This window comes from Streptomyces neyagawaensis (assembly GCF_023516595.1).
Lineage (GTDB): Bacteria > Actinomycetota > Actinomycetes > Streptomycetales > Streptomycetaceae > Streptomyces > Streptomyces neyagawaensis.
Genome location: NZ_JAMGBG010000053.1, coordinates 56935 through 157160 on the forward strand (window position 1 = coordinate 56935; position 100226 = coordinate 157160).

103 protein-coding genes, 4 tRNA genes and 1 pseudogene (1 of these 108 running past the window's edge) are annotated in these 100226 nt (G+C 69.9%); 27 read left to right on the forward strand and 81 right to left on the reverse strand.

Going from position 1 to position 100226, the window contains the following annotated elements; genetic code table 11:
- Nucleotides 1–369 carry the final stretch of a DUF389 domain-containing protein gene (locus M8J73_RS23770; RefSeq protein ID WP_055536767.1) on the forward strand. 573 nt of this gene lie to the left of the window's left edge, so 369 of the gene's 942 nt are visible here — the last part of the coding sequence; the start codon falls outside the window, past its left edge; its stop codon occupies nt 367–369.
- A gap of 101 nt (nt 370–470) precedes the next feature.
- Here M8J73_RS23770 and glmM read toward each other — a convergent pair whose 3' ends face one another.
- The 3 genes from glmM to rplM form a co-directional block, all read right to left on the reverse strand.
- On the reverse strand, nt 471–1829 hold the full coding sequence (gene glmM, locus M8J73_RS23775; RefSeq protein WP_055536781.1) for a phosphoglucosamine mutase: 1359 nt from the start codon (nt 1827–1829) through the stop codon (nt 471–473).
- A 260-nt stretch (nt 1830–2089) separates the two neighbouring features.
- Nucleotides 2090–2602, reverse strand: a complete 513-nt coding sequence (gene rpsI / locus M8J73_RS23780; protein ID WP_055517251.1) for a 30S ribosomal protein S9 — start codon at nt 2600–2602, stop codon at nt 2090–2092.
- Nucleotides 2603–2644: 42 nt separating this feature from the next.
- Entirely contained in the window at nt 2645–3088 is a 444-nt protein-coding gene (rplM, locus tag M8J73_RS23785; RefSeq protein ID WP_055536768.1) for a 50S ribosomal protein L13, read from the reverse strand.
- A gap of 365 nt (nt 3089–3453) precedes the next feature.
- Between rplM and M8J73_RS23790 the strand changes: the two genes are divergently transcribed.
- Nucleotides 3454–4341, forward strand: coding sequence for a hypothetical protein (locus tag M8J73_RS23790; RefSeq protein ID WP_055536769.1), 888 nt, complete (start codon nt 3454–3456; stop codon nt 4339–4341).
- 27 nt (nt 4342–4368) lie between these two features.
- On the opposite strand, the gene truA is transcribed toward M8J73_RS23790, so the two are convergent.
- From truA to rpsJ, 31 genes are all read right to left on the reverse strand, one after another.
- Complete coding sequence (gene truA, locus M8J73_RS23795; RefSeq protein ID WP_055536770.1) at nt 4369–5232, reverse strand: tRNA pseudouridine(38-40) synthase TruA; 864 nt, start codon at nt 5230–5232, stop codon at nt 4369–4371.
- Nucleotides 5233–5375: 143 nt separating this feature from the next.
- A complete protein-coding gene (gene rplQ, locus M8J73_RS23800; protein ID WP_055536771.1) occupies nt 5376–5882 on the reverse strand; it encodes a 50S ribosomal protein L17 in 507 nt (168 codons plus the stop codon).
- A 181-nt stretch (nt 5883–6063) separates the two neighbouring features.
- Nucleotides 6064–7086 carry a DNA-directed RNA polymerase subunit alpha gene (locus M8J73_RS23805; RefSeq protein ID WP_003966937.1) on the reverse strand — a complete coding sequence of 341 codons (1023 nt, stop codon included), beginning with the start codon at nt 7084–7086 and terminating at the stop codon, nt 6064–6066.
- Nucleotides 7087–7244: 158 nt separating this feature from the next.
- Nucleotides 7245–7649 (reverse strand): 30S ribosomal protein S11, encoded by a 405-nt coding sequence (rpsK, locus tag M8J73_RS23810; protein ID WP_003956432.1) that lies wholly within the window; start codon nt 7647–7649, stop codon nt 7245–7247.
- A 66-nt stretch (nt 7650–7715) separates the two neighbouring features.
- A complete protein-coding gene (gene rpsM / locus M8J73_RS23815) occupies nt 7716–8096 on the reverse strand; it encodes a 30S ribosomal protein S13 (protein WP_055536772.1) in 381 nt (126 codons plus the stop codon).
- Between the two features lie 198 nt (nt 8097–8294).
- On the reverse strand, nt 8295–8408 hold the full coding sequence (rpmJ, locus tag M8J73_RS23820) for a 50S ribosomal protein L36 (RefSeq protein ID WP_003998809.1): 114 nt from the start codon (nt 8406–8408) through the stop codon (nt 8295–8297).
- A 70-nt stretch (nt 8409–8478) separates the two neighbouring features.
- Nucleotides 8479–8700 carry a translation initiation factor IF-1 gene (infA, locus tag M8J73_RS23825; RefSeq protein WP_003948620.1) on the reverse strand — a complete coding sequence of 74 codons (222 nt, stop codon included), beginning with the start codon at nt 8698–8700 and terminating at the stop codon, nt 8479–8481.
- A gap of 450 nt (nt 8701–9150) precedes the next feature.
- Complete coding sequence (gene map, locus M8J73_RS23830; RefSeq protein ID WP_055536773.1) at nt 9151–9987, reverse strand: type I methionyl aminopeptidase; 837 nt, start codon at nt 9985–9987, stop codon at nt 9151–9153.
- A 162-nt stretch (nt 9988–10149) separates the two neighbouring features.
- Nucleotides 10150–10812, reverse strand: coding sequence for an adenylate kinase (locus tag M8J73_RS23835; protein WP_055536774.1), 663 nt, complete (start codon nt 10810–10812; stop codon nt 10150–10152).
- The gene (gene secY / locus M8J73_RS23840; RefSeq protein WP_055536775.1) at nt 10812–12125 is read right to left on the reverse strand and encodes a preprotein translocase subunit SecY; all 1314 of its coding nucleotides are present in this window, start codon (nt 12123–12125) and stop codon (nt 10812–10814) included. Before secY ends, M8J73_RS23835 begins: the two co-directional genes overlap by 1 nt.
- A gap of 526 nt (nt 12126–12651) precedes the next feature.
- A complete protein-coding gene (gene rplO / locus M8J73_RS23845; protein ID WP_055517269.1) occupies nt 12652–13107 on the reverse strand; it encodes a 50S ribosomal protein L15 in 456 nt (151 codons plus the stop codon).
- Between the two features lie 2 nt (nt 13108–13109).
- Nucleotides 13110–13292 carry a 50S ribosomal protein L30 gene (gene rpmD / locus M8J73_RS23850; protein ID WP_003974250.1) on the reverse strand — a complete coding sequence of 61 codons (183 nt, stop codon included), beginning with the start codon at nt 13290–13292 and terminating at the stop codon, nt 13110–13112.
- 2 nt (nt 13293–13294) lie between these two features.
- A complete protein-coding gene (gene rpsE / locus M8J73_RS23855; protein WP_004984517.1) occupies nt 13295–13900 on the reverse strand; it encodes a 30S ribosomal protein S5 in 606 nt (201 codons plus the stop codon).
- Between the two features lie 39 nt (nt 13901–13939).
- Nucleotides 13940–14323 (reverse strand): 50S ribosomal protein L18, encoded by a 384-nt coding sequence (gene rplR, locus M8J73_RS23860; RefSeq protein ID WP_055517271.1) that lies wholly within the window; start codon nt 14321–14323, stop codon nt 13940–13942.
- Between the two features lie 3 nt (nt 14324–14326).
- The gene (gene rplF, locus M8J73_RS23865) at nt 14327–14866 is read right to left on the reverse strand and encodes a 50S ribosomal protein L6 (RefSeq protein ID WP_055517273.1); all 540 of its coding nucleotides are present in this window, start codon (nt 14864–14866) and stop codon (nt 14327–14329) included.
- A gap of 25 nt (nt 14867–14891) precedes the next feature.
- Nucleotides 14892–15290 carry a 30S ribosomal protein S8 gene (rpsH, locus tag M8J73_RS23870; RefSeq protein WP_007384075.1) on the reverse strand — a complete coding sequence of 133 codons (399 nt, stop codon included), beginning with the start codon at nt 15288–15290 and terminating at the stop codon, nt 14892–14894.
- 213 nt (nt 15291–15503) lie between these two features.
- Entirely contained in the window at nt 15504–15689 is a 186-nt protein-coding gene (locus M8J73_RS23875; RefSeq protein ID WP_049567381.1) for a type Z 30S ribosomal protein S14, read from the reverse strand.
- 5 nt (nt 15690–15694) lie between these two features.
- Nucleotides 15695–16252: a 50S ribosomal protein L5 gene (rplE, locus tag M8J73_RS23880; RefSeq protein WP_055536776.1), complete on the reverse strand. Its 558-nt coding sequence runs from the start codon at nt 16250–16252 to the stop codon at nt 15695–15697.
- Nucleotides 16252–16575 carry a 50S ribosomal protein L24 gene (gene rplX / locus M8J73_RS23885; protein ID WP_010036713.1) on the reverse strand — a complete coding sequence of 108 codons (324 nt, stop codon included), beginning with the start codon at nt 16573–16575 and terminating at the stop codon, nt 16252–16254. The genes rplE and rplX overlap by 1 nt, the downstream gene beginning before the upstream one ends.
- Before the next feature lie 2 nt (nt 16576–16577).
- Nucleotides 16578–16946, reverse strand: coding sequence for a 50S ribosomal protein L14 (gene rplN, locus M8J73_RS23890; protein ID WP_003998823.1), 369 nt, complete (start codon nt 16944–16946; stop codon nt 16578–16580).
- A 319-nt stretch (nt 16947–17265) separates the two neighbouring features.
- Nucleotides 17266–17553 carry a 30S ribosomal protein S17 gene (gene rpsQ, locus M8J73_RS23895; RefSeq protein WP_006130775.1) on the reverse strand — a complete coding sequence of 96 codons (288 nt, stop codon included), beginning with the start codon at nt 17551–17553 and terminating at the stop codon, nt 17266–17268.
- Nucleotides 17553–17777: a 50S ribosomal protein L29 gene (gene rpmC, locus M8J73_RS23900; protein ID WP_007494763.1), complete on the reverse strand. Its 225-nt coding sequence runs from the start codon at nt 17775–17777 to the stop codon at nt 17553–17555. Before rpmC ends, rpsQ begins: the two co-directional genes overlap by 1 nt.
- The gene (gene rplP, locus M8J73_RS23905) at nt 17777–18196 is read right to left on the reverse strand and encodes a 50S ribosomal protein L16 (RefSeq protein ID WP_055536777.1); all 420 of its coding nucleotides are present in this window, start codon (nt 18194–18196) and stop codon (nt 17777–17779) included. Before rplP ends, rpmC begins: the two co-directional genes overlap by 1 nt.
- Nucleotides 18197–18201: 5 nt before the next feature.
- A complete protein-coding gene (rpsC, locus tag M8J73_RS23910) occupies nt 18202–19020 on the reverse strand; it encodes a 30S ribosomal protein S3 (protein ID WP_055536778.1) in 819 nt (272 codons plus the stop codon).
- Nucleotides 19020–19367: a 50S ribosomal protein L22 gene (gene rplV, locus M8J73_RS23915; RefSeq protein ID WP_055536779.1), complete on the reverse strand. Its 348-nt coding sequence runs from the start codon at nt 19365–19367 to the stop codon at nt 19020–19022. The genes rpsC and rplV overlap by 1 nt, the downstream gene beginning before the upstream one ends.
- A gap of 43 nt (nt 19368–19410) precedes the next feature.
- Complete coding sequence (gene rpsS / locus M8J73_RS23920; RefSeq protein ID WP_004984529.1) at nt 19411–19692, reverse strand: 30S ribosomal protein S19; 282 nt, start codon at nt 19690–19692, stop codon at nt 19411–19413.
- A 12-nt stretch (nt 19693–19704) separates the two neighbouring features.
- A complete protein-coding gene (gene rplB, locus M8J73_RS23925) occupies nt 19705–20541 on the reverse strand; it encodes a 50S ribosomal protein L2 (protein ID WP_055517283.1) in 837 nt (278 codons plus the stop codon).
- A 38-nt stretch (nt 20542–20579) separates the two neighbouring features.
- Nucleotides 20580–20999 (reverse strand): 50S ribosomal protein L23, encoded by a 420-nt coding sequence (gene rplW, locus M8J73_RS23930; RefSeq protein ID WP_055517285.1) that lies wholly within the window; start codon nt 20997–20999, stop codon nt 20580–20582.
- Nucleotides 20999–21655: a 50S ribosomal protein L4 gene (gene rplD / locus M8J73_RS23935; protein ID WP_055517287.1), complete on the reverse strand. Its 657-nt coding sequence runs from the start codon at nt 21653–21655 to the stop codon at nt 20999–21001. Before rplD ends, rplW begins: the two co-directional genes overlap by 1 nt.
- 7 nt (nt 21656–21662) lie before the next feature.
- Nucleotides 21663–22307 carry a 50S ribosomal protein L3 gene (gene rplC / locus M8J73_RS23940; RefSeq protein ID WP_014674369.1) on the reverse strand — a complete coding sequence of 215 codons (645 nt, stop codon included), beginning with the start codon at nt 22305–22307 and terminating at the stop codon, nt 21663–21665.
- 16 nt (nt 22308–22323) lie between these two features.
- A complete protein-coding gene (gene rpsJ, locus M8J73_RS23945; protein WP_003948644.1) occupies nt 22324–22632 on the reverse strand; it encodes a 30S ribosomal protein S10 in 309 nt (102 codons plus the stop codon).
- A gap of 548 nt (nt 22633–23180) precedes the next feature.
- Here rpsJ and M8J73_RS23950 point away from each other — a divergent pair.
- Nucleotides 23181–24191 (forward strand): YrhB family protein, encoded by a 1011-nt coding sequence (locus M8J73_RS23950; protein WP_240500886.1) that lies wholly within the window; start codon nt 23181–23183, stop codon nt 24189–24191.
- A gap of 16 nt (nt 24192–24207) precedes the next feature.
- Here the strand turns inward: M8J73_RS23950 and M8J73_RS23955 are convergent, their stop codons facing one another.
- Nucleotides 24208–24942 (reverse strand): YoaK family protein, encoded by a 735-nt coding sequence (locus M8J73_RS23955; protein WP_055536780.1) that lies wholly within the window; start codon nt 24940–24942, stop codon nt 24208–24210.
- A 200-nt stretch (nt 24943–25142) separates the two neighbouring features.
- Between M8J73_RS23955 and M8J73_RS23960 the strand changes: the two genes are divergently transcribed.
- Entirely contained in the window at nt 25143–26978 is a 1836-nt protein-coding gene (locus tag M8J73_RS23960) for an RNA ligase family protein (protein ID WP_249829029.1), read from the forward strand.
- Nucleotides 26979–26982: 4 nt separating this feature from the next.
- On the forward strand, nt 26983–29859 hold the full coding sequence (locus M8J73_RS23965; protein ID WP_249829030.1) for a poly(A) polymerase: 2877 nt from the start codon (nt 26983–26985) through the stop codon (nt 29857–29859).
- A gap of 21 nt (nt 29860–29880) precedes the next feature.
- On the opposite strand, the gene M8J73_RS23970 is transcribed toward M8J73_RS23965, so the two are convergent.
- Nucleotides 29881–30708 (reverse strand): hypothetical protein, encoded by an 828-nt coding sequence (locus tag M8J73_RS23970; RefSeq protein ID WP_055542614.1) that lies wholly within the window; start codon nt 30706–30708, stop codon nt 29881–29883.
- A gap of 165 nt (nt 30709–30873) precedes the next feature.
- On the opposite strand from M8J73_RS23970, the gene M8J73_RS23975 reads away from it, so the two are divergent.
- Together M8J73_RS23975 and M8J73_RS23980 are read left to right on the forward strand one after the other, a co-directional pair.
- The gene (locus M8J73_RS23975; RefSeq protein ID WP_055542613.1) at nt 30874–31092 is read left to right on the forward strand and encodes a type II toxin-antitoxin system VapB family antitoxin; all 219 of its coding nucleotides are present in this window, start codon (nt 30874–30876) and stop codon (nt 31090–31092) included.
- The gene (locus M8J73_RS23980) at nt 31089–31499 is read left to right on the forward strand and encodes a PIN domain nuclease (RefSeq protein ID WP_055542612.1); all 411 of its coding nucleotides are present in this window, start codon (nt 31089–31091) and stop codon (nt 31497–31499) included. The genes M8J73_RS23975 and M8J73_RS23980 overlap by 4 nt, the downstream gene beginning before the upstream one ends.
- 14 nt (nt 31500–31513) lie before the next feature.
- Here the strand turns inward: M8J73_RS23980 and M8J73_RS23985 are convergent, their stop codons facing one another.
- Both M8J73_RS23985 and M8J73_RS23990 read right to left on the reverse strand, forming a co-directional pair.
- Nucleotides 31514–31720: a DUF397 domain-containing protein gene (locus M8J73_RS23985; RefSeq protein ID WP_055542611.1), complete on the reverse strand. Its 207-nt coding sequence runs from the start codon at nt 31718–31720 to the stop codon at nt 31514–31516.
- Nucleotides 31717–32592 (reverse strand): helix-turn-helix domain-containing protein, encoded by an 876-nt coding sequence (locus M8J73_RS23990; protein WP_055542610.1) that lies wholly within the window; start codon nt 32590–32592, stop codon nt 31717–31719. The genes M8J73_RS23985 and M8J73_RS23990 overlap by 4 nt, the downstream gene beginning before the upstream one ends.
- 155 nt (nt 32593–32747) lie before the next feature.
- Between M8J73_RS23990 and M8J73_RS23995 the strand changes: the two genes are divergently transcribed.
- The 3 genes from M8J73_RS23995 to M8J73_RS24005 all read left to right on the forward strand — a co-directional run bounded on the left by M8J73_RS23995 (nt 32748) and on the right by M8J73_RS24005 (nt 34988).
- A complete protein-coding gene (locus M8J73_RS23995; protein ID WP_249829031.1) occupies nt 32748–33239 on the forward strand; it encodes an ATP-binding protein in 492 nt (163 codons plus the stop codon).
- Between the two features lie 199 nt (nt 33240–33438).
- Entirely contained in the window at nt 33439–34341 is a 903-nt protein-coding gene (locus tag M8J73_RS24000; RefSeq protein ID WP_249829032.1) for a helix-turn-helix domain-containing protein, read from the forward strand.
- A 47-nt stretch (nt 34342–34388) separates the two neighbouring features.
- A complete protein-coding gene (locus M8J73_RS24005) occupies nt 34389–34988 on the forward strand; it encodes a Uma2 family endonuclease (RefSeq protein ID WP_055543068.1) in 600 nt (199 codons plus the stop codon).
- Nucleotides 34989–35001: 13 nt separating this feature from the next.
- Here M8J73_RS24005 and M8J73_RS24010 read toward each other — a convergent pair whose 3' ends face one another.
- The 9 genes from M8J73_RS24010 to M8J73_RS24050 form a co-directional block, all read right to left on the reverse strand.
- Nucleotides 35002–36081, reverse strand: coding sequence for an endo-1,4-beta-xylanase (locus M8J73_RS24010; RefSeq protein WP_055543067.1), 1080 nt, complete (start codon nt 36079–36081; stop codon nt 35002–35004).
- 89 nt (nt 36082–36170) lie between these two features.
- A complete protein-coding gene (locus M8J73_RS24015; protein ID WP_249829033.1) occupies nt 36171–39353 on the reverse strand; it encodes a glycosyl hydrolase 115 family protein in 3183 nt (1060 codons plus the stop codon).
- A 162-nt stretch (nt 39354–39515) separates the two neighbouring features.
- Nucleotides 39516–40109 (reverse strand): hypothetical protein, encoded by a 594-nt coding sequence (locus M8J73_RS24020; protein WP_249829034.1) that lies wholly within the window; start codon nt 40107–40109, stop codon nt 39516–39518.
- The gene (locus tag M8J73_RS24025; protein ID WP_055537302.1) at nt 40106–40657 is read right to left on the reverse strand and encodes an RNA polymerase sigma factor; all 552 of its coding nucleotides are present in this window, start codon (nt 40655–40657) and stop codon (nt 40106–40108) included. Before M8J73_RS24025 ends, M8J73_RS24020 begins: the two co-directional genes overlap by 4 nt.
- 236 nt (nt 40658–40893) lie before the next feature.
- On the reverse strand, nt 40894–42087 hold the full coding sequence (gene tuf / locus M8J73_RS24030) for an elongation factor Tu (RefSeq protein WP_055537301.1): 1194 nt from the start codon (nt 42085–42087) through the stop codon (nt 40894–40896).
- A 156-nt stretch (nt 42088–42243) separates the two neighbouring features.
- Complete coding sequence (gene fusA, locus M8J73_RS24035; protein WP_055537300.1) at nt 42244–44370, reverse strand: elongation factor G; 2127 nt, start codon at nt 44368–44370, stop codon at nt 42244–42246.
- 39 nt (nt 44371–44409) lie between these two features.
- Complete coding sequence (rpsG, locus tag M8J73_RS24040) at nt 44410–44880, reverse strand: 30S ribosomal protein S7 (protein WP_003992340.1); 471 nt, start codon at nt 44878–44880, stop codon at nt 44410–44412.
- A 2-nt stretch (nt 44881–44882) separates the two neighbouring features.
- Nucleotides 44883–45254, reverse strand: a complete 372-nt coding sequence (gene rpsL / locus M8J73_RS24045) for a 30S ribosomal protein S12 (protein WP_003948652.1) — start codon at nt 45252–45254, stop codon at nt 44883–44885.
- Nucleotides 45255–45964: 710 nt separating this feature from the next.
- The gene (locus M8J73_RS24050) at nt 45965–46516 is read right to left on the reverse strand and encodes a DUF1707 and DUF4190 domain-containing protein (protein WP_372504003.1); all 552 of its coding nucleotides are present in this window, start codon (nt 46514–46516) and stop codon (nt 45965–45967) included.
- A 259-nt stretch (nt 46517–46775) separates the two neighbouring features.
- Between M8J73_RS24050 and M8J73_RS24055 the strand changes: the two genes are divergently transcribed.
- The 6 genes from M8J73_RS24055 (at nt 46776) to M8J73_RS24080 (ending at nt 54071) form a co-directional block, all read left to right on the forward strand.
- The gene (locus M8J73_RS24055) at nt 46776–47522 is read left to right on the forward strand and encodes a Crp/Fnr family transcriptional regulator (RefSeq protein ID WP_055537299.1); all 747 of its coding nucleotides are present in this window, start codon (nt 46776–46778) and stop codon (nt 47520–47522) included.
- 187 nt (nt 47523–47709) lie between these two features.
- Nucleotides 47710–48567 (forward strand): hypothetical protein, encoded by an 858-nt coding sequence (locus tag M8J73_RS24060; RefSeq protein WP_055537298.1) that lies wholly within the window; start codon nt 47710–47712, stop codon nt 48565–48567.
- Nucleotides 48564–50684 carry a hypothetical protein gene (locus M8J73_RS24065; protein WP_055537297.1) on the forward strand — a complete coding sequence of 707 codons (2121 nt, stop codon included), beginning with the start codon at nt 48564–48566 and terminating at the stop codon, nt 50682–50684. The genes M8J73_RS24060 and M8J73_RS24065 overlap by 4 nt, the downstream gene beginning before the upstream one ends.
- Nucleotides 50685–50721: 37 nt before the next feature.
- The gene (locus M8J73_RS24070) at nt 50722–51987 is read left to right on the forward strand and encodes a hypothetical protein (RefSeq protein ID WP_055537296.1); all 1266 of its coding nucleotides are present in this window, start codon (nt 50722–50724) and stop codon (nt 51985–51987) included.
- Between the two features lie 4 nt (nt 51988–51991).
- Entirely contained in the window at nt 51992–52543 is a 552-nt protein-coding gene (locus M8J73_RS24075; RefSeq protein WP_372504004.1) for a Pycsar system effector family protein, read from the forward strand.
- Nucleotides 52544–53192: 649 nt separating this feature from the next.
- Nucleotides 53193–54071 (forward strand): M48 family metalloprotease, encoded by an 879-nt coding sequence (locus M8J73_RS24080; RefSeq protein WP_249829035.1) that lies wholly within the window; start codon nt 53193–53195, stop codon nt 54069–54071.
- A 101-nt stretch (nt 54072–54172) separates the two neighbouring features.
- On the opposite strand, the gene M8J73_RS24085 is transcribed toward M8J73_RS24080, so the two are convergent.
- The 10 genes from M8J73_RS24085 to M8J73_RS24130 form a co-directional block, all read right to left on the reverse strand.
- The gene (locus M8J73_RS24085; RefSeq protein WP_055515268.1) at nt 54173–58072 is read right to left on the reverse strand and encodes a DNA-directed RNA polymerase subunit beta'; all 3900 of its coding nucleotides are present in this window, start codon (nt 58070–58072) and stop codon (nt 54173–54175) included.
- A 93-nt stretch (nt 58073–58165) separates the two neighbouring features.
- Nucleotides 58166–61651 carry a DNA-directed RNA polymerase subunit beta gene (gene rpoB / locus M8J73_RS24090; RefSeq protein ID WP_055540098.1) on the reverse strand — a complete coding sequence of 1162 codons (3486 nt, stop codon included), beginning with the start codon at nt 61649–61651 and terminating at the stop codon, nt 58166–58168.
- A gap of 646 nt (nt 61652–62297) precedes the next feature.
- A complete protein-coding gene (rplL, locus tag M8J73_RS24095; RefSeq protein ID WP_107424020.1) occupies nt 62298–62681 on the reverse strand; it encodes a 50S ribosomal protein L7/L12 in 384 nt (127 codons plus the stop codon).
- Nucleotides 62682–62802: 121 nt separating this feature from the next.
- Nucleotides 62803–63333: a 50S ribosomal protein L10 gene (gene rplJ / locus M8J73_RS24100; protein WP_009330729.1), complete on the reverse strand. Its 531-nt coding sequence runs from the start codon at nt 63331–63333 to the stop codon at nt 62803–62805.
- 292 nt (nt 63334–63625) lie between these two features.
- Nucleotides 63626–64537: an SCO4651 family lipoprotein gene (locus M8J73_RS24105; RefSeq protein WP_240501450.1), complete on the reverse strand. Its 912-nt coding sequence runs from the start codon at nt 64535–64537 to the stop codon at nt 63626–63628.
- A 205-nt stretch (nt 64538–64742) separates the two neighbouring features.
- Nucleotides 64743–65468: a 50S ribosomal protein L1 gene (rplA, locus tag M8J73_RS24110; RefSeq protein WP_055540099.1), complete on the reverse strand. Its 726-nt coding sequence runs from the start codon at nt 65466–65468 to the stop codon at nt 64743–64745.
- A gap of 113 nt (nt 65469–65581) precedes the next feature.
- Nucleotides 65582–66016, reverse strand: a complete 435-nt coding sequence (gene rplK / locus M8J73_RS24115) for a 50S ribosomal protein L11 (protein WP_055515278.1) — start codon at nt 66014–66016, stop codon at nt 65582–65584.
- Between the two features lie 158 nt (nt 66017–66174).
- Nucleotides 66175–67023: a transcription termination/antitermination protein NusG gene (nusG, locus tag M8J73_RS24120; protein WP_055540100.1), complete on the reverse strand. Its 849-nt coding sequence runs from the start codon at nt 67021–67023 to the stop codon at nt 66175–66177.
- Nucleotides 67024–67099: 76 nt separating this feature from the next.
- Nucleotides 67100–67387 carry a preprotein translocase subunit SecE gene (secE, locus tag M8J73_RS24125; RefSeq protein WP_033528314.1) on the reverse strand — a complete coding sequence of 96 codons (288 nt, stop codon included), beginning with the start codon at nt 67385–67387 and terminating at the stop codon, nt 67100–67102.
- Nucleotides 67388–67502: 115 nt separating this feature from the next.
- Nucleotides 67503–67575: transfer RNA gene (locus tag M8J73_RS24130), tRNA-Trp, on the reverse strand.
- A gap of 250 nt (nt 67576–67825) precedes the next feature.
- On the opposite strand from M8J73_RS24130, the gene M8J73_RS24135 reads away from it, so the two are divergent.
- Both M8J73_RS24135 and M8J73_RS24140 read left to right on the forward strand, forming a co-directional pair.
- A complete protein-coding gene (locus tag M8J73_RS24135) occupies nt 67826–69052 on the forward strand; it encodes a pyridoxal phosphate-dependent aminotransferase (protein WP_055515288.1) in 1227 nt (408 codons plus the stop codon).
- Between the two features lie 198 nt (nt 69053–69250).
- A complete protein-coding gene (locus M8J73_RS24140) occupies nt 69251–70282 on the forward strand; it encodes an adenosine deaminase (protein WP_055540101.1) in 1032 nt (343 codons plus the stop codon).
- A gap of 63 nt (nt 70283–70345) precedes the next feature.
- Here the strand turns inward: M8J73_RS24140 and M8J73_RS24145 are convergent, their stop codons facing one another.
- The 8 genes from M8J73_RS24145 to M8J73_RS24180 form a co-directional block, all read right to left on the reverse strand.
- Nucleotides 70346–71401, reverse strand: coding sequence for a UDP-N-acetylmuramate dehydrogenase (locus tag M8J73_RS24145; RefSeq protein ID WP_063799241.1), 1056 nt, complete (start codon nt 71399–71401; stop codon nt 70346–70348).
- 504 nt (nt 71402–71905) lie between these two features.
- On the reverse strand, nt 71906–73369 hold the full coding sequence (locus M8J73_RS24150) for an MFS transporter (RefSeq protein WP_274757566.1): 1464 nt from the start codon (nt 73367–73369) through the stop codon (nt 71906–71908).
- An 84-nt stretch (nt 73370–73453) separates the two neighbouring features.
- A complete protein-coding gene (locus tag M8J73_RS24155) occupies nt 73454–74023 on the reverse strand; it encodes a TetR/AcrR family transcriptional regulator (RefSeq protein ID WP_206188044.1) in 570 nt (189 codons plus the stop codon).
- Between the two features lie 123 nt (nt 74024–74146).
- Entirely contained in the window at nt 74147–74575 is a 429-nt protein-coding gene (locus M8J73_RS24160; RefSeq protein ID WP_055542593.1) for a MaoC family dehydratase, read from the reverse strand.
- 7 nt (nt 74576–74582) lie between these two features.
- The gene (locus M8J73_RS24165) at nt 74583–75035 is read right to left on the reverse strand and encodes a MaoC family dehydratase N-terminal domain-containing protein (protein WP_055542592.1); all 453 of its coding nucleotides are present in this window, start codon (nt 75033–75035) and stop codon (nt 74583–74585) included.
- Between the two features lie 170 nt (nt 75036–75205).
- Nucleotides 75206–75370, reverse strand: a complete 165-nt coding sequence (gene rpmG, locus M8J73_RS24170; protein WP_003948671.1) for a 50S ribosomal protein L33 — start codon at nt 75368–75370, stop codon at nt 75206–75208.
- A gap of 90 nt (nt 75371–75460) precedes the next feature.
- Nucleotides 75461–75533: transfer RNA gene (locus tag M8J73_RS24175), tRNA-Met, on the reverse strand.
- 46 nt (nt 75534–75579) lie between these two features.
- Nucleotides 75580–75652, reverse strand: a tRNA-Thr gene (locus M8J73_RS24180).
- A gap of 421 nt (nt 75653–76073) precedes the next feature.
- Between M8J73_RS24180 and M8J73_RS24185 the strand changes: the two genes are divergently transcribed.
- On the forward strand, nt 76074–77354 hold the full coding sequence (locus M8J73_RS24185) for an amidohydrolase family protein (protein WP_055537486.1): 1281 nt from the start codon (nt 76074–76076) through the stop codon (nt 77352–77354).
- 346 nt (nt 77355–77700) lie between these two features.
- Here the strand turns inward: M8J73_RS24185 and M8J73_RS24190 are convergent, their stop codons facing one another.
- Entirely contained in the window at nt 77701–78774 is a 1074-nt protein-coding gene (locus M8J73_RS24190; RefSeq protein ID WP_240501352.1) for a hypothetical protein, read from the reverse strand.
- Between the two features lie 121 nt (nt 78775–78895).
- Between M8J73_RS24190 and M8J73_RS24195 the strand changes: the two genes are divergently transcribed.
- Nucleotides 78896–79552 (forward strand): SDR family oxidoreductase, encoded by a 657-nt coding sequence (locus M8J73_RS24195; protein WP_055539391.1) that lies wholly within the window; start codon nt 78896–78898, stop codon nt 79550–79552.
- Nucleotides 79553–79572: 20 nt separating this feature from the next.
- On the opposite strand, the gene M8J73_RS24200 is transcribed toward M8J73_RS24195, so the two are convergent.
- Nucleotides 79573–79779, reverse strand: a complete 207-nt coding sequence (locus M8J73_RS24200) for a hypothetical protein (protein ID WP_055539390.1) — start codon at nt 79777–79779, stop codon at nt 79573–79575.
- A gap of 260 nt (nt 79780–80039) precedes the next feature.
- Between M8J73_RS24200 and M8J73_RS24205 the strand changes: the two genes are divergently transcribed.
- Nucleotides 80040–80474, forward strand: coding sequence for a cupin domain-containing protein (locus M8J73_RS24205; RefSeq protein ID WP_055539389.1), 435 nt, complete (start codon nt 80040–80042; stop codon nt 80472–80474).
- A 173-nt stretch (nt 80475–80647) separates the two neighbouring features.
- Here the strand turns inward: M8J73_RS24205 and M8J73_RS24210 are convergent.
- Nucleotides 80648–80729, reverse strand: a tRNA-Tyr gene (locus tag M8J73_RS24210).
- A gap of 245 nt (nt 80730–80974) precedes the next feature.
- On the opposite strand from M8J73_RS24210, the gene M8J73_RS24215 reads away from it, so the two are divergent.
- Nucleotides 80975–81463 (forward strand): YajQ family cyclic di-GMP-binding protein, encoded by a 489-nt coding sequence (locus M8J73_RS24215; protein WP_055519719.1) that lies wholly within the window; start codon nt 80975–80977, stop codon nt 81461–81463.
- Between the two features lie 106 nt (nt 81464–81569).
- On the opposite strand, the gene M8J73_RS24220 is transcribed toward M8J73_RS24215, so the two are convergent.
- The gene (locus tag M8J73_RS24220) at nt 81570–81836 is read right to left on the reverse strand and encodes a GlsB/YeaQ/YmgE family stress response membrane protein (protein ID WP_055539388.1); all 267 of its coding nucleotides are present in this window, start codon (nt 81834–81836) and stop codon (nt 81570–81572) included.
- 188 nt (nt 81837–82024) lie between these two features.
- On the opposite strand from M8J73_RS24220, the gene M8J73_RS24225 reads away from it, so the two are divergent.
- Nucleotides 82025–83290, forward strand: a complete 1266-nt coding sequence (locus M8J73_RS24225; RefSeq protein ID WP_055539387.1) for an APC family permease — start codon at nt 82025–82027, stop codon at nt 83288–83290.
- Here M8J73_RS24225 and M8J73_RS24230 read toward each other — a convergent pair.
- The 12 genes from M8J73_RS24230 to M8J73_RS24285 form a co-directional block, all read right to left on the reverse strand.
- Nucleotides 83284–83679 (reverse strand): YccF domain-containing protein, encoded by a 396-nt coding sequence (locus M8J73_RS24230; protein WP_055519765.1) that lies wholly within the window; start codon nt 83677–83679, stop codon nt 83284–83286. The two genes, M8J73_RS24225 and M8J73_RS24230, sit on opposite strands and share 7 nt — an antisense overlap.
- Nucleotides 83676–84539, reverse strand: a complete 864-nt coding sequence (gene htpX, locus M8J73_RS24235; protein WP_055539386.1) for a zinc metalloprotease HtpX — start codon at nt 84537–84539, stop codon at nt 83676–83678. Before htpX ends, M8J73_RS24230 begins: the two co-directional genes overlap by 4 nt.
- Before the next feature lie 260 nt (nt 84540–84799).
- Entirely contained in the window at nt 84800–86347 is a 1548-nt protein-coding gene (locus M8J73_RS24240; RefSeq protein WP_055539385.1) for an NADH-quinone oxidoreductase subunit N, read from the reverse strand.
- Complete coding sequence (locus tag M8J73_RS24245; protein ID WP_055539384.1) at nt 86344–87918, reverse strand: complex I subunit 4 family protein; 1575 nt, start codon at nt 87916–87918, stop codon at nt 86344–86346. The genes M8J73_RS24240 and M8J73_RS24245 overlap by 4 nt, the downstream gene beginning before the upstream one ends.
- Before the next feature lie 6 nt (nt 87919–87924).
- A complete protein-coding gene (locus M8J73_RS24250; protein ID WP_055539383.1) occupies nt 87925–89916 on the reverse strand; it encodes an NADH-quinone oxidoreductase subunit 5 family protein in 1992 nt (663 codons plus the stop codon).
- Nucleotides 89913–90266: an NADH-quinone oxidoreductase subunit NuoK gene (gene nuoK / locus M8J73_RS24255; protein WP_055539382.1), complete on the reverse strand. Its 354-nt coding sequence runs from the start codon at nt 90264–90266 to the stop codon at nt 89913–89915. The genes M8J73_RS24250 and nuoK overlap by 4 nt, the downstream gene beginning before the upstream one ends.
- A complete protein-coding gene (locus M8J73_RS24260) occupies nt 90266–91090 on the reverse strand; it encodes an NADH-quinone oxidoreductase subunit J family protein (protein ID WP_249829036.1) in 825 nt (274 codons plus the stop codon). Before M8J73_RS24260 ends, nuoK begins: the two co-directional genes overlap by 1 nt.
- A complete protein-coding gene (locus tag M8J73_RS24265; protein WP_249829037.1) occupies nt 91087–91791 on the reverse strand; it encodes a NuoI/complex I 23 kDa subunit family protein in 705 nt (234 codons plus the stop codon). The genes M8J73_RS24260 and M8J73_RS24265 overlap by 4 nt, the downstream gene beginning before the upstream one ends.
- A gap of 2 nt (nt 91792–91793) precedes the next feature.
- Nucleotides 91794–92762: a complex I subunit 1/NuoH family protein gene (locus M8J73_RS24270; RefSeq protein ID WP_249829038.1), complete on the reverse strand. Its 969-nt coding sequence runs from the start codon at nt 92760–92762 to the stop codon at nt 91794–91796.
- Nucleotides 92759–94357: an NADH-quinone oxidoreductase subunit C gene (locus tag M8J73_RS24275; RefSeq protein WP_249829039.1), complete on the reverse strand. Its 1599-nt coding sequence runs from the start codon at nt 94355–94357 to the stop codon at nt 92759–92761. The genes M8J73_RS24270 and M8J73_RS24275 overlap by 4 nt, the downstream gene beginning before the upstream one ends.
- Nucleotides 94354–95058 (reverse strand): NADH-quinone oxidoreductase subunit B, encoded by a 705-nt coding sequence (locus M8J73_RS24280; RefSeq protein WP_249829040.1) that lies wholly within the window; start codon nt 95056–95058, stop codon nt 94354–94356. The genes M8J73_RS24275 and M8J73_RS24280 overlap by 4 nt, the downstream gene beginning before the upstream one ends.
- Nucleotides 95049–95462 (reverse strand): NADH-quinone oxidoreductase subunit A, encoded by a 414-nt coding sequence (locus M8J73_RS24285; protein WP_055523485.1) that lies wholly within the window; start codon nt 95460–95462, stop codon nt 95049–95051. Before M8J73_RS24285 ends, M8J73_RS24280 begins: the two co-directional genes overlap by 10 nt.
- A gap of 460 nt (nt 95463–95922) precedes the next feature.
- On the opposite strand from M8J73_RS24285, the gene M8J73_RS24295 reads away from it, so the two are divergent.
- From M8J73_RS24295 to M8J73_RS24310, 4 genes and pseudogenes are all read left to right on the forward strand, one after another.
- On the forward strand, nt 95923–97149 hold the full coding sequence (locus M8J73_RS24295; protein ID WP_249829041.1) for a sensor histidine kinase: 1227 nt from the start codon (nt 95923–95925) through the stop codon (nt 97147–97149).
- Between the two features lie 198 nt (nt 97150–97347).
- On the forward strand, nt 97348–98688 hold the full coding sequence (locus tag M8J73_RS24300) for a sensor histidine kinase (protein ID WP_249829042.1): 1341 nt from the start codon (nt 97348–97350) through the stop codon (nt 98686–98688).
- Between the two features lie 312 nt (nt 98689–99000).
- Nucleotides 99001–99660, forward strand: a complete 660-nt coding sequence (locus M8J73_RS24305; RefSeq protein ID WP_306790937.1) for a response regulator transcription factor — start codon at nt 99001–99003, stop codon at nt 99658–99660.
- 304 nt (nt 99661–99964) lie between these two features.
- Nucleotides 99965–100226, forward strand: a pseudogene (locus tag M8J73_RS24310) (2-oxoacid:acceptor oxidoreductase subunit alpha); the annotation flags it as partial.

Sequence of the window (100226 nt, forward strand, 5' to 3'; positions counted from 1 at the left end):
GTCTTCATGGACACGCTCGGCTACTTCACCGAGGCCAAACTGGAGGCCGACCGCCCCAACACCGCGTTCGTCTACGCCCCCGACGCGTTCTCCTTCATCGTCGCCGTCCTCGCCGGCATCGCGGGCACGCTCTCCCTGACATCAGCGAAGTCGGGCGCCCTGGTGGGCGTGGCCATCTCGGTCACCACGGTCCCCGCCGCGGCCAACGCCGCGGTGGCCCTGGCCTACGGCGACACGAAACAAACCATCGGCTCGACCAACCAGCTCCTGCTCAACCTGGCGGGAATCATCCTGGCGGCCACCCTGACCCTGATCCTCCAGAAGTGGCTCTGGTCAAGGCAACGAGCGGTGACGAAGGGCGCCCGGTAACTCCCGGGTACCAGGGGGCGCGAGGAACTGCGCGCCAAGCCACGAAGAACCCGCAGCCCGCACACCACAGAACCCCCCACCCCGAACCCGGAACCGACGCCCTACCCGAGCGCCGACTTCACCGCATCAGCCAACCGCCCCGCCACGGACCGAGCCTGCTCGATATCGGCGGCCTCCACCATCACCCGCACCAACGGCTCGGTCCCCGACGGCCGCAGCAGCACCCGCCCGGTCGACCCAAGCTCTCGCTCCGCGTCGTCCACCGCGGCGGCCAGCTCCGCGGACGTCCCCACCCGCGTCCGGTCCACGTCCGGCACATTGATGAGCACCTGCGGCAGCCGCTCCATGACCCCCGCGAGGTCCTTGAGCGTGCGCCCGGTCCGCGCGATCCGCGCCGCCAGCAGCAGCCCGGTCAGCGTGCCGTCCCCGGTGGTCGCGTGGTCGAGGACGATGACGTGCCCGGACTGCTCGCCACCGAGGGCGTACCCGTGCTCCTTCATCTCCTCCAGCACGTACCGGTCCCCGACCGCCGTCTGGACGAGCCGCAGCCCCTCCCGCTCCAGCGCCAGCTTGAAGCCGAGGTTGGACATGACGGTGGCGACGACGGTGTCCGAGCGGAGCGCCCCCCGCTCCCGCATGTCGAGGGCGAGCACGGCGAGGATCTGGTCGCCGTCGACCTCATTGCCCTCGTGGTCGACGGCGAGGCACCGGTCGGCGTCCCCGTCGTGCGCGATGCCGAGGTGCGCCCCGTGCTCGACGACGGCGGCGCGCACCTTCCCGAGGTGCGTGGACCCGCACCCGTCGTTGATGTTGAGCCCGTCCGGCTCGGCCCCGATCGTGACGACCTCGGCCCCGGCGCGGGTGAACGCCTCCGGGGAGACGCCGGCGGCCGCGCCGTGCGCCTCGTCGAGGACGATCTTCAGCCCGTCGAGGCGGTTCGGCAGCACGGACAGCAGGTGCTCGACGTACCGCCCGAACCCCTCGTCGTAGGAGCGGACACGTCCTACGCCCGCGCCGGTCGGCCGGTCCCAGGGCGCCCCGGTCCGGTGCTCCTCGTACACGGCCTCGATCTTGTCCTCCAGCTCGTCGGCGAGCTTGTGCCCGCCGCGCGCGAAGAACTTGATGCCGTTGTCGGGCATGGCGTTGTGGCTGGCGGAGAGCATCACGCCGAGGTCGGCGCCCAGCTCGCCGGTGAGGAACGCCACCGCGGGGGTGGGCAGCACACCGACGCGCAGCACGTCGACGCCCGCGCTGGCGAGGCCGGCCACGACGGCCGCCTCCAGGAACTCCCCGGACGCTCGCGGGTCCCGCCCGACCACCGCCACCGGCTTGTGGCCTTCGAACGTGCCCGCCTCGGCGAGTACGTGTGCCGCCGCGACGGAGAGTCCGAGCGCGAGCTCGGCCGTCAGATCCGCGTTGGCGACACCGCGCACGCCGTCCGTGCCGAAGAGTCGTCCCACTGTGGTGTCCTCCGAATTGCTGAGAATGTGCGGCTCGTACCAGGTGGTCCCGTACCGGGCGTCCCTCACCGGTTGTCCCCCGAGTGTCCCGGTACTCCCCGGACCAAGTACATCCCCTGAGACCGTCCTCCCCCGTTCGGGGTTGTACCGGCAGTCTGTGTGTAGTCGTGCGGGAACAGAAGCGGCCCTGCTACGCAAACCGCCCCGGCGGCACAGGTACGTGCCACCGGGGCGTTGCGTGCGGTGCAGCGGAGCGGTGTTTAGCGCTTGCTGTACTGCGGAGCCTTGCGGGCCTTCTTCAGACCGGCCTTCTTGCGCTCGACCGCACGGTCGTCGCGGCGGAGGAAGCCGGCCTTCTTGAGGGCGCCACGGTTGTTGTCGACGTCGGCCTCGTTCAGGGCGCGGGCGACACCGAGACGGAGCGCACCGGCCTGGCCGGAGACGCCGCCACCGGCGATGCGGGCGATGACGTCGTAGCGGCCCTCGAGCTCAAGAACCTTGAACGGCTCGTTGACCTCCTGCTGGTGCACCTTGTTCGGGAAGTAGTCCTCGAGCGTCCGCCCGTTGATCTTCCACTTGCCGGTGCCCGGCACGATGCGAACGCGCGCGATGGCGTTCTTGCGGCGGCCCAGGCCGGCGGCCGGCTGGGGCTCGCCGAAGCGGGAGGCCATGGACTCGGTGGTGTACTCGCCCTCGACGGGGACGTCCGACTCCGTGGTGTAGCTGTCGATGTCAAGCTCTTCGAGCGGCTGCTCGGCAGTGGTCTCGGCCACGATTCTCCTCAGATTCTCTTCAGGCTTAGGGGGCGGCCGGACTTACTGCGCGACCTGGGTGATCTCGAACGGCACCGGCTGCTGGGCAGCGTGCGGGTGCTGGTCGCCCGAGTAGACCTTCAGCTTGGAGAGCATCTGACGGCCCAGGGAGTTCTTGGGAAGCATGCCCTTGACGGCCTTCTCGACGGCCTTCTCGGGGTTCTTCGCCAGCAGCTCGTCGTAACGGACGGAGCGCAGACCACCCGGGTAGCCGGAGTGGCGGTAGGCCATCTTCTGGGTCCGCTTGTTGCCGGACAGGTGCACCTTGTCCGCGTTGATGATGATGACGAAGTCACCAGCGTCGACGTGGGGCGCGTAGATCGGCTTGTGCTTGCCGCGGAGCAGGGTCGCGGCGGTGGTGGCGAGACGGCCCAGGACAACGTCCTGAGCGTCGATGACGAGCCACTGACGCGTCACATCGCCGGGCTTGGGGCTGTACGTACGCACGGTTCGTAGCCTTCGCTTCTTCAGTGAGGTTCCTGACAAGGTCACCGAAGACGATCACGACAGCCCTGACCGCACAGCGGTGACGCAAACCGCGTGCTGGTCGCTGGTCATCGGCCCGGTGGACCGGTGTAAGGGCGTCTCACGTGAGAATGAGCAAGCCAATACACATAACGAACCTGAAGAATAGCCGTGCGGCCCCGGACGGGTCAAAACGGCCCCGGCGGACGACCTCCCGGCGCTGTGAGGACGATCGTCCCGACCGCCCATGGTTGGCGGCTTTTGCCCCCGCCCTCCAGATCACGCTAGGGGCTCAACTCCCTCTGGACACTGACCATCGGCCCTCTTCCGCCGTCTAAAATGCGGCCATGAGCTTTGGGCAGGGGGGGTCCCAGTGGAGCCCCGGGGGTTCCCACAATCCGTGGGGCGATCAGTGGGGTTCCTCTAACCAGACCCCGGACTGGGCCGCGCTGGCCGAGCAGTCCGAGACACGTAACAAGCGCCGCAGACTGCTGCTGATCGTCGGCGGCGCGATAGCCACCGTCGGGATCGGCGCCGCCGTGGCCGTCGCCGTCGTGAGCGCCGACAGCGGCGGGGGCAGGAACACCACGGCGAACCAGCCGGGCGATCGGCCGGGCACCGCGGACATCCCGAGTGCGAGCACGAAGACGGACCCGTCGTTCGAGCCCACGACCGCGCCGCCGCCGCTGGACCCGAAGGAGTTCATCTCCAGCTCGGGCAAGGACAAGGCGCCGATCAGCCCGGACATCCTGTTCCCGGGGTCCCAGCTGACCATGGGCGACAACGTTTACCGCAAGGGCCCGACCGCCGACACCAAGGACTGCGCCTCCGCCGTCCAGGGCACCCTCGACAAGGTCCTGAACGACAACGACTGCACCCGCTTCATGCGGGTCACGTACTACAAGGGCAAGGTCGCCGTCACGGCCGGCGTCGCCCTCTTCGACACCAAGGCCAAGGCGAGCGACGCCAAGGCGGACGCGGACAAGAAGAGCGTGATCACCTCGCTCTCCGGCGAGGGCGTCCCCGCCTTCTGCCGCACCACGATCTGCTACACGTCCACGAACTCCTACGGCCGCTACGCCTACTTCACCGTGGCCGGCTACACGGACGGCAAGGACGTCACGGAGAAGGACAAGGCCGTCTTCGCCGCCGGCGAGGACCTGGCCGAGTTCACCTTCCGCCAGATCCACCGCCGCGGCGAGGCCCAGGCGTCGGCCGCGGCCAACGGCCAGTAGGCGCCCGCCGTACACGGCAGCCCGGGGTCAGCAGCAGCCGCCCCCGGGCGCACCCGGCAGGGTCCGCCGGTTCCGCGCCTCCTTGTTCCGCGCGGCGAGCAGCTCGTCGGCGGGGTACCCGACCTCCTCCAGGGTCAGCCCGTGCGGCCGTACGACGTGCACGGCGGAGTCCCGGACCCCGGCGGCCAGTACCTTGCCGGGCCACTCGGCGCCCCGGTGCCCGTCCCCCACGAAGAGCAGCGCCCCGATGAGGGAGCGCACCATGTTGTGGCAGAACGCGTCGGCCCGCACGGTCGCCGTGATGATCCCGTCGTCGCCCCGCACGAGGCTCAGCTCCTGGAGCGTGCGGATGGTGGTCGCCCCCTCGCGCCGCTTGCAGTAGGCCGCGAAGTCGTGCTCCCCCAGCAGCGCCCGGGCCGCCTCGTTCATGGCATCCACGTCGAGCGGCCAGTCGTGCCACAGCACATGGTTGCGCAGCAGTGGATCGACACCGCCGGGGTTGTCGGTGACGCGATAGGCGTACCGCCGCCAGACGGCCGAGAACCGCGCGTTGAAGCCGCTCGGCGCCTCCCGGAGCGCCCACACCCGCACGTCCCTCGACAGCCGCCCCGCGAGCCGCTTGAGCAGCTTCCCGTGGTGCTCGTCCCACACCTCCCGCGGCAGGTCGACATGGGCCACCTGCCCCCGGGCGTGCACCCCGGCATCGGTCCGCCCGGCAACGGTCAGCTCATACGTCGTCGCCGACCGCGTCACGGTCCGCAGCGCGTCCTCGATCTCCCCCTGCACGGTCCGCCGCCCCGCGGCCTGCTTGGCCCACCCGGAGAACTCGGTCCCGTCGTAGGACAGGTCCAGCCGCACACGGACATGGCCGGGCTGTACTTCGTCACTCACCCCTGGATCCTCTCAGGTACGGAAAAGCGGGCCCGCTCCCGTAGGAACAGGCCCGCTCAAACGCGCCCCGTTTTTCAGGGGCGCGGGGAACTGCGCGAACAACCACGACGAACCGGCAGCCGCAAACGCAGCCCCCAGAACGCTTACGCGTCCTTCGACTCCTCGGCAGCCTCATCGGCGGCGTCGTCAGCCTTGGTGGTGTCCACCTTGGCCTCAGCGGCCGGCGCCTCCGCGTCCTTGGCGGCACGCTTGGTGGCGGCCTCGGCCTCACCGGTGGCCTGCTGCGCGACCGTCAGCGCCTCGACCAGCTCGATGACAGCCATGGGCGCGTTGTCGCCACGGCGGTTACCGATCTTGGTGATACGGGTGTAGCCACCCGGACGGTTCTCGTACCGCGGGCCGATCTCGGTGAAGAGCGTGTGCACGACGCTCTTGTCCGTGATGACCGAGAGCACCTGACGGCGGTTGTGAAGGTCGCCCTTCTTCGCCTTGGTGACCAGACGCTCGGCGTACGGCCGCAGACGGCGGGCCTTCGCCTCGGTGGTGGTGATGCGGCCGTGCTCGAAGAGCGACTTCGCGAGGTTCGCGAGGAGCAGCTTCTCGTGCGCGGCGCTGCCGCCCAGACGGGCACCCTTGGTGGGCTTCGGCATGGTGTTTCTCCTAGGTGTCTGCCCCGGCCGTATCAGGTACCGGGGTCAGTATCCGAGCGGGCGGATGCCCGTCGAAGATCCGGGAGCAGTCCCGAAGGGACGCTCCCGGAAGGGGCGCGGGGAACTGCGCGACAAGCCACAGCGCACCCGCACCCGAGTACGGACCGAATGGCCCGAGCTCTTAGTACTGCTCGGTCTCGACGAACCCGGCGTCCGCGTCGTCGTCCGCGCCGAACGCGTCCGCCGCAGCGGTGGGGTCGAACCCGGGAGGCGAGTCCTTGAGCGCCAGGCCCATACCCGCCAGCTTCGCCTTGACCTCGTCGATCGACTTCGCACCGAAGTTGCGGATGTCGAGCAGGTCGGCCTCGGAACGCGCCACGAGCTCACCCACGGAGTGGATGCCCTCGCGCTTGAGGCAGTTGTAGGAGCGGACCGTGAGCTCCAGCTCCTCGATCGGCAGCGCCAGGTCCGCGGCGAGCGCGGCGTCCGTCGGGGACGGACCCATGTCGATGCCCTCGGCGTCGATGTTGAGCTCGCGCGCCAGACCGAACAGCTCCACCAGGGTCTTACCGGCGGACGCCATCGCGTCACGGGGACGCATGGCCTGCTTGGTCTCGACGTCGACGATCAGCTTGTCGAAGTCGGTGCGCTGCTCGACACGAGTCGCCTCGACCTTGTACGTGACCTTGAGAACCGGCGAGTAGATGGAGTCGACCGGGATACGGCCGATCTCCTGGCCCACCTGCTTGTTCTGCACGGCGGAGACATAACCGCGGCCACGCTCGACCGTCAGCTCCATCTCCAGCTTGCCCTTGCCGTTGAGCGTGGCGAGGACCAGGTCGGGGTTGTGCACCTCGACACCGGCCGGGGGCGCGATGTCGGCGGCGGTGACCAGACCCGGGCCCTGCTTGCGCAGGTACATCACGACCGGCTCGTCGTGCTCCGAGGAGACGACCAGCTGCTTGATGTTGAGGATCAGGTCGGTGACGTCCTCCTTGACGCCCGGCACGGTGGTGAACTCGTGCAGGACACCGTCGATACGGATGGACGTGACCGCCGCACCCGGGATCGACGACAGGAGCGTACGGCGGAGGGAGTTGCCGAGGGTGTAACCGAAGCCCGGCTCCAGCGGCTCGATCACGAACCGGGAGCGGAACTCGTCGACGACCTCTTCGGTCAACGAGGGACGCTGAGCGATCAGCATGTGGTGATCCTTCTGTCAGGGGCGCCCGCTATTTGACGCCCTGAGGCCACCAGGCGGAGCCTGATGGTGTTACGGCAAGGGTACGGGCGATACGACCCGAAAGAGCCGTACCGCCCGAAAACCTCAGACCAAGCAGTCCGTGTGCGCGACCCGGAGGGTCAGACGCGGCGACGCTTGGGGGGACGGCAGCCGTTGTGCGGGGTGGGCGTGACGTCCTGGATGGAGCCGACCTCGAGACCGGTCGCCTGCAGCGAACGGATGGCCGTCTCACGACCCGAACCCGGGCCCTTGACGAACACGTCGACCTTGCGCATGCCGTGCTCCTGGGCGCGACGGGCAGCCGACTCGGCGGCCATCTGCGCGGCGAACGGCGTGGACTTCCGGGAGCCCTTGAAGCCGACGTGGCCGGCGGAGGCCCAGGAGATCACGTTGCCCGAGGGGTCCGTGATCGAGACGATCGTGTTGTTGAACGTGCTCTTGATGTGCGCGTGGCCGTGAGCGACGTTCTTCTTTTCCTTGCGGCGCACCTTCTTGGCAGCGCCCTGACGACCCTTGGGGGGCATCTGTACTCCTACGGGAGGTGGTCGGTCCTACAGCGAAGACCGCTGGACGGCGAAGTCCGCTGTGGACTACTTCTTGCCCGGCTTCTTCTTACCGGCGATGGCGCGACGCGGGCCCTTGCGGGTGCGAGCGTTGGTGCTGGTGCGCTGACCGCGGACAGGCAGACCGCGACGGTGACGGAGACCCTGGTAGCAGCCGATCTCCACCTTGCGGCGGATGTCGGCCTGGATCTCGCGACGGAGGTCACCCTCGGTCTTGATGTTGTTGTCGACGTACTCACGAATCGCGACGAGCTGCTCCTCGGAGAGGTCGCGAACGCGGGTGTTCGGGTCGATGCCGGTCTCGGCCAGCGTCAGCTGGGAGAGGGTCCGGCCGATGCCGAACACGTAGGTGAGGGCGACCTCCACGCGCTTGTCGCGCGGGATGTCAACACCGGAAACGCGTGCCATTCAATGGCTCCTGGTGATCTTCGGAGGTCTTCCGCAGAACCGGCTCCCGGCCGCCGTACCAGGTACGAACCGGGTCCCCGGCCTCCGAGCCGGGGGTATCAGACGCCGTGCGGCGCCTGGGTCCTGCGTATGAACAAATTCAGCTCGCGTCGCGCGAATCCCTGCGATGTCGTTGCAGAGGGAGCGGTCGAACGTGCGTCAGCCCTGGCGCTGCTTGTGGCGCGGGTTCTCGCAGATGACCATGACCCGACCGTGACGGCGGATCACCCTGCACTTGTCGCAGATCTTCTTGACGCTCGGCTTGACCTTCATTGGGTGAGGTTCTCCGGGTCAGTGCCATCACCCGCGTCCCGGCGAACCGGGGCACGGATGCGGGCAAGATCTACTTGTAGCGGTAGACGATCCGGCCACGCGTCAGGTCGTACGGAGACAGCTCCACCACGACCCGGTCGTCAGGGAGGATGCGGATGTAGTGCATACGCATCTTGCCGCTGATGTGTGCCAGGACCTGGTGGCCGTTCTGGAGCTCGACCTTGAACATGGCGTTCGGCAGAGACTCGACGACAGTGCCCTCGATCTCGATGGCACCTTGCTTCTTGGCCACGCTTCGCCCTTCGAATCGACTACCTTGATCGACTCCTGCTTTCCCGTCCCCTAGTCCCTTACGGGCGCATGCGGACATGCGGGTACACGAGAGCCGACGAGTCAGTCTACGTCAGCGCACCCGGAAAGACGAATTGGCCCCTGGCCGTCTGTCATGACGATGCCCCGCCCGTCGGCGCGATATGCGCGAGGGGCGGGGCGGGTCGGGCCTACCGGGCGGCTCCGCGGCACCGACCGGTACCGCGGACGGGTCGTCGACCAGTCGTGGACCGTGACGCAGGCGGTGCCGTTGGAGGCACAAGGTCTGGCGCGTGGTGGTGTTGTAGTACGTGGCGAGCCCTCGACCCGCAGACAGGCTGACGAGTGACAGCCGCTCGCGGAGGCCGAGGCGGGCGCGACACCCACCACGGCGGCCAGGGCCCCCGTGGGTCTCCGGGGCCGCGGCGCGGCGTCAGGCCAGCGGGTCGGGGGCCGCCGTGATGCCGTGCTCCGCCAGCTTCGCCCGGCCGCCGTCGGGCGCCGTCAGCACCAGCGGCCCCTGCTCGGTCAGGGCCACCGAGTGCTCCCAGTGCGAGGACCAGGTGCCGTCCGTCGTCACCACGGTCCAGTCGTCCGACAGGACCTCCGTGCGCGGGGTGCCCAGGGACACCATCGGTTCGATCGCCAGGCAGAAGCCCGGCACCAGCTTCGGCCCCTTGCCGCGCCGCCGCTCGACGTAGTTCAGCAGGTGCGGGTCCATGTGCATCTCCGTGCCGATGCCGTGGCCGCCGTAGTCCTCGACGATGCCGTACTTGCCGCCGCCCGGCTTCGGCTGCCGGCGGATGTACGTCTCGATGGCGCGGGAGATGTCGACGAGCCGGTTCCCCAGCCTCATCGCGGCGATCCCGGCCCACATGGACTCCTCGGTGACCCGCGACAGCTCGATCAGCTCGGGGGCGTGACCGGAGCCCACGAACGCCGTGTACGCGGCGTCCCCGTGCCAGCCGTCGACGATGGCGCCGCAGTCGATGGAGATGATGTCGCCGTCCTTCAGGACGACGTCGTCGCTCGGGATGCCGTGCACGACGACCTCGTTGACCGAGGTGCAGATGGTCGCGGGGAAGCCGCCGTACCCGAGGAAGTTCGACTTCGCGCCGTGCTCGGCGAGCACCTTGCGGGCCACGTCGTCGAGGTCCTTCGTGGAGGCGCCCGGCACGGCCGCCTCGCGGGTGGCCGCGTGGATGGCGGCGACGACCAGCCCCGCCTCGCGCATCTTGGCGATCTGCTCGGGGCTCTTGATCTGCACCATGAGGTCCTGCGCTCTCCGTCTTCTCCGCCTACGGGCGTCCACTGTGCCGCCGGGACCGGCCTCGGCCCACGGCTCGTCGTTCTCGGGGTTCTCGGGGTTGCCTACACAACAGTACGGCCGCGGCGCCCCTGACGGGCACCGCGGCCGACGTACCGCTGACGGCTACTGGCCGTCGTCCTCGCGCTTCAGCGCGTCCATCGCGCGCTGGGTGACCTCTTCCACCTTGCCGAGCGCCGAGATCGTCACCACGAGGCCCTGGGCCTTGTAGTAGTCGATGATCGGCTCGGTCTGGGTGTGGTAGACCTCCAGGCGCTTGCGGACGGTCTCCTCGGAGTCGTCGTCGCGCTGGTAGAGCTCGCCGCCGCAGACGTCGCACACGCCGTCCTGCTGGGGCTGCTTGTACGTGACGTGGAAGACGTGCGCCGAGTCGTTCCGGCAGATGCGCCGGCCGGCGATCCGCTTGACGACCTCTTCCTCCGGGACCTCGAGGTCCAGCACCGCGTCCAGGGTCATGGACTCGTCCCGCAGCGTCACGTCCAGCGCTTCGGCCTGCGAGACGTTGCGCGGGAAGCCGTCGAGCAGGAAGCCGCCCACGGCGTCCGGCTGCTCCATGCGGTCCTTGGCCATGGCGATGGTGACCTCGTCCGGCACCAGTTCGCCCTTGTCCATGTAGGACTTCGCGAGTTTGCCGAGCTCCGTCTGCTTGCTGATGTTGGCCCGGAACAGGTCGCCCGTGGAGATGTGCGGGATGGACAGGTTCTTGGCGAGGAACGCGGCCTGCGTTCCCTTGCCCGCACCCGGCGGCCCGACGAGGACGATTCGCATCAGCGGAGGAACCCTTCGTAATTGCGCTGCTGGAGCTGGCTCTCGATCTGCTTCACCGTCTCCAGACCCACACCCACGATGATGAGGATGCTGGTACCGCCGAACGGGAAGTTCTGGTTTGCCTGGAATCCCGCCAACGCCATTGTCGGCACGAGAGCGATCAGACCCAAGTACAGCGAACCCGGCCAGGTGATCCGGTTGAGCACGTAGGAGAGGTACTCAGCGGTCGGTCGGCCAGCCCGGATGCCCGGGATGAAGCCACCATACTTCTTCATGTTGTCCGCGACTTCCTCGGGGTTGAACGAGATGGCCACGTAGAAGAAGGCAAAGAAGACGATCAGCAAGAAGTAGATCGTGATGTGCACGGGGGCGTCCGGTTGCGCCAGGTTCTTGGTGACCCAGGCGGCCCAGCCGGCCGTCGATCCGGAGAACTGGACGATCAGCGCCGGGATGTAGAGCAGCGACGACGCGAAGATGACGGGGATCACACCCGCCTGGTTCACCTTCAGCGGGATGTACGTCGAGGTACCGCCGTAGGACCGGCGGCCGATCATGCGCTTCGCGTACTGCACCGGGATGCGGCGCTGGGCCTGCTCGACGAAGACCACCAGCGCGACCATGACGAAGCCGACCGCGATGACGGTGGCGAACTCGATCCAGCCGTCCGCCAGGTCGCCCTGCTCCTTGATGGCCCACAGCGCGGCCGGGAAGGTGGCGGCGATCGAGATGAACATCAGGATCGACATACCGTTGCCGATGCCGCGGTCGGTGATCAGCTCACCGAGCCACATGACGAACGCCGTGCCGGCGGTCATCGTGATGACCATGACGATGGTGGTAAAGATCGCCGGGTCCGGCACGACCTGCTGGGCCTGCGGGCAGTTCGGGAAGAGCGAACCGCTGCGGGCCGTGGCGACCAGGCCGGTGCCCTGAAGGATCGCCAGCGCCACGGTCAGGTACCGCGTGTACTGCGTGATCTTCGCCGTACCGGCCTGACCCTCCTTCTTGAGGGCCTCGAGGCGCGGGATCACCACGGTCAGCAGCTGCAGGATGATGCTCGCGGTGATGTACGGCATGATGCCGAGCGCGAAGATCGTGATCTGCAGCAGCGCACCACCACTGAACATGTTGACCAGACCGAAGAGGCCCGAGTTGGACTTCTGCGCATCGATGCAGGCCTGGACAGCGGTGTAGTCGATACCGGGGATCGGGACGTGCGTGCCGATCCGGTAGATCACGATGATGCCGAGCGTGAAGAGCAGCTTCTTGCGCAGGTCGGGCGTCTTGAACGCCCGGGCGAACGCGGTGAGCACGGTTCCTCCTGCGACCCCCGCGACGCGCGCGGTAGGGACTAGTCGTTTCAACAGGGCCCGGTGGGCCGAACGATGTTTTCTACCACCCCGACACCGAACGGCTTTCCTCGCGCGGGCACAGGTGGACCTCACGGACTCTAACAGTGCCTGTGCAGCCAGGTGAAGTTCGCTTGCGCGGCGAGCAATTCGCGGTCACCCGCCGTCCACCGGATCCCGTCACGCGTTCGAACTCCGCACACCGGACGGGATCTTCCGCCGAGCCTCTCCCCCTGTCACCGACCACGACGACGAACCGGAAGAAACGGCACAGATCACTCGCCGGACTCCGCACTCGCCGCGCGGAAAGCTACCGCACAGTCACCACGATGTACGACGATTCCTCGGCCACCGGAGTTCCCTGCCGGACGGCGCCGACAGTGCCGACCGCGGCCATTTCGCGCCGGGTGAACGCCGAAGGCCGAGTGGCTCCCCCCGTGAGGGGAACCACCCGGCCTTCGTACGTGCTGCGCGGCGCGGCCGCCCGGGCTCAGATGAGCTCGGTGACGCTGCCGCCGGCGGCGGTGATCTTCTCCTTGGCGGAGCCGGAGACGGCGTCGACCGTCACCTGCAGCGCCACGGAGATCTCGCCCTGGCCGAGGACCTTGACGAGGCTGTTCTTGCGAACGGCACCCTTGGCCACCAGACCCTCGACGGTGACCTCGCCACCCTCGGGGTAGAGCGCGGCCAGCTTGTCGAGGTTCACGACCTGGAACTCGGTCTTGAACGGGTTCTTGAAGCCCTTCAGCTTCGGGAGACGCATGTGGAGGGGCATCTGGCCACCCTCGAAGCGCTCCGGAACCTGGTAGCGGGCCTTGGTGCCCTTGGTACCACGACCGGCCGTCTTACCCTTCGAGGCCTCACCACGACCGACACGGGTCTTGGCGGTCTTGGCACCCGGGGCGGGACGGAGGTTGTGGATCTTGAGCGGGTTGTTCTCCGCCATGATCAGTCGACCTCCTCGACCGTCACGAGGTGGCGGACGGTGTGCACCATGCCGCGGAACTCGGGGCGGTCCTCCTTGACGACCTGCGTGTTGATGCCCTTGAGACCAAGGGAGCGCAGGGTGTCACGGTGGTTCTGCTTGCTGCCGATGTAGGACTTGACCTGCGTGATCTTGAGCTGCGCCATGATCACACACCCGCCCCGGCACGCGCACGGAGCAGAGCCGCGGGGGCGACGTCCTCGAGGGGCAGACCACGGCGGGCCGCGATCTCCTCGGGACGCTGCAGACCCTTCAGGGCCTCCACGGTCGCGTGCACGATGTTGATCGCGTTGTCGGAGCCGAGCGACTTCGACAGCACGTCGTGGATACCGGCGCACTCGAGCACGGCACGCACCGGGCCACCGGCGATAACACCGGTACCGGGGGACGCGGGCTTGAGCAGCACGACGCCGGCAGCCTTCTCACCCTGGATGGGGTGCGGGATGGTGCCCTGGATACGGGGGACCTTGAAGAAGTGCTTCTTGGCCTCCTCAACGCCCTTGGCGATGGCGGCCGGCACCTCCTTGGCCTTGCCGTAACCGACACCCACGGTGCCGTCACCGTCGCCCACCACGACCAGCGCGGTGAAGCTGAAGCGACGACCACCCTTCACAACCTTGGCGACGCGGTTGATCGCGACGACGCGCTCAACGTACGCGGTCTTCTCGGCGGCAGCTGCGCCGCCGTCACGGCCCTTCCGGTCCCGCCGCTCGCCGCCACCGGCACCGCCACCGCGGCGCTGGGGTCCAGCCATTGGATTTACCTCTCTCTTTCCGCTAGCTACGCAGCGAGCTCAGAACTTGAGCCCGGCCTCGCGGGCGGCGTCGGCCAGGGCCGCGATGCGACCCGCGTACCGGTTACCACCACGGTCGAACACGACGGACTCGACACCGGCGGCCTTGGCACGCTCGGCGACCAGGGCGCCGACCTTGCCGGCCTGCGCCGACTTGTCCTCGTCGCCGCCACGGATGGACGAGTCCAGGGTGGACGCCGACGCAAGGGTGTGACCCTTGAGGTCGTCGATCACCTGGGCCACGATGTGGCGGTTCGAGCGGGTCACGACCAGGCGGGGACGCTCAGCCGTACCGTTGACCTTCTTACGGATACGGATGTGGCGCCGCTTGATGGCAGCACGCTTGTAAGCGTCGCCCTTAGCGATCTTCGTGCCGTATGCCATGGCTTACTTACCCGCCTTTCCGACCTTGCGGCGGATGACTTCGCCCTCGTACTTGACGCCCTTGGCCTTGTACGGGTCGGGCTTGCGCAGCTTGCGGATGTTGGCCGCAACCTCGCCGACCTTCTGCTTGTCGATGCCCTCGACCTGGAAGCGGGTCGGGGTCTCCACCTTGAAGGTGATGCCCTCGGGCGCCTCGACGGTGATCGGGTGGCTGTAGCCGAGCGCGAACTCGAGGTTCGAACCCTTGGCCTGCACGCGGTAACCGACACCGCTGATCTCGAGCTTCTTCACGTAACCCTGGGTCACGCCGGTGATCATGTTCGCCACCAGCGTGCGGGACAGGCCGTGCAGGGCCTTGCTCTGACGCTCGTCGTTGGGGCGGGTGACGTTCAGAACGCCGTCCTCACCCTTGGCGATCTCGATCGGCGCAACGACGGTGTGGGTCAGCGTGCCCTTGGGGCCCTTGACCGAGACCGTCTGGCCGTCGATGGTGACGTCCACGCCGGCGGGAACCGTGATGGGGAGCTTGCCAATACGCGACATAGCTGTTTCCTCCGATTCCTTTCCGCTACCAGACGTAGGCGAGGACTTCTCCGCCTACGCCCTTCTTGCCGGCCTGCTTGTCGGTGAGGAGCCCGTGGGACGTGGAGATGATCGCCACGCCGAGGCCGCCGAGCACCTTGGGCAGGTTGGTGGACTTCGCGTACACCCGGAGACCGGGCTTGGAGATCCGCTTGATGCCCGCGATGGAGCGCTCACGGTTGGGGCCGAACTTCAGCTCCAGGACGAGGTTCTTGCCGACCTCGGCGTCCTCGACCTTCCAGCCCGTGATGAAGCCCTCCTGCTGGAGGATCTCCGCGATGTGAGACTTGATCTTCGATGCCGGCATCGTCACGGAGTCGTGGTATGCCGAGTTCGCGTTCCGCAGACGCGTAAGCATGTCTGCGATCGGATCAGTCATGGTCATGAATTGGCCTTCGGCCTCTCTCGCCGGGGTTTCCAGGTGCCCATCCCTCTCCTCGATCCGAGACGAGGCGGGTGCGGTGCGGTGGACCTACGGCGTAGTAAGTCGTACGGGCGGCCATCAGGCGCCCAACCCTCCCAGCCTAAGCCATGGAGGGGAGGGCACCTGACACGCCCAGTGCTTACCGAGAGCTTCCGGAATCCCTAAAAGGCGGGATTACCAGGAGCTCTTGGTCACGCCCGGCAGCTCGCCACGGTGAGCCATCTCACGGAGGCACACGCGGCACAGGCCGAACTTGCGGTACACGGAGTGCGGACGGCCACACCGCTGGCAGCGGGTGTAGCCGCGCACGGCGAACTTCGGCTTACGGGCAGCCTTCGCGATCAGAGCCTTCTTCGCCATCTCGCTCACGCCTCCTTGAAGGGGAAGCCGAGGTGACGAAGGAGCGCGCGGCCCTCAGCGTCGTTGGTCGCCGTGGTCACCACGGTGATGTCCATACCCCGGGTGCGGTCGATCTTGTCCTGGTCGATCTCGTGGAACATGACCTGCTCCGTGAGACCGAAGGTGTAGTTGCCACGGCCGTCGAACTGCTTGGGGGACAGACCACGGAAGTCGCGGATGCGCGGGAGCGCGAGCGACAGGGTGCGGTCCAGGAACTCCCACATGCGGTCGCCACGGAGCGTGACGTGGGCACCGATCGGCTGGCCCTCACGCAGCTTGAACTGCGCGATGGACTTGCGGGCCTTGGTGACGGCCGGCTTCTGACCGGTGATCGTGGTGAGGTCGCGGATGGCGCCCTCGATCAGCTTGGAGTCGCGGGCGGCGTCGCCCACACCCATGTTGACCACGATCTTGACGAGGCCGGGGATCTGCATGACGTTCTCGTAGTTGAACTCGTCACGCAGCTTGCCCGCGATCTCCTCGCGGTACTTCGTCTTCAGACGCGGAGTGGTGGTGGTAGCCATCAGATGTCCTCACCCGTCCGCTTGGCAACGCGGATCTTGTTGCCTTCGTCGTCGAAGCGGTAACCGACGCGGGTCACGACCTTCTTGCCGTCCTTCTCCACGACCAGCTGGACGTTGGAGACGTGGATCGGCGCCTCGGTGGTGACGATGCCGCCGGCCTGCGAACCGCGAGCCGTCGGACCGGCCTTGGTGTGCTTCTTGACCCGGTTGACACCCTCGACCAGGACACGGTCCTCGCGGGGGAAGGCCGCGATGACCTTGCCCTGCTTGCCCTTGTCCTTACCGGTGATGACCTGGACCAGGTCGCCCTTCTTGATCTTCATGCTTACAGCACCTCCGGCGCGAGCGAGATGATCTTCATGAACTTCTTCTCGCGCAGCTCACGGCCGACGGGGCCGAAGATACGGGTGCCGCGAGGGTCGCCGTCGTTCTTCAGAATGACGGCGGCGTTCTCGTCGAAGCGGATGTACGAGCCGTCCGGACGGCGGCGCTCCTTGACGGTGCGAACGATGACCGCCTTGACGACGTCACCCTTCTTCACGTTGCCACCGGGGATCGCGTCCTTGACGGTGGCGACGATGACGTCACCGATGCCCGCGTAGCGGCGACCGGAGCCACCGAGCACACGGATGCAAAGGATTTCCTTCGCACCAGTGTTGTCGGCGACGCGCAGTCGCGACTCCTGCTGGATCACGTCTATCTCCTGATTGTCTGCCGGTTCCCGCAGGGCCCTTTCGGGGCGAACCTGCGAGCCTGGCGGAACCGTCCTGCGGGGATACCCCCGCAGGAATTACGTGCCGGCCCGGCCGGACGGCGGAGCGGCTCTCGCGACGAGCGCGAGTGCTTCACGCACCTCGGCCGGGGTTCCCGGCGGCGGCTCCGTAAGTCGTTTCACGGAGCTCGCCGGGCGGCGGTCTTTTGTTCGGTCTGGCGAAACCCGCGCCGGGAGCGACCCCTCGGACCGGAGTCCGGGGTCGGTCCCCCGGCGGGGCAGCGGGGCGAACCCCGCTTGATTACTTCGCCTTCTCGAGGATCTCGACGACGCGCCAGTGCTTCGTGGCGGACAGCGGCCGGGTCTCCATCAGGAGGACACGGTCGCCGACGCCGGCGGCGTTCTGCTCGTCGTGCGCCTTGAGCTTGCTCGTGCTGCGGATGACCTTGCCGTACAGGGCGTGCTTCTTGCGGTCCTCGACGGCGACGACGACGGTCTTGTCCATCTTGTCGCTGACGACGATGCCCTCACGGGTCTTGCGGAAGCCCCGCGCCTCAGTGTTCGTCTCAGTCACGTTGTTCTCGCTCATCAGGCGTTCTCCACCGTTTCGATGCCCAGCTCACGCTCGCGCATCAGGGTGTAGATCCGCGCGATGTCCTTGCGGACCGCCTTCAGACGGCCGTGGTTCTCGAGCTGTCCGGTCGCCGCCTGGAAGCGGAGGTTGAACAGCTCTTCCTTGGCCTCGCGGAGCTTCGCCAGAAGCTCCTCGTTGCCCAGCTCGCGCAGCTCGGACGCCTTGGTACCGGCCGACATCACGCTTCACCTGCCTCGCGCTTGACGATCCGGCACTTCATCGGCAGCTTGTGGGCGGCGCGAGTCAGGGCCTCACGGGCGATCTTCTCGTTGGGGTACGACAGCTCGAACATCACGCGTCCGGGCTTGACGTTGGCGATCCACCACTCCGGGGAACCCTTACCGGAACCCATGCGGGTCTCGGCAGGCTTCTTGGTGAGGGGACGGTCCGGGTAGATGTTGATCCAGACCTTGCCACCACGCTTGATGTGACGCGTCATGGCGATACGAGCGGCCTCGATCTGACGGTTCGTCACATACGCCGGGGTGAGCGCCTGGATGCCGTACTCGCCGAACGCAACCGTCGTGCCACCCTTGGCAGCGCCGTTGCGCTTCGGGTGGTGCTGCTTGCGGTGCTTGACCCTACGGGGGATCAGCATGTCGGTCAGGCCTCCGTTCCGGTGCTCTCAGCCGGAGCGGCGGGAGCCTCGGCCTTGGGGGCCTCGGCGCCGGCAGCCTGCTGCGGCTTGCGACCGCGCCGCTCGCCACCGCGGCCACCACGGGCCGGGCGGTCTGCACCACCGCGGGCCGGGCGGTTACCCGCACGGGCAGCGGCGTTCTCGGCGCGGACCTCGGCGATGTTCTTGACGTCGCCCTTGTAGATCCAGACCTTCACACCGATGCGGCCGAAGGTCGTCTTGGCCTCGAAGAAGCCGTAGTCCACGTTCGCGCGGAGCGTGTGCAGGGGCACACGGCCCTCGCGGTAGAACTCCGAGCGGGACATCTCGGCGCCGCCGAGGCGGCCACCGCACTGGATCTTGATGCCCTTGGCGCCGGCCTTCATGGCGGACTGCATGCTCTTGCGCATGGCCCGACGGAAGGAGACGCGGGAGGACAGCTGCTCGGCGACGGCCTGAGCAACCAGCTGAGCGTCGGTCTCGGGGTTCTTGACCTCGAGGATGTTCAGCTGGACCTGCTTGCCCGTCAGCTTCTCCAGCTGACCGCGGATCTTGTCGGCCTCCGCGCCGCGGCGGCCGATGACGATGCCCGGACGCGCGGTGTGGATGTCCACGCGGACACGGTCACGGGTGCGCTCGATCTCCACCTTGGAGATACCCGCGCGCTCCATGCCGGACGTCAGCATCCGACGGATGGCGACGTCTTCCTTGACGTAGTCCTTGTACAGCTTGTCGGCGTACCACCGGGACTTGAAGTCCGTGGTGACACCGAGCCGGAACCCATGCGGGTTAACCTTCTGGCCCATTACCGGGTTCCTTCCTTGCTGCTGACGACCACGGTGATGTGGCTGGTCCGCTTGCGGATCCGGTAGGCACGGCCCTGGGCGCGCGGCCGGAACCGCTTCAGGGTCGGACCCTCGTCGACGTACGCCTCGCTGATGAACAGCGAAGTGGCGTCCGTGTGGTCGTAGTTGTGCGCGGCGTTGGCAATGGCGCTGTCGAGCACCTTGCCGACGGGCACGGAGGCGGCCTGCGGAGCGAATCGCAGGACCGCCTGAGCCTCCGTGGCGTCCATGCCACGGATAAGGTCCACCACGCGGCGGGCCTTCATGGGCGTGACGCGGATGTACCGCGCCTGGGCCCTGGCTTCCATGGTTGTCCCTTCAGTTACTTACGTGTCTGAATGCGATCCGCTACTAGCGGCGCTTCGACTTCCGGTCTTCCTTGACGTGACCCCGGAAGGTGCGCGTCGGCGAGAACTCGCCGAGCTTGTGGCCGACCATCGACTCGGTGACGAACACCGGGATGTGGGTCTTGCCGTTGTGCACCGCGATCGTGTGGCCGAGCATGGCCGGGACGATCATCGAGCGACGGGACCAGGTCTTGATGACGTTCTTGGTGCCGGCTTCGTTCTGGGCGTCCACCTTCTTGATCAGGTGGTCGTCGACGAAGGGCCCCTTCTTGAGACTGCGCGGCATCTAAACCCGCTCCTAGCGCTTCTTGTTCGTCTTGCGGCGGCGGACGATGTACTTGTTCGACGCCTTCTTGGGCGAACGAGTACGACCTTCCTTCTGACCCCAGGGGCTGACCGGGTGGCGACCACCGGAGGTCTTGCCCTCACCACCACCGTGGGGGTGGTCAACCGGGTTCATCGCCACACCGCGAACGGTCGGGCGGACGCCCAGCCAGCGCTTGCGGCCGGCCTTGCCCCAGTTGATGTTGCTCTGCTCGGCGTTGCCGACCTCGCCGACCGTGGCGCGGCAGCGCACGTCGACCAGGCGGATCTCACCGGAGGGCATGCGGAGGTGGGCGTAGGCGCCCTCCTTCGCGAGCAGCTGCACGGAGGCACCGGCGGAGCGGGCGAACTTGGCACCGCCACCGGGACGGAGCTCGATCGCGTGGATCGTGGTACCGACCGGGATGTTGCGGAGGGCCAGGTTGTTGCCCGGCTTGATGTCGGCCCCGGGACCGTTCTCGACGCGGTCACCCTGCTGCAGGTTGCGCGGGGCGAGGATGTAGCGCTTCTCGCCGTCGGCGTAGTGCAGCAGCGCGATGCGCGCGGTGCGGTTGGGGTCGTACTCGATGTGCGCGACCTTCGCCGGCACGCCGTCCTTGTCGTGACGACGGAAGTCGATCACTCGGTAGGCGCGCTTGTGTCCGCCACCCTGGTGGCGAACGGTCACACGACCGGCGTTGTTACGGCCGCCCTTGCTGTGCAGGGGGCGGACCAGCGACTTCTCCGGCGTGGACCGCGTGATCTCGACGAAGTCGGCGACGCTGGAACCACGACGGCCCGGCGTAGTCGGCTTGTACTTGCGGATTCCCATTTCTCAGTCCTCGTCCGATATCGGACGATCCGACCCGCTTACGCGGTCGGACCGCCGAAGATGTCGATACGGTCGCCCTCGGCGAGGGTCACGATCGCGCGCTTCGTCGCGGAGCGCTGGCCGAAGCCGGTGCGGGTCCGCTTGCGCTTGCCCTGGCGGTTGATCGTGTTGACCCCGGTGACCTTGACCGAGAAGACCGACTGGACGGCCTGCTTGATCTGGGTCTTGTTGGCGCCGGGCGCGACGATGAACGTGTACTTGTTCTCGTCGAGGAGCGCGTAGCTCTTCTCCGACACGACCGGCTTGATCAGGACGTCACGGGGGTCCGTGTACGCCTTGCTCGCCGGGGTGACGACGGTGTTCTTGCCCTCGGTGGCGTGACGACGCGCCTTGGCGACGCGCGCGGCCTTGGCGGCCTTGGCGGCCTTCGAGGCGATGGAGGGGTGACGGACGGCCATCAGACCTCAGTCCCTTCGGTGTCGTTGGCCTTCGGGCCGGCGACGAAGGACTCGAGAGCGGCCTGGGTGAAGACCACGTCGTCCGAGACGATCACGTCGTACGTGTTCAGCTGGCCCGGCTCCAGGATGTGCACCTGGGGCAGGTTACGGGCGGAGAGCCACGCGGCCTCGTCGGAGCGCTCGACGACCAGGAGCAGGTTCTTGCGCTCCGAGATCTTGCCGAACAGGCTCTTGGCGGCCTTGGTGGAGGGGTTCTCGCCCTCGATCACGCCGGAGACGACGTGGATGCGGTTGTGGCGGGCCCGGTCGGTGAGGGCGTGGCGCAGGGCCGCGGCCTTCATCTTCTTCGGGGTCCGCTGCGAGTAGTCACGCGGCTGCGGGCCGTGGACGACGCCACCACCGGCGAACTGGGGCGCGCGGGTCGAGCCCTGACGGGCGCGGCCGGTGCCCTTCTGGCGGTACGGCTTCTTGCCGCCACCGCGAACCTCGCCACGGGTCTTGGTCTTGTGCGTGCCCTGGCGGGCAGCGGCGTTCTGCGCGACGACGACCTGGTGGATCAGCGGGATGCTGACCTTCTCCACGCCGAAGATCTCCGCGGGGAGCTCGACGCTTCCGGTCTTCTCGCCGGCAGGCGAAAGGATGTCAACAGTGCTCATCGGTACCTCAGGCCCCCTTGGCCGCGGTGCGGACCAGGACGAGGCCGCCGTTCGGACCGGGAACCGCGCCCTTGATGAGCAGCAGACCCTTCTCCGCGTCAACGGCGTGGACGGTCAGGTTCTGGGTGGTGACCCGCTCGTTGCCCATGCGACCCGCCATGCGGAGGCCCTTGAACACACGGCCCGGGGTGGCGCAGCCACCGATGGAACCGGGAGAGCGGTGCTTGCGCTGGGTGCCGTGTCCGGCGCCGAGGCCACGGAAGTTGTGACGCTTCATGACACCGGCGAAGCCCTTGCCCTTGCTCTTGCCGGTGACGTCGACCTTCACGCCGGCCTCGAACACCTCAGCGGTGATCTCCTGGCCCAGCGTGTACTCGGAGGCGTCCGCGGTGCGGATCTCGACGAGGTGGCGACGGGGGGTGACGTCGGCCTTGGCGAAGTGGCCCTTGAGGGGCTTGTTCACCTTGCGCGGGTCGATCTCGCCGAAGGCGATCTGGACCGACTCGTAGCCGTCGACGTCGTTGGTACGAACCTGGGTCACGACGTTGGGGCCGGCCTTGACGACGGTGACCGGAACAACACGGTTGTTCTCGTCCCACACCTGCGTCATGCCGAGCTTCTCGCCCAGGATGCCCTTGATCTGCTTAGCCATTCTCAGATCACCGCCCTCAGAGCTTGATCTCGATGTCGACACCGGCCGGGAGGTCGAGTCGCATCAGAGAGTCAACGGTCTTGGGGGTGGGGTCGAGAATGTCGATCAGGCGCTTGTGCGTGCGCATCTCGAAGTGCTCGCGCGAGTCCTTGTACTTGTGCGGCGACTTGATGACGCAGTACACGTTCTTCTCAGTGGGCAGCGGCACCGGGCCCGCGACCGACGCACCAGTGCGGGTCACCGTCTCGACGATCTTCTTCGCCGAGGAGTCGATGACCTCGTGGTCGTAGGCCTTGAGCCGGATGCGGATCTTCTGTCCCGCCATGGCTACTCAGTAGTCCTGTCTCTTCTAACGCTCTGGAACCTGGTGTTCCCTGGTCCGTCCTCCGACCCACGCGGTCGGGCGTGTCGCGCTTCCGCTGACACAGATGCCCCTTGTTCGAGCATCCCTTGCGCGGGAACGCGGCCCTACCGGAACCGCGGGCCGGGGGCGGAGGCCCACCGGGCGCCTGGCCGGCGCCGCGCCACACTTCCCGGAAGATTCCCGTACGTCCGCTCCAGCGCTGCCGTGAGGCAGTTAGAGCGACGAGTACTGTGGGACTCGCTTCCGGTCCCCCCGGCGGGAGGCGTGCAGCATCAACACTCGACCGAGCAACTCCGACAGTCTGCCATATGGGGCAGGGCCTCCGCCAATCGAGCCGGAGAGATTACCCCGAGAGTGACCGAGGTCAAACCAGACTCCTGGAGTCGTCGCCGCACGGGCCCCCGGCGGCCGTCCGGCGGGGGCCGACCCGTTCGGCGGGGGCCGACCCGTTCGGCGGGGGCCGACCCGTTCGGCGGGGGCCGACCCGTTTGAATGACACCGTGCATGACATGTCGTACGCGTTCCGGGTCTCCGTGGACCGTCCCTCCCCCGTGGCCGATCCGCTCTCGCTGGGGCTGCCACCCGACGCCGAGCCGGCGTCGACGATCCGGCCGCCGACCACGCCCGGCGCGCGGAACGCGCCGATAGGCCGGGTCTTCGCGCCCCGCTCGGGGCTGCCGGGGGTCCGTGAGACGCCGTCGCCCTTCTGGATCGTCGACGGTACGAGCGACACAGTGTGGTGCTCGGTCCACCCGGTGGCCCCGGGCACCCATGACGTCCGCGCCGCCGACGGCACCGTCCTGGCGCGGGTCACCCGCCGCGCCGGCCGGGTCCTGCCGTGGCCGCGCCGGGTCCGCTGGTCCGTGGGGACGGCGGGCACACCGCTGCCGGCCACGGGCAGGGAGGGCACCTGGTACGCGTGGCTGCTCCTGGCGGCGACGGCCCCGCTCTGGGCGGTGTGCCTGCTGGTCGTGAAGGTGTACGACCTCCTGAACGGCGAGAGCGACGACTACGTGTCCCGCCCCACGCGGACCCGCTGGCGGGTGAAGGGCAGGGGGACGGTCCTGGATTTCCGGGGCCTCGGTGAGAAGACCTTTCGCTCGGACCCCGGGCGGCTGGACATGCGTATCGCCCATGCCATGGCGATTCTCCGGACCTGGCAGGACAAGGACCGGGTCATGGCCGAACCACGTGGCGGGAGCGGTCGCGGCGGAGCCGCGCGGAAGATGGCCAAGGAGGACGCCGTGGCGGCGGGAGCCCGTTTTCTGATGACGGAGTGCTACCCGGACCGGGCGGATTCCGTCGTCATGCTGCCCGACTCGGCCGTCGACTTCGCCTACGGATGGACCGTGCGGTTCGACTTCAGGGAGCACATCGAGACGGGCGACCCCACCAAGGCCCCGTTCAGCGCCGTGGTCGTGGTCCCGCACGATGGGACACCGGCCCACTTCGCGCCGACGTTCCCGCCCACCGAGACGTACATGACGCTCCGCGCCACGGGAGCCTGGCCGCCCGCGTAGGACCGCGGGTTCGCGCTCAGCCGCGTACCGACGTGCGTTCCGCCCCGGCGACCAGGTGGGCCGTGCCCAGGCCGAGGGCGATCGCGGCGGGCAGGAACAGGACGACCGCCGGGGCGGCCGTCCCGTCGAGGAGCCAGGCACCGAGCACGCCGCCGGTGAACATCGCGCCGACCGACGCGAGACGGCGTCTCTCGTGCCGGGGGCCCGAGCCGATCCGGGTGTCGGCGATCGGCGGGAGGGCGCTGAGGAGGGCGGTCAGGGCACGGGTGGACAGGGTGGTGGGCACGTCCGGGACCGACGCCCTGAGCGCGGTGACGTTGCGGAGCCCCATGGCGGCGGCCACCAGCGCGATCACCGCGAGGTGGCGGCCCGTCAGCGGTTCGCCCGGCGCGGTCGGCGCGGTCGGCGCGTGGACGCCGGTGCGCCACGCGACCAGGGCGCCCACCCCCAGCAGCGCCCCCTCGGCGAGCAGCGCGACAACGAACCAGCGGCCGCCCCGCCGGTCCACCCCCGACTCCACCCGGGAGCCGAGCACCGTGCCCACCGCGAAGCCGACGAGCGAGACACCGGACGCGGCCGGGGAGAGGTCGGCGGCGCCTGTGAGCGCGAAGGCGAGGAAGAGGAGGTTGCCCGTCTGCACCGCGGTGAACACCGGGCCCAGCACGAGAAAGCTCACGGCCTCGATCATGCCGGTGGTCAGGGTGAGCACCAACATCACCGAGGTGAGGACGGCACCCGCTCTGGGTTTCATGGCGGGACCCTAGGTCCCGTTAATCCGTTGGCCCGCCGTCGCCACGCGCTCCTACGCTGATCAGGCGCGCCCGCACGGCGACCGGGGCGACCGGAGCCGGTCGCCCCGTACGGGGCAGGGCGGCTGGGCGGTCGTCCTGTGGGGGCAGGACGCGGCTGGTCGGAGGGTCCGGGCGGCGCTCGGGCGGGGGAACATCCATCATGCGTACGCACTATCCGCGGACCCGGCATCTGCCCTGGTCCCCCGGCGCGACGGCCGACGATCTCCGGGTCACGGATCTGTCCGGGCTGCGCGGGCGCGAGGTCGTCGTCACCGAGAAGCTCGACGGCGAGAACACGACGCTGTACGCCGACGGCCTCCACGCCCGGTCGCTCGACTCCGCCCACCACCCCTCCCGCACCTGGGTCAAGGCGCTCCAGGCGCGGGTCGGGCCGTACATCCCCGAGGGGTGGCGGGTGTGCGGGGAGAACATGTTCGCCCGGCACTCGCTCGCGTACGAGGACCTGGAGAGCTGGTTCTACGGCTTCTCGGTGTGGGACGCCGAGGGCCGCTGCCTCGACTGGGACCGCACGGTCCGCTTTCTGCGGGGGCTCGGGATCCCGGTGCCGCGGGTGCTGTGGCGGGGCGAGTTCGACGAGCGTGCGCTCCGGGCGCTGCGGCTGGACCTCGCACGGCAGGAGGGGTACGTCGTCCGGGTCGCGGACGGTTTCGGCGCGGCGGAGTTCGGGGCGCGCGTGGCCAAGTGGGTGCGGGCCGGGCACGTCCGGACGGACACGCACTGGATGCACGCGGCGGTCGTCGAGAACGGGCTGGGCGCGCGGGCCGCCCTGTGGGACGTGCGCTCGGGGGTCGCTGTCGACGCGGCGGCGCTGGCGGAGGCGGTCGGGCTGTCCGGTGCGGGGGAATCGGGGGACGCGGGGGAAGTCGGGGACGCGGGGGCTCTCGCACGGTTCGACGCGACCGGGTTCACCGGGGACGACCGGCTCGTCGGGGCCCTCGCCGCGCTGCTGCACACCCGGCACGGGCAGCGGGGGTGGCTCGCGGCACGGCTCGCCGGGGTGGTGGGCCTGCCGGTCGCGCGGCGGGTGGCGGATCTCGTCGGGCTGCACCCGGCGCTGCACCGGCCGTATCCGGACGAGGACCGGCGGACGGGCCTGGTGCGGATGGCGTACGCCGCCGACCTCGGGCTGTTGCACGCGGTCGCCCGGGCCACCGCGGACACGGACGAGGCGCGGGAGCAGGTGGAGTGGTCCGCGCTGCACGCGGAGGAGGTCGGCCGCCCGGAGTGGGACGCGCTGCGGGCCGCCTTCGCCGACCTGCCCGCCGACGCGGCCGCCCGCTGCCGGGCCGAGGCCCGGGAGGCGTACGCGCGGGGGCGGATCAGCGCGATCGCGGGGGACGGCGGGAGCGAGGCAATCGGCGGAAGCGACCGAATCGGTGGGAGCGATGGAACTGGCGCATGCGCTGGTGACGCCTCGCTCGTCGGGGACGGTTGGCCCGGTCGGCCTGAGGGCCCGCGGCGGGCGGTCTCCGCGGAGGCCGTGGCCGCGACCTGGCGGTGGCGGGCGGGTGACTTCCCGAAGCTGATCCAGCTGGTGGGGCCGGCGGGCAGCGGCAAGAGCACGTTCGGGCGGGAGCTGCCCGGGGTGGACGCGTACGTCTCGCTGGACGAGTTGCGCGCGGGCCGGGGTGCGCGCGCCGATCAGCGGGCCAACGCGGAGGTGCTGCGCGCGGGGCTCGACCGGCTGGACGCGGCGCTGGCCGCCGGGGGGACGGTGGTGTGGGACGCCACGTCGCTCACCCGGCAGCAGCGCTCGCTCGTGCACGCGGTCGCCCACCGCCGGGACGCCCTGCTCACCCATGCCGTGGTCCTCGTCGACGAGGACGAGCTGGTGCGGCGCAACGCCCACCGCGAGCACCCGGTGCCGGCGGATGTGCTCACCGCGCAGGTGCGCCGGTTCAGCCCGCCGTACCCGGGCGACGCCCATCGCACCTGGTACATCGGGGCGCGTGGGACCGTAGAGGAAGAGGTCTGAGGACGTGCGTACGAGCGAGGAGATCTACCACCGGGTGCGCTGGGACGCCCGCTTCGACCCGGCCCGCTTCGTGCTGGGCGTGATGCAGCGGGGCGCCGACCCCAAGCGCGTCCCGCTGCCCGCCTTCGTGCCGGGCGGCGAGATCCCGTGGCACCGGGTGCTGTTCTTCGAGGCCGACGGCGAGGTGGTGTGGGACCGGACCACCGGCGTGGACCGCATCGACGCGACGGACGCCGGGCGCGTACGGGAGGCCCGGCGGCTGCGGGCGCCGTTCTTCACGCCCCGCACGCCCTACGTCTGGGACGCCGCCGACGAGGGCTGGATACCCGCGCCGCCGGTGGCCACGACCGCCCCCGCCGACCGGGCCTCGGGTCAGCCGGCCGGCACCGTACGCGTCCTGACCTGGAACACCCTCTGGGACCGGTACGACGCCGACCGCATCGACAGTGCCCGGCGGCGGCCGGCGCTGGTGCGTGCGTTGCGCGACGCCGACGCGGACGTGATCGCGTTGCAGGAGGTCGAGGCGGAGCTGCTGGCCATGCTGCTGCGGGAGCCCTGGCTCCGGGCGGGCTGGACGCTCGGCACGGACCCCGGCGACCGTGACGTGGACGAGTGCGGTCTGCTGCTCCTGAGCCGGCTGCCGGTGCGGGAGGCGGCCCATCACGCGCTGGGCCCGCACAAGGGAGTGACCGCCGTGGTCGTGGAGACGGCCGCCGGTCCCCTGGCCGTGGCGGCGACCCATCTCAGCAGCGACCACTCCGTGGACGGCGCCGGTCGCCGTACGGCCGAACTGGCCCGTATCGCCGAGGGGTTGGCCGGTGTGGACGCCGAGCTGGTCCTCCTGGGCGACTTCAACGACGGCGGGGACACCCCGCAGATCACCCTCGGGATGCGGGACGCGTGGAGCGAGGCGCACGGCCCCGGCGACACGACCCCGACCTTCGACCCCGGCGCCAACCCCCTCGCCGCGATCTCCTCCCTCAGCGGCCGGGCCTCCCGGCTGGACCGGGTGCTGCTCCGCCCGGCGGGCGACGGCCTGCGGGTGGGCCGGGCCGAGCTGTACGGCGACCGGCCCACGACGGACGGTCTCCACATCTCCGACCACTACGCGGTACGGGTCGATCTGGACCTGACCACGGATCACTCCGCATCGGCAGGTGACCCGGCCGGGGTGACCACCGACGTCTGCGACGCCCCGGCGACGGCGCGCACGGCGCTGGCGTGGCTGCCGCCGGAGGAGCTGTGGCCACCGCTCCAGGACATCCGCCGGAAGCACGACCCGCAGATCCACCGCTGGCCCCCGCACGTCAACCTCCTCTTCGGCTTCGTACCGGAACACGCCTTTGAACAGGCGGCGGCCGTGCTGGCGTCGGCGCCGACCGCCGCGTTCGACGCCCGGTTGGAGGGCGTGCACTGGTTCGGGCACCGGGAGCACGCGACGGTCTGGCTGGACCCGGCGGCGGCCGGCGAGGAGCCGTGGGCCGAGCTGCACCGCACCCTGGTGAGCCGCTTCCCCCGTTGCCGGGGCCGCCGCGACGGCTTCACCCCGCACCTCAGCCTGGGCCGCACCACCGACCCGAACACCCTGGCCGCCGACTGCGCCGACCGGCTCACGCCGCTGCCGGCCCGGGTCGACCGGCTGGCCCTCCTGTCGAGGCGCGGCGACGAACCGATGCGCGTACGGGCGTGGGTGACGCTGGGAAGCGGCGAGGTCTGCTGGGCACGGGAGGAGCCCCTGCCCTCCGGACAGCCGGGCGCGGGCGCGGTGGCCGACACGGCGGTGGCCGACACGGCCGTGGCTGACGGCCTCGCCCGCCGGATCGCCGCGGCCCTCCCCCACGGCGTCGTCCACGTCGTCGGCTCCCGGCGCATGGGCTGTGCGCTGCCGGGCGCCGACCTGGACCTGGTCGCGGCCCTCCCCGGCGCCGTCGAACTCGCCGCTCTGCGGGCGGAGTTGGTGGCCGCGTTCCCGGAGGCGACCGGTGTACGGGAGGTGGTGGGAGCCCGGGTGCCGGGGTTGCGACTGCGCCTCGACGGGATGGACGTCGACCTGGTGATCGTGGCCACCGGCTCGCTGGACCCCGCCGAGGCGGTGGCCCGCCGGGACGAGCTGGGCGAGGCGGCGGCGATCGCGCTCAGCGCGGTGAGTGACGCCCACGCGGTCCTCGCCTCGGTGGGCCCCCACCGGGCGGCCTTCGCCCGACTGGCCACGCAGGTCAAGGCGTGGGCGAAGGCCCGGGGGCTCGACTCCGCACCGTTCGGCGGCGTACCGGGGCTGGCCTGGACCGTCCTGGCGGCCCGCACGGCAAGCGAGGCCGGTGACGTGCCGTCGGCCGACCTCCTGCGGCACTTCTTCGCGACGTGGGCGGCGTGGGACTGGCGAGAGCCGGTGGGCGGGGCGCAGACGGTGGGTGGTGGGGCGGAGCGGTCCCCCCATCCCCTCACCATCACCACCCCCTCGCCCCCGATCCGCCCCTGCACGGATCAGGTCACGGCGGGCATGCGGGACCTGATCACACAGGAGCTGTTCCGAGCCTGGGAGTTGCTGGAGGAGGGCCGCCATTGGTCCGACGTCCTCACCCCTCCCCCGCTCCACCGCCGCCACGCCGCCTGGGCGGTCGTGACGGTGGGCGGGGGCGCGGACGAGGGCCGGGTACGGGGCAGGATGCGGGCCCTGATCGCCGATCTCGCCGAGACGGCCCCCGGGTGCCACGCCTGGCCCCGCCCCTTCGGAACGGCCCCCGCCCGCTTCGCCATCGGCCTGGGTCCGACCCCACCGCCCGCCGACGCGCTGACCGCCGTGGCGGAACGCCGGCTACGCGGTCTGGACGGGGTCACGCTCACCCGGGCCGAGGGAGGCGAGGTGCCGACCCTGTACTGACCCGACCCCGCACCGAGGCGGTCAGAGCACGTCGACGTAGTCCGACGCGCTGGTCGCGGCGCCGGTAGTCGAGTTGCCGTAGTACACCCATCGGAACGAACCGTCGGTGGAGGCGGTGACGCTCGCCTTGAGGCCGCCGGTGCTGCTGCTGGTGACCTTCTTGACCGTCTGGAAGGTGTCGGCGCCCTTGGCGCGGAACTGGAGGCTGACCGTACGCCCGCCGTAGGCGCCGTACGTCTTGGTGCTCCAGTTCGCCCGGGTCAGCTTGCCCGTGACGGTGATCGTCCTGCCCTTGGTGACCGGCTCCGGCGTGGCGTTGGCGGTCGCTCTGGCCGCGCGCTTGAGCTGAGCGGTCTTCGACCGCGTCTCCAGCTCCTCGGTCTTGAGACCGCCGTCGGCCTTCCACAGCCTGAGCGAGACGCCGACCTTCCACGTAGTGGCGTCGCTGTTGGAGTCGACGTGCTCCTGGCTCGGGTGCGGGTCGATGTAGAGCTCGCCCTCGCAGCGGGCGTGCTTGGAGTCGATCTCGTAGCAGGTGTAGCCGCCCGGCTGGATGAAGTTCTCGCCGGTGTCGGCCGCGCTCGCCATGGTGCCGCGGTAGAGGAAGGGGTACGCGTCGTAGCGGGAGGGGTCGGCCGTGCTGTACCCGCTCGGCAGAGCGATGTTGAAGGAGAGGGGCGGCTCCACCACCTTCGACGTGCCGACCACGATCGGCTTGCCCTTGTTGATGACGATGTCCGACACGGTGATACCGGTGTCCGCCGCGCTGGCCGCCGGCGCGTTCAGCACGGAGAGCGCCAACGCTCCCGCGAGCGCGGCCACCGCGACGGTTCGTCTGCCTGTGTGCATGCACACCTCTTCGAAGGAGATGAATGAAGGAGGCGGCACAGTACCAATGACGTGCACATGCCTCATCGGGCGGCATGCCCCTGCGTTCGTCACGCTCGCCGTCTTCAGCAGCCGGTTGATATATTCACGGAAGCGATATATCAGCCGGTCTTCCAGGAGGTCCGCATGTCCAGGACGCTTGTCGACATCGACGACGACATGCTGGCCTTCGCGCAGCAGCAACTCGGCACCAAGACCAAGCGGGAGACGATCAATCGGGCACTGGCCATAGCGGCGGCGATCAGCACCGAAGACCGGGCACGCGCGCTGCGCTGGCTCCAGGCGAACGCCGACGCGTTCCTCGACTTCGACGTCCTCGAAGCCAGGGAGCGAGACGGGCTGTGACCTACTTGGCCGACACCTCCGCCGTGTGGCGTCTCCTGCGTGGCCAACTCGGCGCTCCGTGGCCCGACCGAGTGGCGCGCGGCCTTGTGGCCATCTGCCCTCCCGTCGAATCCGAACTGATGCCCGGACTGCGCGCCGACCGCGACTACGAACCCTTCTTCACCATGCTCGGCCAGTCCTTCGGCTGGGTTCCCGCAATCGACGACCCATGGCCGAAGATCATCGAGGTGCAGCGGGACCTGGTGAAGATCGGTCACCACCGCGGCCCGTCGCCGCTGGACATCCTGATCGCACTTACCGCCGAGCATCACGGCCTGACCCTGCTCCACGTCGACGACGACTTCGCCGCGATCGGTAAGGTCCGGCCCGACCTCTCCCTCGTCCGCGGACAGCACCCGGCCCTCTGAGAGGTACGCGGGGGTCAGCTACCAGCCGCGTACGTCACGAACTCCGCCCACGCGTCCCGCGTGAGCGCTAGCTGAGGACCGGCGAGGTTCTTGGAGTCGCGGACGTGGACGGTGCCGGGGGGTTGGGCGACCTCGACGCAGGACTCGCCATCGGTGCCGCTGCTGTAGCTGCTCTTGAACCAGGCAAGTTCGGAGGCGTCCCCGGGGGCCTTGCGCATCATGTCTCTCCCAGCAGTTGCTCGATGAAGGCCAGCGACTCCCGTGGTGGGAGGGCCTGCGCCCGGATGGTGCCATACCGCAACTCAAGGATGCGGAGCTGCCTCGGGTCGGAGACAGGCCGCCCGCTGAACTTGCCGTCGGAGCGCCCCACCGCCGTACCGTCCGGGAACTTCAGCAACTCGATGTTGCCGTCCAGCCCAGGGTGGGCATCGGTGTTCGTCGGCATGACCTGAAGCGTGACGTGGTTCAAGCGCCCCACCTCCAGCAGACGTTCGAGCTGCCGTCGCCACACCATTGTGCCCCCGACCTGTCGGCGCAACGGAGCCTCTTCCAGGACGAAGTGCACGGACGGAGCCGGGTCACGCTCGAAGACCGCCTGCCGGGCCAGACGAGCGGCCACCATGCGTTCCACATCGTCCGGCGAGTACGGAGGCTGCGCCGCCCCGATCACGGCCCGCGCATGCTCCGGAGTCTGCAAGAGGCCGTGGACGCTGTTGCACTCGTACAGCCCGATTTCGACCGCCTTGGCCTCCAGCTTCCCCAGCGCGCGCACCTTCTTCGGGTACCGGACCTTCTTCACGTCCTCCCAGGCCGCCGCGATGAGCCCGCCCGCGTTCAACACCGTGTCGGCCTTGTCCAGATACTCCTGCCTGGGAATCCGCTTCCCACCCTCGATCTTGTAGACGAGATCCTCGCCGTACCCGACCGCCCTCCCGAAGTCGGCGGCCCGCATCCCCACCGCCTCCCGCCGCAGCTTCAACTGCCGCCCGACCGTGGCGATGACCGCCACTCCCCACTCGTCGTCCGGATCCACCTCCCAGCCCGGCTCGTCGGCCTCCGTCTTGAGCCGCCCCGCCTCGCCGTCCACCAACATCGCGCACCTCTCCGCCGCACCGTCGCGCCTCAACGCCCCCTACCCGTACGGCCCTTCCAGACAGGCCCGACACGACCGGACAACGTCCGGACAGTCACCGTACGTATCAGCGCAGTCACTGTTCACAGTACGTGCGCGCCGCCACGCTGAGTGATGTGAATACGGAAACCGTCAGCCCTGACACCGAACACCGCAGCCCCATCCGCAACTTCAGCGTGCGGCTGTCCTCCACACCACGCGGAGCCCGCCTCGCCCGTCTGCTCGCGACCGAGCAACTGCGCAGCTGGGGACTGCCACCCGACCCGGCGGAGCACATCGTCGCGGAGCTGGCGGCCAACGCGGCGACACACGGGCGGGTACAGGGGCGCGATTTCGAGGTGACGCTCTACGTCATCGGCGACACCCTCCGCATCGAGGTCACCGACACCCGCGCCGAACGGCTTCCTTCCACCCGGCACCCTGACTCCAACGACGAGTCCGGACGGGGTCTGCTTCTGATCGAGGCACTCGCGGACCGCTGGGGAACCACGCCGGGGCGTCCCCCACGCAAGACCATCTGGGCGGAGGTCCACCTCCGCCCGACACCGGCACCCAGCGGCACGTGCTTCGGTGGTACGGGCCGTCTTTTCCAAAGAACTCACAGGTGAAAGAACCCCCACCAAGCCCCACCCCTCCCGCCCGCCGAGCGGCCTCACCCTCGCGAGTGAACATCGCCAACTCGGCTGGCGCGGGGACTGGTTGCGGGCCTTACTCTCAGCGCAACGCAACCGCAGACATGCGACGGCCCCCGCCGGGACGGCAATCCCATTGCGAGGGCCTGACCACCGAGGAAGTAGGAGCTTCCCGATGGATACGCAGAACCCTAGCGCGCCCCCGCGCGCCCACGCCCGGCTTGCCGACAACAAACACCCGAACCGACGGGTCCGCTCCGGCTCCAGCGACGGCGGTCTGGTCCACGACCACACCCGCCACACCACCCGCTTCACGGTGATCGGCAACCACCTCGCGCGGCACCCGGAGCTGTCACTCCTGGCGATCGGGCTGGCCACGCACATCCAGTCGCTGCCGCAGAGCGCCCGCGTCGACATCAAGAGCCTCGCGGCCCGCTTCACGGAGGGCGCGACCCGTATCGCGGCGGCGCTGCGCGAGCTGGAGACCCACGGCTACCTGCGCCGCGAGCGCGTACGCACACCCGCGGGCCGTATCGTCACCCGCACGGTCTCCTGCAACCAGCCCGGTCGCGGCGGCCACGCGGAGGCCGAGTCCGCACGCCACCCGCACCCGTCCCGCCCGGCGAAGAAGCAGCCCCGCAAGGCCCTCCCCGCCGTCCCCCAGCCCGCCTACCGCTCCCCCACCCTCCTCCAGACCGCCACCGACCTCCTCGCCGAGCTGCGCCGCACGGACCCCCGCCTCCTCCTCTCGGCCTGCGACACCGCCCACCTCGCCCCGGGCGTGGCCGCCTGGCTGGAGCGCGACCTCAGCCCCACCGCCGTACGCCACGCCCTGGCGAAAGACCTCCCGTCGGAGCCGATCCACCGCCCGGCCGCCCTCCTGGCCCACCGCCTCACGGCCCAGCTGCCACCCCCGCCGCCGTTCCGGGCGCCCGCGGCACCACCGGCCGTCCGGGTCGAGTACCCGATGACGAACTGCGACGGCTGCGACCGCGGCTTCCGAGGCCCGAAGGGCAGCCGCTGCCGTGACTGCAGGCCCCAGCCCCACGCCCGACCTAACGGAGGCCACCTAGCATGAACGTGACGATCCTTGCCCCCGGGCACAGACGACGAGGAGCGAGCGCCATGACCATCGCCCCGGACGACTCACAGCACGGCTCCTCCCACGTCTACCAGGCCATGCGGGACTTCGTTCAGTCGATGGACGACACCCTCCCCGGCAAATTCGAGATCACCAAGGAAGGGATCGTCCACGACATGATGGCGCCCATCGGACCGCACGAACTCACCGTGCTGCGCCTACGAAAGCGCCTGGAAAGGGCGATGCCGGAAGAGATCGTGGCGCATACGGGTGAGCCGGACGTGGAGGGCGAAGCCGAAGGCATCATGCGACGCCCCGACGTGATGGTGATCGCCGAAGCCGACATGGAGGTCGAGGGAGCCTTCGATCCCCGCACCATTCACGCCGCCGTCGAGGTCGTTTCCCGTTCCAACCCCGACAACGACTGGGTCACCAAGATGCGTGACTACCCGCTGCTCGGCATCCCCGTGTACGCGGTCTTCGACCCCCGCACCGGCACGGGCGCCGTCCTCACGGACATACACTCCACCCCGGACGGCCCCCGCTACGCGACCCGCAAGGACTTCGTCTACGGCGAGGACGTCACCATCGCCGACTGGACCATCTCCACGGAGAACCTGCCCCGCTACCCGGACAGGAGCTGAGGGCGGCTCCCGCTCACCGCCCCGCCGCCAGCCCCTCCCGCAGCGCCTCGTACGCCGGCTTGCGGCCGTACGTCTCGTCCATCGGGGTCGCCGAGCCCTCGCCCTCGAAGACGCCCGGCACCCAGGAGTACTTGTCGGTGAAGCCCCACACCGTGAACGACTTGCAGCTCCGGGCGCCCAGGCAGGCGTCCAGCAGACGGCGGTAGTAGCTCGCCTGGGTCGCCTGCTTCGTCTCGTCGACCGGCAGGATCATCCGCACGTCGACCTCGGTGAACGCGGTCTGCATCCCCAGCGCCCCGAAGCGGGCGAGGTTCTCGGCGACCTGCCCCGGGAAGCCGTACTGGATGGCGAGATGGCCCTGGATGCCGAAGCCCTGGACGGGGACGCCCTCGGCGCGCAGCCGCTTCGCCAGTTCGTAGTAGGCGGTGGACTTCGCGTTGACGCCCTCGACGTTGTAGTCGTTGAGGAACAGCTTCGCCTTCGGGTCGGCCGCGTGGGCCCAGCGGAACGCGTCCGCGATGTAGGAGGGGCCCAGTTCCCGCAGCCAGATCGAGTTGCGCAGGCTGCCGTCCTCCTCGAAGACCTCGTTCACCACGTCCCACTGCTGGATCTTCCCCTTGTACCGCTTCACCTCGGCGGTGATGTGGTCGCGGAGGATCTTCCGCAGCTCGTCCCGCTTGATCGAGCCGTCCTCCACGCCGCTGGTCAGCCAGGCCGGCAGCTGGCTGTGCCAGACCAGGGTGTGGCCCCGGACGACCTGCCCGTGCGCCCGGGCGAAGCGGACCAGGTCGTCGGCCGGCTTCCAGTTGTGGACACCCCGCTCGGGCTCCACCGACTCCCACTTCATGACGTTCTCGGCGGTGACCGAGTTGTAGTCGCGGACCGTCGTCCTGCGGTACGCCCGGTCGTCCGCGAGCGCCGTCATGTCCACGGCCGTCCCGATGCGTACGCCCGCGCGAGCGGCCAGCGCGCGCAGCGACGGCCCTTCCCCTCCCTCACTCGCCGTCGCCGGCTGCACGGCGACCACCGTGGACAGGAGTGTCCCGGCGGCCAGCGCGAGCGCGGGCAGGCGGAAGCGGTTCATGTGCCTCATGCGTGGTTCCTCTCTCAGTTCCGGCTCTCAGCGCCGGCAGTCAGGTACGCCGAACCGGGCGCGTCGGCGGCGGCTCACAGCCCCGGCAGTCAGATGCGCCGGCTCTCCAGCGGTCCCAGATACGTCGGTGTCAGCCCACCCGTGTCGATCACCAGGCGTTGCAGGATCACCGTCGGGTCGACCATCCAGAACTTCAGGCGCCGCACCCCGGGCCCGGCGACGGTGTGCCGGGTCGCCGTCGCGTTCACGTTGTCGGAGGTGTTGCGCGCCCACTGCTTGTTCATGAGCCCGTCGTCGGCGCCGGTGACGGCATGGATGTCGACGACCTGGGGTTCCGCGTCGTCGAAGGACACCGCGTAGCGCAGGCCGCCCGTCGGGAGGGCGGGGTTCCGCGGCGAGACGTACGCCCACACGGTCACCTCGCCGCCCGCCGGCACCGACAGCAGGGCGACCTCGTACTCCAGTCGCGGTCCGGCCCCACCCGGTGTCCGTCGCGCCGCTGTCACCGGCCACGGGGTCATCCCCGCTCCCGTACGGCCGATCCGCTCGATCCGCCGCCAGCGGACCCGGCCGCCGGACGAGCCCACGGCCCGCTCATGGTGCTCCGCGTCGATCGCGACGTACCCGCCCGCCTCGACGAACCCCCTCAGCGCCCGCGCCTGCCGGGCCGACGGCTTCTCGGCGACCGCCTTCACCGTCACCGAGGCCCCCGCCCCGCTCACCGTCAGCGTCCCCTCCGCGCCGCCGGCCGGCACCCGCGCCCAGTCCACCCGCACGGCCAGCCGGACCTGCTGGTCGACCCGGCCGCGCGACCGGTCGACGATCAGCCACGGCACCGACGGCTCGACGCGGTACGAGAAGGGCGTACGGCCCCGGTTGAAGATCTCGACGTACTGCCGGGGCCGCGTCTGGTACGGGCTGAACACCGGGAGCACCGCCGCCGTGCCGGACGCGCCGCCCGGCCACCACGCCCCCCGGTCGTCCGCCCCGTCGACGGCGACTCCCAGCTCCGCGGGCTCCGGCACCTCGATCCGCCGCACCTTGGGGAAGATCTCGTCCGGCAGCGCCTGGTGGTCCTTCTCGGGCTGCTGCCATCCGGCGTTGGAGCCGTAGCGTTCGACGTCGCCGTACCCGATGTGCGGCTGGGTCTGGAAGCCGCGCCACTTCCCGTCGGCGGCCTCGGTGTTGAAGCGGTCGGCGAGGGCGAAGTCCCTGGCCAGGCCCGCCTCCGCGGCGGCCGCCCGGTCGTTCGTCGCCGCCCGCCCCTGCCGCGCGTACAGCAGGTTCGTGAACTCGTCCTCCCGTAAGCCGTACAGATTGGCCGTCGCCAGCACCGGATAGCCGACCATCTCGAACCACGCGTCCTGGACTCCCGCCGGCAGCTTCCGCCCCAGCCGCTCCGTCCGCCGGGCCAGCGCGCGCCACTCCTCGGTGACCCGCTCCAGTTCGTGGTGGCCGAAGTAGAACGGCGTCTCCTTGTCGTCGTAGACGATCGCCCGCTCGTCCTTCGTCGGGTCCTTCGACGGGTCGAGGGTGATCCGCCGGTTCAGCAGCTCGGGTTTGCGGCGGGCCTGCAACTGCCCGTACGCGCTCAGCACCTCGGCGATCTCGGCGGCGAACCGCCCGCCGAAGTTCTGCCGGGCGAACCCCCGCTCCCACTCCTCCAGGTTCTCCAGCCCCCAACGCCCTGGTCTCCAGGCGTAGTTCAGGAAGAACTCGGTGGGCAGCTCGTTCCCCTTCAGGTCGCCGACGTTCGCCACCCACAGGCCGTGGTTGCCGTAGGCATCGGCCGTGTGGAGCTGCTCCCAGAGGTTGGCGAGGTTCGTGGTGTCGACCCACTTGTAGTTGCGGCCGACGCCCACATAGTCGAAGTGGTAGTACAACCCGTAGCCCCCGGGTCGGGGCTCCCGTGGGTCGGGATGCTTACGGATGTTCCCCCAGTTGTCGTCCGTCAGGACGACCGTCACATCGTCCGGCGCCCTGAGTCCCCGGTCCCAGTACCGCTGGACCTCCTTGTAGAGGGTCCACACCTGCGGGGTCTCGTCCGCCGGCCTCCCGGTCACCTCCTCGATGATCCGGCGCTGCGTGGCGATGATCTCCGTCATGAGCTCGATGCCGTCGCCGTCGGGCAGGCTCGTGTCCCCGTTCCCCCGCATCCCCAGGGTGACGACGCCCTCGAAGTCCTCGTCGACCATGCGCCGGATGCCGTCCCGCCAGTAGGCCCGGATGGCGTCGGCGTTCCGCCGGTACGACCACTCCCCGGTGCCCCCGTAGGGGTCTCGGCCGGGGGTCACGATCGCCCCGGAGGAGTCCCTGACCGCCGGCACGGCGTGACGGTTCCACTCCTCGATGCCCCGCATCATGGGCGCCTCGTGAGACGTGCCCATGACAATCCCGTACTCCTTGGCGCGCGCGTGGTTCTCCGGGTCGTCCTCGGCGAACGCCCGCCCCCACACCGCCGGCCAGACGTAGTTCCCCTTCAGCCGGAGCAGCACCTCGAAGACCTTGGCCCAGAAGTCGGCGGTGAACCCACCGGGATACCCGGGCGCCTTGCCGGGCCCGAAGAACGCCGGCGCCCAGGTCCCGAGCGCCGGGTTCTCGTCGTTGATGAAGACCCCCCGGTACTTCACCGCCGGCGTGCCCTGGCTGTACCGGCCCGGCAGCACGTACACCTCGTCCCGGCGCACCGGCGGCACGTCGTCCCACCAGTACCAGGGGGAGACCCCGATGCCGTACGACACGTCGTACACCCCGAAGATCGTGCCGCGCGGATCGCTGCCCGCGACCACGAACGCCCGCTCCACCCCGGGCATCGGCCGCTCCACGACCGTCTGCAACGAGGTCTCCCACTTCCCCCGCACCCCGCTGACGTCGAGCTTCCCCGCGCTCACGAGCCCGTCGATCAGCGGGCTCCGCCCGATGGTCCCCACCAGGACCACCTCACGGCCCATCGAGCCCCCCGGGCGCACCCCCGTGACCCGCTCGATGTCGTCCCGTAGATCCCCCGCTACCCGTACGACTCCGGGGTGATCCTCGGAACTCACCACGACCGGCACACCGACCAGCGAAAACGCGCCGGGGGCCGGGGTGAAGGACAGGTACGCCCCCGGGTCGGACACCCGCAGCGCCCCACCCCCACCGCCGACCCCGCCCCCGGCGCCGCCGCCGACCGGGGAACCGTCGTCCGCCGACGCGGCCCCCGGCAGCGCGGGACCCACGGCAAGCCCCGCGCCCACTCCCAGAACGGTTCTACGGCTGACGTCCGCGGACATGCCACACCCCTCGACCGATCGACCCGACACCGGGATTTGCTCAGCGACATGACAAATGGTGGAGGGAGTGAAGCGAGGGGACAACGGGTCAGGCGCGTCGAATAGTTTCGAAGGTGGGAGACGAGGGATCCGCACGACTTCGATCGCACGGACCCACTCTGGCTAGTCCTCTCCCACGAGCCCTTCGAAGGGCACTTCCTTGCAGGGCTTGATCCGCCCCTCGACCATGTACATGCTCCAGGCGGGGCTGACGTCGTCCTTCACCCGCTCCGGCTCCTCGAAGGCCAGGGTGTCGCCGGGGTGGAGCGTGTACGTCAGGGGCTCACTCCACACGCCTGTCTTCACGTTGTAGGTCCGCGTGCGTTCCGGCGGCATCTTGCCCCGCGGCTGCTCACACACAAAGCCGCTCCTGGGCTTGTCGACACTGACGAAGATGCCCTCCGCGCTCAGGCGCTCGATCAGCCTCGACTTGTCGTCCCAACTCAGCGCGACGATCTCGTCGAACGTGAGGGTGACACTGCCGTCCTTGTGCCGTTCGAGCGCGTACGCCTGCGGCCCACCCGTCGACGACGGCGCCCCCACCACGACCCCCGCCGCCACCGCGCACGCCGCCAGCGCCACCAGAGCCCGCCGCGGCGTGACCCGGCGCCTGAGCACCGGCGCCTCCTCCGTCCGGTCCGCCGCGCGGAGCGCGATCTCCCGCTGGAGTTCGCCCAGCAGCCGGTCCTCGAACGTGTTCCCCGTCTTCGTCGTCATGCCTTTCCCCCTGCGTAGCTGAGCCCTGCCGTCTGCTCCTTCGGCGCCGCCGCCGACCGCAGCGCCTTGCGCGCCCGGTGCAGTCGCACCCTCGCGGTGACCTTGCGTATCCCGAGGGCGGTCGCCGCCTCAGTGACGCCGAGCTGGTCGACCGCGACGAGTTCGATGACCGCGCGTTCCCCGTCGGGCAGCCCTTCCAGAGCGGCCAGCGCCCGGCGCCCGGCGGCCTCCGCGTCGAGCTTCTCCTCCAGCCGGTCGATGTCGTCGCCGTCGAGCAACCGGCGGCCGGCGATACGGCTGCCGAGGACGCTCTGACGCGCGCTGCGCCGGGCCTCCGCGGCGACGACGTTGCGCGCGATGCCGTACAGCCAGGCCGTCTCGCTGCCGAGGTCGGCCCGGTAGGCGTGCGCGGAGTCGATGGCCGCGAGGAACGTCTCGGCGGTCAGGTCGGCGACGGTGTGCGGATCGGTGACCCGCCGGGCCATGAACCGGGTGACGGTGTCGACGTGACGGCGGTAGAAGACCTCGAACGCCGCGGGATCGTACATCCCTCCCGGCGGACCGCCCCGGCTTCTGCTGTCCGGTGCCAAGGTGTGTACCTCCCGTCGTCGGTCATGCTGTCACCTGTACTTGGCCGGGGAGGGCGAAGGCGTTACCGGGAGGTCCCAGGCGCAGCGAAACCGAGAGCAGACGAAGCCGGGAACGACGAAAGGGCCCGTACGACCGAAGTCGTACGGGCCCCTTCTGGAGCTCGTGCTGGAGCTACCAGGTCAGATCAACGGACTTACTTGTTGATCTTGGTGACCTGGCCGGCGCCCACGGTCCGGCCACCCTCACGGATGGCGAACTTCAGGCCCTCTTCCATGGCGACGGGCTGGATGAGCTCGACCTTCATCTCAGTGTTGTCGCCCGGCATGACCATCTCCGTGCCCTCGGGGAGGGTCACAACACCGGTCACGTCAGTCGTACGGAAGTAGAACTGCGGACGGTAGTTGTTGAAGAACGGCGTGTGGCGGCCACCCTCGTCCTTGGACAGGATGTAGGCCTGGGCCTCGAACTCGGTGTGCGGGGTGACCGAACCCGGCTTGATGATGACCTGGCCGCGCTCGACGTCCTCGCGCTTGATGCCACGGAGGAGCAGACCGACGTTCTCACCGGCCTGGCCCTCGTCGAGCAGCTTGCGGAACATCTCGATGCCGGTGACCGTGGTGGTGGTCTTCTCGGTCTTGATGCCGATGATGTCGACGGTCTCGTTGACCTTGAGGACACCACGCTCGATACGGCCGGTGACGACCGTACCGCGACCGGTGATGGTGAAGACGTCCTCGATCGGCATCAGGAACGGCTTGTCGACGTCGCGCTCCGGCTCCGGGATGGCGGAGTCGACGGCGTCCATCAGGTCCAGGACCGACTGGCCCCACTCCTTGTCGCCCTCGAGCGCCTTGAGCGCCGAGACCTTGACGACCGGCAGGTCGTCGCCCGGGAACTCGTACTCGGAGAGGAGCTCACGAACCTCGAGCTCGACGAGCTCCAGGATCTCCTCGTCGTCCACCATGTCGGCCTTGTTCAGGGCGACGACGATGTACGGAACGCCGACCTGGCGGGCCAGGAGCACGTGCTCCTTGGTCTGCGGCATCGGGCCGTCGGTGGCGGCGACCACGAGGATGGCGCCGTCCATCTGCGCCGCACCCGTGATCATGTTCTTGATGTAGTCCGCGTGACCCGGGCAGTCGACGTGCGCGTAGTGACGCGACTCGGTCTGGTACTCGACGTGCGCGATGGAGATGGTGATACCGCGCTGGCGCTCCTCAGGAGCCTTGTCGATCTGGTCGAAGGCCGAGGCCTCGTTCAGGTCCGGGTACTTGTCGTGCAGCACCTTGGTAATGGCGGCCGTGAGGGTCGTCTTACCGTGGTCGATGTGACCGATGGTGCCGATGTTGACGTGGGGCTTAGTCCGCTCGAACTTCGCCTTCGCCACGGGGTCCTCCTGTGGAGTGGTTCTGAACGCCTTGCTTCATCGGCGCCAGGTGATCTTTGCTGGAAAGCCCGGGCCCCGGGGTCAAACATCCGCGTTCGCGGGGGTTTGACCCCGTAAGGCTCCGGAGTCAAGCCTAAAGGCTGGAACTCTGCTGAGTTACTCGCCCTTGGCCTTCGCGATGATCTCCTCGGCGACGTTCCGCGGAACCTCGGCGTAGGAGTCGAACTGCATGGAGTAGCTGGCGCGGCCGGACGTCTTGCTGCGCAGGTCGCCGACGTAGCCGAACATCTCCGAGAGGGGCACGAGGCCCTTCACGACACGGGCACCGGCCCGCTCCTCCATGGCCTGGATCTGGCCACGGCGGGAGTTGATGTCGCCGATGACCTCACCCATGTAGTCCTCGGGCGTGGTGACCTCGACGGCCATCATGGGCTCGAGCAGCACGGGGCTGGCCTTGCGGGCGGCCTCCTTGAAGGCCTGCGAACCGGCGATCTTGAACGCCAGCTCGGAGGAGTCGACCTCGTGGTAGGCACCGTCGAGAAGCGTGACGCGGACGCCCGTCATCTCGTACCCGGCGAGGATGCCGAACTGCATGGCCTCCTGCGCACCGGCGTCCACCGAAGGGATGTACTCCTTCGGGATACGGCCACCGGTCACCTTGTTCACGAACTCGTACGAGGCGTCGCCGCCCTCGATCGGCTCGATCGCGATCTGCACCTTGGCGAACTGGCCGGTACCACCAGTCTGCTTCTTGTGCGTGTAGTCGACGCGCTCGACGGCCTTGCGGATCGTCTCGCGGTAGGCGACCTGCGGCTTGCCGACGTTGGCCTCGACCTTGAACTCACGGCGCATACGGTCGACGAGCACCTCGAGGTGCAGCTCGCCCATACCGCCGATGATGGTCTGGCCGGTCTCCTCGTCGGAGTGGACCTGGAAGGAGGGGTCCTCCTCGGCCAGGCGCTGGATCGCGACGCCGAGCTTCTCCTGGTCGCCCTTCGACTTGGGCTCGATGGCGACCTGGATGACCGGGGCCGGGAAGTCCATGGACTCCAGGATCACCGGCTGCTTGTCGTCGGCCAGCGTCTCACCGGTGGTGGTCTGCTTCAGGCCCATGACGGCGACGATGTCGCCGGCGCCCACCGAGTCGATCTCCTCACGCTTGTTCGCGTGCATGCGGTAGATCTTGCCGATGCGCTCCTTCTTGCCCTTGACGGAGTTCAGCACGGCGGTGCCGGACTCCAGGCGACCGGAGTAGATCCGGACGAAGGTGAGCTTGCCGAGGTGCGGGTCGCTCATGATCTTGAACGCCAGCGCGGACAGCGGCTCGTCGTCGGACGGCTTGCGCTTGATGACCTCTTCCGGGTCGTTGACGGCGTGGCCCTCGATGGCCTCGACGTCAAGCGGCGTCGGGAGGTAGCGCACGACCGCGTCGAGCAGGGGCTGAACGCCCTTGTTCTTGAACGCGGTACCGCAGAACACCGGGGTCACCGTGGTGCCGGTGCCCTTGCCGGAGGCGATGGTGATACGACGGATCGCCGCGTAGAGCTGCTCCTCGGTGGGCTCCTCGCCCTCCAGGTACAGCTCCATCAGCTCCTCGTCGTTCTCGGCGACGGCCTCGAGCAGCTTGCCGCGCCATTCCTCGGCAGCCTCGGTGTGCGTGGCCGGGATGTCGACGGTGTCGTACATCTCACCCTTGGCGGCCTCGGCGGACCACACGAGCGCCTTCATGCGGACCAGGTCCACGACGCCCTTGAAGTCGGCCTCAGCACCGATGGGGAGCTGCATGACGAGCGGCTGGGCGCCCAGGCGGTCCGAGATCATGTCCACGCAGCGGTGGAACTCGGCGCCGGTGCGGTCCAGCTTGTTGACGAAGCAGATGCGGGGCACACCGTAACGGTCGGCCTGACGCCACACCGTCTCGGACTGCGGCTCCACGCCGGCAACGCCGTCGAACACCGTCACGGCGCCGTCGAGAACGCGGAGCGAACGCTCCACCTCGACGGTGAAGTCGACGTGACCCGGGGTGTCGATGATGTTGATGGTGTGGTCGACACCCTCAAGCGGCCAGTGACAGGTGGTGGCAGCAGAGGTGATCGTGATGCCACGCTCCTGCTCCTGCTCCATCCAGTCCATGGTGGCGGCGCCGTCGTGGACCTCACCGATCTTGTAGCTGACGCCGGTGTAGAAGAGGATCCGCTCGGTGGTGGTCGTCTTGCCCGCGTCGATGTGGGCCATGATCCCGATGTTGCGGACCCTGGCCAGGTCAAGTGAAGTGGTAGCCATAAGGCTTCAGTCTTCTCTCGGTCTCGATGGGGTCTGCGACTACCAGCGGTAGTGCGCGAAGGCCTTGTTGGACTCGGCCATCTTGTGGGTGTCCTCGCGCTTCTTCACAGCGGCACCGAGGCCGTTGGAGGCGTCGAGAAGCTCGTTGAGCAGACGCTCGGTCATCGTCTTCTCGCGACGGGCGCGGGAGTAACCGACGAGCCAGCGCAGCGCGAGCGTGTTGGCACGACCGGGCTTGACCTCGATCGGAACCTGGTACGTCGCACCACCGACACGGCGGGACTTGACCTCGAGGGTCGGCTTGATGTTCTCCAGAGCGCGCTTCAGCGTGATGATCGGGTCGTTGCCCGTCTTCTCACGCAGGCCCTCCATGGCGCCGTAGACGATGCGCTCGGCGGTGGAGCGCTTGCCGTTCAGCAGCACCTTGTTGATGAGCGACGTGACAAGAGGAGAACCGTAGACCGGGTCGATGATGACCGGGCGCTTCGGGGCGGGGCCCTTACGAGGCATTCTTACTTCTCCTTCTTGGCGCCGTAGCGGCTGCGGGCCTGCTTGCGGTTCTTGACACCCTGGGTGTCGAGCGAGCCGCGGATGATCTTGTAGCGAACACCCGGCAGGTCCTTCACACGGCCACCACGCACGAGCACGATGGAGTGCTCCTGCAGGTTGTGTCCCTCACCCGGAATGTAAGCGGTGACCTCGATCCCGCTGGTCAGACGCACACGCGCGACCTTACGCAGGGCCGAGTTCGGCTTCTTCGGGGTGGTCGTGAACACACGCGTGCAGACGCCGCGACGCTGAGGGGAACCCTCGAGTGCGGGCGTCTTGTTCTTCTCGACCTTGTCCTGCCGGCCCTTACGGACCAGCTGCTGGATCGTAGGCACTACTTCTCCGGTTTCTGTGTGCCGAATGGTGAAGCTAACCCGGAACATCTCCGACCCACGCGGTCGGGTGTGTCGAATACTGCGGGTTCCCGCCGCGAGGCAGAAGGGCGCAGATTACGGCGTCCGCTTACGGCTCCCACCTGTGCGGTTCAAGGCACGCACGAGAGCCAGGGCACACCCCAGGCACAAGGTCTGAGCGTACCTATCGCATTCGCTACGGTCAAAACAAATGGGTAGCCGCTGCGCTGGGCTGGGGCGGGGGCCTTGACGGTGGGAGGTCGGGGGTTGCCGCCGGGCGAGGCGGCTGTCCGGCGTGGGACCCCTCCACCGAAGGTTCGCCCGACGAAGGCTCCCGGCAGGGCAGCTGTCCGACGAGACGCTCCCTGAGCAGTGCGGGAGTCGGACTGGGGCAGCCGCCCAGCGCGAGGCTGCGCAGCAAGGAGGGGCGGCCAGGTAGCGAGAGGCTGCCCGGCGAGGGTGCGGCGGCTGCGTAGCGAGAGGGTGCCCTGCAAGGCGACGACTCTCCCGCAAAGGGATGCCCGGCAAGTACGAGGTGTCGCTCGCTCGGGCGGGAGGGCTTACCGGCGTTGACTTGTCGGCGTTGACTTGTCGGCGTTGGCTGTCGCCGGTCGGTGGTCGCCCGCCGCGCAGGCGCCCCGGCCTGGCCGGAGGTTTCCCGGCCTCCCCACGGCCCACCCGCACCGTCGTCGTCAGACTCCGCTTTCCGAGGCCACCCCGGCGATGATCATGAGGGCGAGGAAGAAGGCCCAGCCGGCGACCGAGAGCCAGCCCAGGATGAGGCCCGCCAGGGCGAAGCCCTCGCCGCCCTCACCGGTGCGCTTGATCTCGGAGCGGGCGGTGTGGCCGAGGATGACGGCCGGGATACCGGTGAGCCCCATGGTCATCGTGGTGAGCACACCGCACACCATCGCGCCGACGGCCTTGCCGTTGGTGGGCGGGGGCGGGACGGGCGCCGGCATGAACGTACGCGGGACCATCGGGGGCATCGCGGGCATCGCACTCGGCTGCATGGCAGAAGGCCCCTGCGGCAGGTCGGCGACCAGAAGGGCCAGCTCGCCCACCGTGCGCGCCGTGTAGGCCCGCTCGATGCGCTTCTCATACTCGTCCTGCTGAAGGCGGCCCTCACTGAAGCCGGCCCGCAGGACATCCACGGCACGCTCACGATCGGCATGGGCGGCAAGCAGCGACGGACTACTGCCCTGCGCCTGCCACGGCATCGGCTGCCACGACGGGTTCGACACGAGAAACACTCCCCCGGACTGGTTGTGCCTCCAATGATGCTCCAACGCGCGCCGCAGGGCATCGGTTCCCGGGCCCGCCTTCTGTTGCGGTTCCGTCTCCTTGAGTCGCATGCGCGTAACAGCGGCCATGTTTGTCACCGGTTGATCAATCCGATGCTCATACCCAGGGCGGGTTGAGTACGTTCATGGGTTGCCGTGCGGTCCCGGATCGCGGATCGCGTATTCACGGGGACGTCTGCTCTCCGGGACAGGGGAATCAATGACCGCGCCAGGCTTACCGGGAGATTCCGGGCTCGACGACCGCGTGCCGTTCCTCGCCCGGCTGGAGACCGCGGACCGCGGCGCGCTGCTCGGCCTGGGCCGTGAGCTGGCCTTCAAACCTCGCGATGTCCTGCTCCACCAGCACGAACCCTCGTCGTTCGTCCTCTTCGTGACACACGGCTGGACGAAGGTGACCGCGGCCGCGGTCAACGGGTACGAGGCCCTCCTCGCGCTGCGCGGCCCCGGCGACATCATCGGCGAGTCCGCCGCGCTCACCGGCCGGCCGCGTTCGGCGACGGTGACGGCGCTGGAGGCGGTACGGGCGGTGGCCGTGGACCGGGACCGCTTCACCGAGTTCCTCGGCGGCTCCCCCACCGTGTCGTACGCGCTGCTCGGCCTCACGTCCGACCGGATGCGCGCGGCCGACCAACGGCGGCTGGAGTTCGCGTCGATGAGCGTGCGGGAACGGCTCGCGGCTCTGCTGCTGGAGCTGGCCCACACCAACGCGCGTTACACGAAGGCGGGCGTCGAACTCCTTGTCCCGCTGAGCAAGCAGGAACTCGCCGGATCTGTCGGTGCCTCGCGCGAGATGGTCCAGCGGCTGCTGAAGGATCTGCGGGAACGAGGCGTCGTGGTCACCGGACGACGGACGCTCAAGATCGTGCGGATGGACGTCCTGCGGCGGATCGCGCGCGCTGAGGGCGGCGACTGCGGGAGGACGGCCGGGGTCGAGTCCGGGTTCTGAGGTTTCCGGGGTCCGAGTTTCCGGGTTCTGAGGTTCCCCCGGGCTGCCGCCGAGCGCCGTGCCCCATGAGGCGTGTGCTGCCTCTGTGCACACGGTCACACTTCGAGTGGGTCATCCGTCCTCTCGCGGGACCCGGGGTCGACGCCACGCTTCTCACCCAGGCGACAGGCCCCATCGAGAGGCGACCATGACGGACCCCGTGAGCCGGACCATCCTCCTGCTCGACATCGAGCGTTACAGCGCCCGGGACGACGTGGAGCAGGCGTACTTGCGGCGCATGCTCTACGACATCACCGACCGCGCGCTGGAGAGCGCGGGCATCGACGAGACCCTGCGGCTGCGGGCCGACCGGGGTGACGCGGTGATGGAGCTGATCGACGCGAACGCGTCGGTGACAGCCCTGCTGCGGGCCCTGCTCACCGAGGTTCCGGCCCAGCTGCGGGCCGTCAACCGCATGGCGTCCAGCTCGGCCCAGATCCGCTTGCGGGGTGTCGTCGCCGACGGGTACGTGGCCGTCGACGGGCTCGACGGCTGGGTCGGCTCGGATCTCAACCACGCGTGCCGCCTCCTCGACGCCCAGCTCCTCCGCGCCGCCCTGCGGTCCCGTACCGACGACTTCGCGCTGTGCGTCTCGGAGGGGATCCACTCCGGGATCGTGCGCCACGACCGCCCCGGTGTCCGGGCCGCGGACTTCCACCCGATGACGGTCGACAGCAAGAACGGTCCCTTGCGGGCGTGGCTGCACGGGCCGGTGCCGGGCAGGACGCCCGGCGCTCACGACCACGGTGAGAGGGGGGCGGGGGAAGCCCCGGTGCCGGACGGTCAGGGGGACGGTCCGGCACCGGGGCGCGACGCCGGCCCCACCGCGGGAGAGGCCACCACGGGTTCCTCCGGTGGTGGCCCCGCGGGCCCGGTCTTCCACTTCAACGGTGGCGCCCCCAGCTTCGGAGGCAGCCTCGTCGGCGGGGACCAGCACGGCGTCTCCGGTGGTCAGGTCACCGGAGACGTCCACCTCGGCGGCGGGAGCAAGGGAGCCTCGGCATGACCGTGCCCCCGAGCGAGGCGACGGAACCGGACGCCGTCCTGGAGGACCCGTACGTCGGCGGGGACGCGGACGACGAACCGGAGGAGCGGACGCAGGAGGCCCGGGCCGCCCAGCGGGAGCTCTTCGCCCACACCCCGGGGTTCATCCTCGGCCCGACCGCCTCCTTCGGCGGGAGCCTGGTCGGCGGCGCCCAGCACGGGGTGTCGGGCGGCCAGGTCACCGGGGACGTGTTCCTCGGCGGAAAGACGGAGATCCACCACCACGGGCCGGCCGCGCAGGCCCACGTCTCCGGGGAGATCCCATCCGAACGGCAGGACGCACTGGCGGAGGTGTTCGTGGAGGGGCCCGCCTTCGCGGAGGCCCTGGAACGGCTGCGCGAGGAACGGGTGCTGGTCCTGTCGGGCAGCCACGCCGGCGGGCGGTACGCGGCCGCGCGCATGTTGCTGCACCGGCTGGGCGTGCCGGCGGTGCACGCCCTTCCAGCGGAGACGACACCCTCGGCGCTGCCCGCCCAGCTGACCCAGCCGGGCGGTTACGTCCTGCGGGGTCTGCCCCTGAGCCGTAACCGCCCGCTGCGCGACACCCATCTGTACGCGGCCCGCGACCAGCTCAAGAAGGCGGGCGCCCATCTGGTGGTGACGGTGGAGAAGTCGCCGTTCCTGCTGGGAGTGACCCCGGTCGTGTGGGAACCGCCGAGCGCACAGGACGTCGTACGGGCACTGGTGGTGTCCCGGCGGAAGGGCGACGCCGACGCGCTGCTCGGGCTCGCTCCGGTACGCGAGTTCCTCGCCCGGGGCCATCACCGTCCCGCCGAGGCCGCCGAGTTCGCCGAGGCGCTCGCCGCCTACGACGGGAGCCCCGAGGCGCTGGCACGGCTGAGGGACTTCGGTCAGACCGCGGTGGAGAAGCAGTGCCGGGACTGGCTCGGTGACCCCGCCACGGATCTGCGGGAGAAGGCGTTCCTGATCTCCCTCGCCGTCTTCGACCACGCGCCGTACGTGCTGGCCGCCGAGCTGGCGGACAAACTGTTCGTGCACTTCCAGCGGCTGCAGAATCCCGATCAGCCGCCGAGCATCCCGGTGTTCGGGCCCGATGCGTCCGAGCGGCTGGACTTCGCCCGCGCCGACGGCGAACTGCTGGAGGAGCAGACGGACTGGGGCCCAGTGCCCCAGTTCTCGACCCGTTTCCGGGAGGAGCGCACCCCGCGTGTGCTGCTGACCGAGGTGTGGACCAACCATCCCTCGGCGCGCCCCGCGCTGGTCGCCTGGCTCAAGGAGCTGGCCCGTGACGGCCGGCCGGTGGTGCGGACCCGGGCCGCGGCGGCCACCGCGCTGCTCGCACTCGCCGATCTGCCCTCGGCGGTCGCGCTGCTCATCGACGGCTGGGCCGTCTCCCGCAGCTTCGGTCCGCGGGTGACCGCCGCGAACACCCTCACTCTCGCCCAGCTGCTGAACGCGCCGGCCGTGCTGCGGCTGCTCACGCAGTGGTGCACCGACGCGCACTGGGCCCGCCGCTGGACCGCGATCCGCGCGTTGGGTCTGCTCACCCCCCTCCGCCCGGACCTGGCCGGCCCCGCGCTCACCGCGCTCGCCGCCCGGGCCCGCGCCGACACCAGCAGCGTCGCCGAGGCCAACAACCTGGTCGAGTCCACCGCCCTGCTGCTCTCGGTGGGCGCTCGCCGCGGCGAGATGCTCTCCGAACTCGTACGGCTGCTGTACCTGGACACATCGGCGGTCCGCGCGCTCGCGCTGAACGCCTTCGTCCGGGCCTGCGACAACGCCGAGGAGAACGCGCTCGTCGACTGGTACGCCGACACCGGCATGTACGAGGCGGACTCCGCGCGCGACCTCGCCACCCTGTGGCGCACCGCCCTCGGCGACCGGGTCCACACCCGGCAGGCCCTCAACGCCCTGCGCACCTGGGTGCTCGTCGCGCAGTACCGCCCGGACACCGCCCGCGCCCTGGAGCTGCTGCTGCCCGCACTGGTCGTCACGGCGGCCGACCGCGACCGGCTCGCCCATGAGCTGCGCACCATGCGCGCCGAGGACGGGTTCTCCCGTCCCGCCCTCGCCGACCATCTGCTCGCGGTGCTGCATCCGGCACCCGCGACGTCCTGACGCAACCCGCGACACCCGGAACACAAGGAGTTGAACCATGGCGGACCTCCGCCGAGAGCCGGAGTGGCGGCAGCATGCCGACCGGCACAGCAGGCTGATCGATCCGGTCCTCACGGTCCGGCCGATCTCCCGCTTCGAGTACACGACCCGGCGCCCGGCCACCGCGATCGACCACGCACTGGTGTTCGTGACATCAGGCGGGGAGTACGACGTGTACGTCCCGCCCCACCGGCCCGGCCGCGCGGAGGCCGCGACCCGCCGCTACACCTCGGTGTACGAGGTGGACACCGGCAGCCACGAGGTGAATCTGGAGCTGGAGCTGCCCTGCCACGACGACGCCTTCTCCTTCAAGGCGACCGCCGACCTGACCTGGCGGGTCTCGGACGCGGAGGCGTACGTACGCGGAGGCGAGCGCGACGTCCCCAGACGGCTGCTGCGCGAACTGCAGCAGTTGGGGCGGCCGGTGACCCGCCGGTTCGCCATCGAGGACGCCCCGGACGCCGAGGCCGCCGTGCAGCAGGCCGTCGACGCGTGCGGCTTCGCGGCGGGCATCGGGCTCGCGGTCACCTGCGCCGTCCAGCTGAGCCTGGACGACGAGACGGCCGAGCACCAGCGGCGGAAGCGGGCCCTGCGCTACGAGTCCGAGTTGCTCGACCCCGAGCACGAGCTCCGGCTGCGCAAGGCCCGGCTGGAGTACGAACTGGAGGCGCTGAGCCAGCGGCAGCAGCAGGAACTGGCGGCCCAGAAGATCAACTTCTACCAGTACCACCTCCAGTACGGCGGCGTCGGCGCCTGGGCCCTGCACCTGGCCCAGCATCCCGAGGACACCCAGCTCGTCATCAACAACATCCAGCAGGACCAGCTGACCTTCATCCAGAGCCAGTTGGAGCTGATCGGCGGCGACAGCCTGGAGGACTACCAGAAGGCCGAGTCCATGCGTCAGGTCCGCCACGCGGTCGACGAACTCGTCCGCCGTCGGTCCGCGTCCCCCGACGACCGGACAGCCCTGCCGACGGGAACACCGGCCCCGGCCGGCGCGCAGCCCACCCCTGAACCTCCCCAGGACGCCGACCGGAGCGACCGGGCACCGTACGACGGTCAAGGGCCGGGCCCATACTCCGGACTTCCACCGGAGGGAGCCGCACCGGCGGGCGCGTACGGCGGGCCGACCCCCATGACGACGTCGGCGAACGGGCCCGCGACCCCGTCGCCCTTCGTACCGGCCCAACCGACCGGGCCTGCCGTCCCCCTGCGGCCCAGCGCCCGGAGCGGCGCGGAGGACACGGACGCGGGGAGGGGATGACACGGTGACGGCGCCGGACACCACCACACAGCCGACCCCCGGCCGTACGGCCTCCGGCACGGCAGCCCCCGGGACCACCACAGCCGAACGGCTGCTCGCCGAGATGCGTGCGGAGATCGCGCGGGCCGACAGCAAGGCCGCCGTTCTGGTGGCCGCGCTGGGCATGACGGCCGGTGTGTTCAGCGGGCTCGTGGCGGGCCGGGACTGGACCCCGGACACCCTGCCGCCGCCGGGGGCGGCCCTGTGGTGGGCCGGCACCACCGCGTTCGCCCTGTCCCTGCTGGCCCTGCTGCTCGCCGTGCTGCCCCGGTACGGCAACGGTGTCTGGGCGGAGGGCCGCCCGCTGAGCTACTTCGGCGACGTCCAGCGGGCCGTACGGCAGGACCTGTTGGCGACGGCTCTCCTCGCCACCGAGCGAGACCCCCTGGCGGCCCTCACCACCGCCCTCACCGAGACCAGCCGCATCGCCGCCCGCAAGCACCAGTGGATCCGCGTCGGCCTGATCGCCTTCTGCGCCGGCACGGTCCTCCTCCCCGCCTCCCTACTGACCTCCTGACGCCCGCTCCCGAGGACCCCGCATGACCGAGCCCGCGCCGAACCCGGCACCCGCCCCACCACCCCCGGCATACCCGGAGTCATTCGCCCCCTCCCTGCCCGCGTATCCGAAGGCACAGGCTCCATCCGTGCCCCTGTACCCCGAGGCACCGGCCCCACCCGCACCCCCGTACCCCGAGGCAGCGGTCCCACCTCCGCCCGCATATCCCGAGGCAACGACCCCACTCGCGCCCGCGCACCCCGGTGCGATCACCGCACCCGCGCCCCCGGAGGACGCCGTGCCTCCGCCACCGCTCTACCCGGACACCACGGCTCCCCCAGCTCCGACGTACCCGGAGGCCGCTGCTCCACCACCACCGCCCTACCCGGAAGCCGCCGCTCCACCATCTCCGACGTACCCCGAAGCCGCCGCTCCGCTCTCGCCCCCGCACCCGGACGCGACCACCCCACCCGCGCCCCGGTCCCCGGCCCCGTCCTCCTCCGAGACGGCTGCGTCTCCCCCGCAACCGCGCACAGAGCCCGTAACTGCCCCTGCGGCCCCCAGCCCCTCGGCGGCCCCCGACGACCTCGACTACCGTCACCGCGGCTCCCGGGTGCACATAGCGGCGCGGCAGCGGGGGGCGGACGTCACGACGTGGGGTCGGCTGATCATGTACGTGCCCGGCCTCGCGGCGAGCTTCGCCCTGGTCGCCACCGTCGCGGTGTACCTCGCGGGAGCCATCGTCGGCTGGACCGTCGTGGCCGCGTGGCTGTTCTCCGGCGTGCTGGTCTTCCACCGCCCGTCCGAGCGTCTGTTCGCCCGGGTGGTCCTGAGGCTCCGCGCACCCGAGCCCGAGGAGCGCGAGCGCCTGGAGCCGGTCTGGCAGGAGGTCATCGCCCGCGCCGGCATCGAGGCGGACACCTACGAACTGATGGTGGAGAACAGCGACAAGCTCAACGCCGTAGCGGTCGGCGGCCATGTCGTCGGAGTCACCACGTACGCCCTCCACGAGGTCCCCAGCAGTCACCTCGCCGCCGTGCTCGCCCACGAACTCGGCCACCACACCGGCGGCCACTCCTGGGCGGCCCTGCTCGGCTACTGGTACTCGCTGCCCGCCCGCGTCACCCTGACCGTGGCGAGTCTCCTCTCCCTCTTCCTGGTCCTCGTCGCCAACGCCATGTCGACGCTGCTGGCCGTCGGCATCGGCCTCGTCCTGGCCTTCTTCGTGATCTCCTCCGCCATCGCCTACTGGCCCATCACGCTGGCGCTGATCACGGCCCCGATTGTGCTCTCCTACACCGCGCGCAAGGGCGAGTTCCGCGCCGACCAGCAAGCCGTGGCCCTGGGATTCGGCCCGGAGATGGCAGAAGTACTGCGGCACCGGCAGGCCCAGCAGGCCGCCGCCCGCGCCAAGGCCGAGCGCGAGAAGCCGGCGGCATCCCGTGAGGACACCAAGTGGCCGGACCTGTTCGGCCCCTTCTTCCCCAGCCACCCCGGTGACGAGGTACGGCTTCGGGCCCTGGAACCCCCGGCCCCGTCGGACGCCTGACCACGGCGCGCCCCGACCGGCGACGGACCGGCGCCCCCAAAAACCCCGAAGGGCGCCCACCCCCCGCAAGCGGAGTGGGCGCCCTTCAGCAGACGTACACCTTACTGGTTGTACGGACCGTAGTCGTAGTCCTCCAGCGGAACGGCCTGGCCGGAGCCCGTGCCGAACGGCGAGTAGTCGATGTCGTCGTAGCCGACGGCCGAGTACATCGCGGCCTTGGCCTCCTCGGTCGGCTCGACCCGGATGTTGCGGTAGCGGGACAGACCCGTACCGGCCGGGATGAGCTTACCGATGATGACGTTCTCCTTGAGGCCGATCAGCGAGTCGGACTTGGCGTTGATCGCCGCGTCCGTGAGCACTCGCGTCGTCTCCTGGAAGGACGCCGCCGACAGCCAGGACTCCGTGGCCAGCGAGGCCTTGGTGATACCCATGAGCTGCGGACGACCGGAGGCCGGGTGACCGCCCTCCTGCACCACACGACGGTTCTCCTGCTCGAAGCGGGAGCGCTCGACCAGCTCGCCGGGCAGCAGCTCGGCGTCGCCGGACTCGATGATCGTCACACGGCGGAGCATCTGCCGGATGATGATCTCGATGTGCTTGTCGTGGATCGACACACCCTGCGAGTTGTACACCTTCTGGACCTCGCCGACCAGGTGGACCTGGACGGCACGCTGACCCAGGATGCGCAGCACGTCGTGCGGGTTGGTGGCACCCACGGTGAGCTTCTGGCCCACCTCGACGTGCTCGCCCTCGCTGACCAGGAGTCGGGCGCGCTTCGAGATCGGGTACGCCGTCTCGTCGCTGCCGTCGTCCGGCGTGATGACGATCTTCTTGGTCTTCTCGGTCTCCTCGATGCGGACGCGACCGGCCGCCTCGGAGATCGGGGCGACACCCTTCGGGGTACGGGCCTCGAAGAGCTCGACGACACGCGGCAGACCCTGCGTGATGTCGTCACCGGCCACACCACCGGTGTGGAAGGTACGCATCGTCAGCTGGGTACCGGGCTCACCGATGGACTGGGCGGCGATGATGCCGACCGCCTCACCGATGTCGACCAGCTTGCCGGTGGCCAGGGAGCGGCCGTAGCACATGGCACACGTGCCGACCTTGGACTCACAGGTCAGGATCGAGCGGGTCTTGACCTCCTCGACACCGTGGTGCACGAGCTGGTCGATGAGCACGTCACCGAGGTCCACGTTGGCCGGCGCGATCACCTTGCCGTCGATGACGACGTCCTCGGCGAGCATGCGGGCGTAGACGCTGGTCTCGACGTCCTCGGCCTTGCGCAGGACACCGGTCTCGTCCTTCGAGGCGATCCGCAGCTTCAGACCGCGCTCGGTGCCACAGTCCTCCTCGCGGATGATGACGTCCTGCGAGACGTCCACCAGACGACGGGTCAGGTAACCCGAGTCGGCGGTACGCAGGGCGGTGTCCGCCAGACCCTTACGGGCACCGTGCGTGGAGATGAAGTACTCCAGCACGGAGAGGCCCTCACGGAACGACGCCTTGATCGGACGCGGGATCGTCTCGTTCTTCGCGTTCGACACCAGACCACGCATACCGGCGATCTGACGCATCTGCATCATGTTGCCTCGTGCACCCGAGTTCACCATCATGAAGATCGGGTTGGTCTTCGGGAAGTTGTCGTTCATCGCCTCGGCGACCTCGTTGGTCGCCTTGGTCCAGATCGCGATGAGCTCCTGCGTGCGCTCGTCCTTGGTGATCAGACCGCGCTCGTACTGCTTCTGGACCTTCTCGTCCTGCGCCTCGTACCCGCGGACGATCTCCTTCTTCGCCTCGGGCACGACGACGTCGGAGATGGCCACGGTGACACCGGAACGGGTCGCCCAGTAGAAGCCGGCCGCCTTCAGGTTGTCGAGCGTCGCCGCCACGATGACCTTGGGGTAGCGCTCGGCGAGGTCGTTGACGATCTCGGAGAGCTGCTTCTTGCCGACCTCGTAGTCGACGAACGGGTAGTCCTCGGGCAGCAGCTCGTTGAAGAGCGCGCGGCCCAGCGTGGTCCTCAGGGTGAAGGTGTCACCCTGCTGCCACTCCGGCTCGCCCTCCTCGCGCGCCGGCGGGGTCCAGCCGCGCGGCGGGATGGTGCCCACCGGGAAGCGGATGTCCACGCGCGACTGCAGCGAGAGCTCGCCGGCGTCGAACGCCATGATCGCCTCGGCCACGGAGGAGAAGGAGCGGTCCTCGCCCTTCACGTTCCGCATCTCGCCGTCGGTGGTGAGGAAGAACAGACCGAGGACCATGTCCTGGGTCGGCATCGTCACCGGACGGCCGTCGGCCGGCTTGAGGATGTTGTTCGAGGACAGCATCAGGATGCGGGCCTCGGCCTGCGCCTCCGCGGACAGCGGCAGGTGCACGGCCATCTGGTCACCGTCGAAGTCCGCGTTGAACGCGGTGCAGACGAGCGGGTGGATCTGGATGGCCTTGCCCTCGACCAGCTGCGGCTCGAAGGCCTGGATGCCGAGGCGGTGCAGGGTGGGAGCACGGTTCAGCAGAACCGGGTGCTCGGCGATGACCTCTTCGAGGACGTCGTACACGACCGTGCGGCCGCGCTCCACCATGCGCTTGGCGCTCTTGATGTTCTGCGCGTGGTTCAGGTCGACCAGGCGCTTCATCACGAACGGCTTGAACAGCTCCAGCGCCATCGCCTTCGGCAGACCGCACTGGTGCAGCTTCAGCTGCGGACCGACGACGATCACGGAACGCGCGGAGTAGTCCACACGCTTGCCGAGCAGGTTCTGACGGAATCGACCCTGCTTACCCTTCAGCATGTCGCTGAGGGACTTCAGCGGGCGGTTACCGGGACCGGTCACCGGGCGGCCGCGACGACCGTTGTCGAAGAGGGCGTCAACAGCCTCCTGAAGCATGCGCTTCTCGTTGTTGACGATGATCTCCGGAGCACCCAGGTCGAGCAGGCGCTTCAGACGGTTGTTGCGGTTGATCACACGGCGGTACAGGTCGTTCAGGTCGGAGGTCGCGAAGCGGCCACCGTCCAGCTGCACCATCGGACGCAGGTCCGGCGGGATGACCGGCACGCAGTCGAGCACCATGCCCTTGGGGCTGTTGCTGGTCTGCAGGAACGCGGAGACGACCTTGAGGCGCTTGAGCGCACGGGTCTTCTTCTGGCCCTTGCCGGTGCGGATGATCTCGCGGAGGCGCTCGGCCTCCTCGTCGAGGTCGAAGGACTCCAGGCGCTTCTGCAGCGCCGCGGCACCCATCGAGCCGTCGAAGTACGTGCCGAAGCGGTCACGCAGCTCGCGGTAGAGGAGCTCGTCGCCCTCCAGGTCCTGGACCTTGAGGTTCTTGAACCGGGTCCACACCTCGTCGAGACGGTCGATCTCGCGCTGCGAACGGTCACGCAGCTGCTTCATCTCACGCTCGGCGCCCTCGCGCACCTTGCGGCGCACGTCGGCCTTGGCGCCCTCGGCCTCCAGCTCGGCCAGGTCGGTCTCGAGCTTCTTGGCGCGGGCCTCCAGGTCGGCGTCCCGGCGGTTCTCGATCTGCTGCCGCTCGACGGAGACGTGCGCCTCCAGGGAGGGCAGGTCGCGGGTGCGGCGCTCCTCGTCGACGTACGTGATCATGTACGCCGCGAAGTAGATGACCTTCTCCAGGTCCTTCGGGGCGAGGTCGAGCAGGTAGCCCAGCCGCGACGGAACGCCCTTGAAGTACCAGATGTGGGTGACGGGAGCGGCCAGCTCGATGTGGCCCATCCGCTCACGGCGCACCTTGGCGCGCGTGACCTCGACGCCACAGCGCTCACAGATGATGCCCTTGAAGCGGACACGCTTGTACTTGCCGCAGTAGCACTCCCAGTCCCGGGTAGGACCGAAGATCTTCTCGCAGAAGAGTCCGTCCTTTTCGGGCTTCAGGGTGCGGTAGTTGATCGTCTCGGGCTTCTTGACCTCGCCGTGGCTCCACTGACGGATGTCGTCAGCGGTGGCCAGACCGATCCGGAGCTCGTCGAAGAAGTTGACGTCGAGCACTATGCGTCAATCCCTCTCAGGGTTGTAAGTCTTTGGTCTGATACGGGGGTCCTGGGGCCGGCCGGGCTCTTCACGAGCCCGGCCGAACTCCCGTCAGACCTCTTCGACGCTGCTCGGCTCGCGCCGGGACAGGTCGATGCCGAGCTCCTCCGCAGCGCGGAAGACGTCCTCGTCGGTGTCACGCATCTCGATGGACATACCGTCGCTGGACAGCACCTCCACGTTCAGGCAGAGAGACTGCATCTCCTTGATGAGCACCTTGAAGGACTCGGGGATGCCGGGCTCGGGGATGTTCTCGCCCTTGACGATGGCCTCGTAGACCTTCACGCGGCCGGTGACGTCGTCGGACTTGATGGTCAGCAGCTCCTGGAGGGCGTACGCGGCGCCGTAAGCCTCCAGCGCCCACACCTCCATCTCACCGAAGCGCTGGCCACCGAACTGGGCCTTACCACCCAGCGGCTGCTGGGTGATCATGGAGTACGGGCCGGTCGAGCGGGCGTGCAGCTTGTCGTCGACCAGGTGGTGCAGCTTGAGGATGTACATGTAGCCGACCGAGATCGGGTCCGGGAACGGCTCACCGCTACGGCCGTCGAACAGCCGCGCCTTGCCGGACGGGAGCACCATGCGCTCGCCGTCGCGGTTCGGGATGGTGTGCTGGAGCAGACCCGCCAGCTCGTCCTCACGGGCACCGTCGAAGACCGGGGTGGCGACGTTGGTGCCGGGGGCGACACTGTCGGCGCCGATGACCTGCAGACGCTGCGCCCACTCGTCGGCGAGACCGGAGACGTCCCAGCCGCGGCTGGCGAGCCAGCCGAGGTGGATCTCCAGGACCTGTCCCGGGTTCATTCGGGACGGCACACCGAGCGGGTTGAGGATGATGTCGACCGGGGTCCCGTCCTCGAGGAACGGCATGTCCTCAATGGGCAGGATCTTGGAGATGACACCCTTGTTGCCGTGACGGCCGGCGAGCTTGTCACCGTCGGTGATCTTGCGCTTCTGCGCGACGTAGACGCGCACCAGCTGGTTGACACCGGGGGGAAGCTCGTCGCCCTCCTCGCGGTCGAAGACGCGGACGCCGATGACCTTGCCGGTCTCGCCGTGCGGCACCTTCAGCGAGGTGTCACGGACCTCACGGGCCTTCTCACCGAAGATCGCGCGGAGCAGGCGCTCCTCGGGCGTCAGCTCGGTCTCACCCTTCGGGGTGACCTTGCCGACGAGGATGTCACCGGCGATGACCTCGGCACCGATCCGGATGATGCCGCGCTCGTCGAGGTCGGCGAGGACCTCCTCGGAGACGTTCGGGATGTCCCGGGTGATCTCCTCGGGGCCGAGCTTGGTGTCACGGGCGTCGACCTCGTGCTCCTCGATGTGGATCGAGGAGAGGACGTCGTCCTGCACGAGGCGCTGCGACAGGATGATCGCGTCCTCGTAGTTGTGACCCTCCCACGGCATGAACGCCACGAGCAGGTTCTTGCCGAGCGCCATCTCACCGTTCTCGGTGGCGGGACCGTCGGCGAGGACCTGGCCCTCGATGATGCGGTCGCCCTCGTGGACGATGACCTTCTGGTTGACCGAGGTGCCCTGGTTGGAGCGGGCGAACTTGGCCAGGCGGTACGTGATGTACGTGCCGTCGTCGTTGGCGGTGGTGATGTAGTCCGCGGAGACCTCCTGGACCACACCGGCCTTCTCGGCCTTGACGACGTCGCCGGCGTCGACGGCGGAGCGGTACTCCATGCCGGTGCCGACGAGCGGGGCCTCGGACTTAATCAGCGGCACGGCCTGACGCATCATGTTCGCGCCCATGAGGGCACGGTTGGCGTCGTCGTGCTCGAGGAACGGGATCATGGCGGTCGCGACCGACACCATCTGGCGCGGCGAGACGTCCATGTAGTCCACGTCGTCACCGGGGACGTAGTCGACCTCGCCGCCACGACGGCGGACGAGCACGCGGTTCTCGGCGAAGCGGAGGTCGTCCGTCAGCGTGGCGTTGGCCTGCGCGATGACGAACCGGTCCTCTTCGTCGGCCGTGAGGTAGTCGACCTCGTCGGTGACCTGGCCGTCGACGACCTTGCGGTACGGCGTCTCCACGAAACCGAACGCGTTGACGCGGCCGTAGGAGGCGAGCGAACCGATCAGACCGATGTTCGGGCCTTCGGGCGTCTCGATCGGGCACATACGGCCGTAGTGCGACGGGTGCACGTCACGGACCTCGAAGCCGGCCCGCTCACGCGACAGACCACCGGGACCCAGCGCCGAGAGACGACGCTTGTGCGTCAGCCCCGACAGCGGGTTGTTCTGGTCCATGAACTGCGAGAGCTGGCTGGTGCCGAAGAACTCCTTGATGGAGGCGACGACCGGCCGGATGTTGATCAGGGTCTGCGGCGTGATCGCCTCGACGTCCTGGGTGGTCATGCGCTCGCGGACGACACGCTCCATACGCGCCAGACCCGTACGGACCTGGTTCTGGATGAGCTCGCCGACGCTGCGCAGACGACGGTTGCCGAAGTGGTCGATGTCGTCGGTCTCGACGACGATCGAGCCACCGCTGTCGCCGACCGTCTCGGTCTCGCCCGCGTGCAGCTTCACCAGGTACTTGATCGTCGAGATGATGTCCTCGACGGTCAGGATGCCCGCGTCGAGCGGGGCGTCCGCACCCAGCTTCTTGTTGACCTTGTAGCGGCCGACCTTCGCGAGGTCGTAGCGCTTGGGGTTGAAGTACAGGTTCTCCAGCAGCGTCTGCGCGGCCTCACGCGTGGGGGGCTCGCCCGGACGCAGCTTGCGGTAGATGTCGAGCAGCGCGTCGTCCTGGCCCTGGGTGTGGTCCTTCTCCAGGGTGGCGCGCATGGACTCGTACTCGCCGAACTCCTCCAGGATCTGCTCGGTGGTCCAACCGAGGGCCTTGAGGAGGACGGTCACGGACTGCTTGCGCTTGCGGTCGATACGCACACCGACCATGTCGCGCTTGTCGATCTCCATCTCCAGCCAGGCACCCCGGGACGGGATGATCTTGGCGGAGAAGATGTCCTTGTCGGACGTCTTGTCGATGGAGGAGTCGAAGTAGACACCGGGCGAACGGACGAGCTGCGACACCACGACACGCTCGGTGCCGTTGATGACGAAGGTGCCCTTGTTCGTCATGAGCGGGAAGTCGCCCATGAAGACCGTCTGGGACTTGATCTCACCGGTCTCGTTGTTGGTGAACTCGGCCGTGACGAAGAGCGGGGCCGCGTACGTGAAGTCGCGCTCCTTGCACTCGTCGATGCTGTTCTTCGGCGGCTCGAAGCGGTGGTCGCGGAAGGTCAGCGACATCGACCCGGAGAAGTCCTCGATCGGGGAGATCTCCTCGAAGATCTCCTCCAGACCGGACTTGGTGGGGACGTCCTGTCCGTTCTCCAGAGCCTCCTCGACCCGACTCTGCCAAGCGGTGTTGCCGAGCAGCCAGTCGAAGCTCTCGGTCTGCAGCGCGAGCAGGTTGGGAACCTCGAGAGGCTCCTTGATCTTTGCAAAGGAGATGCGCAGCGGGGCGGTGCTGGCGCCGTTGTTCGTATTCGCGGTCGAGGCGTTGCGCGAGGCGGCCAAGAGGGGGTCCTTCCGAGGGCTCGGACTCACTACGCGCGTACCGGCCCCTCTCCTGCGCAAAGCGAACAGGCTGTTCCTGGACTGACAGATAAGGCCAGGTCAGGATGGTCTCTTCGTCGATGCTCAAGTGAGGGCATGCCCCTGGTGACGGGCAGGGGACAGCTAACAGGCAGCGCAAAGGGTCAGTGTAGCCACTTGGCACACTGATGTCCAGTGCGGGTTTTTCGAGACCCTCGTCGTTCTCGACACCTGCGCAAGCCCACGCCCTCAATGCACGTTGATACTGCCCTCTTCGTCGTCGATCCATGCCTCGGAGTTCGGATCGGTGTGACGACGCGTCCTGAGAATTGCGCGCTGCGTGCGGTTCGTCAAGGCCCCTCATGCCCGATCCGCCTGCCGCGATCGTCACTCGCGGCCCGTCACCCAGGGCGCTCGGAGGCACGACGAAGATCACCATACTCGTCGCCACCGACAGTGCAAGGCAGCCGTCACTCGACGTCCCGTAACGCCGAAGGGCGACCACCCAGTTGGGTGATCGCCCTTCAGTATGCTCGCGTTACAGATTCGAACGAGTTTTTGCCACTCATCTCAGATCTGTGTCGCACGGGCCCTCGCGGGCCCGGGAAGCTGGCGGACCAGCGAGGCCTTACTTGACCTCGACGGAGGCGCCGGCGCCCTTGAGGGACTCGGCAGCCTTCTCGGCGGCCTCCTTGTTGACCTTCTCCAGAACCGGCTTCGGCGCACCGTCGACCAGGTCCTTGGCCTCCTTCAGGCCGAGGGAGGTGAGCTCACGCACAACCTTGATGACCTGGATCTTCTTCTCGCCGGCGCCGGTGAGGATGACGTCGAACTCGTCCTTCTCCTCAGCGGCCTCGACCGGGGCGCCGGGGACGGCGGGGCCGGCAACGGCGACCGCGGCGGCGGCGGTGACGTCGAACTTCTCCTCGAACGCCTTCACGAACTCGGAGAGCTGGATGAGGGTCATGCCCTCGAACTCGGCGAGCAGTTCGTCCTGGGTGAGAGCCACGATGGCTTTCCTTCCACTAATTCGGCTGGTGCCGGATGTACATGTCTGGCGGGCGTACGTTCGGCCCGCTACGACCGCTGCCTCAGGCGGGATGCCTCAAGCGGCGATCATGATGCGAGCCGAGTTACTCGGCACCGCCCTGCTCGTCCTGCTTGGCGCGAAGCGCGTCCACGGTGCGGACGAGCTTCGACGGGAGCGCCTGGAAGACCTGAGCAGCCTGCGTCTGCTTGCCCTTCAGGGCGCCCGCCAGCTTGGCGAGCAGAACCTCGCGGGACTCGAGGTCCGCGAGCTTCTTGATCTCGTCGGCGGACAGCGCCTTGCCGTCAAGGACACCGCCCTTGATGACGAGGTTCGGGTTGTCCTTGGCGAAGTCACGAAGACCCTTCGCCGACTCCACCGGGTCACCGGTGACGAAGGCGACCGCCGTCGGACCGTTGAACAGGTCGTCGAGCGTCGTGATCCCGGCCTCGTTGGCCGCAATCTTGGTCAGCGTGTTCTTCACCACGGCGTACTGGGCGTTCTCACCGAGCGAACGACGCAGCGTCTTGAGCTGCGCCACGGTGAGACCCCGGTACTCGGTCAGCACGGCGGCGTTCGAGCTACGGAACTGCTCCGTGAGCTCGGCCACCGCGGCAGCCTTGTCGGGCCTTGCCATAGAGCGTCGGCCTCCTTCCGGGTGATGAGGACCGCTCGGAAGGGGCTGCGTCAAAACGAAACGCCCCGGCGCAGGCGCACGGGGCGTAGCTCAACCGAATGAATTCCGCTGGAGGCGGAGCAGATCCGGGAGCAACTTCCACAGTCACCTGCGCGGGTCGTCCGCATTCAGCGGATCCTTCGGCCACCGAGCCCTCTCAACGAGCACACGGCAACGACCAGCGGTCTTTGGCTTCTCCGGAAGAGTACGGGACCGTGTCGCCGTCAAGCAAATCCGCTCCCGGGGCCGCCGGTCAGCCCTCGCGGGCCCGGTCCACCAGTTCGCCGATGTCCACCGTGTCGTCGGCCGCAGGGGGCTCGACGCCCACCGACGCGTCGGCCTCCAGGAAGGTGAACGTCAGGTCGAGCGGTCCGGTGTCGACGTCGCGCCCCTTGGCGTCCAGCCCCCTGGTGTCGCCCCGCAGCCGGAAGCGCTTGGCCCGGCCGTCCCCGTCGACCCACAGGTCCATGGCCAGCTCGCTCCCGGACCGCAGGCTCAGGCCCAGGAACTGGTCGAGGCCGTTCATCCGGAGTTCCCTGGTCTTCCTGTCCCTGGCGGCGGTCTGGGCCTTCCTCAGGCCCTTGCTGGTGACCTCGCCGGCGTAGTGGGTGGTCCGGGTGCCGTCGACGGTCTCGGTACCGGCCTTCCGCACCTTCCGGGCGCCCGCGAGGATCGTCGACTGCACGAGAGGGCTGCCCTCCAGCTGGCGGGGCAGCACGCCGTACGAGCGGTTGTCCGCGGGGCCGGAGCCCCACACCGCCGGCGCGGCCTTGGCCCAGTGCCTGCCGCTGGTGTCGCCGAGGACCTTCGTGTCCGCCTGGGTGTACAGGGCGCCGTCGACGAAGCGGATCTCCACCGGCTTGTCCGCCGCGTCACCGAGACCCGTGATCTTCATGCGCATGACAGTCGGATCGACGCCCATGGACGCCTCGGCCCGTATCCGGCCGTGTTCGGGCACCGTGCCGGTCACCCGGTACCGCAGCGAGGTGAGGCCCGTCGTCGTCTCCGCCGCCCGGGAGACCGCCTGAGCGGGCGTCAGCTTCGCCGCGTCCGCCGTGTCCGACTCCGTGCCGCAGCCGCTGGTGCCGCCGAGCAGCGCGGCGGCGACGACCGCTGCTGCGGCGGCTCTGCGCCGCCGTCCGGAACCGGCCGTGCGCAACCTCATGTGTCCCCCTGTTACCTCGCGCCCCACGTGTTGGGGCCGAGGGGACACTAGCGCGGCCGGATCCCGGCTGTCCTGGGGTTTCGGGCGGTCGGCGTGGCACGCGGAGGCCCGTACGCCCCGCAAAGGGACGAGCCCCGCACCTCGGAAGGTGCGGGGCTCGTCCTCGCTACGCGTGCGCGACGCGGCTGCCTGGTGAGCGGTGGGCTCAGACGGCGGCCGGGTCCTCCTCGACGAGGAGGTTGCGGGTGCGGTTCGGGTCGATCGGGATGCCGGGGCCGATCGTGGTGCTGATGGCGGCCTTCTTGATGTAGCGGCCCTTGGCGGCGGACGGCTTGAGACGCGTGATCTCTTCGAGGGCCGCCGCGTAGTTCTCCACCAGCTTCTCGTCCTCGAAGGACGTCTTGCCGATGATGAAGTGCAGGTTCGAGTGCTTGTCGACGCGGAACTCGATCTTGCCACCCTTGATCTCGGTGACAGCCTTCGCGACGTCCGGGGTCACGGTGCCGGTCTTGGGGTTCGGCATGAGACCACGGGGACCGAGCACACGGCCGAGGCGGCCGACCTTGCCCATGAGGTCCGGGGTGGCGACGACGGCGTCGAAGTCCAGACGGCCCTTCGACACCTCGTCGATGAGCTCGTCGGCGCCGACGATGTCGGCGCCCGCGGCACGAGCGGCCTCGGCACGGTCACCGGTCGCGAAGACCAGGACCCGGGCGGTCTTACCGGTGCCGTGCGGGAGGTTCACGGTGCCACGGACCATCTGGTCGGCCTTACGAGGGTCGACGCCCAGACGGAAGGCGACCTCGACGGTGCCGTCGAACTTGGTCGTGGAGGTCTCCTTGGCGAGACGGACGGCCTCGAGCGGGGCGTAGAGCTTGTCCCGGTCGACCTTGGCGTCCGCAGCGCGGAGAGCCTTGCTGCGCTTGCTCACAACTGCTCCTGTGTGTTCTGAAAGGAGTCGTGGTACGGGCCGAGCAGGCCCTGCCACGTGCGGCCGCCTTCACGGCGCCCGCATGGTTCTACGAAGGTGCTACGAGGCTGAGATCAGCCCTCGACCGTGATGCCCATGGAACGGGCGGTGCCGGCGATGATCTTCGACGCGGCGTCCAGGTCGTTGGCGTTCAGGTCGGGCAGCTTGGTCTGGGCGATCTCGCGGACCTGCGCCTCGGTGATCTTGGCGACCTTGGTCTTGTGGGGCTCGCCGGAGCCCTTCTCGACACCAGCGGCCTTGAGGATCATCTTCGCGGCCGGCGGGGTCTTGGTGATGAAGGTGAAGGAACGGTCCTCGTAGACCGTGATCTCCACCGGGATCACCCAGCCACGCTGCGACTCGGTCGCCGCGTTGTAGGCCTTGCAGAACTCCATGATGTTGACGCCGTGCTGACCGAGCGCGGGGCCGACCGGCGGGGCCGGGTTCGCCGCACCGGCGTTGATCTGGAGCTTGATAAGCCCCGTGACCTTCTTCTTCTTGGGAGGCATAGCTCTCCGGGTCCTTTCGATTCGAGTGCGCCCTCATCCGGTTCGCGGCCAGATGAAGGCATACCGCACAACGATAACGGGTATAGATGCGCGGCCAAAAACGAGCAGGTCAGGGGGTCCTCACAAGGACCGACCTGACCTGCTGCTTTCGAGCTTCGTCAGTTCTTCTGGATCTGGTCGAAGGACAGCTCGACCGGGGTCTCGCGGCCGAAGATCTCCACCAGGCCCTTGACCTTCTTGGAGTCGGCGTTGATCTCGTTGATCGTGGCCTGCAGCGTGGCGAACGGGCCGTCGGTGACGGTGACCGAGTCGCCGACCTCGAAGTCCAGCACCTGGACCTCGACCTTGCGCTGCGGGGCGGGCTTGCCCTCGGCCTCGGCGGCCTCACGGGCGGCCTTCTCCTCGGCCTCCGGCGCGAGCATCTTGACGATCTCGTCCAGGGTCAGCGGGTACGGGTCGTACGCGTTGCCCACGAAGCCGGTGACGCCGGGGGTGTTGCGGACGACGCCCCAGGACTCGTTCGTCAGGTCCATGCGCACCAGCACGTAGCCGGGGAGCTTGTTCTGACGGATGGTCTTGCGGTCGCCGTTCTTGATCTGGACGACCTCTTCCTGCGGCACCTCGGCCTGGAAGATGTAGTCCTCGACGTTCAGCGAGACGGCGCGCTGCTCCAGGTTGGTCTTCACGCGGTTCTCGTAACCGGCGTAGGTGTGGATGACGTACCACTCGCCGGGCAGGGTCCGCAGTTCCTCGCGGAGGGCCTCGACCGGGTCGACCGGCTCGGCCTCTTCCTCGGCGGCCTCTTCCGCGGCTTCCTCGGCGGCCTCTTCCTCGGCGGCGTCGGCCTCGTCGTCCACGACGTGCACGGCCTCTTCCTCGGCCGGCTCCCCCGCCTCGGCTTCCGCAGCCTCGAACTCGTCGACCTCGTCCGCTCCCTCGACGATGTCGAGCTCATCATCCACGGACTGGTCCGGCTCGATGGCGTCGTTCAGGTTCGGGTCAGACACTGTGGCTGCTTCTTCCTGGATACAAGGGGTGGAACACGCGAAAGGGGCGCCTGGTACGGCGCCCTTCGCAGTCGGCTCAGCCGAAGACGTACTTGGCGGCCTTGTCGAGTCCGAAGTCAATCACAGTCACAAGACCGATCATGATGACGACGAAGACGATGACCACGGTGGTGTAGGTCGTCAGCTGGGAGCGGGTGGGCCAGACGACCTTCCGCAGCTCCGCGACGATCTGGCGGTAGAAGAGCGCCAGGCGCTTCAGCGGGCCCTTCTTGGCGCGCTTTCCGCCCTTACGGGTCTTCTTCTTGTCCTCGGGCACCTCGTCCTGGGCATCAGGCGTGTCGATGGAGCCCACGGCGTCCGTCATTCATCCTCACCTGATTCCGGTCCGGGTCCGTGGCCGTGCCGCGCCCGGTCTGAGCCGCACGGCGGAACATTGCTGTACGTACATGCGCACACATCCTGGCGTGAGGAGTGTGTAGCAGGGCCGGAGGGACTTGAACCCCCAACCGCTGGTTTTGGAGACCAGTGCTCTACCAATTGAGCTACGACCCTTTGTGGTTCTCCACCAACGTACCGCATGCGACCGAGTGCTCGGTGTGCACCTGGCGCTGCGGCCGGTGAAGGCCAACGAGGTGAGAGTGTACGTGGTCCGAGGCCCGTCGTCGAACAGAAAGCGTCCGGTGGGGCGTTGTGCGTCGAAGATCGACCGTGGCCTCGCCCCGATCCGGACGGTTGTTCCTGTGCCGTTCAGTCTGTGAAACCCGCGTGCCGGGCTCGTTTCCGGTCTGGAACGATGGGCCCCATGAGCGCTGCAACCCCTCCGACCGAGCGCCGGGTCTCCGCCCGCATCGGCGCGATCTCCGAGTCCGCGACCCTCGCCGTCGACGCCAAGGCCAAGGCCCTCAAGGCCGCCGGACGTCCGGTGATCGGCTTCGGCGCCGGTGAGCCCGACTTCCCGACCCCCGACTACATCGTCGAGGCGGCCGTCGAGGCCTGCAAGAACCCGAAGTACCACCGCTACACGCCGGCCGGTGGTCTGCCCGAGCTGAAGGCCGCGATCGCCGCGAAGACCCTGCGCGACTCGGGCTACGAGGTCGACCCGGCACAGATCCTCGTCACCAACGGCGGCAAGCAGGCCATCTACGAGGCGTTCGCCGCGATCCTCGACCCGGGCGACGAGGTGATCGTCCCGGCGCCGTACTGGACGACGTACCCGGAGTCGATCCGCCTGGCCGGCGGTGTCCCGGTCGAGGTCGTCGCCGACGAGACCACCGGCTACCGCGTCTCCGTCGAGCAGCTGGAGGCCGCGCGCACCGAGCGGACGAAGGTCGTCCTCTTCGTCTCCCCCTCCAACCCGACCGGCGCGGTCTACAGCGCCGAGGACGCCGAGGCGATCGGCCGCTGGGCCGTCGAGCACGGCCTGTGGGTGATGACGGACGAGATCTACGAGCACCTCGTCTACGGCGACGCGAAGTTCACCTCGCTGCCCGCGCTCCTGCCCGAGCTGCGCGACAAGTGCATCGTCGTCAACGGCGTCGCCAAGACGTACGCCATGACCGGCTGGCGCGTCGGGTGGATCATCGGCCCGAAGGACGTGGTGAAGGCCGCGACCAACCTCCAGTCGCACGCCACCTCCAACGTCTCCAACGTCGCCCAGGCGGCCGCCCTCGCCGCCGTCTCCGGCGACCTGGACGCCGTGGCGACGATGCGTGAGGCCTTCGACCGGCGCCGCAAGACCATCGTGCGGATGCTCAACGAGATCGAGGGCGTCCTCTGCCCGGAGCCCGAGGGCGCGTTCTACGCCTACCCGTCGGTGAAGGCGCTGATCGGCAAGGAGATCCGGGGCAAGCGGCCGCAGAACTCGGTCGAACTGGCCGCGCTGATCCTGGAGGAGGCCGAGGTGGCGGTCGTCCCGGGTGAGGCGTTCGGCACGCCGGGATACCTGCGGCTGTCGTACGCCCTCGGTGACGAGGACCTCGTCGAGGGCGTGTCGCGGATCCAGAAGCTGCTGGCCGAGGCTACGGACTGACGTTCCGCCGACGGTCGAGGCCACGGACTGACGTTCCGCTGACGGTCGAGGCCGCGGACTGACGTTCCGCCGACTCGCTTCGGGGGCGGGCATCTTCCGGATTCCGGAGGGGTGCCCGCCCCCATGCGTTTGTGCGAGCAAGACCACGTTCAGGGATTCCGCTACCGGGATGGCGGGGGCGTGCGGCAGGATCCTGCAATGGAGCGCGTACGTGATCTCTCTGAACTGCCGAAGGCCCATCTGCACCTGCACTTCACCGGGTCGATGCGCCCGGGAACCGTCCTGGAACTGGCCGACAAATACGGGGTACGGCTGCCCGACGCGCTGACGGACGCGCTGACCAGCGGGGAGCCGCCGCGGCTGCGGGCCACGGACGAGCGCGGCTGGTTCCGCTTCCAGCGGCTGTACGACGCGGCGCGCTCGTGCCTGCGGGAACCGGAGGACATCCAGCGGCTCGTGCGGGAGGCCGCCGAGGAGGACGTCAAGGACGGCTCCGGCTGGCTGGAGATCCAGGTCGACCCGACGTCGTACGCCCCTCGGCTGGGCGGGCTGATCCCCGCGCTGGAGATCATCCTGGACGCCGTGGACACGACGGCGCGCGAGACCGGGCTCGGGATGCGGGTGCTCGTCGCCGCGAACCGGATGAAGCACCCGCTGGACGCACGGACACTGGCCCGGCTCGCCGTGCGGTACGCGGAGCGGGGCGTCGTCGGGTTCGGGCTGTCCAATGACGAGCGGCGCGGCATGGCGCGGGACTTCGACCGGGCGTTCGCCATCGCGCGCGACGGGGGGCTGCTGTCCGCGCCGCACGGCGGTGAGCTGACCGGGCCGTCGTCCGTCCGCGACTGCCTGGACGACCTGGACGCCGACCGGATCGGGCACGGGGTGCGCGCGGCGGAGGACCCGCGGCTGCTGAAGCGGCTCGCCGACCGGGGCATCACCTGCGAGGTGTGCCCCGCGTCGAACGTCGCCCTCGGTGTCTACGAGAAGCCGCAGGACGTGCCGCTGCGGACGCTCTTCGAGGCCGGTGTGCCGATGGCTCTGGGGGCCGACGACCCGCTGCTGTTCGGGTCCCGTCTGGCTGCGCAGTACGAGATCGCCCGTACGCACCACGGGTTCACCGACGCGGAGCTGGCGGAGCTGGCCCGGCAGTCGATCCGGGGGTCTGCGGCGCCGGACGACACGAAGGAGCGGCTCCTGGCGGGGGTGGACGGCTGGCTGGTCGGCTGACCGGGCTGCGCCGCTGGGTCGCTGCGCCGGTTCGCCGGTTCGCCGGTTCGCCGGTTCGTGTCGCTACAGGCTTACGCCGATCGTGACCGGCTCGTTGACCAGGGTGATACCGAAGGCGTTGTGGACGCCGGTGACGACCTCGCGGGCCAGGGTCAGGAGGTCCTCGGTGGTGGCCGCGCCGCGGTTGGTGAGGGCCAGGGTGTGCTTCGTGGAGATGCGGGCCGGGCCGGTGCCGTAGCCCTTGGTGAAGCCGGCCTTGTCGATGAGCCAGGCGGCGGAGGTCTTGGTGTGGCCGTCGCCCGCGGGGTAGGCGGGCGGGGTGACGTCGTCGCCGAGGCGGGCGCGCACGCGCGCGTGGAACGCGGCGAACTCGTCGTTCGTGAGGATCGGGTTCGTGAAGAACGAACCGGCGGACCAGGTGTCGTGATCCTCGGGGTCGAGCACCATGCCCTTCCCGGCGCGGAGCTTCAGCACGGTCTCGCGGGCGGCGGTGAGGGGGACGCGGTCGCCGGGCTCCACGCCGAGGGCGCGGGCTGTCTCGGCGTACTTGATCGGGCCGGAGAGGCCGTCGGCGTCCTCCAGTTCGAAGCGGACGCGGAGGACGACGTAGCGGTCGGGGTCGTTCTTGAAGCGGCTGTGCCGGTAGGAGAAGGCGCAGTCGGCGTTCGGGAGGGTGACCGTTTCGCGGGTGCGGCGGTCGTAGGCGACGACCTCCGTGATGGTGGAGGCGACCTCCTGGCCGTACGCGCCGACGTTCTGGATGGGGGTGGCGCCGGCGGAGCCGGGGATTCCGGCGAGGCATTCGATGCCGGCGAGTCCGGCGTCGACGGTGTGGGCGACGGCGTCGGTCCAGACTTCGCCTGCGGCGAGCTCCAGCTTCGTGCCGTCGAGGGTGACGCCCTTGGTGGCGATGACCAGGGCGGTGCCGGCGAAGCCCTTGTCGCCGATGACCAGGTTGGAGCCGCCGCCGATGAGGAGGAGGGGGGTGCCGGCGTCGTCGGCTTCGCGGACGGCGGCGATCACCTCGTCGTCGGTGGTGGCGGTGATGAGCCGGTCCGCGGGACCGCCCAGCCGGAAGGTGGTCAGCGGGGCGAGGGGGGCGTCGTGTCGTTCCTGCACGCGCTCAAGAGTACGAGGGCGCGGGTGGGGGCGTGGCCGGGGGATGCCCGCGGCGGCCTGTGCGGGTGGGGTGGGGTTCGCGTTCGCCTACGGGGGGTGGGTGGGTCGGGGGTGCGCCGGGGGGTGTCCGTCCTCGGAACGGCGCGAAATCGGTCGCCCGATAAGCGGAACCAGTTGACGCGCCAACCGCTGCGGGCAGACACACCCCCTCACGTCCGCACGCGCCCCACCCGCCGTAGGGGCTTCCCCGCCGCCCCGGTGACACGCACCGAATCGTCCGTGCGCGGCTGACCCGCCGCAGGGGCTCGCGCCGCCCCGATGACGTGCGCCAACTCGTCGGTGACGTGCGTCGGGCCCATCCGCTCATACCCCGACCCCCTAGCTGCGGGCAGTCGTGCCGCTGGGGCGGCACGGGTGGGCGCAGCGGTGCTGTGTGGCGCCGGGGGGCTCGGCTCCTGGCCCGCAGCCGTGCCGGTGGTGGTGCTGACGGGGGCCTGGGTGGGGCTACGCCGGGATCTTTCGGGGGGTCGGGGTCGGGGTCTCTCGTGTGGGGGGCGGTGTGGGGGTGCGCCTGGGGATCGCCAGGGCTGCTGCTCCCGCGAGGGCTACTACCGCGGCGCCCACTGCCAGCGCGGGGCGGAGGCCGGTCACGAAGGTCTGCGGGGTTTCGTAGCCGCCCTGGGCCGCGAAGATCGAGGACATCACCGCGATGCCGAGGGCGCCGCCCACCTCGCGGAGGGCGTTGTTCGCTCCGGAGGCAATGCCCTGCTCGGCCGTGCGGACGCTGGACATCACCAGGTGGGACGCGGGGGCGAAGAAGAGGGCCATGCCGATGCCGCTGATGATGAGGCCGGGCAGTTGGGCGGTGTAGGAGACGTCCGTGGTGACGACGTAGCCCAGGTAGCCGAGCCCGGCGGCCTGGAGGAACAGCCCGGTCGCGACGACCGGGCGGCCGCCGATCCGGTCGGAGAGGATCCCGGCGATCGGCGCGACGAGCATCGGCATCCCGGTCCAGGGCAGCATCCGTAGCCCCGCCTCGGTCGGCGAGTAGCCGAGGACGCCCTGCATGTACTGGCTGAGCAGGAAGATCGAGCCGAACATCCCCAGGAACATCAGCATGCTCGCCGCGTTGATGCCGGCGAAGGCGCGGGACCGGAACAGCCTCATCGGGAGCATGGGGTTCGCCGCCCGGGCGCCGTGGAGCACGAAGCCGGTCAGCAGTGCGGTGCCCGCGAAGAGGCCGAGCAGCACCGGGCCGGCCGTCCACCCGTCGGCGGGGCCGCGGACCAGGCCGTAGACGATGCCGAAGAGGCCGCCGCTGGCCAGCAGGGTGCCGGTGATGTCGAGCGGGGCGCCGGTGCCGTGGGATTCCCGGAGGCGAAGGCGGGCGAGCGGGAGCAGGGCGAGGCCCAGCGGCACGTTCAGCCAGAAGATCCACTGCCAGGAGATGTGCTCGGTGAGGCTGCCACCGATGAGGGGCCCGGAGGCGACGGCGAGGCCGTTGACGGCGCCCCAGACCCCGTACGCCATCCCGCGCCTCGCGGGCGGCACCGCGGCCGTGAGCAGGGTGAGCGTCAGCGGCATCATGATCGCGGCTCCGACCCCCTGGACCGCCCGGGCGGCGATCAGCGAGTCGATGCCGGGCGCCACGGCGGCCGCGGCGGAGGCCGCCGTGAACACCGTGATGCCCACGAGGAAGAGGCGCCGTCGGCCGAACCGGTCCCCCAGGGCCGCGCCGAACATCAGCAGCACGGCGAAGGTGAGCGTGTACGCGCTGACCGTCCACTCCAGGTCGTGCAGCTCTCCCCCGAGGTCCTCCCGGATGGAGGGCAGCGCGGTCGTCACGACCAGGTTGTCCAGGGCCGCCATGAATCCGGCGACGCTGGTCACTACGAGCGCCCAGACGGCACCCGCGCGCGTGGGTGAGGCTTTCTCGGTTTCCCTCAGTTCCTTCAGTTCCCTCGGCATCTCTTCCCCCAGCAGGTGATTAGTTATTGATCAATAACTTTTGTGGGCGTGAGAGGGCGGCCATGCCGTCCATCTCGTGATCCGCTACTTCTCCAGTCGGCCGGTGTCCCGCGCCGACGGGTACAGCCCCGCCCAGACCCGGTGTGCGGGTGGGAAGCCCATGGCCACCAGGCAGTTGATGAGCATGCCGTGGGCCAGGAAGTCGGTGGTCCGGCCGGCGTCCGCGCCGAGGGGCAGATGGATCGCGTCCCACAGACGCATCCAGCCGGCCCGCACGGCCTCGCCGAACTCGTGATCACCGGACTGCTCCGCCGCTCCCACGGCGACGTACATCTGCATCTGCATCTGCAGGCGTTCGGGGTGGTCGGCGATGACCTTGGTGTACGCGTTGGCCATGGCGTGCTGGGCCTCTTCGCCCTCCAGGCCCTCTGCGGCCTCCGCGAACATACGGATGGTGTCCTCCACGCACCGCTCCGCGGCCGCGAGGAAGATCGCCTTCTTGCCCGGGAAGAGTCGGAAGAGGTACGGCTGCGACACCCCGACTCGTCGGGCGATGGACTCGGTCGACGTGCCGTGATAGCCACCGCGGGCGAACTCGCTCGTCGCCGCCCGGATGACGCTCTCGCGCCTCTCCTCCGCGCTCATCCTGACCATGGTTAGAAAGTTAGTACTCAATCACTAACTCGGTCAAGGGCTCCGTGCGGTGCCCGTCACGTGCGTAAGGGGCGCCTCGCCATAGAGAGCGCCCCTTACTTCACTCTGCGTCCCGTGTGCGGGTCAGGCCAGGCGTACGACCGCGCGGGACATGCCCAGGACCTTCTGGCCGGCGCTCAGCGCGGTGAGGTCGACGCGGACGGTGTTGTCGTCGAGCTTGGCGCCGACCTTGGCGGTGACCTCGATGGTCGCGCCCTGGTCGTCGTTGGGGACGACGACGGGCTTGGTGAAGCGGACGCCGTACTCGACGACCGCGCCGGGGTCGCCGGTCCAGTCGGTGACGACGCGGATCGCCTCGGCCATGGTGAACATGCCGTGCGCGATGACGTCGGGGAGGCCGACCTCCTTGGCGAACTTCTCGTTCCAGTGGATCGGGTTGAAGTCGCCGGAGGCCCCCGCGTACTGGACGAGGGTGGCGCGGGTCACGCCGAAGGTCTGGGCGGGCAGTTCGGTGCCGACCTCGACGTCGTCGTAGGAGATCTTCGCGGTCATCGGGTCCTCACGCCTCCTCGGCCGCGCGGGCCACGAGCTTGGTCCAGGCGGTGACGACGTGCTCGCCCGCCTCGTCGTGGACCTCGCCGCGGACGTCCAGGATGTCGTTGCCCGCCAGGGACTTGATGCCCTCGATGGTCGAGGTGACGGTGAGCCGGTCACCGGCCCGGACGGGGCGCCGGTACGCGAACTTCTGGTCGCCGTGCACGACACGGCTGTAGTCGAGCCCCAGCTGGGGGTCCTGGACGACCTGCCGCGCGGCCTTGAACGTGATCGAGAACACGAAGGTCGGCGGGGCGATCACATCGGGGTACCCGAGCGCCTTGGCCGCGTCCGGGTCGGTGTACGCCGGGTTGGCGTCCCCCACGGCCTCCGCGAACTCGCGGATCTTCTCCCGGCCGACCTCGTACGGGTCGGTGGGCGGGTAGGACCGCCCCACGAAGGACTGATCGAGCGCCATGGGCTCGGCACCTCCTGATTGCTCAGCGGGAACGGCGGCCGTCGGCCGGGGCTCGGCGGTCGGCCGCGGGGCTTGGCCCGTACCGGTCGGCGGTACCGGTCGGTACGGGTCACTCAACGACGCGAGGCCGTCCCCGATCTCTCGGGAACGGCCTCGCGTACGAGCCTGATTTATCGCGTCTCGCGGTGCGCGGTGTGCGCGTTGCAACGCGGGCAGTGCTTCTTCATCTCAAGACGGTCCGGGTTGTTACGCCGGTTCTTCTTGGTGATGTAGTTCCGCTCCTTGCACTCCACGCAGGCCAGCGTGATCTTCGGGCGGACGTCGGTGGCAGCCACGTGAGTGCTCCTTGACGAACGGATGGGACGGGTTTAACGCATAGAAGAGTAGCCGATCGAAGGACCGACCCCACAATCGGCTACTGTCAGTAGCGGTGACCGGACTTGAACCGGTGACACAGCGATTATGAGCCGCTTGCTCTACCGACTGAGCTACACCGCTGTGATGCGATCGGGCCCCGCCTGACGGCGGGAACCTTTCACACCAGAGCCCCAATACGGAATCGAACCGTAGACCTTCTCCTTACCATGGAGACGCTCTGCCGACTGAGCTATTGGGGCGAGCGATGAAGACATTACACGCCCCACGGCCGTTCGCCCAAATCCGTTTCCGGGCCCCGCTTCGCCGGGCTCCGCAGGGATCTTCCGGGAGGTGGGCCGGGGCTCCGCCCGCCCCTGTTCCCCCGCCCCGCGAGCCTCACCCGGCTCCCCTTTCCCGGCTCCGGCGACGGCGCCCGACACAGGAATCACACGGGTACGGCACGAGGAATCACACGGGTACGGCACCGGGAACCACGCCGGCCCGGCATGTGAACCACGCCGGTACGACTATTGCGCTCCTCCGCGCCGGGGCCGTGCGGCCCGCCTAGGCTCGTCTCACTCTGCGTGATCTTGTGTCCCTTACTTGCCGTGCCGTCCCCGCCCACCGTCCCCGTCCGCCTCCGCCGTCATGTGCAGCCGTCGCCGAGCCCCTGGGAGCGCGATGCCCGACAGCCAGCCGCAGCCGTCCCCCTCGTCGTCCGACCCGCCCTCGGGCCCGGACGAACCCGGCACCCTGCTGCTGTGCGGTGCGCGGCTCATGGACGGCCGGGTCGTGGACGTCCGGCTGGGCGCCGGCCGCATCGAGGCGGTCGGCACGGCGGGCAGCCTCGGGACGGGACGTACGGCCGCGCCCGGTGCCCCCGTCGCGCGCGTGGACCTCGCCGGCCATCTGCTCCTCCCCGCCCCCGCCGAACCGCACGCCCACGGCGACACCGCCCTGTCGGCCGAGATCGACGGGCCGGTCCTGTACGACGGCCGGGACGTCCAGCGGCGTTTCACCGAAGCGGCGTTGCTGCAACTCGGGCACGGCGCCACGGCGTTGCGCTCGCATGTGCATGTGGGGGATGTCCAGGGTCTCGGAGCGCTGGCGGCGGTGCTGCGGGCGCGGCGGGCGCTGCGCGGGCTCGTCGAGGTGACGGCGGTGGCGATGCCCCGGCTGCTGACCGGAGTGGCGGGGGCGGAGGGGCTCGCGATGCTCCGGGACGCGGTGAAGATGGGCGCCTCCGTGGTGGGGGGCTGCCCCGATGTGGACCCCGACCCGGCCGGGTACGTCGAGGCGGTGCTGGACATCGCCTCCGAGCACGGTTGCCCGGTCGACCTGCACACCGACGCCGACGACCCGGCCCGGCTCGCCCGTCTCGCGGCCATGGCGGGCGGCCTGCGCCCCGGAGTGACCCTCGGCCCGTGCGCGGGGCTCTCGCGCCTTCCCGCCCCGGTCGCGTCCCGCGCGGCGGACCAGCTGGCGGCGGCCGGCGTGGGCGTCGTCGCCCTGCCCCAGGGCGGCTGCGGCACGGTAGACGCTGGGGGCACCGCGCCCGTACGGCTGCTGCGGTCGGCCGGGGTGCGGGTCGCGGCGGGCAGCGGGGCTCTGCGGGACGTCTCCAACCCGGTGGGGCGCGGTGATCCGCTGGAGGCCGCCTATCTGCTGGCCTCGCGGGACGGGGTGCGTGCCGAGGACGCGTACGACGCGGTGAGCGGGGCGGCACGGGCGGCCCTGGGCCTGCCCGAGGTACGCGTGGAGGCCGGCTTCCCCGCCGAACTGCTGGCCGTCCGGGGCGAGACGCTCGCCGGTGTGCTGTCCCTGGCGTACACCCGGATCGTCGTACACCGGGGGCGTGTGGTGGCCCGCACGAGCGCGGTACGGGAGTTCTGCGGGTCGGCGACGGGGGCGGCGCTGGATCTGCCCCGGCAGGGGCGGGGGAAGCCGTTTCCGGGGGCGTAGGGGGCGTGGGGGCTTGGGGAGGCGGGGGGTTGCCGTGTGGGGGCTTGGGAGGCGAGGGGGGTTGAGGTGTGGGGGTTGGGGTGCGGGCTGTGGCCCGCGGGGGGAAATGAGCATGGGCACGCGCGCGTGGGCGTTTTCGTGCTCCACGCGTGCGTGCCCGGTGTTTTGAACCGTGCTGTTTTGAAGTGTGCTCAACCGAGGCCGGGGACGGGGGCGGGGGCGGGGCCAGAGTCGGGGCCGGCGCTGATCACCGGCCCCAAGTCGGCTGTCGGCCCGGCCGGTTCGTGCGCGCGGGCCTCGGCCGACAGAGCCCTTCCCGTGGTGGCCGAGTCGGACCGAGTCGGTGTCAGACGCCCAGCATTCCGCCGCCCAAAGGGCCGCCGAAGTCGTCGACCGGGATCTCGGAGGCGCCCTGGGGGGCGCTGATGTCGCCGGCCTTGCCGAAGGTGAGGACCAGGGGGGCCTTGGCGCCCTTCGGGTCCTCGGCGAGGACGGCGAGGTCGGTCTCGATCCGGGTCAGGTCACCGTTCTTGATGGTGAAGTCGACGGCGACCTTCTTGTTCGGAGCGTCCTTCAGGTCCTTCGCGGTGGGGAGTTCGGCGCCCGGCGGGAGGTCGTCCTCGAGCGGCTGGAGCTTGTCGAAGACGCCGGTGAGCAACTCGCGGAAGTTGGCCTTGGCCGTGATGACCTCGGCGCCGTCCTTGCCGTCCTTGCCCTTGAAGGTGACCTCGCGGGCGATGACTCCACGCACGGCGTCGAGGATCTTCTTCTGCGTCTTGGCGTCGAGTTCGTCGGAACCGCCGGAGCCGGAACCGCCCGCCTCCTCACCGGCCTTCTCCAGGTCGTCGGTGTTGATCTTGACCCAGTCGCCCTCGAAGAGCGGCTTCAGGTGCTGCTCGCTCTCGGGGAGTTCGTCGACGTCGTCGGGCGAGGGGAACGGCACGCCCATCGCGTCGCCCATGGCATCCATGTCGACGCGGTAGTACATGTAGTCGCCGACGAGCCGGTACTCGGTGAAGACCTTCTTGTCGGCCGAGATCTTCATGCCGACGCCGACGAGGTCCTTCTCCCCGGAGTCGGCCAGCGGCTTCTTCGACTTGACCGTCACATCGATGCTGAGCCCGGTGAGGAACTCCGCCATCTCCGGCGGCATTTCCTCGCTGTCCTCGCCCATCAGCGCGGTGAGGTCGTCCTGGTCGGCGTCGAGCCGCATGCCGAACGCCAGCGACTTCTGCTCGCCGAGCCGCTCGACGGCGTTGTCCACTTTCTGCCCCGCGCTGAGGTTCTGGACGGTGCCGCACGCGGCGACCGTGACGAGCACGGCGGCGGCGCAGCCGGCTCCGGTGAACGCGCGGCGGAAGACGGGCGCCCCGGCGGCGGACGCGCGCGCCATGGACGTACGTACGGCGGATTTGTGCATGACGGTGATGACGTCCCCCTATGTGTGCGGCGCTCGCCGAGACGGCGAACATTGTTGAGACACACGAGGCGCCCGAATGGTTGCACGGCGAACACATTCGTTCGGGCGTACGGTCGGAGACATGCGCATTGTCATCGCTGGAGGACATGGTCAGATCGCGCTGCGGCTGGAGCGGCTGCTCGCCGCGCGCGGGTACGAGGTCGCGGGGCTCATCCGCCGCGCCGAGCACGCCGACGATCTGCGCGCGACCGGCGCCGAGCCGGTGCACTGCGATCTGGAGTCGGCCTCGGTGGAGGAGGTCGCCGGGCATCTGCGGGGCGCGGACGCCGCCGTGTTCGCGGCGGGCGCCGGCCCGGGCAGCGGCGCGGCCCGCAAGGTCACGGTGGACCGCGACGCGGCGGTCCTGTTCGCGGACGCTGCGGTACAGGCGGGTGTACGGCGTCACCTGGTGGTGTCGTCGATGGGGGCGGACCCGGACCACGAGGGCGACGAGATCTTCGACGTGTACCTACGGGCGAAGGGTGAGGCCGACGCGTACGTCCAGGGGCTGGACGCCCTGGACTGGACGATCCTGCGCCCAGGTCAGCTGACGGACGACGCCGGCACCGGTCTCGTACGCCTGGAGGCGTCCACGGGGCGCGGGTCCATCCCCCGCGACGACGTGGCCGCGGTCCTGGCGGAGCTCCTGGAGACCCCGGCCACGGCCGGTCTGGTCCTGGAGACGATCAGTGGTTCGACGCCGGTCTCGGTGGCGGTGAAGTCGGTCGCGGGCAACTGAGGGCCGTTCGGCGGGGCCGGTCAGAAGAGGGGCAGCTGACCGGGGAACTCCGGGACGGCGTATCCGTCGAGTGTGGGCTGGGCCGCCCCGATCTGGGCCTGCCTGCGCGATCCGGGGCACGACACGAGTTCCCCGCTCGCGCCCGGCGGGTCGTGCCGCGCGAACCGTCCGGCCACGACGGCGATCTCACGACGGCACTCGGGGCAGTTCCTGCGGCGCGATGACATGGGGTCAGTGTGCCCGGTGACGTGCGCGCCGAGTCGTACGGCTGTCCGCGGCACGGCAGGGCGCATGGCACGGGGGCACGCAGGTATGGAGGCACGGACGGGCTGAGAGACGGAGGCACAGAGGGACGTCGGGACGTGGGGCATGGGGAGGAACTCGGACGTGAATGATTCGCGGAGGAGAGCCCCAACTGGCCCTGCCCACCTCTATGTTCGCAACGGCATGCCATCGCGCGCCCCCACACGAGCCTGGAGGCCCCCTCATGCGTACCTCGCTCCGCGCCGCGACCACGGGTGCGGTCGTCGCCGCGACGGTCCTGGCCGGCGGTACCGCCCACGCGACTCCGCCCGGTCCCGGAGTCACGGCGAAGCTGATCGCGCAGAAGACGGTCGGCGACACCGACTACATCGTCCGGGAGATCACCGTGCCGCCCGGTCAGGCCACCGGCTGGCACTTCCACGACGGGCCGCTGTACGGCTACGTGAAGCAGGGCACCCTCAGCCACTTCGACTCGACGTGCGCCTCCGACGGCGTCTACTCGAAGGGCAGCACGCTGCGGGAACCGGCCGGCCCCGGCAACGTCCACATCGGCCGCAACCTGGGCGACGTCCCGCTCGTGCTCACGGTGCTCTACGTCCTGCCGCACGGCGCCCCGTTCTCCCAGGACGCCCCGAATCCCGGCTGCCCGTTCCAGTGAGGGGGACGCCAGGCGGAACGAGCGGGAACGGCGGCCGCAGCCGCGCGGTATCCGCCGCGTGAAACACGTCACCTCGCCGTCGCCGCAGCGCCCGCCCGAACAAGGGCGGGCGCACAACGAAGAGACCCCCTCCGATCCGCTTCTCAACAGATCGGAGAGGGTCTCCCTCCACGTGGCGGCGCCAGGATTCGAACCTGGGTAGGCTAAGCCGACGGATTTACAGTCCGCTCCCATTGGCCACTCGGGCACACCGCCTGGGATTTGCCGCCCCTCGAACCGCTTTTCGGCGGTGCTCCGTGGCGACGACGTAAACGATACCTGATGCGTGGGGGTGCTTCGCCACCTGATTGATCAGTACTCGGAGGGGGCTGGGTGGCTAGGCTTGTCCGGATGCGGCGCGGGACCTGACACCGGGCTCGGCGATCGCCTGTGCGCGCGCCGGCACGTACCCGATGGTCCCGACACGCCCCCCGATACCCCGATACAAGGAGCCACAGGACATGGCCGACTCCAGTTTCGACATCGTCTCGAAGGTCGAGCGGCAGGAGGTCGACAACGCCCTCAACCAGGCCGCCAAGGAGATCTCGCAGCGCTACGACTTCAAGGGCGTCGGCGCCTCGATCTCGTGGTCCGGCGAGAAGATCCTGATGGAGGCGAACTCCGAGGACCGGGTGAAGGCCGTCCTCGACGTCTTCCAGTCCAAGCTGATCAAGCGGGGCATCTCGCTGAAGGCGCTGGAGGCGGGTGAGCCCCAGCTGTCCGGCAAGGAGTACAAGATCTTCGCGGAGATCCAGGAGGGCATCTCCCAGGAGAACGCCAAGAAGGTGGCGAAGATCATCCGCGACGAGGGTCCCAAGGGCATCAAGGCACAGGTCCAGGGCGACGAGCTGCGGGTCAGCTCCAAGAGCCGTGACGACCTGCAGTCCGTCATCGCCCTGCTGAAGGGCAAGGACTTCGACTTCGCGCTCCAGTTCGTCAACTACCGGTAGGGCGTACCGGAGGGTGGGCCCTCGGCCGGAGCCAGGGCCCACCCGGAGTGCGACAGCGCGGTGGACGGCCGGCGGGTGCACGACCCGCAGGGGCCGCGGTCGCCGCTCAGCGTCGGGAATGGCCGAACAGCAGGCGGTAGGCGATCAGCAGGACCAGGGAACCGCCGATCGCGGCCGCCCAGGTGGCACCGTCGTAGAAGTCCTTGCTGATGGGGTGGTCCAGCCAGCGGGCGGAGATCCAGCCGCCGATGAACGCTCCCGCGACGCCGATGAGGGTCGTACCGATGAAGCCGCCCGGGTCGCGGCCCGGCAGCAGGAACTTGGCGATGGCGCCGGCCAACAGCCCCAGAACGATCCAGCCGATGATGCTCATGCCGTGAACCTGCCCTTTCGTGCCGAGCCTGTGCCGCGCCCGGGTGTTGTCTCCGTCACGTCCATCCCGCCGGTCGCGTACGCGGTTCCCGAGGGTTCCGTGGTGCCGGGCACGGTCGTCGTGCTCTGTTGATGCGGAAGACGCCTCCCGTACGTCCGGTGGTTGCGCTGGTCAGTAGGGTGCGGCTCATGACGCAGCCCGTTTCGGCCGCCCCGTTGCGGCGCACGCTCGGTGTCGGTGACGCGGTGGTCGTCGGCCTCGGATCGATGGTCGGCGCGGGCATCTTCGCGGCGCTGGGGCCCGCGGCGCACGCCGCCGGGTCCGGGCTGCTCCTCGGTCTCGCGCTCGCGGCCGTCGTCGCCTACTGCAACGCCATGTCCTCCGCCCGGCTCGCGGCCCTCTACCCCGCCTCGGGCGGCACCTATGTGTACGGGCGTGAGCGGCTCGGCGCCTTCTGGGGGTATCTGGCCGGCTGGTCCTTCGTCGTCGGCAAGACCGCCTCGTGCGCGGCCATGGCGCTCACCGTGGGGGCGTACGTCTGGCCGGAACAGGCGCACGCCGTGGCCGTGGCCGCCGTGGTGGCGCTGACGGCAGTGAACTACGGAGGCATCCAGAAGTCGGCCTGGCTGACGCGGGTGATCGTCGCCGTCGTGCTGGCGGTCCTCGCCGCTGTGGTCGTCGTGTGCCTCACCTCCGGCCGTTCCGACGCCGGGCGGCTGGACATCGGGACGTCGGGCGGCGTGGGCGGGGTGCTGCAGGCGGCCGGACTGCTGTTCTTCGCGTTCGCCGGGTACGCGCGGATCGCGACCCTGGGCGAGGAGGTGCGCGACCCGGCGCGCACCATCCCGCGTGCGATCCCCCTCGCGCTGGGCATCGCGCTCGTGGTGTACGCGGCCGTCGCGGTCGCCGCGCTCACCGTGCTGGGCTCGGGCGGTCTCGGGCAGGCGGCGGCCCCGCTGGCCGACGCGGTACGGGCGGCCGGGGCGCCGGGGCTGGTGCCGGTGGTGCGGGTCGGTGCGGCGGTGGCCGCGCTGGGGTCGCTGCTGGCGCTGATCCTGGGGGTCTCGCGGACGACGCTCGCCATGGCCCGCGACCGGCATCTGCCGGGTGTCCTGGCCGCCGTGCACCCCCGGTTCCAGGTGCCGCACCGGGCGGAGCTGGCCGTCGGCACGGTGGTCGCGGTGCTGGCCGCGACCGTCGACGTCCGGGGCGCGATCGGCTTCTCCTCCTTCGGCGTGCTCGCGTACTACGCGGTCGCCAACGCGTCCGCGTGGACACTGAGTTCCGTGCCGGTCTCGCGGATCGTGCCCGTCGTGGGGCTTGTCGGCTGCGTCGTCGTGGCGTTCGCGCTGCCCTGGGTGTCGGTGGCGGTGGGCGCCGCCGTACTGGGCGCGGGGGCCGCGGCCTACTTCGTGCGGCGGTGGTGGCACCGCCGCGGCAGCGTGGGTCAGTAGCGTCCGGCGAAGGGCTCGTCCGTGGAGATGATCTCGCGGCCCAGGGGCATCAGGGAGAGCGGGACGAGCTTGAAGTTGGCGATGCCGAACGGGATGCCGATGATCGTGATGCAGAGCGCCAGGCCCGTGAAGATGTGGGTCAGCGCGAGCCACCAGCCCGCCAGGACCAGCCACAGGACGTTGCCGACGCACGAGGGCGCGCCCGCGTCACGGCGCTCGATCGTCGTGTACCCGAAGGGCCACAGGGCGTAGACGCCGATGCGGAACGCGGCGATGCCGAAGGGGATGCCGATGATCGTGATGCAGAGGAGGAGTCCCGCGACCACGTAGCCGAGGAAGAGCCAGAAGCCGCTGAGGATGAGCCAGATGATGTTGAGGATCGTCTTCACTGGGGGCGACCTGCCATCTTCTCGAGTCGGGCGATGCGTTCGGCCATGGGCGGGTGCGTGGAGAACATCTTCGAGAAGCCCTGACCGGGTCGGAACGGGTTCGCGATCATCATGTGGCTCGCCGTCTCGATACGGGGTTCGGGGGGCAGCGGGAGCTGTTTGGTGCCCGTTTCGAGCTTGCGCAGGGCGGCGGCGAGGGCCAGCGGGTCGCCGGTGAGCTGGGCTCCGGAGGCGTCCGCCTCGTACTCCCTGGACCGGCTGATCGCGAGCTGGATGAGGCCGGCGGCGAGCGGGCCCAGAATCATGATCAGCAGTATCCCGAGGAGACCGGGACCGTCATCGTCGTCGGAGCGGCCGATGGGGATCAGCCAGGCGAAGTTGACCAGGAACATGATCACGGAGGCGAGGGCTCCCGCGACCGATGAGATCAGGATGTCGCGGTTGTAGACATGGCTCAACTCGTGGCCGATGACACCGCGCAGCTCCCGTTCGTCGAGGAGGCGGAGGATGCCGTCCGTGCAGCACACGGCCGCGTTGCGCGGGTTGCGGCCCGTCGCGAAGGCGTTCGGGGCGTCGGTCGGGGAGATGTACAGGCGGGGCATGGGCTGCCTCGCCTGCGTGGAGAGCTCGCGGACCATGCGGTACAGGGCGGGGGCCTCGAACTCGCTGACCGGGCGGGCGCGCATCGCGCGTAGAGCCAGCTTGTCGCTGTTCCAGTAGGCGTAGGCGTTCGTGCCGAGGGCGACGACGACCGCGATGATCAGGCCCGTCCGGCCGAAGAGGCTGCCTATGACGATGATGAGGGCGGACAGTGCGCCGAGGAGTACGGCGGTCCTGAGCCCGTTGTGCCGGCGGTGCACGGTACGCCCTCCAAGTCGTGCGGCAGGGGAACCCTTTGCCTGCTGTCGCTGCTGACTCCACCTCTCAGTGGACCCTCCCTTACTGGTCAACGCCAGGCGGAGAGCACTAGTTCCCTTGTGCGCGCGGGCCCGGGCGGGGCCGTCCGGGTGACGGCCGGACGCCAAGGCACGCACGCGTGTACGGGGCATCGAGTGCCCACGCGTGCGTGCCGGGTGCCAAAGGGGCTGTGCCTGTCGGGTCGACCGGCTCTGGGAGGGCTCTAGAAGAGGGCGGTGTCGGCGAAGCGGAGGATCAGCTGGGGGGCTCCGGAGAGGGCGATGCCGACGATTCCGGTGAGGGCGATCGCGAGGGTGAGCGGGGCGGGGACGCGGTGCGGCTCGGGTTCGCCCTCGGGGGCGCGGAACAGCAGCGCGGTCCACTGGAGGTAGTAGAAGAGCGCGATCACGACGTTGACGGCCATGACGACGGCGAGCCAGCCGAGGCCCGCGTCGACGGCCACCGAGAAGACGGTGACCTTGGCGAACAGGCCGATGATGCCCGGCGGCAGTCCGGCGAGGCAGAGCAGGAAGAAGCCCAGCAGCAGCGCGGTCAGGGGGCTCGACGCGTAGAGGCCGCGGTAGTCGCTGACGCGGTTGAGGGTCCTGGTGCGGCCGACGAGGGCGGCCACGGCGAAGGCGCCGAGGTTCACGGCCGCGTACATCAGCGCGTAGGCGACGGTGGAGCCGATGGCCCGCTCGGCGTCGTCGGTGTAGGCGGCGGCCGCGATCGGCACCAGGAGGTAGCCGGCCTGGCCGACGGAGGACCAGGCGAGCAGCCGGACCGCGCTGTACGCGCGCGTGGAGCGCTGTCTGAGGGCGCCGACGTTGCCGACGGTCATGGTGAGGGCGGCCAGCGCGGCGAGGGCGGGCCCCCAGACGTCGGCGTACGACGGCAGGGCGACGACGGTGACGAGGATGAGTCCGGAGAAGCCGACCGCCTTGCCGACGACCGACAGGTAGGCGGCCACCGGGAGGGGGGCGCCGACATAGGTGTCGGGGACCCAGAAGTGGAACGGTACGGCGGCCGTCTTGAAGGCGAAACCGATGAGGGTGAGGACGACGCCGGTCTGGGTGACGGTGTGGAGCTGGCCGTCGACGTTCTGGACGCGGTCGGCGATCTGGGTGAGGTAGAGGGTGCCGGTGGTGGCGTAGATGAAGCTGATGCCGAGGAGGCTGACGGCGGTCGCGGTGACGGACGACAGGAAGAACTTCAGGGCCGCTTCGGAGGACCTCTTGTCGCCGTGGCGGATGCCGACCAGGGCGAACGCGGGCAGCGAGGCGACCTCCAGGGCGACGACGAGGGTGGCGAGGTCGCGGGCGGCGGGCAGGAGGGCGGCGCCCGCGGCGGACGACAGGAGCAGGAACCAGAACTCCCCGGCGGGCAGTTCCCTGCGGTTGTCCTTCAGGGCCGTCATCGACAGCAGGGCGGCAAGGAGGGCGCCGCCGAGCACCATGAACTGGATGACGAGGGTGAAGCGGTCGGCGGTGTAGCTGCACACGTCCGGGCTGCCGCTCAGGCAGAAGGTGGCGCGGTCGCCGTCCAGGAGGGGCACCAGGGCCAGCAGGGACAGGGCGAGGCCCGCCACCGACGTCCAGCCGAGCAGGGCCTTCTTCGTGTCGTCCACGAAGAGGTCCGCGACGAGCACGGCGAGGCCGACGACGGCGGCGATCGTGGGCGGCGCGACGGCGAGCCAGTCGACGGACTGGACGACGGACTCGGCCAGCGGCCGGGCCGACTGGGAGGCCGTCGTCAGGGCCAGGGAGCTCATCGGGTGCCTCCTGCGAGGAGCTGCTGCACGGCCGGGTCGGTCAGGCCGAGGAGGGCCGCGGGCCAGAGACCGGCGAGGACGGTGAGGGCGACGAGCGGGGTCCAGGCCGCGAACTCGTACGTCTGTACGTCGGCGAGCCGTGGCCCCTCCTGCGGGGCGCCGCCCATGCAGACGCGGCGGACCACGATCAGCATGTACGCGGCGGTGAGGAGTGTGCCGAACGCACCGATCGCCATGAAGGTGAGGAAGGCCGGGCGGCTGAGGCCGTCGGCGGGCCGGAACGCGCCGAACAGGGCGAGCATCTCGCCCCAGAACCCGGCGAGGCCGGGCAGTCCGAGGGAGGCGACGGCGCCGAACGCGAGCAGGCCGCCGAGGCGCGGCGCCCTGCCGTAGAGAGCGGCACCGGACTCCTGGGCGAGGCTGTCGAGGTCGGTGGTGCCGGTGCGGTCCTTGAGGGCGCCGACGAGGAAGAACAGCAGGCCGGTGATGAGGCCGTGGGCGATGTTGGCGAACAGGGCGCCGTTCACTCCGGTCGGGGTCATCGTCGCGATGCCGAGGAGCACGAAGCCCATGTGGCCGACGGAGGAGTACGCGATGAGGCGCTTGAGGTCGCCCTTCGCGCCCGGCCTGGCGAGAGCGAGGCAGGCGAGGGACCCGTAGATGATGCCGACGACCGCGAAGGCGGCGAGGTACGGCGCGAAGGTGCGGAAGCCGTCGGGGGTGATCGGCAGCAGGATGCGGACGAACCCGTACGTGCCCATCTTCAGCAGGACGCCGGCCAGCAGGACCGAGCCGACGGTCGGGGCGGCGGTGTGGGCGTCCGGCAGCCAGCTGTGCAGCGGCCACATCGGGGTCTTCACCGCGAGCCCGATCCCGATCGTCAGAACGGCGATGACCTGCACGGATGTGGTCAGTTCGGGGTGATTGTCAGTGGTGAGTGCCACCATGTCGAATGTGCCCGCCCTGAGTCCGATCAGGAGCAGGCCGAGCAGCATGACCACGGAACCGAGCAGGGTGTAGAGGATGAACTTCCAAGCGGCCTGCGTGCGTTGCTCACCGCCCCAGCGGGCGATGAGGAAGTACATCGGGATGAGCACCATCTCGAACGCGAGGAAGAACAGCAGCAGGTCGAGGACGGCGAAGGTCGCGAGGGTGCCGGACTCGAGGACGAGCAGCAGGGCGACGAACGCCTTCGGGGACGGGCCCGAGGGCAGCTTGAAGTACGAGTAGAGCGCGCAGAGGAAGGTCAGCAGCGCGGTCAGGACCAGGAGGGGGAGGGAGATGCCGTCGATGCCGAGGTGGATGCGCACGTCGAGTGCGGGGATCCAGCTGATGTCGGTGCTGGCCTGCATCTTCGACGGATGGTCGTGGTCGAAGCCGAGCGCGAGGGCGATCGCGGCGATGAGCACCACGCCGGTCACGGTGACGCCGTGGCGGAGCACGGCCTGCTCGGGTGACTTCCCCTTCAGCCCCGGGGGGGCGGGCAGGAGAGCGGCGGCGGCGCCGATCAGCGGGCCGACGACGACGAACGCCAGAAGGACCTGCATCACGGACTCGTTGATATCGATCACGCCTGCTCACGCTCCCGTGGCGACGAGAAGGGCGGCGACCACCAGGACGACGGTGCCGGCGAGCAGCGCGCTCACATAGGTCTGCACATTGCCGGTCTGCGCCCGCCGTACGGCCGCGCCGAGCAGGCGGGGCAGGGCGCCCGCGCCGCGTACGTAGGTGTCGACGACCTCGCGGTCGAGGAACCGGACGAGTCGTGCGCCGGCCTGGACGGGGCGGACGAAGAGGGTCTCGTACACGGCGTCGAGGTGGAAGCCGACGGCGGCGTGGCGGTGCAGCGGGCCGAGCAGGACCCGGGAGGGGTCCGTCGGGTCGGGTGCCGAGGCCACGTCCCCGTAGGCGGGCGCGTGGCTCGCGATGGCCTCCGCCTCGACGGTCGCGGCGTCCGCCTCGGGGTGGGCGGCTACCGCGCCGAGCGGGGTGCGGGCCAGGGCCGTGGTGTAGCGCCAGGCCGCGTATGTCACGAGGCCGCCCGTGAGGGCGAGGCCGGTGCCGAGGACGGACGTGGTGAGGGTCGGGGCCAGGTCGTCGCCGTCGAACCAGTCGGGGAGGGTGCCGTAGGCGAGTCCGCCGAGGGCGAGGGACGGGATGGCGAGCACCCAGAGGACCACGGTCATGCTGAGGGGCTGGCGGCCGTGGTCGGGGGCTTCGTCGCCCTGGCCGCGGAAGGTGCGCAGCCACAGGCGGGCGGCGTACGCGGCGGTGAGGAGGGCCGTGAGCAGGCCGGCGACGAGGACGGTCCAGCCGGCGGCGCCGGGGATGTGCTCGGCGTGGCCCTCGGCGGCGGTCTCGGCGGCGCCGAGGACGGACTCCTTGGAGAAGAAGCCGCTGAAGGGCGGGATCGCGGCGAGGGCGAGGAGCGCCACGGTCATCGTCCAGTAGGCGTCGGGGACGCGGGCGCGGAGGTTGCTCATGCGGGACATGGCGGCCAGGGAGTTGGTGCCGGCGGCGTGGATGATCACGCCGGCGGCGAGGAACAGCAGCGCCTTGAAGGCGCCGTGGGAGATGAGGTGGAAGACGGCGGCGCCGCGGTCGCCGACGGCGAGGGCGCCGGTCATGTAGCCGAGCTGGCCGATCGTCGAATAGGCGAGGACGCGTTTGATGTCGTCCTGGGCGAGGGCGGCGAGGGCCGAGCCGGCCATGGTGACGGCGGCCATCACGGCGAGGACGACCAGGGCCGCCGAGGAGGCGGCGAAGACCGGGAGGAGACGGGCGATGAAGTAGACACCGGCGGCGACCATCGTCGCGGCGTGGATCAGCGCGGAGACGGGCGTCGGGCCGGCCATCGCGTCGGGCAGCCAGGTGTGGAGGGGGAACTGCGCGGACTTGCCGGCCACCCCGGCGAGGAGCAGCAGGGCGATCAGCGTCGGGTGGTCGAGGCCGCCGTCGGTGACGGTGTCGAGGATCCGGGTGATGCGGAACGACCCGGCGTCCGAGGCGAGCGCGAACAGACCGATCAGGAAGGGGACGTCACCGAGCTTGGTGACGAGGAAAGCCTTGAGGGAGGCGGCGCGGGCCTCCGGGGTCTCCCAGTAGTGGCCGACCAGGAAGTAGGAGCAGATGCCCATGATCTCCCAGCCGACCAGCAGCACCATCAGGTCGCCGGAGTAGACGACGAGGAGCATCGCGGAGGTGAAGAGGGAGACGAGGGCGGCGTACGACGGGTAGCGGGGGTCGTCGCGCAGATAGCCCGTGGAGTAGATCTGCACGCAGGTGGCGACCAGGCCGACCACCACGGCGACGAGGGCGGCGAAGCCGTCGATGTACAGGGCGAGGTCGATGGGGACCGAGCCGGTCGGGGTGAGTCGCGTGGAGGCGACGACCGGGCTGTCGCCGCCCTGGCGTACGGCGACCAGGACGGCCAGGGCGAAGGCCGTGAGGGTCGGGAGTACGGCGAGGGGGCGGACGAAGCCGGGGGCGGTGCGGCCGAGGAGCAGGCCGGCGGCGGCGCCGAGGAACGGGAGGAGGGGGACGAGGACGGCGAGGGTGGTCGTGGTCACGCGCTGGCCTCGGCCTTCTCGCTCCGCTCGGGGCGCTCGGCGGTGTCGCGGAGCTTGTCGATGTCGGCGGTGCCGCGGTTGCGGTGGACGGCGAGGACGATGGCCAGGCCGATGCCGATCTCCGCGGCGGCGATGGTGATGGTGAACAGGGTCAGCGCCTGGCCGGAGTGGAGGGTTTCCTCGGTGGCCTTGCTGAGCCAGACGTCGAAGGCGACGAGGTTGAGGTTGACGGCGTTGAGCATCAGCTCGACGGACATCAGGACCAGGATCGCGTTGCGGCGGGCGAGGACGCCGTACAGGCCCGTGCAGAAGAGGAGGGCGGAGAGCACGACGGGATAGGCGAGGTGCATCAGCGGAGCCCTCCCTCGGACGGGTCGGGGGCGGCGGCTGCGGCAGGGGCGGCGGGTGCGTCGGCCGGGGAGGGTTCCTCGGCCGGGGCGGGTTCCTCAGCTGGGGCGGGTGCCGGTTTCGGCACGGTCGCGTCGGCCGCGGGGGGCGCCGTCGCCGGGGCGGTGGCCAGGGTGGGCCCGGTGGCTGGGGTGGTTCCCGTGGCCGCGGTGGGGGTCTTCCGTTCGTCGGGCTCCTGGTTGGCCTTGCGGGAGAGGACGATCGCGCCGACCAGGGCGGCGAGGAGGAGGACGGAGAGGGCCTCGAAGGGGAGGACCCAGTTCTGGAAGAGGCTTTCGCCGGTGATCTTGGTCGAGCCGGCGGCGGGGCCGTCGAGGTCGATCCACGTGGCGCGGAAGGCGTCGACGACGACCCAGACGAGGGCGGCGGCAGCGGCGACGGCCACGGTGAGGGCGGCCCAGCGGTTGCCGGAGTCGGCGTCCGGGGAACGGCCGATCGGGGCCCTGGTGAGCATCAGCCCGAACAGGAGGAGCACGACGACGGAGCCGACGTAGATGAGGACCTGGACCCAGGCGATGAACTCGGCGGTGAGCAGCAGGTACTCGACGGCGAGACCGCCGAGCGCCACGACCAGCCAGAGGGCGGCGTGCACCAGCTGGCGGGTGGTGACGGTGACGATCGCGGCGCCGAAGGTGACCAGGCCGACGAGGAGGAAGGCGATCTCGACGCCGGTCGGCGAGAGGAAGCCGCGGGTCTCGACGGCGGCCAGGGAGGGGTGGTGGTGCGTGGCGGCGAGGGCGACGGTGGCGGTGGCGGTGACGCTCATGCGTTCCCCTCCCCCGGCCGGTGCGGCTCGGCCCGCTCGTCCGAACCGGCCTGCTCGGCCTGCCCCGCTTGCCCTGCCTGTTGGGCCTGTTGGGCCTGTTGGGCCTGTTGGGCCTGTTGGGCCTGTTGGGCCTGTTGGGCCTGTTCGGCTTGCTGGGTGGCGGCGAGCTTTTCGGCGGTCTTGCGGGCGGCGGCGAGTTCCTTGGGTTCTTCGGCGCCGGGGTCGAGGGCGGGCGGAGCCGGGACCGTCCACATCCACTCGCGGAGCTTGTCGCGCTCGTGGGTGAGTTCGCGGATGTCGGTCTCCGCGTACTCGAACTCGGGCGACCAGAAGAGGGCGTCGAAGGGGCAGACCTCGATGCAGATACCGCAGTACATGCAGAGGGAGAAGTCGATGGCGAAGCGGTCGAGGACGTTGCGGCTGCGCTCGCGGCCGCCGGGGGCGGCGGGCGGGACGGTCTCCTTGTGGGAGTCGATGTAGATGCACCAGTCCGGGCACTCCCGGGCGCAGAGCATGCAGACGGTGCAGTTCTCCTCGAAGAGGCCGATGACGCCGCGGGTGCGGGGCGGGAGTTCCGGCTGGACATCCGGGTACTGCTCGGTGACCGTCTTCCGCGTCATCGTGCGGAGGGTGACGGCCAGGCCCTTGGCGAGACCACTACCGGGGATGCGGGGCCGGGTGGGCGGGAGGGACTCAGCCATGGTTACTGGATCACCACCTTGACGACGCCGGTGAGGGCGATCTGGGCGAGGGACAGGGGGACGAGGAGGGTCCAGGAGAGCTTCTGCAGCTGGTCCTCGCGCAGTCGGGGGTAGGTGACGCGGAGCCAGATGACGAGGAAGGCGAGGACGGCGGTCTTCAGCAGGGTCCAGACCCAGCCGAGGCCGTCGGCGCCCCAGGGGCCGTGCCAGCCGCCGAGGAAGAGGACGGTGGTCAGGCCGCACAGGACGACGATGCCGGCGTACTCGGCGAGGAGGAACAGGGCGAAGCGGAGGCCGGTGTACTCGGTGTAGGCACCGAAGATGATCTCCGAGTCGGCGACGGGCATGTCGAACGGCGGGCGCTGGAGTTCGGCGAGGCCGGCGACGAAGAAGACGATCGCGCCGACGATCTGCCAGGGGAGCCACCACCACTGGAACGCGTCGAGGATGCCGACGAGGGAGACCGTGCCGGCCGCCATCGCCACCGAGGCGGCCGTCAGCAGCATCGGGAGTTCGTAGGCGAGGAGCTGGGCGGCGGTGCGGAGGCCGCCGAGGAGGGAGAACTTGTTCGCGGAGGCCCAGCCGGCCATGAGGGAGCCGAGCACGCCGACGCCCATCACGGCGAGGACGAAGAAGATGCCCGCGTCGATGACCTCGCCGACGGCGCCCTCGCCGGGGCCGATGGGGATGGCGAGGAGGACGAGGAGGTACGGGAGGAGGGCGACGGCCGGGGCGAGCTGGAAGATACGGCGGTCCGCGCCGGCCGGGACGACGTCTTCCTTCTGGGCGAACTTCACACCGTCGGCGACGAGCTGGGCCCAGCCGTGGAAGCCGCCGGCGTACATGGGGCCGAGGCGGCCCTGCATGTGGGCCATCACCTTGTGTTCCGTCTGACCGATGATCAGGGGGAAGGTGAGGAAGACGACGAAGACGAGCAGGAGTCGCAGGGCGACGTCGAGGGCGTCGTTCACCGCGGGCCTCCTGCGGGGGGTTCGGGGGTGGTGGGGGGTTCGGTAGCTGGGGGTTCGGGGGTGGGGGCAGGCTCGGGAGCGGGGGTTTCGTCCGCGGTTTCTTCGGCGGGCGTCTCGCTCCCGTGGGCGGGGGCGCGGCCACCGTCGGTAGTGCCGGGGAACGCGGACGGCTCCGCCTCGGGTTCGGTCCCGGACGCCGGTTCGGTCCCGGACGCCGGTTCGGTCCCGGACGCCGGGTCGGTCCCGGACGCCGGGTCGGTCCCGGGCGCCGGGTCGGTCTTGGCGTCGGGCGCAGCCTCGGGAGCGGGAGCGGGAGCGGGAGCGGGAGCGGGTTCGACCTCGGGCGCGGGCGCCGCCTCGGGCGCGAGTCCCGCCTCGGGCGCGAGTCCCGCCTCGGGCGCGAGTCCCGCCTCGGGCGCGGGCGCCGACTCCGCCGGTGGTTCGGCCTCCGGCTTCGAGGGCTGGGCCTCCTGCTTGGGCCGGGCCACGGGCTCGGCCTGCGGCTCCGGCTCCGGCTCCGGCTCCGGCGTGGGCTTTGGCTCCGTCGGGGCGCGCTCCGCTTCCGGCTTCGGCTCCTCGAAGGCCGGGCGGGCGTGGTGCCATGGGGCGTCGGCGCTGCGGGCGGGTCGGCTCTGCGCCGGGGGCTCGCCGGGAGCGTCGGTCGACGGGGTGCGCCGGCTCGCCGAGCCGCCGGAGGCGGTACGGGCGCGGCGCGGCGTCGTGGGAGCGGGCGGTGCCTCGGGTTCCGACGACGGCTCGGCGGCGACCTGGCTCGCCGAGCCCTGCGCCGCCGTACGGCTACGACGCGGAGGCGTCGAAGGGGTGGGTGCGGCCGGGGCGGCCGGGGTCTCCGAGGCGTCCGGAGTCGCTGTCGGCGTCGCCTCGGCGGGCGTCTGGCTCGCCGAGCCCTGGGAGGCCGTACGGGTGCGGCGTACGGGGCGGTCGGCCGCGGGTCGGGCGGGGCGGTCCCCGGCGGCGGCGCGGGCCGGGCGGTCTCCGGCGGCTCGGGTGGGGCGGGTCGGGGCCGGGGGGAGTTGGCCCTTGAGGGGGCCCCACTCGTTGGGGTCGGGGACGCCGGGCGGGAGCATCTGGCGGCGCTTGGGGCCGCCGTGCTCGGACTCGCCGGGCTCCTTGGCGCCGGGCCATGCCTTGGCGACGCGGGCGGCCAGGACGAAGTCCTTGCGGAGCGGGTGGCCCTCGAAGTTCTCGGGGAGGAGGAGGTGGTCCAGGCCGGGGTGGCCCTCGAAGCGGACGCCGAACATCTCGTGGGTCTCGCGCTCGTGCCAGGCGGCACCGGCGTAGACGTCCACGGCGGTGGGCAGCACCGGGGACGCGTGCGGGACGGTGGTGCGGACGAGGAGGCGGCGGACCGGGGCCAGGGCCACGACATGGGCGGAGACCCGGAAGCCGGTGCCGGGTTCGTCGACCGCGCTCAGCCAGTCGAAGTAGGTGCAGCCCAGGGTGGTGCGGGCGGTGCTCAGGGCCTCGATCCAGGAGGCGGAGGGGACGTCCACGGTCAGGACGTCGTAGGACTCCTCGGCGGTGGCGTCGGCGCCGAAGAGTTCCTCGACGGGGGCGGGGAGCCAGCCGGTCAACGGTCCCCCTCCCCGGTGGAGCTGTCGGGCGTGCCGGTGCCGGCCGGCGGGGCCGGGGGCTTCACCAGACCGCTCTGGAGAGCCGCCGGTGACGGGCGGGCGGGGGCCGGCGTCGGACCCTCGGCGGTGGTGGAGGACACGGTGCCCCCGGCGGCGGCGTCCGTTCCGTTGCCGTACCGCTCCCCCAGGGACTCCCTCGCGATCTTCTCCTGGAGTTTCAGGATGCCCTGGAGAAGGGCCTCGGGGCGGGGTGGGCAGCCGGGGACGTAGACGTCGACGGGGATGATCTGGTCGACGCCCTTGGTCACCGAGTAGGAGTCCCAGTAGGGGCCGCCGCAGTTGGAGCAGGCGCCGAAGGAGATGACGTACTTCGGTTCCGGCATCTGCTCGTAGAGGCGCTTCACGGCCGGGGCCATCTTGTCCGTGACCGTGCCGGACACGACCATCAGGTCGGCCTGGCGGGGGCCCGGCGCGAAGGGGATGACACCGAGGCGGATGAAGTCGTGGCGGGCCATCGACGCGGCGATGAACTCGATCGCGCAGCAGGCCAGGCCGAAGTTGAAGACCCAGAGGGAGTAGCGGCGGCCCCAGTTGAGGATCACCTTCATCGGCTCGGGGGCGAGACGGGCGAGGGCGCCCAGCCGCTTCGGCTCCGGGAGGGACACGGGCTGCGGGGTGGTCGTTTCCGGCTTCACGTCCATGCCAGGACCCCCTTCTTGTATGCGTAGAGCAGGCCGACGGCGAGGAAGCCGAGGAAGACGAACATCTCCACCAGCGTGGTCGCGCCGTAGCCGTCGTCGGCGAAGACGGTCGCCCAGGGGAAGAGGAAGATCGAGTCGATGGCGAAGATGACGTAGAGGAAGGCGTACACGTAGTAGCGGACCTGGGTGTGGGCCCAGTGCTCGCCGACGGGGTCGACGCCGCACTCGTACGTGAGGAGCTTCTCCCGGGTGGGGACCTCGGGGCGCAGCAGGCGTCCCGCGCCGAAGGCGATGGCCACGAAGAGCACGCCCACGGCGGCGAGCAGTCCGACCACCGAGTAGGACTGGAAGTAGTCCGCCGCCACGACGTACTCCGCCGCGACGGCGACGGTCGGTTCCGGCACGTCCGCCCCTCGTTCCCTCACCTGGCGACCTGTACGTACGCGCTCCGTACGCCATACATACGCCGCTGTTCGACGATCTGTACGCACGGGAGTCTAGGCCCTGCTAAAGAGACCGTAAGCAGCCCGTCACAGCTCGGCATGCGCAGGGCCGTGACCTGGGGGTCCGTGCGCCGGGCGGTGGCGGCGGCCGTGCGGGGCCAAGGCGACGGCCCGGTCGGGGAGATGGGACCACCGGACCGGGGCGACGGGACCTCCGGACCGGGGCGACGATGCCGCCGGGCCGGGGCGGCAGGACCACCGGACAGGGGCGACGGAGCCACCGGGTCGGGGCGACGGGCCGGGGCGACAGGGGGCAGGGCGGTCGGCCGGGGGCCTCGGCGGGGTGGGTGGGGTTTTCCCCAGGGGGGCCGGGCGGTTCGCCTCATGGCGCCGGTGGGGCGTCGGCGGGCAGGCTGTGGCCATGACCGAGCCCCTTTCTCCTTTTCCCTCGGCCGGCCGTGGACGGCCGTCGGGGCGCCCGTTGCCCTCCAGCCGCACGCCGTCCGAACCGCTGCCGCCCGCGCGGCTCGCGTTCGAGGCGCACACGTGGAAGGAGATCGCGCATCTGCTGACGAATCTGCCGCTGTCGCTGATCGGGTTCACCTTCGTGACGACGGTGCTGTTCACCAGTGCCTTCCTGACGCTGACGGTGATCGGATTCCCGCTGCTCGCGGCCGCGCTGCTGGGGGCGCGTCAGCTGGGCAAGCTGGAGCGGATACGGGCGCGGGCGCTGCTCGACGTGACGGTGGACGAGCCGAGTCCGCTGCCGATGCGGGGCGGCGCGGACGGGTTCGTCGCGCAGGTGTGGATGAGTGTGAAGGACCCGGTCGGCTGGCGTTCGATGCTGTACGAGCTGATCCGGCTGCCGTGGGGGATCGCGACGTTCACGATCACCCTCACGGGGTTGTTCGTGGCGTGGCCGGTGCTGCCGTTCATCGTGCGGGGGCTGGCGAACGCGGACCGGGCGATGGTGCGGGCACTGCTGTCGCCGTCGGACGAGCTGGAGCGGCGGATCGCGGAGCTGGAGTCGGACCGGGGCGTCGTGGTGGACACGGCGGCGGCCGATCTGCGGCGCATCGAGCGGGATCTGCACGACGGGGCGCAGGCACGGCTGGTGAACCTGGCGATGGGGCTCGGGCTGGCGAAGGAGAAGCTGCTGGAGGGCCAGGCCGACGACGCCGTGGCCTCGATGGTGGCGGAGGCGCACGGCGAGGTGAAGCTGGCACTCCAGGAGCTTCGGGATCTGGCACGGGGCATCCATCCGGCGGTGCTGACCGACCGGGGCCTGGACGCGGCGCTGTCCTCGGTGGCCTCGCGGTGCACCGCTCCGGTGAAGGTGACGGTCGATCTCCCGGCGCGGCCCGCGGCGGCGATCGAGGGGATCGCCTACTTCACCGTCTCGGAGCTGCTCCAGAACGTCAGCAAGCACAGCGGGGCGCGGTCCGCGGCCGTGGACGTCTGGCGGTCCGACGACCGGCTGCTGATCCAGGTGTGGGACGACGGGCGCGGCGGCGCGAGCGTCGACGGCGGCTCGGGCATCGCCGGTCTCGCGGAGCGGCTGGGCGCGGTCGACGGTCTCTTCATGGTCGATTCCCCGGTGGGCGGCCCCACGACGATCACGGCGGAACTGCCCTGGCGGAACCGGTAGGCGGGGTGGGCTCCATGAGTGGGCTCCATGAGTGGCCTCCAGGGGTGAGGCCCAGGGGTGAGAGCGAGGGGTGGGGTTAACCCCAGGAACCGGACGCCGACGGGCTGGATGGTCCGGGAGGCCGGGGGCGGGGAGTGTGGGAGTACGCCAGGTGGTGGCGCGCTCCGGTCGGAGTGTGGGTGAGGAGGAGTGGCGGCTATGGAATCCGCGTATGGGCAGGGGTACGGCGGCTGGGACGAGGCGGCCGTGGCCGAGCGGCGGCATCGGCTGCCGGCGGGGCTGCGGGCGCCGTTCGAGGGGCGCAGCTGGCGGGAGTTCGGCTATGTGATGCTCGGCTTCCCGATCGGCGTGCTGATGTTCACGTACGCGGTGACGATGCTGTCCGTCGGGGTGGGGCTGCTGGTCACGTTCCTCGGGGTGCCGGTGCTGGCGGCGGGGCTCGCCGGGTGCCGGGGGCTCGGGGCGATGGAGCGGGCGCGGGCGCGGGCGCTGCTCGGGGTGGAGGTGGCCGCGCCGGAGCCGTTGCGGCCGCGCAAGCGGGGGGCGCTGGCGTGGATGGGTGCCGTCCTGCGCAGCGGGTCGTCGTGGCGGCAGCTGCTGTACGCGGTGGTGCAGTTCCCGTGGTCGCTGTTCTCCTTCGTGGTCGCCCTGAACTTCTGGGCGTACGGGTGGGCGATGCTGACGTATCCGCTGTGGTTCTGGGTCTTCCCGATGTGGGTCGGGCAGGACGGGGTGCAGCTGTACGGGGACGAGGGGCACGCCGTGTACCTCGACAACGCGTTCGAGGTGACCGTGACCGCGCTGGTGGGGCTGCTGTTCACGATGGCCACGCCGTGGATCGTGCGGGGCCTGACGATGGTGGACCGGGTGATGGTGACCGCGTTGCTCGGCCCGTCCCGGCTGGGGGCGCGGGTGGTGGAGCTGGAGTCGGACCGGGGGGTCGTGGTGGACGCGGCGGCGGCCGATCTGCGGCGCATCGAGCGGGATCTGCACGACGGTGCGCAGGCGCGGCTGGTCGCGCTGGCGATGGATCTGGGTGTGGCGCGGGAGAAGCTGACCGAGGATCCGCAGGAGGCGGCGCGGATGGTGGACTCCGCGCACGGTGAGGTGAAGACGGCGCTGCGGGAACTGCGGGACCTGGCGCGGGGCATCCATCCGGCGGTGCTGACCGACCGGGGCCTGGACGCGGCGCTGTCCGCGGTGGCCGCCCGGTGCGCGGTGCCGGTGGTGGTGGAGGTGGATCTGCCGGCGCGGCCGGTGCCGGCGATCGAGGGGATCGTCTACTTCACGGTGTCCGAGCTGCTGCAGAACGTCAGCAAGCACGCGGGCGCCTCCCGGGCGGTGGTGGATGTGTGGAAGGTCGAGGGCCGGCTGATGCTCCAGGTCACCGACGACGGGATGGGCGGCGCCGACGTCGGGGCGGGCTCGGGGCTCGCCGGGCTTGCGGAGCGGCTGGGGGCCGTCGACGGGGTGCTGGTCGTGGACTCACCGGCGGGCGGACCCACCCGGGTCACCGCGGAGCTGCCCTGGCGGGCGTGAGCCTCGGGGCCCCGGCTGCGGGGGCGTGACGTTCGGCGGCAGGGGGGCGGGACCACCAGGGGCGCGTCCGGAGCCGATGCTCCGGACGCGCTTCGCCGTGTCGTGGCGGCGGGGGCGTCCCTGTCGCGGCGGCGGTGGCGGCGTCCCGTCGCGGCGGCGGTAACCAGCCAAGACATGGCGGGGTTCTTACCCGCGAGGGTGTCGGGGTGGCGTGGGGGGACCGGGATGCTGGGATGCTGGGGCCGTCGGGTGGGTGGGCCAGGATGACGGCCGGCTCCGGGCTTGCGGGGGGACGGGATCGTGGAGGACAAGGTGCGGGTGGTCATCGCCGAGGATTCGGTGCTGTTGCGGGAGGGCCTCACCCGGCTGCTGACCGACCGGGGGCACGAGGTCGTCGCGGGGGTCGGGGACGGCAACGCGTTGATCAAGACGATCGGTGAGTTCGCGGCGCAGGGGGAGCTGCCCGATGTCGTCGTCGCCGATGTGCGCATGCCGCCGACCCACACCGATGAGGGCGTCCGGGCGGCCGTGCAGTTGCGCAAGCAGCATCCGCGGCTGGGTGTGCTCGTGCTGTCGCAGTACGTGGAGGAGCGGTACGCCACCGAGCTGCTCGCCGGGTCCAGCCGGGGCGTCGGCTATCTGCTGAAGGACCGGGTGGCGGATGTGCGGGAGTTCGTCGACGCGGTGGTGCGGGTGGCCGGCGGGGGGACGGCGCTCGACCCCGAGGTGGTGGCGCAGCTGCTCGGGCGCAGCCGCAAGCAGGACGTGCTGGCGGGGCTCACGCCGAGGGAGCGCGAGGTGCTGGGGCTGATGGCGGAGGGGCGCACCAATTCCGCGATCGCCCGGCAGCTGGTGGTGAGTGACGGTGCCGTCGAGAAGCACGTCAGCAATATCTTCCTGAAGCTCGGGCTGTCCCCGAGCGACGGGGACCACCGGCGGGTGCTGGCGGTCCTCACGTATCTGAATTCGTGACGGGGCCGCCCGTACGGGTCCCCCGTACCGCCCCCGCTCACCCCCCGAACACCAGCCGCCCGCCCCCTTTCCCCCGAAGCGCCCGACCCGTCAGTACTAGAACCGCCACTTCCGGGGGAGCGTCTTCTGTGGCAGTTCAGCGGGTGTGCGGGGTGGGTGGGACGAGGTCGGCGCGGGGTCGAAAAAAGCTCGTCGAACAGTCGAACGGTCAAGGGAAGGTCCGCAGCACCGACGTAGGGTTGGTCTCGGGATGGCCGCTGGGACGGTCGTTCCCGGACAGCCGCCTCAAGGGAGGTCAAGTTCAGTGACCAGCCAGGTCAGCAGCCCAGCGGAGCAGGCCGACGAGGCCGTTCTCGGAGAACTGGGGGAACAGCGCAAGCCGGCGGGGACCAAGGACGTCCGCCGCCTCGATCGGGTGATCATTCGGTTCGCGGGTGATTCCGGTGACGGTATGCAGCTCACCGGTGACCGTTTCACCTCCGAGACCGCCTCGTTCGGCAACGACCTGTCAACCCTGCCGAACTTCCCCGCCGAGATCCGCGCCCCCGCCGGCACCCTGCCCGGCG

Excerpts from the sequence above, each read along its gene's own strand:
- M8J73_RS23790 (WP_055536769.1), top strand. The coding sequence starts at position 3,454 with ATGAGCTTTGGGCAGGGGGGGTCCCAGTGGAGCCCCGGGGGTTCCCAC.
- rplQ (WP_055536771.1), bottom strand. The coding sequence starts at position 5,882 with ATGCCGAAGCCCACCAAGGGTGCCCGTCTGGGCGGCAGCGCCGCGCAC.
- M8J73_RS23805 (WP_003966937.1), bottom strand. The coding sequence starts at position 7,086 with ATGCTGATCGCTCAGCGTCCCTCGTTGACCGAAGAGGTCGTCGACGAG.
- rpsK (WP_003956432.1), bottom strand. The coding sequence starts at position 7,649 with ATGCCCCCCAAGGGTCGTCAGGGCGCTGCCAAGAAGGTGCGCCGCAAG.
- rpsM (WP_055536772.1), bottom strand. The coding sequence starts at position 8,096 with ATGGCACGCGTTTCCGGTGTTGACATCCCGCGCGACAAGCGCGTGGAG.
- rpmJ (WP_003998809.1), bottom strand. The coding sequence starts at position 8,408 with ATGAAGGTCAAGCCGAGCGTCAAGAAGATCTGCGACAAGTGCAGGGTG.
- map (WP_055536773.1), bottom strand. The coding sequence starts at position 9,987 with ATGGTGCAGATCAAGAGCCCCGAGCAGATCGCCAAGATGCGCGAGGCG.
- M8J73_RS23835 (WP_055536774.1), bottom strand. The coding sequence starts at position 10,812 with ATGCGAATCGTCCTCGTCGGGCCGCCGGGTGCGGGCAAGGGAACGCAG.
- rplO (WP_055517269.1), bottom strand. The coding sequence starts at position 13,107 with ATGGCGGAGAACAACCCGCTCAAGATCCACAACCTCCGTCCCGCCCCG.
- rpmD (WP_003974250.1), bottom strand. The coding sequence starts at position 13,292 with ATGGCGCAGCTCAAGATCACGCAGGTCAAGTCCTACATCGGCAGCAAG.
- rpsE (WP_004984517.1), bottom strand. The coding sequence starts at position 13,900 with ATGGCTGGACCCCAGCGCCGCGGTGGCGGTGCCGGTGGCGGCGAGCGG.
- rplR (WP_055517271.1), bottom strand. The coding sequence starts at position 14,323 with ATGGCATACGGCACGAAGATCGCTAAGGGCGACGCTTACAAGCGTGCT.
- rplF (WP_055517273.1), bottom strand. The coding sequence starts at position 14,866 with ATGTCGCGTATTGGCAAGCTCCCCATCACGGTTCCCGCCGGCGTGGAC.
- rpsH (WP_007384075.1), bottom strand. The coding sequence starts at position 15,290 with ATGACCATGACTGATCCGATCGCAGACATGCTTACGCGTCTGCGGAAC.
- M8J73_RS23875 (WP_049567381.1), bottom strand. The coding sequence starts at position 15,689 with ATGGCGAAGAAGGCTCTGATCGCGAAGGCTGCCCGTAAGCCGAAGTTC.
- rplE (WP_055536776.1), bottom strand. The coding sequence starts at position 16,252 with ATGGCTACCACCACCACTCCGCGTCTGAAGACGAAGTACCGCGAGGAG.
- rplX (WP_010036713.1), bottom strand. The coding sequence starts at position 16,575 with ATGAAGATCAAGAAGGGCGACCTGGTCCAGGTCATCACCGGTAAGGAC.
- rpsQ (WP_006130775.1), bottom strand. The coding sequence starts at position 17,553 with ATGAGCGAGAACAACGTGACTGAGACGAACACTGAGGCGCGGGGCTTC.
- rpmC (WP_007494763.1), bottom strand. The coding sequence starts at position 17,777 with ATGTCGGCCGGTACCAAGGCGTCCGAGCTGCGCGAGCTGGGCAACGAG.
- rplP (WP_055536777.1), bottom strand. The coding sequence starts at position 18,196 with ATGCTGATCCCCCGTAGGGTCAAGCACCGCAAGCAGCACCACCCGAAG.
- rpsC (WP_055536778.1), bottom strand. The coding sequence starts at position 19,020 with ATGGGCCAGAAGGTTAACCCGCATGGGTTCCGGCTCGGTGTCACCACG.
- rplV (WP_055536779.1), bottom strand. The coding sequence starts at position 19,367 with ATGGAAGCCAGGGCCCAGGCGCGGTACATCCGCGTCACGCCCATGAAG.
- rpsS (WP_004984529.1), bottom strand. The coding sequence starts at position 19,692 with ATGCCGCGCAGTCTCAAGAAGGGGCCCTTCGTCGACGACCACCTGATC.
- rplB (WP_055517283.1), bottom strand. The coding sequence starts at position 20,541 with ATGGGAATCCGCAAGTACAAGCCGACTACGCCGGGCCGTCGTGGTTCC.
- rplW (WP_055517285.1), bottom strand. The coding sequence starts at position 20,999 with ATGGCCGTCCGTCACCCCTCCATCGCCTCGAAGGCCGCCAAGGCCGCC.
- rplD (WP_055517287.1), bottom strand. The coding sequence starts at position 21,655 with ATGAGCACTGTTGACATCCTTTCGCCTGCCGGCGAGAAGACCGGAAGC.
- rplC (WP_014674369.1), bottom strand. The coding sequence starts at position 22,307 with ATGGCTAAGCAGATCAAGGGCATCCTGGGCGAGAAGCTCGGCATGACG.
- rpsJ (WP_003948644.1), bottom strand. The coding sequence starts at position 22,632 with ATGGCGGGACAGAAGATCCGCATCCGGCTCAAGGCCTACGACCACGAG.
- M8J73_RS23950 (WP_240500886.1), top strand. The coding sequence starts at position 23,181 with ATGTCGTACGCGTTCCGGGTCTCCGTGGACCGTCCCTCCCCCGTGGCC.
- M8J73_RS23955 (WP_055536780.1), bottom strand. The coding sequence starts at position 24,942 with ATGAAACCCAGAGCGGGTGCCGTCCTCACCTCGGTGATGTTGGTGCTC.
- M8J73_RS23960 (WP_249829029.1), top strand. The coding sequence starts at position 25,143 with ATGCGTACGCACTATCCGCGGACCCGGCATCTGCCCTGGTCCCCCGGC.
- M8J73_RS23970 (WP_055542614.1), bottom strand. The coding sequence starts at position 30,708 with ATGCACACAGGCAGACGAACCGTCGCGGTGGCCGCGCTCGCGGGAGCG.
- M8J73_RS23975 (WP_055542613.1), top strand. The coding sequence starts at position 30,874 with ATGTCCAGGACGCTTGTCGACATCGACGACGACATGCTGGCCTTCGCG.
- M8J73_RS23985 (WP_055542611.1), bottom strand. The coding sequence starts at position 31,720 with ATGATGCGCAAGGCCCCCGGGGACGCCTCCGAACTTGCCTGGTTCAAG.
- M8J73_RS23990 (WP_055542610.1), bottom strand. The coding sequence starts at position 32,592 with ATGTTGGTGGACGGCGAGGCGGGGCGGCTCAAGACGGAGGCCGACGAG.
- M8J73_RS24000 (WP_249829032.1), top strand. The coding sequence starts at position 33,439 with ATGGATACGCAGAACCCTAGCGCGCCCCCGCGCGCCCACGCCCGGCTT.
- M8J73_RS24005 (WP_055543068.1), top strand. The coding sequence starts at position 34,389 with ATGACCATCGCCCCGGACGACTCACAGCACGGCTCCTCCCACGTCTAC.
- M8J73_RS24010 (WP_055543067.1), bottom strand. The coding sequence starts at position 36,081 with ATGAGGCACATGAACCGCTTCCGCCTGCCCGCGCTCGCGCTGGCCGCC.
- M8J73_RS24015 (WP_249829033.1), bottom strand. The coding sequence starts at position 39,353 with ATGTCCGCGGACGTCAGCCGTAGAACCGTTCTGGGAGTGGGCGCGGGG.
- M8J73_RS24020 (WP_249829034.1), bottom strand. The coding sequence starts at position 40,109 with ATGACGACGAAGACGGGGAACACGTTCGAGGACCGGCTGCTGGGCGAA.
- M8J73_RS24025 (WP_055537302.1), bottom strand. The coding sequence starts at position 40,657 with ATGTACGATCCCGCGGCGTTCGAGGTCTTCTACCGCCGTCACGTCGAC.
- fusA (WP_055537300.1), bottom strand. The coding sequence starts at position 44,370 with ATGGCTACCACTTCACTTGACCTGGCCAGGGTCCGCAACATCGGGATC.
- rpsG (WP_003992340.1), bottom strand. The coding sequence starts at position 44,880 with ATGCCTCGTAAGGGCCCCGCCCCGAAGCGCCCGGTCATCATCGACCCG.
- M8J73_RS24055 (WP_055537299.1), top strand. The coding sequence starts at position 46,776 with ATGACCGCGCCAGGCTTACCGGGAGATTCCGGGCTCGACGACCGCGTG.
- M8J73_RS24060 (WP_055537298.1), top strand. The coding sequence starts at position 47,710 with ATGACGGACCCCGTGAGCCGGACCATCCTCCTGCTCGACATCGAGCGT.
- M8J73_RS24065 (WP_055537297.1), top strand. The coding sequence starts at position 48,564 with ATGACCGTGCCCCCGAGCGAGGCGACGGAACCGGACGCCGTCCTGGAG.
- M8J73_RS24070 (WP_055537296.1), top strand. The coding sequence starts at position 50,722 with ATGGCGGACCTCCGCCGAGAGCCGGAGTGGCGGCAGCATGCCGACCGG.
- M8J73_RS24080 (WP_249829035.1), top strand. The coding sequence starts at position 53,193 with ATGTACGTGCCCGGCCTCGCGGCGAGCTTCGCCCTGGTCGCCACCGTC.
- rplJ (WP_009330729.1), bottom strand. The coding sequence starts at position 63,333 with ATGGCAAGGCCCGACAAGGCTGCCGCGGTGGCCGAGCTCACGGAGCAG.
- M8J73_RS24105 (WP_240501450.1), bottom strand. The coding sequence starts at position 64,537 with ATGAGGTTGCGCACGGCCGGTTCCGGACGGCGGCGCAGAGCCGCCGCA.
- rplK (WP_055515278.1), bottom strand. The coding sequence starts at position 66,016 with ATGCCTCCCAAGAAGAAGAAGGTCACGGGGCTTATCAAGCTCCAGATC.
- secE (WP_033528314.1), bottom strand. The coding sequence starts at position 67,387 with ATGACGGACGCCGTGGGCTCCATCGACACGCCTGATGCCCAGGACGAG.
- M8J73_RS24135 (WP_055515288.1), top strand. The coding sequence starts at position 67,826 with ATGAGCGCTGCAACCCCTCCGACCGAGCGCCGGGTCTCCGCCCGCATC.
- M8J73_RS24140 (WP_055540101.1), top strand. The coding sequence starts at position 69,251 with ATGGAGCGCGTACGTGATCTCTCTGAACTGCCGAAGGCCCATCTGCAC.
- M8J73_RS24150 (WP_274757566.1), bottom strand. The coding sequence starts at position 73,369 with ATGCCGAGGGAACTGAAGGAACTGAGGGAAACCGAGAAAGCCTCACCC.
- M8J73_RS24155 (WP_206188044.1), bottom strand. The coding sequence starts at position 74,023 with ATGGTCAGGATGAGCGCGGAGGAGAGGCGCGAGAGCGTCATCCGGGCG.
- M8J73_RS24160 (WP_055542593.1), bottom strand. The coding sequence starts at position 74,575 with ATGACCGCGAAGATCTCCTACGACGACGTCGAGGTCGGCACCGAACTG.
- M8J73_RS24165 (WP_055542592.1), bottom strand. The coding sequence starts at position 75,035 with ATGGCGCTCGATCAGTCCTTCGTGGGGCGGTCCTACCCGCCCACCGAC.
- M8J73_RS24185 (WP_055537486.1), top strand. The coding sequence starts at position 76,074 with ATGCCCGACAGCCAGCCGCAGCCGTCCCCCTCGTCGTCCGACCCGCCC.
- M8J73_RS24190 (WP_240501352.1), bottom strand. The coding sequence starts at position 78,774 with ATGCACAAATCCGCCGTACGTACGTCCATGGCGCGCGCGTCCGCCGCC.
- M8J73_RS24195 (WP_055539391.1), top strand. The coding sequence starts at position 78,896 with ATGCGCATTGTCATCGCTGGAGGACATGGTCAGATCGCGCTGCGGCTG.
- M8J73_RS24200 (WP_055539390.1), bottom strand. The coding sequence starts at position 79,779 with ATGTCATCGCGCCGCAGGAACTGCCCCGAGTGCCGTCGTGAGATCGCC.
- M8J73_RS24205 (WP_055539389.1), top strand. The coding sequence starts at position 80,040 with ATGCGTACCTCGCTCCGCGCCGCGACCACGGGTGCGGTCGTCGCCGCG.
- M8J73_RS24215 (WP_055519719.1), top strand. The coding sequence starts at position 80,975 with ATGGCCGACTCCAGTTTCGACATCGTCTCGAAGGTCGAGCGGCAGGAG.
- M8J73_RS24220 (WP_055539388.1), bottom strand. The coding sequence starts at position 81,836 with ATGAGCATCATCGGCTGGATCGTTCTGGGGCTGTTGGCCGGCGCCATC.
- M8J73_RS24225 (WP_055539387.1), top strand. The coding sequence starts at position 82,025 with ATGACGCAGCCCGTTTCGGCCGCCCCGTTGCGGCGCACGCTCGGTGTC.
- M8J73_RS24240 (WP_055539385.1), bottom strand. The coding sequence starts at position 86,347 with ATGAGCTCCCTGGCCCTGACGACGGCCTCCCAGTCGGCCCGGCCGCTG.
- nuoK (WP_055539382.1), bottom strand. The coding sequence starts at position 90,266 with ATGCACCTCGCCTATCCCGTCGTGCTCTCCGCCCTCCTCTTCTGCACG.
- M8J73_RS24260 (WP_249829036.1), bottom strand. The coding sequence starts at position 91,090 with ATGAGCGTCACCGCCACCGCCACCGTCGCCCTCGCCGCCACGCACCAC.
- M8J73_RS24265 (WP_249829037.1), bottom strand. The coding sequence starts at position 91,791 with ATGGCTGAGTCCCTCCCGCCCACCCGGCCCCGCATCCCCGGTAGTGGT.
- M8J73_RS24280 (WP_249829040.1), bottom strand. The coding sequence starts at position 95,058 with ATGGACGTGAAGCCGGAAACGACCACCCCGCAGCCCGTGTCCCTCCCG.
- M8J73_RS24295 (WP_249829041.1), top strand. The coding sequence starts at position 95,923 with ATGACCGAGCCCCTTTCTCCTTTTCCCTCGGCCGGCCGTGGACGGCCG.
- M8J73_RS24300 (WP_249829042.1), top strand. The coding sequence starts at position 97,348 with ATGGAATCCGCGTATGGGCAGGGGTACGGCGGCTGGGACGAGGCGGCC.